This is a genomic window from Devosia soli (genome assembly GCF_000970455.1).
GTDB classification, from domain to species: Bacteria; Pseudomonadota; Alphaproteobacteria; order Rhizobiales; family Devosiaceae; genus Devosia; species Devosia soli.
This window is the reverse complement of sequence record NZ_LAJG01000021.1, coordinates 1-112,208: the sequence shown is the minus strand read 5'-3', so window position 1 is coordinate 112,208 and position 112,208 is coordinate 1. Positions and strand designations below refer to the sequence as shown.

The window sequence follows — 112,208 nt, the reverse complement described above, 5'->3', positions numbered from 1 at the left end:
CGGTCTCATCGAGACCCGCAGCACCCAGTTGAAGGGCGCAGCGCTTGAAGCACGGCTCAAGGCCGAGACAGTCGACGTGACCCTGCCGCTGCCGCCCGCTCCGACCGCCAGGGGCCGCATTCATCCGATTTCGCAGACCATCGACGAAATCACCGCTATTTTTTCGGACATGGGTTTTTCCATTGCCGAAGGACCCGATATCGAGACGGATTACTACAATTTCACGGCGCTGAATTTCCCCGAGGGTCACCCGGCGCGTGAAATGCACGACACCTTCTTCATGAAACCTGGCCCCGACGGGGTGAAGAAGGTGCTTCGGACGCATACCTCGCCCGTGCAGGTGCGTGTGATGCAAAAGACCAATGAGAAGACCGCAGCATCCTACCTGACCCCGTCGCAGGATCCGCCCATCCGCGTCGTCATGCCCGGCCGCACCTATCGTAACGATAGCGACCAGACGCATACGCCGATGTTCCACCAGGTCGAGGGTCTCGTCATCGACAAGGATTCCCACATCGGCCAGCTCCGCTGGGTGCTCGAAGAATTTTTAAAGGCCTTCTTTGAAGTGCCGAGCGTGACCCTGCGCTTCCGCCCGAGCTTCTTCCCCTTCACCGAGCCGAGTATGGAAGTCGACGTGCAGTGCGACCGCTCAGGCTCGGAGGTGAAGATCGGCGAGGGCAAGGATTGGCTCGAAATTCTCGGCTGCGGCATGGTGCACCCCAATGTGCTGCGCAATGCCGGGCTCGATCCCGATGTCTACCAGGGCTTTGCCTGGGGCATGGGCATCGATCGTCTCGCCATGCTGAAATATGGCATGCCGGATCTGCGCGCCTTCTTTGACGCCGATCAGCGCTGGATCGAACATTACGGATTTAGGCCGCTCGACTTGCCGACCCTGTTCGGCGGACTTTCGAGCTAAGGAGCCAAAGAAATGAAATTCACTCTCGACTGGCTCCTCGAACACCTCGACACCACAGCTTCCGCCGATGAGATTGCCACGGCATTGACGACGGTCGGCCTTGAGGTCGAAGGCGTTGAATCGCAGGGCAAGGCGCTTGCAAAGTTCGTGGTCGCCCAAGTGGTGAAGGCGGAACCGCATCCCAATTCCGATCACCTCAATATCTGTAAGGTGGATGCGGGCACGGGTGAACTGATCGATGTCGTCTGCGGTGCGCCCAATGTGAAAACCGGCATGAAGTCGGTCTTTGCCTTCCCCGGCACCTATATTCCCGGCAAGGACTTTGAACTCAAGGGCGGCGTCGTCATTCGCGGCGCGCCATCTAACGGCATGCTCTGCTCGGCGGCAGAACTCCAGCTGTCCAACGATCATGACGGCATTATTTCCCTGCCCGATGATGCGCCGATCGGGGAAAAATATGTCGACTATGCCGGCATCAATGGCGTGGTTTTCGATATTTCCATCACGCCGAACCGGGGCGATGCGACCGGAGTTTATGGTGTGGCACGCGATCTGGCAGCGTTCGGCCTCGGTACGCTCAAGAAGACTGACTTCTCGCCAGTGCCGTCGGTAGGAAAGGGCCCGATTGCGCCGCTGCCGCACCAGTTTTCGGGCGATGAGCCCAAGGCCATTCGGAAATTTGCCGGCCGCTATATCGCCAACGTGAAGAACGGGCCATCGCCAGACTGGCTGCAGGCGCGGCTGCGGGCTGTGGGTCTGCGGCCCATCAACGCGATCGTCGATATCACCAACCTCGTCTCGCTCGGCTGGGGCCGGCCGCTGCATGCCTATGATGCGGATAAGGTTGAGGGCACCATGGTGCTGCGCAATGCGCGCGGCGAGGCGTTCGATGCGCTCGACAACAAGGTCTATACGCTTGACGACACCATGACGGTGATTGCCGACGACAAGGGCCCGCTTTGCCTCGGCGGCATCATGGGCGGCATTCGCTCGGGCGTCACCGAGGAGACAACCAATGTCTTCATCGAATGCGCCAGCTGGGATCCGGAACTGATCGCCCGCACCGGCCGCAAGACCGGAATAGTTTCGGATGCCCGGTATCGTCTCGAGCGTTCGGTTGATCCGGCGCTGACCGAGCCGGGCATGGAACTGGCGACGCGGCTTGTGCTGGAGCTTTGCGGCGGTGAGCCGAAGGAGCCGGCGATCTCGGGCGAGGATGTTTTTGCCAATACGGTCGTCGAATTTCCGCTGGGCGAAGTGCGCCGCCTGACGGGCCTCGATGTAGCGCCGGAAAGGATCGAAGCTATTCTGACCTCTCTTGGCTTTGTGGCTGAGGGTTCTGGCGACACGCGCACCGTGAAAGTCCCGAGCTGGCGTCCGGATGTTACCCAAAAGGCCGATCTCGTCGAAGAGGTCATGCGCATGGTGGGCGTCGACAATGTGCCGGTGGAGCCGCTGGCGCGCCTCAACCATGTGGCGCCGCGGATTCTCACGACCATCCAGAACCGCCGCCGCATTGCGCGGCGGACGCTTGCAGCGCGTGGCCTTAACGAGGCTGTGACCTGGTCGTTCATTTCCCATGATGAAGCCACGCGCTTTGGCGGGGGCACCGAAGATAGGCAACTCGCCAATGCCATTGCTTCCGATATGACCGACATGCGGCCTTCATTGCTGCCGGGCCTGCTTTCGGGCGCGCGGCGCAATGCCAACCGTGGCTTTGCCGATGTCACACTGTTCGAAGTCGGCCAGGTGTTCCTCTCCGACAAGCCCGAGGGGCAGCACACTTATGCCTCAGGCGTGCGCACCGGAACGGCCAAGATCGATGGCGCCGGGCGCCATTGGTTGGGAAAGGCCGGGGCGGTTGGCGTCTGGGATGCCAAGGCCGATCTCGCTGCGGTGCTCGATGCGCTTGGCGTCGACATCGAAAAAGTGCAGGTGCTGCCGGAAGCGGCGAGCTGGAGCCACCCGGGGCGAGGCGGGCGCATTGCGCTCGGACCAAAGGTAACGCTCGGCTGGTTCGGTGAACTGCATCCGGCGGTGGCGGCGGAACTGGATATCGATGGCCCGGTTGCGGCCTTCGAGATCGACCTCGACGCCCTGCCCGAGCCGCGCAAGAAGGCAACCAAGACCAAGCCGGCGCTCGACCTGAGTCAATTCCAGCAGGTATCCCGCGACTTTGCTTTCGTGATGGATCGCAGCGTGACCGCGGCTTCCATCCTCAAGGCAGCCAAGGGCGCGGATAAGACGCTCATCGCCGATGTCGGCATCTTCGACGTGTTCGAAGGTGTGCATGTCGGCGAGGGCAAGAAGTCGGTCGCCATCGAAGTCACGCTTCAGCCGCGCGACAAGACGCTGACCGACGAAGATATCGAGAAGGTGTCGGCGGCGATTGTTGCGGCTGTTACCAAGACGACGGGCGGCGAACTGCGGAAGTAGCAGTTCTTTCTTTACCCTCCCCCTTGTGGGGAGGGAAGCGAGATAGGGCTTAGCGCAAGCTAAGTCCGTCTATCGAGCAGGGGTGGGGGATCGAGTACAGAGCGTGTGCCTACCCCCTCCCAACCTCCCCCATCAAGGGGGAGGTGCCGGGCCGGTGGCTGATCGGCATCCCGCCCAAGGGAGAATTCCATGTCCCGCACCGACGCAATTTTGAAACGCCTGTCTGGCCTCCACCCCAAGCTGATCGATCTCAGCCTCGATCGCATGTTGCCGCTGCTCGAAAAACTCGGCAATCCACACGATCATCTGCCGCCGACCATCCATGTCGCGGGCACCAATGCCAAGGGTTCGACGATCGCCTATCTCCGCGCCTTTCTCGAAGCGGCGGGCAAGAAGGTGCATGTCTATAACTCGCCCCACCTCGTGCGCTTCAACGAGCGCATTCGGCTGGCGAGCGAACTCGTTTCCACGCGAAAGCTCAATGCGGCGCTCGAAGAGGTGGAACGGATCAATGGCGGGGCGGGGATCACCTTTTTCGAGGTGACGACGGTGACGGCGTTCAAGCTCTTCTCGGAAACGCTGGCCGATTTTCTCCTGCTCGAAACCGGCATGGGCGGCACCTATGACACGACCAATGTGGTGAAGCATCCGCTTGGCACAATCATCACGCCGGTCGATTTTGACCACCAAGGGTTTCTGGGAAGCACCATCGCCGAGATCGCGTCGAACAAGGCCGGGATTTTAAAGCGTGGCTCGAAATCGGTCATGGGCATTCAGCGCGATGAGGGCCGCAAAGTGCTGGAGCGCGCGGCGCACCGGCTCGGGATCACACCGCTCTGGCAGGGCGAGGATTTTCATGGGCTCCAGCAGGATGGGCGGCTCGTTTATACAGACGAGCAGGGCATGCTCGACCTGCCGCCGCCGGCGCTGTTAGGACCACATCAGTTCGACAATGCGGCGCTCGCTATTGCCGCGGCGCGGCATTTCGAATTGCCGGTGACGGACAAGGATTTTGCCGAGGGCCTGCGGAAAGTGACCTGGCCGGCGCGGATGCAGCCAATCCGCGATGGAAAGCTGCGCGATCTGCTGCCCGCAGGGCACGAGCTCTGGCTCGATGGCGGGCATAATCCGCATGGGGCCAAGGCGCTGGCGCGGACCATCGCCGAATTCGACCGAAGCCGGCCGGCGCCGCTGGTGTTGATCATGGGAATGATGAATACGCGCGATCCCGGCGAATTCCTTGAGGCGTTCAAGGATTTTCGGCCCCAGGTGATGGCGCTGACCATTCCGGGCGAGGCGAATGCGCATCCGGCCGAGAATATTGTTTCGCGCGCAACAGATGTAGGGTTCGACGCGCGTCCTATGCGATCAGTCGTAACGGCGCTCAAGGCAGCCGCGGAATTGCCCAAAGCGCGGGTGCTGATCTGCGGATCGCTCTATATGGCGGGTGATGTGCTGGCGAAGAACGGCACGCCGCCCAACTGATTTCTCGTCGCTCGTCACCACCGGGCTTGTCCCGGTGGTCCATACGGAGGCCAAATGGATTGCCCGGACAAGCCGGGCAATGACGATTGAATCAAGGCACGTGGGGCCAAATGCTAATAGCTAATACTTCGCCTGCTCACTACCGCAGAATGGGTCGATAGGGCTATTACCCGCGAAGGGCACCCGACCCAGAAGCGCATTCAGCACCGCTTCCTGGATGGCATCGCTTGAGCCGTAGGCGTTGATGTAAGTCGATACGCGCGGTGCGTCGTAGAGATAATAGGGAAAGCCGAGAGAAACCATGAGCGTCGGCGCTTCGTGCCAATGGCGATGCATGGCGCCGAAGACCGAGCCGGTGAGACGTTTCCAATCGAGGAAGATGCGGCTGCGGGTGAGGAGCGTTTCCTCGGCGAGGAGATAAAGCACCAGATCATAGTCGCTTGGGCGCACGGCGAGGTCGGGGGTGTGGAGCGTGATCTCAAAGCCCTCCCGCGTGAGCATATCCGGCAGGGAAAGCGAGATCGGGTGCGGGGCGAAGGGCTGGACGGCGCCGGTCGAATAGATCAGCACGCGCTTGTGCTTGGCCGGCGAGAGCGGCAGGAGGTTGGCCGTGTCTTTCACAAGCGTCGGCATGCGGGCGGTGACCTCAGCCGCCTTGGCACGCTTTTCGGGCGTCGCGACAATTGCGCGGGCCGTGTCGAGATTGGGCTTGGGCCGATCGTTGTGAAGGCCAAGGGCGGCCTTGAGCGCGAGGACGCGGGTCACGGCTTCGTCGACGCGCTCTTGGGTCAGGCGGCCATCAGCGACAGCTTTAACAAGGCGCATGAGATCGCCATTGGGGTCATCCGAGAACAAAATAACATCGCAGCCGGCGATGATGACTTCGGGCAGGGTTTCGTCGCGCGGACCCCAATCGCCGAGACCGGCCATAAGCGTTGCGTCGGAGACGATGAGGCCGTTAAAGCCGAGGCGCTCGCGGAGAAGGGTTTGGTTGAGCACGCGGCTCAGCGACGCCGGGCGAAAGGCTTCAGAGGTGGCTTCGGGATCGAGTTCGCGCACGAACGCGGGGAAAGCGATGTGTGCCGACATGACGCTAAGGACGCCGGCATTGATGGCGGCGCGATAGAGCCGGCCGAATTGTGTTTCCCATTCGGAAAGAGTGAGCGGGTTGACCGTCGTAACCAGGTGCTGGTCGCGATCGTCGTAACCTTCGCCGGGCCAGTGTTTCACTGTCGCAGCGACACCATTGCTCTGAAAAGCGGCGATCTGCGCCAGAGCATGGCGTTCGATTTTGTCGATGTCGCTGCCATAGGAGCGCGTGCCGACGATGGCGCTGCGCCAGGCTGCATTGATGTCGATAACCGGGGTAAAGCTCCAGTTGAGACCGACTGCCCGGGCCTCTTCGGCCATGATGCGCGAAATCGCCGTGGTGGCTTCGACATCGTCAACGGCGGCCAGGCCGAGCGGATTGGGCACCGAGGTGCCGAAGGGCAGGCTCATGCGGCTGCCTTCGAGATCGGCGCTGACCAGCATGGGCGCGGGACCAATAGCATCGAGCTGGCGGGCAAAGCCGATTTCGGCGGCGAGATCATCGGAATAGATGCGGGTCACGCCGCCAGGGCGGAAGCTTTTGACCGTTTCGAGCGCTTCGTCGGCCGGGCCGCGGGCGAGAAGCACAAAAAGCTGGGCCAGCTTGTCGCGCGGCGCCAGGCCATCGCGTGTCGAATGGACCCAGGCGATCGCCTCTTCGTCGAGATGGAATGGGGCGGCGGACAGGTCGATGACGGACAAGTGCAATCTCCGGAAACGGCGAATTTCATAGAGCTAGCAGAGCCTCTGTCCTGCTGCCACTCGTCAGTGACCGGATAAGGCGACCAGATTGTGGTCGCCAAACAAAAGCGCCGCCGGACGAGTGTCCAGCGGCGCTTGAAATTGATTGAAAAGCCGTCTTAGGGGGCGTGGCCTTCGAGCCACTTGGTGAGGCCTGCCTTGGGCGTGCCGGCACCGATCTTCATGTCGGCGGCTTCGCCATTCTTGAAGAGGATCATGGTGGGGATGGAGCGGACGCCATACTTGACGGTCGTCGAGGGGTTCTCGTCGACATTGAGCTTGACGATCTTCACCTTGCCGGAAAGTTCGGTGGAGAGTTCATCGAGCACGGGGGCGATCGCCCGGCAGGGCCCGCACCACTCAGCCCAGAAATCGACCAGAACCGGTTCCTGAGAATTTAGAACTTCCTCGCCAAAGGTGGCGTCGGAAACCTGCTTCGTCATTTAGTGTGCCTTTTGGGTTGAAAGCGGTGGCTTGTTTGCTCCCAAAGCTGGGGAGAGTCCAGCCTTGCAACAAGAGCGTTCACCTGAGGGTGAAATCCGACCGGGCTTTTTCGAGCAAGTCCGGCGGGAGATTCATTAATGATTCCAATTCCGTCCAGAGAATCGCGGCGCGCACGGCACGGCCGGGGAAAAGCTGATGTGCAACCAATGCATATAGCCCGAGCTGCGTAACGTACCTCTCCGGCACCGCGGCTGCCGTTGTGGGCGCCGTTGCGTCGGACTTGTAGTCGACCACCAAGACCCCTGCGTCGTCAACCACGAGCCTATCGATACGCCCCGAAAGGCGAATTGGTTCCTCTTTGCGCCGTGCATCAACAAGGAACGGCACCTCGGCCCGACTTGCCGGGCCAAAAAGATGCGCGAAATCGGGATGATCCAGAATGGACCGTGCTTTTGCGGCCAGCCGCTCCTGCTCTCGGGGGGCCTCCGGCAGCAGGATTTCGAGCGCGCGCGGAATGACATTATTCCAGAGCGTTCGGTCGACCTTGCCCAGATGCTGCAGGAGAGCGTGCAGCGCCAGGCCGGACTTTCGCGCCGTTTCCGCGTCGCGCACCTGTTCTGCGGCGGTGGCCAGCAGCGGCTCGGTACCGGCCGTTTCGCGCGCACGCGAGGGCGGGATGACGGGTGGCGGCGGGACGAACGTCAAGGGCCCTGGCTCAATCCACGGCATAGACCTGGTCGGGCTGCGTTCCGCTACCTTGACCGGCGCGGGTCTGGGGCGGATGACGGGAAAAATGCGCGCAATCACCGCGCCACCATCCTCGATCACCTCGGAATCCTCGGCCAGCGCCGTTTCTATGGCGTCATACCAGGACCCTTCGAGCTTGCCGCGCTGGGTGAGCGCTCCGGTGACATAGAGTTCGTCCTCGGCGCGCGTCATGGCGACATAGAGCTTGCGCCAATATTCCTCGAAAAGGTTGGCGTCGATCCTGTCCTTGATTTCCTGTGTCGCCGGGACATGCTGGCGCTGGTTGGAGGCGTGGATGAGGAGCGGTCCGGGTGCGTCTTCGATCACGTAGATAGGGCTGCCAATCTGCTTGCTGTCCGGCTTGCTCGCCGCATCAGCCATGATGACGATCGGTGCTTCGAGCCCCTTTGCCCCATGCACCGTCATGACGCGCACGCCGCCGCCCGCCTCGGCAAGTTCGCGCTTGATCGAGACCGAGCGCCGGCGCATCTCGGCCGCAAAGCCCTGAAGCGATGGTTGCTCGCCCTGCTCATGCGCCAAGGCCAGCTCTAAAAATTCGGAGATGACTTCGTCGACCTCGGTGCCAAGGCGCGCATGAAAGCGCTTGAGACCCTGATGGGCATAGAGCACCTGCGTCAGGAATTCGAATGGCCGTTCGAAATCGAGGCTGGCGCGCCACTGATCGAGCCGCGCGGCCGCCTCGCGCGCGATCGGAGCGCTCGAGGCAAGGAGCGCGGACCAGAGCGTCTGTCGCTCGGCGCGTGTCGTGGCGAGGAAAAAGAGATCCTCTTCTGAAAGATCGAACAACGGCGAGCGAAGAAGCGCGGCAAGCTGCAGATCGTCGCTGGGATTGAGCAACACATCGACGAGTGCCAGAAGATCGAGCACCGCGATATGTCCGGTCACTGCCAGCCTGTCGGCTCCGGGCGTCGGCACCTGACAGAGCCGCAGGGCGCGGATGATCTCCTGAAAGAGGGCACTGCGCGATTGCACGAGGATCAGGATATCGTCAGCGCTGACCGCGCGACCGCGCTGGGCCAGCGGCCTTGCGCTATCGAGCCAGGATTTGATCTCGCGGGCGATGCGCATGGCAACCTGTCGCGCGGCGCTCTGCTCGGCTTCGACCGGCTCCACAGGCCAGCCGCCACCGCTCGCCTCGGCCTTCTGCGCCTGGATAGGCGGCCAGAGTGTTACCGTGCCGCCCGGCTGGCTGCGTGCGGCAATGTGGAGCACCGGATCTGCCGCAAGAAGCGCGTGCTGGATGTCCGCGCGAGCACAGGTCTTGTCGACTGCATCGAGAATGCCCTTGAGCGTGCGGAAACTGGTGTGGAGCGGTAGCCGGGCAAAAGCCATCTCAGCCGCTTCGGCGCGTCTGGCAAAGTCATAGCCGGTTGCGCCGAACAGAGCGGGCTGGGCGCCTTGGAACGAATAGATGGATTGCTTCTGGTCGCCCACCGCAAAGACCGAGCGTGGCCGGCGGGCAGCGCCTTCTCCGACGAAGAATTCAGCCGCCAAAGCCCGCACGACGCGCCATTGCTGGTCGTTGGTATCCTGCGATTCATCGACGAGGATATGCTCGATACCGGCGTCGAGCTTGTACTGCACCCATGGTCCGATCTCGATATTGCCGAGAAGGTCGCCTAGCCGCTGGACCAGATCGTCGAAGTCGAGCAGGGCGCGCCGCCGCTTATCTTCGACATAGCGCCCGGCGATGGCAACGAGAATATCGAGTACCGCAGCGCTGCGTTCGACAAGCTGGGCGGACTTTATCGCGGCATCGAGCGTCATCAGGCGCTCCTGTTCGGCGGTCAGCAGAGCTGCAAAATGCGGATGTGACGCCTGCTCGGCCTTGGTGAGGAGGCTTGCGCGGGGCTCGCCCTTGCCGGTAAAAAAAGCGGCTAGCAGCATGTCCCTGACTGGCCGGTGCGGATCGAGCCGTGCCAGGAGGTCGACGCATTTGCGATTGCCGGTGGGATCTCCGCCGAGCGTCGAAACCAGCTGCCGCAGGATTTCGGGCGTCAGCAGTGTCCCCTGCGTCATTCGGGCCGCAAGCTCGGCGGCGCTCTCATCGCCGGCGCCGACCAACCGACGAAGGCGCAGCTTGGCGCCATCCGGATCGCTAAAAAGCGATCGAAGACGCGGGCCTTGCGAGAGGGCCGCGTTTATCGCCTCGCCGATATGATGATCGCTGAGGAGGTGGAACAGCGTTTCGACCGCGATACGATTGGCACCACCCCGCAAGCCCTCGGCCAGAACGCTTTCCCGCGCAGTAAGGATAAGCTGCGCCTGCTGTTCTTCTTCGATGACTGCGAAATCGAAGGGTACGCCCGCTTCGATCGGAAACCGATGCAACACTGCTTCACAGAAGGCATGAATGGTCTGGATGCGCAGGCCGCCTGGCGTTTCGAGAGCCCGCGCAAATAGGGTTCGCGCTCTTGAAAGGGTTTCGCTTTCCGGTGACTTGCCCAGAAGCTCGGTCAAGGCTTTGAAAAGCTTCGCATCCTCAATAACCGCCCACTCGGCGAGGCGCTGGGAAACGCGTTTGCGCATTTCTGCGGCGGCGGCCTTCGTATAGGTGAGGCAGAGGATGGATTCCGGGGGCACGCCGGACAGCAGCAGGCGCAAGACCCGCTGGGTGAGGACGAATGTCTTGCCGGAGCCGGCATTGGCTTCGACCCAGATAGACTGCAAAGGGTCGGACGCGCGGCTTTGCGCCCGGCGCGTATCCGATGGAATGGTGAGTTCGCCGCGGCCAGCGTTCATGCGTCGTCCTCCCCGCCATCGACCGAGGTCCATTCCGCTACGCGGGCCAGGTGGTCGTAGGCGCCGGCAAAGCGCTGACCGGCAAGCGGCAGCAGCCGCGCGGGCATCGGCGCATCGTGGAAAAGAAAATAGTCGATATGGGACTGCAGGCGGCGGCCGATCTCGTCAGCAGCCGCCATTAATGGCATGCCCTCGCCCGCAGCGAAGCCGAACGGCTGGAAAGCCTCGGGGCCGAGGCCGATTTTGACATAGGTGAGAGCGCTTGCAGGGGCCGGCGTAACGCCCACCATGGCGCCGGCCTGAACCATCAGCGCTTCGAGCAGAAGCTGCGGCGCCTCGAAGGCCTTCATGGAGGCGGCCGTCGGGGGGGAGCCGGTCTTGAAGTCGAGGATTTCGACTGTCCCGTCGGTCATCTCATCGATTCGGTCGGCCTGCCCGGTGATCAGAAAATCTTCGGAGAGTTTGAGCGGCATCTCCCCGCGGAGTTCCGCATGGCGCTTGACGACGCGGGGGTTGCGGTCGCGCTCGAAGGCCAGGAATTGCAGCGCGGCTGTCGAAAAGCGCCGCAACCAGATGTCGCGGCGCTCGCCGATGGCGTCGAGACCGGAGAACGCATCGGCTGCGATCGCCATAAGCTTTTCATAGGCGTCCGGGGCTTCCGGATCATGGTTTTCGATGACGAACCGCGCAAAGGCGTCGTGAATGATAGTGCCGCGCTCTCTTGCATCGGGAACGTCGCCGAGCGGATCGAAGGGCCGCAGCTTGAGGACATGGCGCGCATAAAGGTCATAAGGCGAGCGCATCAGCGTCTCGACTTCGGTGACCGAGAGTTTTCGCGGGCGCAGATGCACCGGCGGATTGGGTAGCGGCCGCGCGGCAGGCTGGACGGTTTCGACAGCATCGATGGCACGTGCGGCTGAGAGCCAGGTCTGGCCCCGATCGCGGAGAGCCTTGGCCGAATCCTCCCCGGCAAATGCGTCGAGACGCTGCACGAGGCGCGAGGGGAGGGCAGGGCTCGTGCCGACGCGGTCGGCATAGGCGATGATGACGTCCCGATTACCCATCGCCTGGGCAAAATCATGCGCTGCCAGGCCCTGAAGGCGTTCGGGCGGCTCGAGCCCGGCGGCAAGGCGCATGCCACGGCCAAGCCAAGGTCCGGGGTCGGCGGTTTCGGGCCAGATATCTTCGTTGAGGGCACCAAGGACCATCAGATCGGGCGACATCAAACGCGCCTCGATCTGCCCCCAGATGGCAATATCGCTGCGGCGATCAAGACGGTTCCGGACCTGGAAGCCGTTCATCAGGGCGGCAAGGACACTGTCGAGGCCTTTCGGCGGAAAGGCGTGGCCCTCCCCTGAAAGACCCGCCATTTGTGTCGCCCAATCCTTGAGTTCGTCGCGGCCGCGATAGGGTGCGCCATCGGCAACATTATGCACCGCTTGCGCGAGGGCCGCCGCGAGATCGGCGGCGCGGATCAACGGCATGGCGAGAAGTTGGGTCAGCGGGCTGATGGCAAGCGCGATATCGTCGAGAAATGCGCCGATCGCGGCTTCATGCTTTTCCGTCAGACGCCTGAGCGCGTGCTTTGGCGGCGCCGCGACATGCGCCTTGAGCGCTTCACGAAGACCATCAAGACCCAGTGCCGGACGCTGGCCGCGCAGAAGCGCCAGCTCGATATCGTCGGCAAGCCTTGAAACCTCAGCCCGGCTCCGGCCGAAAAGGCTGGCGCGATTGCGCAGAAGCGCGACGAGATCGACCGCTCCGCAGCCATGGGCGGCGAGCGTCAAGATCTGTCGGGCAAGGCGCCCCGCAGTCGATTGGAAAAGCGGGGCGCCCGCCGCGTCGTCGACATAGACGTCGAAGCGCGCGAGTTCGGCAGCGATGCGGCGCGCCAGGTTCCGGTCAGGCGTTATGATGCCGACGCTGCGGCCGCGGGCGAGCGCGTCCCGTGCCGCAAGGGCAATGGCGCGCCCTTCTTCGTCCTCGTGCCGCGCCGCGATCACCGACACGCCGGCAAGCGCCGCATGGGTTTCGAGCGGATCGAGACGATGCTCGGCCCAGAGCGCCGTTTCCGACGTAAGGGCTAGCGCCCTATGCAACAGCGTCGTGCGCGGATGATGGTCCCTTGCCAGTTCGATCACGTCAGCAGGGCCGGCGCCTAGCGTGCGAAGCAGTTTGGCCAAATGGTATTGCGGATGGCCATGCGGGCTCTGCGAGGGATCGAGCAATCTGGCATGAGTTTCAGGGCTCATGGCAAGGTCGAGCCCGGGCAGGACCAGGGCCCCGCGCGGCAGGCGTTCGATGGCCCGGAGAAGGCGCGCCGTGGCAGGGATCGAGCCGGTCGATCCCGCAGCGATCACCGGACGCGTCCCATAGACATGGGCAGCTGCATCGGCCTGGCGGTCGAGGCGCGCACCGCGGAGAAGCGCCGGGTCGGCGCGGCCCAGCTCCTCAAGCATTGCCGGCCAGGCGGAAAGCGCAATGTCGAGAAACGTCAGCGTCTGCTGCCAATAGGCGCCAAGCTCAGGCCCGAGTTCGCCCCCGAGCGCGCGCAGTTCGGCAGCGCCTCGTTCTTCGATCGCAAGATCGTCGAAAACATGGGCCAGTGAATCGGCCATCGAAAAGATTTCGGCGGCTGTCGGCGGGCTTGAAAAGGCTTGGCCGCCGGCCGGGCTATGGGCCCAGGCCGCAACGAGCCGGGAGAGGACGAGACGGCGCTGCAGGGCTGTTGCCGGTGGCGGTGTCGGCGGTGCGTCGAACGGCGGCAGGAACGGCTCTTCATCGCCTTCGTCGCTGCCAAAAGTGCGGATATCGGGCAGAAGCCCGGTAAATTGCGGATGGCGGGAGAAAGCGTCGGCAAGCGCCTGGCGCGCGCGCTGGGTGGGCAGGATGATGGTGACGTCACTCAGCCAGAAGACATTGTCGCGCGGCCAGGTGCCGAGAAGGCGTCCATCCATTACGGCGGCGGCAAGCGCCGGCAGGAATGGCGTGTGCGGCGCTATCGAAAAAATCGTCATCGACGCGCAAAGATGCGTTCGGCCGCAACCAGGCTGTCGGGATCCCCAACGTGAAACCAGGGCGCATCAAGCACCACGCCCTTGAGCGTCTCGCGCTCGAGCGCTGCCTCGAGCAGGGGATAAAGGGAAAACGGTCCATCCGGCGTATCGGCGAAGATGGCCGGGCTCACCAGCGTTACACCCGCAAAGATGATCGGCGCCCCGTAGTCGCGCGTCACGATGCCGTTGGGCGCAAGGCAAAAGTCATGGCTGCGGCCAAACCCCGTGGCGCGATGCGGCTGTACGCAGAGCATCACGATGTCTTCGGGTCCGGCATAGCGCGCGCTCATGCGCTTGAGCGGTTCGTCACTGCCGGCTGGCCAAAAGGCATCCGTATTCATGACGAAGAACGGGTCGGAATGCAGCATCGGCAGGGCGCGCTTCACCCCTCCGCCCGTGCCCAGAAGCTCGTCCTCGCGGCTCACCTTCAGAAGGCCACCGAAATGGGCAAGGATCTGATCGGCCCGATAATGCGCATTGGCGACGAAGCGCTTGGCGCCTTCTGCACGCGCATTGCCGATGATGCGCTCGATCAGCGGCACTCCGGCGACCGGCACGAGCGGCTTTGGGATGGTGTCGGTCAAAGGACGAAGACGCGTACCGAGCCCGGCAGCAAGCAGCATCACGTCAGGGAATCGGTCGGCAGTATCCATGCCGGGATAGAACCGGCAGGCGCGGGGATTGTCCAGAGTTTCACAATTTTCCGCCACCCTCGGGCTTGACCAGAGGGCGCTTCACTCAAGGACGAAACCCTCGGGACAAGCCCGAGAGTGGAGTCGTGCGGGCTCAGAACTCCGACCAGTCGTCGATTTTGGGCGCCGCATTTCCCGCCGGGCGGCGAAGATAGTTCGATGCGGCGGCCTTGAGCTTATCTTGCATGCCGCGGATGCCGGCAGATGGCTTGGTTCCGGGCGCCGGTGACGCGGTGCGGACCGGGGAGGCGGCAACCGTGAACTGCTCGACGATCTCGTCGAGACGCACTGCCTGGCCCTCGGTTTGTTCGATCGCCGCATTGGTCTCTTCGACGAGCGCGGCATTGTGCTGGGTCATTTCGTCCATCTGGCGGACGGCTATGGTCACTTCCTCGATGGCCGAGGCCTGGGTGCGGCTGCCTTGAGCAATGGCTTCGAGGTCAGCGGTGTTTTCGCGGATGGCATCAAGCATGCCAGCGAGCTTGCCGGCGGCAGCGCCGACGAGTTGCGTGCCGCCCTTCACTTCGCTGGCCGATTGCTCGATCAGCACCTTCACGTCCGCCGAAGCGCTGGCAGCGGATTGGGCGAGACGACGGACTTCGACAGCCACGACGGCAAAACCCTTGCCGGCTTCACCTGCGCGGGCGGCTTCGACAGACGCGTTCAGCGCCAGTAGATTGGTCTGGAAGGCGATGTCGTCGATGAGGCCGATGATATTGGAGATCTTGGCTGAAGAGGCGGTGATCCTGTCCATGGCCTTGGTTGCCTGGTCCATCACCTCGCCGCCCTCTTCGGCTGACTGGGAAACGTTGCGGGCCTTCTCGCTGGCAGCTTCCGCCTTGGCGGCATTTTCGAGCACGGTCGAAGCCAGTTGCTCCATCGTCGCGGAGGTTTCCTCGATCGTCGCGGCCTGGCGCGTCGTCCGTTCGGAAAGATCGTTCGCACCCGAAAGAATTTCGCCGGTGGCGCGCTTGAGCGTGCCCGAAGTTGCCCGCAATTGGCCGACGATATCGCCGAGGCGCTCGGCTACCGCATTGGTGTCGTCCTTGAGCCGGGCAAAGGCGCCCTGATAATCGCCATCGACGCGGCGGGTCAGGTCGGTATCGGCGAGTGCCGACAGCACCGAACCGGTTTCGGAAAGGCCGCGATCGACCGTTTCGACGAGGCGATTGACCGAGTGAGCCAGTGCATTGAGCTCGGCATCGGGGAATTTCGCCTCGACCCGGCGACCGAAATCGCCCCCAACGGCCGCTTCCACGACATCGCCGAAAGCGCGCTGGAGCGTTGTCATCATATCCGCGCGTTCGGCCTGGTTGCGCAGGGCCTGAGCCGCTTCCGCCTCGGTCAGCTGGCTGACCTTGCGGCCATTCTCGCGAAAGACTTCCACGGCGCGCGCCATGGCGCCAAGTTCGTCGCTGCGGGTCGTGCCCGGCACATCGGCATCAAAATCCCCGCTCGCCACCGTTTCCATGGTGCCGGTAAGGCGGGTGATGGGCTTGGTAATCGAGCGCGAAAAGAGCAGGCTGAGCACGGCCACAACCGCAAGGAGGCCCGCGCCGATGGCAAACATCATGTTGCGCATCTGCGCGACGGGAGCGAGCACTTCGTCCTTGGCCATGACGGCAACGGCAGCCCATGGTTCGCCCTTGGTGGTGATGGGGGCAGCCGCAACCAGCATGGGAGTTGCGCGATAGTCGAGCGTTTCGCCAGTCACGTGATTTCCGGCTATGGCGCCATCGAGAAGCGGTCCGGCAAAACCGGTTGAGAGCGCATCATCGTCTGGGGTGAAAATGGAATCCGAGCGCAGCATGCCGTTGGCGCCGACGACGATGACTTCCCCGGTTTCCCCGAGCCCGGTGCGATCCCCCACGACGCCATCGAGCACCTGAGACGGCAGCTGGAAGGCGACGACACCGATCTTGCGGCCCTGGGCATTGAAGACGGGCTTGGCAAAGAAGCTAGCAGGCAGTCCGCCGGCCGGCGCATAGGCCTCATAATCGGCAAAGGCGAGGTCGGTGTCGTTCTCGATTGCGAGAGCCTGCTGGAAAACGCGACCGAGACCGTTTGGGGCCAGGGGTCCGCCCTCGGCAAGGCTCGTGCCGAATTCGTCGCCCTTTTTAAGCGAATAGACGACGAAACCCTTGAGATCCATAAGGTAGAAATCGCGGTAACCGCGTGCCACGACCTTATTGCGGAATCCCGGCTGGAAGCGGGTATGCGTGACGTCATAAGCGCCAGTTGTGCCGAGCGTATCGAGCGCGGAGAGATCGTCCTTGTTCGGATTGTCGTCGACGTAAAGCTTGCGCACTTCTGCGGTCGGATCGACCTTGAACTGCAGCCAGGCGCCGGCAAAGTCGCGCAGCGCCTGCTGGGTATCGGCGGAGCGCGACGTGGCGACGAGATCTTCCTCGACGCCCGACACATAGGATGACACCTGCCGCGCACGCTCGGAGGCCAGTGTCGCGAGCGTATTTTCGGCCGCGGCATAAAGCGCCTGCGAACCGATCATATAGCTTGCGATGCCCACACCAATGCTGACGAGGAGAGCGGAGCCCAACAGGGCCAGCGGCAGCTTGCGGGCAATGGGTAAGGACAAACGGCGCATCAGGTCCTCGTAGCGGCATGGCCCGACCGAGATCGGCCGGGTCCCGGTTTTCTACGAAGGTAGGCGAACGCCGTTAAGTGCGGGTAAAGAGACTATTCAGCATGTGCAGCGGCAGGCGCAAGGTCGTTGTCCCCTTCGGCGGCGACGGCGGCTTCGCGAAGGCTTGCCTGGGCGGCAATGGCCTTGCTGGCCGAGCCGGACAATTCGTCATTGGCAGGGGCTCGGGTCAGGATGCCGGCGAGCGAACCGATGGTCGAGCGCAGGTTGTGGCGATGCACCACCATGTCGACCATGCCGTGCTCGTAAAGATATTCTGACCGCTGGAATCCCTTGGGGAGCTTTTCGCGGATCGTCTGCTCGATGACGCGCTGGCCGGCAAAACCGATCAATGCACCCGGCTCGGCGAGATGAACATCGCCGATCATCGCGTAAGACGCAGTCACGCCACCAGTGGTCGGATTGGTCAGGACCACGAAAAAGGGAAGCCCGGCCTCACGGAGGCGCAGCACGGCAACGGTCGTGCGCGGCATCTGCATGAGCGACAGCACGCCCTCCTGCATGCGCGCGCCGCCCGAAGACACGAACAGCACAAAGGGCGTCTTGCGCTCGACGGCGGTTTCGAGCCCGGTGATGATACCTTGGCCAGCCGCCATGCCGAGCGAGCCGCCCATGAAGTCGAAATCCTGAATACCCACAGTGATATCGCGCTTATAGAGCTTTCCCGTCGCCACGATGACGCTGTCGTCAAAGCCAGTCTTGGCGCGGTTTTCCTTGAGGCGATCGATATAGCGCTTCTGGTCGCGGAACTTGAGCGGATCGACCGGTACCGAAGCAACCGGCACGAGATCATAGGCCCCGTCATCGAGGAACGTTGCCAGCCGATCGGCCGGCTTGATCTTCATGTGGTAACCCGAATTGGGCACCACCCATTGATTGGCTTCGAGGTCGCGATAGAACACCATTTCGCCGGACTCGGGGTCCTTGACCCACAGATTTTCCGGCGTGTCGCGCTTGTTGTTAAGAAACGAGCGGATTTTGGGGCGGACGAAATTGTCGATCCAGTTCATGGCGCGGCCTTTCGCGGTGATCTTGGAGCAGTCACCTAAACGTCAATTGTGGCAATTCTTATCAGGCAGGGCGGGCCGGAGCAAAGGGCGGAGCGGCGCTATGCACAACGCCATCCTCCCCGGACATCGCCCCGGCAATTCGGACTTTGTAAAAATAACCGGGGCTAGCCGGTCAAGCCTGTTGCGATTACGCCCGGGCCCGCTTGAGACCCGCGGCGAGGTCAGCCACGAGATCGCGGACGGCGCCGACCGTCCTGTCAGTCGCCTTGCCATCGACCAGCGATTTGGCGACGGCATCAACGATAACGGTGCCGACGGCGATTCCATCGGCGTGGCGACCCATTTCGGCGGCGTCATCGGCGGTCTTGATGCCAAAACCGACGACAACGGGCAATTCGGTATGCGCCTTGATGCGCTGGACCGACTCGCCCACTGCGGCGCGCGACTTGATGACCGCGCCGGTCGTGCCGTTCATCGAGACATAATAGACAAAGCCGGAAGTGTTTTCGAGGACGGTGGGCAGGCGCGCATCGTCGGTCGTCGGCGTCGTCAGGCGAATGAAATTGAGGCCAGACTTGAGCGCTGGAATGCAGAGTTCGGCATCCTCCTCGGCCGGCAGGTCGACGATGATGAGGCCATCGACACCAGCGTCCCTGGCAGTTGCGAGGAACTTGTCGACGCCAAAGATATAGATGGGATTGTAGTAGCCCATCAGCACGATGGGGGTGGTTTCATCCTTGCGGCGGAATTCTTCGACCATGCCAAGCACGCCACGCAGGGTCTGCCCCGCCTTGAGCGCGCGCTGCCCGCCCATCTGGATGGCAACGCCATCGGCCATGGGATCCGAAAATGGCAGGCCTAATTCGATGATATCGGCTCCAGCCTGGGGCAGAGCGTTCATGATTGCCTGGCCGGTCGCAAGATCAGGATCGCCACCCATGATATAGGCAGCCAGAAGCGCGCGGTTATCGGCCTTGGCAGCAGCAAATACGCGGTCGATGCGGGTCGTCATTATTTCAAAAGTCCCAGATACTTGCCGACGCTTTCAACGTCCTTGTCGCCGCGGCCCGAAAGACAGAGCACGACCGACTGGTCACTGCTCATGGTTGGCGCGAGCTTGATCACCTGCGCGAGGCCATGGGCACTTTCGAGTGCCGGGATGATGCCCTCCATCTTGGTGCAGAGCTGGAAGGCCTCGAGCGCCTCGTCGTCCGTGATCGGCACATAGGTGACGCGCTTGGTGTCGTGGAGATAGGAATGCTCCGGGCCGACGCCGGGATAATCGAGACCGGCCGAGATGGAATGGCCTTCCAAGATCTGGCCGTCGGCATCCTGCAGCAGATAGGTGCGATTGCCGTGAAGTACGCCCGGGCGGCCGCCGGTCATCGAGGCGGCGTGGCCATTTTCGATGTCGATGCCATGGCCGCCGGCTTCGGCCCCATAGATCGCCACTTCAGGATCATCGAGAAAGGCGTGGAAGGTGCCGATGGCGTTGGAGCCACCGCCGACGCAGGCGACGACCGCATCAGGCAGTTTGCCTTCGCGTTCGCGGAACTGCTCTTTCAATTCGGTGCCGATGACCGATTGGAAATCGCGGACCATTTCCGGATAGGGATGCGGGCCAGCGGCGGTGCCGATCAGGTAATAGGTCGAATCGACATTGGTGACCCAATCGCGAAGCGCTTCGTTCATCGCGTCCTTGAGCGTCCCTGCCCCCGCCGTCACCGGGCGCACCTCTGCGCCAAGCATTTTCATGCGCAAGACGTTCGGCATCTGCCGCTCGACGTCCGTCGCGCCCATGAAGATGGTGCAGGGCAGATCGAACTTGGCGCAGACTGTCGCCGTCGCCACCCCATGCTGGCCGGCGCCGGTTTCGGCGATGATGCGGGTCTTGCCCATGCGCTTGGCAAGGAGGATCTGGCCGAGGCAATTGTTGATCTTGTGCGAGCCGGTGTGGTTGAGCTCTTCGCGCTTGAACCAGACTTTTGCGCCGCCCAGATGCTGGGTTAGGCGCTCGGCGTAATAAAGCGGGCTCGGGCGACCGGTATAGTGGATCGCAAGATCCTTGAGCTCGGCCTGATAGGCCGGATCGATCCTGGCGGCCCGATATTCTTTTTCGAGGTCAAGAATGAGCGGCATCAGCGTTTCGGCGACGAAGCGGCCGCCATAATGACCGAAGCGGCCGTTTTCGTCCGGGCCGTTGCGCAGGGAGTTCGTGCCGTCCATTGCTGTCCTCTCGGTCGCCGAGAAGACCCGGCAACATATGCTTAGCTTGCTGCTCTTACGTTGCGGATGAACGTTTCGATCAGTCGCTTGTCCTTTTCGCCGGGCGCACGCTCGACGCCGGACGAGACATCGACACCCAAGGGCGCGACGTCTCTGATGGCGTCGGCGACATTATCCGGTTTCAGGCCACCGGAAAGCATGAAGGGGATGGATGGGTCAAGCGCCTTGAGCAGCGACCAATCGAAGCTTTCGCCCAAACCACCCGGCCGGTCGGCGCCCTTGGGCGGCTTGGCATCGAGCAGGATGCGATCGGCGACCTTGGCAAAAGCAGCGACCTGAGCGACGTCCTCGGCAGTGCCGATGGGCAGGGCTTTCATGATTTCAACACCGGCTTCGGCGCGAATGGCTTCCACCCGATGGGGTGTCTCGGGGCCGTGAAGCTGAATCCAGTCCGGCCCGAGCGCTGCCACTTCGGCGACACAGCTATTGTCCGGATTGACGAGCACCACGCAGCTTTGCACCTTTCCGCGGGCGGCAGAGATTAACAGGGCCAGATCTTCGATCGACACATGGCGCGGCGAGCGCATGAAATGCATGAAGCCAACCATGTCGGCGCCGGCTTCGATGGCGGCGTCCAGCATATCGATTGTCTTGATGCCGCAGATTTTGATGATCAGGGGGTCGGCCATCGCGTGGTCGGAACTCGGGTGTCAAGAAAAGGGGGTCGAACTCTTAGCCTTTGACGAACTGCGTCGACCGTTCACCGCAGCTCGAGGATTTCGTCGACTTCGGAAAGGGCGGTTGGGTTGGCCTGGACCTGGCGGCGGCGCTGCGCTTCGAGTTCCTGGTTGAGCGCTTGCGCTTCGCGACGCCATTGGCGCTCGCGCCTGCGATGCTCGCCCTGGGCAAACCATGTGGCCGTGCCGCCCAGAAGCACACCTACCAGCAGAACGATGTAAAGAACCACAAAGAGCGGAATCCCATAGCCCGCGGCAGTAGCCGGCGCGGGACCGACAAAGGGATTGATATTGACCGCGACAAGCTGGCGATTGGCCAGCGCAAAGCCCACGAGGACGAGGCACAGGGGCACCAGAACCAGCCAACCGACGATTTTGCGGACCATGCGGTATTCCGAACTAATCTTTGCGCAGTCTCGGAGGGCTTACGAGCGGTTGAGCCGCTCGCGGATTTCCTTGCCCGCCTTGAATTGCGGCACGTACTTTTCTTCTACCTCAACCTGCTCACCCGTCCGCGGGTTGCGTCCGACGCGTGCAGGACGATTTTTTACCGAAAATGCGCCAAAGCCGCGCAGTTCGACCCGATCGCCGCGCGCCATTGCGTCCCCGATCTGATCAAGGATCGCGTTGACGATATTTTCGATATCGCGTTGGAAAAGGTGTGGATTTTCAGCGGCGAGCTTTTCGACAAGTTCAGACTTGATCATGAAACGCTCCGGTCTCCAAGACGCATGTGCCCCATGCTTCAGCGCGTCGGTTCAAACTGCCAAAGCGAAACCAAACCGTCAAGCACGACAGGACCTTCGGAAGGAAGACCGAGCGCGGCGCGGGCTGAGCCGCCAAGAATAGCGCCGAGCCAGTTAAAGCCTTCTTCGGGCAGTGGCCAGGCGTCAAAGGCCTTGAGGTCGGGGTCGATACCTTTTTCGCTTTGAAGCCATTTGAGGGCTTCGAACTCGCCGCCGAGCTCGTCGATAAGATTGTTCTCAAGCGCCACGCGTCCGGTAACGATCCGCCCATCGGCAAGGGCCAAAGCTGCAGGGCGCGCCAGACCGCGGCGCTCGGCGACGATATCGACGAACCAGACAAAACTATCCTCGACAAGCTCTGAAAGCGATTGGCGCGGCGCGCCTGCGAGCGGTTCGTCAAAATCCGGCTCGGCCTTGAGCGGACCCGAGGCGACCTTATCGAGATCGATGCCGATCGTATCGAGGAGCTTGCCAGCATTGACGTGCTGATAAAGAACGCCGATGGACCCCACGATCGAGAGACGCCGCGCAAAGATGCGGTCTGTCGCAATGGCCGTCATATAGGCGGCGGAGGCGCCAAGCTCGTTGATCACCGAGACCGTGGGTTTGACCGCGGCAAGCCGCCGCAGCGATTCGTAGAGTTCTTCGCCGCCCGCGGTGGTGCCGCCGGGCGAATTGATCGCCACGATGACGGCCTTGACGCTATCGTCCTCGATCAAATCTTCGAACATCTTTTGCCGGTCGGCATTGGTAGTGATCGTACCATCGATGGTGATCCGCGCGATGGCTTCGTCCGCGGCTTGATCGGGCCAGGCAAGGCGCGCGGTCACCGCTAAGACGGCGATGACCGCAACTGCCAAAGCGATGAGCCGCCAGCGTCCGCGTGACCGGCGATAGGTGTCGGCGGCAAGCGCCTCATGAGCCTCGGATGAGGAAAGTTGTGTCACGTCAGGGTCTCGCGCAGTGTTGGCCGAAACCATACACATGTTGGCCGAAACAGCCAGTCCATGGCGTGTTTTTGCCGAAGCTCTAAAGCGGCTTGGTCATGTAGCGGGCAGCATCTTCATAGGCTGCGAGCTTGTCCGCCAGATCCGGGCGGTCTTCCACCGCAAAGCCCTGCTTCTCCCAAAAGGGCACCGAACCATTGACCGCAACGAGGCCTATCGTGGGCAGATCCAGTGCCTGGGCGTGCTTGGTCAATGCCGCAACAATCTGCCCGGCGGCGCCGATACCGCGCGCCAAAGGCAGCAGAGCAAGATCATGGATATAAAAGCTGTCGACATCCTGGGGGAGTCTGCCAAGCTTTGTGTCGAGGGCAGGCAAGTGCCCGCGCCGATAGGGGTGGCTCAGCACGTAGCCGGCGGGCTTTTCGGCGACTTCAAGAATGTAGCAGCCATGCCGGTAGAGCGCATGCTTTTCTGCCAGCACGTCCTGCGCCTCGAAAAAGCCGGGATGCACCTTGTTGGCGATGGCAAAGACGGCGTCGAGATCATAGCCGCTCATGGCGCGCCAGGCGACGTCGCGAAATCGCATGCTTGTGTGTCCCATTCAATAAAACGACCCGCGCGATGAAGCGCGGGCCGAAAGATTTGAAAGCAAGCGTGACGCTTACTTCTCGTCGCGGCCCTTGAGGGCAGCGCCGAGGATGTCGCCGAGCGAAGCGCCCGAATCCGACGAACCGTAGGCAGCAACGGCTTCCTTTTCTTCGGCGATTTCAAGCGCCTTGATCGAAAGCTGGATGCGGCCGGTCTTGCGGTCGTACTGGGTGACGCGTGCGTCGACCTTATCGCCCTTGGCAAAGCGCTCAGGGCGCTGGTCGTTGCGGTCGCGGCTGAGGTCGGCGCGACGGATGAAGGCCGTCACTTCCGAGTCGGCGATGCGCACTTCAATGCCGCCATCGTTGACGTCGACGACTTCGGTGGTGACCACGGCATTCTTCTTGATGCCGCCGGCTTCACCGCCAGCCGAGCTCGATTCCGCCAGATCGTCAGCAGCAAGCTGCTTGATGCCGAGCGAAATACGTTCCTTCTCGACATCGACGTCGAGAACCTTGGCCTTGACCATGTCGCCACGGTTGTAGTCGTCGAGAGCGACTTCACCGGACTTCTGCCAATCGAGGTCGGAGAGGTGAACCATGCCGTCCACATCGCCTTCGAGGCCGATGAACAGGCCGAATTCGGTCTTGTTCTTGACTTCGCCTTCGATGGTGGAACCGATCGGGTTCTTCTCGGCAAAAGCTTCCCACGGATTCTGCAGGGTCTGCTTGAGGCCGAGCGAAATGCGGCGCTTGTCCGGATCGACTTCGAGCACGACGACGTCGACTTCCTGGGAGGTCGAGACGATCTTGCCCGGGTGCACGTTCTTCTTGGTCCAGCTCATTTCCGAAACGTGGATCAGGCCTTCGATGCCCGGTTCCAGTTCGACGAATGCGCCATAGTCGGTGATGTTGGTCACGCGGCCAGAGAACTTGGCACCGATCGGGTACTTGGCTTCGATGCCTTCCCAGGGATCAGCCTGGAGCTGCTTCATGCCGAGCGAGATACGGTGGCTCTCGTGGTTGATGCGAACGATCTGGACCTTGATGGTCTCGCCGATCGTGAGCACTTCGGACGGGTGGTTGACCCGGCGCCATGCGATATCGGTGACGTGCAAGAGGCCGTCGATGCCGCCCAGATCAACGAACGCACCATAATCGGTGATGTTCTTGACCACGCCGTCGACAACCTGGCCTTCTTCGAGCTGCTGGACGATTTCCGAACGCTGTTCGGCGCGCGATTCTTCAAGAATTGCACGGCGCGACACGACGATATTGCCGCGGCGCTTGTCCATCTTGAGGATCTGGAACGGCTGCGGCACGTTCATGAGCGGAGCGATATCGCGGATCGGACGGATGTCGACCTGCGAACGCGGCAGGAAGGCCACGGCACCTTCGAGGTCGACGGTGAAGCCACCCTTGACCTGATTGAAGATCGTGCCTTCAACGCGCTCATTGGCGTTGTACTTTTCTTCGAGCTTGACCCAGCTCTCTTCGCGGCGCGCCTTTTCGCGGCTCAGAACCGCTTCGCCCATGGCGTTCTCGACGCGGTCCACATAGACCTCGACTTCCGAACCCACGGTGATCTGGCCGTCGCGGAACGCCTGGCCGAATTCCTTCAGCGGCACGCGGCCTTCGGTCTTGAGACCGACGTCGATGATGGCCAGGTCTTTTTCGATGGCGACCACCTTGCCCCGAACAACGGTGCCTTCGGCGGCATCGTTGTCGACAAAGGAGTCGAGCAGCATCGATTCAAAATCGTCTTTCGTCACAGTTTGCTGTGCCAAACTTTTTCTCCGTTGCGCCGGTTGTTATGGGTTGCTGATCCTGTTCCGGACCGGGTCCGCTTCAGCGAAAATGCCAAAGCCGGCGCACGGAGCACCGCCTCCAGAAACAGGATGATCTTTTAATCTCGTTCCGGGCCAGCGGTTATTTGATCGTCTTAGCCAGAAGGGCCCAAGGATGAAATTAGGAGAACTGTCGTTCCCCTGCCTTGAGCGCCATGGACTTGTCGATGATCGCGATGGCAGCGCGGAGTGCGGCCTCTATACTCAGTTGCGTCGTGTCGAGCAAGTGCGCGTCGTCCGCTTTATAGAAGCCACCATTGGGATTGTGCATGTCACGCGCATCCCGTTCTTCTATTTGGTGAAAGAGGGCGTACCGATCAACTACCTGGCCGCGAGATTCGAACTGGCGGGCCCGGCGCTCCATGCGCGCCTTGCTGTCGGCCTGGATGAAAAGTTTTACATCGGCATCGGGACAGATCTTGGTGCCAATGTCGCGGCCATCGAGCACGGCACCGCCGGGCTGGGTGGCAAAGGAGCGCTGGAAGTCGAAGAGGGCGCGGCGGACATCGGCGATAACGGCGACCTTTGAGGCTAGGTTTCCCGCTTCCGCGCTTGTGAGGGCCTCAAGGTCGGCAAGGTGAGTGGCGTCAAGCGCCCTCGCCGCCGAAATCGCCCGCGTTTCGAATTGTTCATCGTTCTCATAGGCTTGGGTAGCAACGCCGACGGCACGGTAGAGAAGGCCGGTGTCGAGATGGGGGAGGCCGTAGTGCCTTGCGAGGCCCTGCGCCAGCGTTCCCTTGCCCGATGCCGCGGGGCCATCCACTGCTATGATCATTGCTTCACCCTATCACCATAGGCTCTTCTCGGGGCTTAACACGGTCACGCCGGACTGGGCCAGCCTTTGGCGCCCGGCGCATTTTGGATTTGACAGACGGGACCATTGCGCCTTACCGCACTGGCCGATTATCTGGCGCAGGCCGCGGCGGCCGGCCCAAAGCATTTTCCCTTCGTGTGAGGCACGTGAATGGCCAACTCCGAACGCGGTACCAAGCGTACCGACCCCGATACCGGCAAGAAGTTCTACGATCTCAACATGGATCCGATCGTCTCGCCCTATACCGGCAAGTCCTATCCGCGCTCCTTCTTCGACACCCTTGCCGTGGGCAAGGCTTCGACGTCGCGCAAGATCGATGACGAGGATGAAGTCGAGGAAGAAGAAGAGGTTGAGGACGCCAATGCGCCCGAATTGGTGAGCCTTGAAGACGCCGATGCCGAAGAGGCTGGCGCCGACGAGGAAATCCCCGATGTCGACGATGTCGAGGTCGACGAAGAACTGGGTGACGACGAGGAAGACGTGTTCCTCGAAGAAGAAGATGACGACGCCGACGACGGCCTCGGTTTTGACGTCGGCGACGACGAAGACCGCTGATTTTCTTGAACTTTTCCGCCGGGGAGGCTTTTCCCCGGCGGATGAAAAAAGTGTCATTTAGGCACTTGCGTTGTCCGGGATCATCCTCTAGGTTCCGCCTCGCTTCGGACGGCCAAGGCGCCTTCCGGAACCCAAAAAATGGGGCCATAGCTCAGCTGGGAGAGCGCTTGCATGGCATGCAAGAGGTCAGCGGTTCGATCCCGCTTGGCTCCACCATTCCTTCCGAAACCGGTACCATTCCGTTAGCATCGAGACGCTGTCGAGCGTCTGTTCGCTGCGGTTCGGGCATTGCCCGGTTGTCACCCCGCGATCCCGGCCTATAGTGACGGCGACCTCATCCGGGCACGCCCCTTGCCGACCCACTCGATAAGCCAGTCCCTCCCCGATTTCAGCCGCCGTGTGCGGCGATTCGCGTTGAGGCGGCTCGATGCGCTTTCCGCCGGTGGTTGGCTCTTCGGTCTGCTCTTTGCCGCGCTCTCGCTGACCCCCTCGCTGATCCCGCGCGATGTGATCGTCCAAGGCATCCTTTCCGGCTGCACCTTTGCCGCTGGCTACGGGGTCGGGGTCTTTCTCGAGTGGCTCTGGAATTTTCTCGAACTGCGCTGGCCCAATCGGCGCGTCGCCCGTTGGGTGGGCCGCTTGTGCGCCGCGGCGTGCCTTGTCCTGACCGTGGCCTTCCTCTGGTTCTGGACCGGCTGGCAGAATTCGATCCGCGACGGCATGGGGGAGGCCCCGCTCGAAGCGACCCAGCCCTTGCTCGTCGCGCTGGTTGCGGTGCTGCCGGCAACCTTTCTTATCGGGCTCGGCACATTGATCGTCGGCGGGGTGCGCGTTCTTGCCCATTGGCTCGAGCGGCGCATTCCCCGCCGGGTGGCGCTGGTGGGGGCCATGCTGCTCGTAGGCCTTGCCACGGCAACAATCGGCGATGGCGTGATTGCCCGAGGCCTCTTTTTTGGGGCCGATCGGTTCTATGGTAATTTCGACCGGCTGGTCGGCATTTCCGATCCGCAGCCCGATGACCCATTGCGCTCGGGCAGTGCGGCCTCGCTCATCGCCTGGGACACGATCGGCATCGATGCGCGCGTCTATGTCGAAACCGGCCCGACGGCCGACGATATCGCGGCGCTGACCGGCAAGCCGGCGCAAACCCCGTTGCGCGTCTATGTCGGTCTCCGCTCCGCTGAAACCCCTGAAGACCGTGCTGCGCTGGCGCTTGCGGAAATGGATCGGATCGGTGCCTTCGACAAGAAGATACTGGCGCTGATCATGCCGGTGGGCACCGGCTGGGCCGAACCGGCCGCGATCGATACGCTCGAAATTCTCCATGGCGGCGATGTCGCCAGCGTTGCCGTGCAATATTCCTATTTGACGAGCTGGCTATCGCTGGTCTCCGAACCCGATATCGGGGTGGAAACCGCAAGGGCCTTGTTCAATGCCGTTTACGAACGCTGGCGCGCCATGCCGCCGGAGCGGCGGCCGCGGCTATACCTTCATGGCCTGAGCCTCGGCGCCTATAGTTCGGCCGCCTCGACCTCGCTCTACGATGTCCTCAGCGATCCTTTCGACGGTGCGCTCTGGGTCGGGCCGCCCTTTGCCAGCGCCGCCTGGCGCAGCATCACTGCCAATCGCGAACCCGATTCGCCCGTCTGGAAGCCTCGCATCGGCCAGCAGACGACTGTGCGCTTCGCCAATTCAGGCGCCGATCTCGAAGGGGACGCGCCTTGGGGCCCGGTGCGGATCGTTTATCTGCAATATCCATCCGACCCGATCGTCTTTTTCGACTGGAGCCTTCTTTATCGCGAACCGCTTTGGCTCAGCGGCACGCGCGCTCCCTCGGTCTCGCCGCTTCTCAACTGGTATCCGGTCGTCACCTTTCTGCAGCTGGCGCTCGATATGGCCCTGGCCCAGACCGCCCCGATCGGCTTTGGCCATGTCTATGCGCCACAGGACTATCTTGATGGCTGGGTGGCGGTAACGCTGCCCGATGGACTGACGGCGAGGGAGCTTGAGGATCTCAAGGCAAAGCTCACCCGCCACGGTCCGCGCGGCAGGATCGATGGCGGCTGGTTTCGCTCGGCACGCTAGCCTGCTGCCAAAATCGGGTTTGATCGGCGCTAGTGTCGTGGCACGCCACGCCGCGCATAGGGACCACAATCATGGCACGAAAACCCATCACCATTTCCCTTGATAAGGCGCGGGCGGTCTGGCTCAAGGCGCAAAAGCTCGACCTCGAAACGCCATTCGGCAGTGGACCGGCGGCTGCCGCGGCGGCAATAGAGCATTTGGGCTATGTGCAGATCGATACGATCAATGTCATCGAGCGCTGCCACCACCACATTCTTTTTTCCCGCATTCCCGGCTATCGCCGCAGCGACCTCACCCATCTTCAAAGCGCGGATAAATCGATATTCGAATATTGGACGCATGCGCTGAGCTATGTGCCGGTCAAGGATCTGCGCTTTTTCGTGCCGGCGATGAGGTCCCACCGTGAAAAACCCGGTGCCTGGTTCGGCTCGGTGACGGCGGCCGAAATCGCCGCGATGAAAAGGCGCCTCAAAACCGAAGGGCCGCTTTCGATCCGCGATATCGATGATGACGAGCTGGTGGAAAAAGATCATCCCTGGGCCAGCCGCAAGCCTTCGAAGCGCGTACTGCAGCTGATGTTCTATCAGGGGCTCGTGGCGATCTCGGCGCGCGATGGCATGGTCAAGACCTATGACCTGATGGAGCGGCATTTCGGCTGGACCGGCAGCCCGAGGCCCGCGACCGACCGGCAGATCACCGCCTATCTTCTCGATCGGGCGCTCAAGAGCCAGGGCCTCGTCAGCCTTGATTCGATTTGCCACCTCAATGCGCCAGCAAAGAAGGCCGTGCGTGAACTGATCGACGCGCGGGTCAGGCGCCGGGAACTGGTGCCCGTCTTGCTCGATGGCGCGGAAAAGGTGGCGCACTGGGCCGAGCCGGCGGTCCTCGACGCGCCAATGGCGTCCTCGGAGCGCGTGCACGTGCTTTCGCCTTTCGATCCGCTGATCATCCAGCGCAAGCGGCTCAAACTGTTCTTTGGCTACGACCATCTGTTCGAAGCCTATGTGCCGGCAGCCAAGCGCGTTTTTGGCTACTTTGCGCTTCCGGTGCTGATGGGAGATCGCGTGGTTGCGGCGGTGGATTTGAAGACCGACCGGGCGGCCGGAAGACTGTTGGTGCAGAAGTGGACGTGGATTGAGGACGCCGGGGTCGAGGGTCGGGCGATGGTGGATGAGGAATTAGGGCGGTTCGAGCGGTTTCAATTGGGAGCATAGCGCTTGCCGCAATCACCCCCTCCCAAAGGCCTTTGTTGCATCCTTAACGACGCCTGCGTTGATGCAAGATTCGCCGGAGGTCGAAGCAGCCTTCGCGCGAGCGAAGTTTTTGGTCAGGGCCCCCTCCGAAATCCCCCCTCCCATCCTGGCCTATCAGGAGGAAGGTGTGGAGCCGCGCGTTCTGGGGCCGTTCGAGGGGAATGGACGCGCGCTTAGCGTCAGCTAAGCCGCCTGGACTTCGACCGAGAGGTGGGAGATTTCGTGGACGGGGGCGAGGCGGTGGCGGTAGGTTTCGAGGGGTTCCGGGGCCTTGCTGGCAAGGGATAGTATGGCGCCATAGTGGCCGGGGCCGAGTTGCCAGATGTGAAGGTCGGTGATGGTGTCGCCGCCTGCTTCGATGATTTCGCGGATTTCGGCGGCAATGGCAGTTGCTTCGGTTGAATAGTCGAGGAGGACGCGGCCGCTGTCGCGGATGAGGCCCCAGGACCAGCGGGCGATGACGAGCGCGCCGACGACCCCCATGACGGGGTCGAGCCAGATCCAGCCATAAAGACTGCCGAGAAGCAGTGCCGCGATGGCGAGCACCGACGTCAGCGCATCGGCTAGGACGTGGAGATAAGCAGCGCGCAGATTGTTGTCGCGGGCGCCAGGGTGGTGCTCGTGATCGTGTTCATGGTCATGGTGATGATCGTGCGCGTGACCATGGGCATGGCCGTGACCATGATGATGGTGATCGTCGCGAAGGAGCCAGGCGCTGATCAGGTTGACGCCCAGGCCGATGACGGCGACGATGATCGCCTGGCTGAAATCGATGCTGACCGGGTGGGAGAGACGCAAAAGGCTTTCCCAGCCGATGAGGAGCGCAATCAGGGCCAGGATGATGGCGCTGGCGAAGGCGGCAAGATCGCCCAGCTTGCCGGTGCCGAAGGTAAAGCGCGGGTTCCTGGCGTTGCGCCGGGCATAGGCATAGGCAAGGGCCGCGATCAGCATGGCGGCGGCATGGGTCGACATGTGCCAGCCATCGGCCACCAGGGCCATGGAGCCGAACAGCGAGCCTGCGGCGATCTCGACGACCATCATCGTTGCGGTCAGCGCAATCACGAACCAGGTGCGGCGCTCGTTGCGCGCATGGTCCTGTCCGAGAAAGACGTGGTCGTGCGGGCTCGAAAAAGGGCTCTTGGCGCTCATTTGAGATAAGTCCGGATAACGTCGATGAGTTCGGCGGCGCCTTCGGCGCGGTGGGGGTCGGTGTCGGTATCGGGATCGGCGACGTGGTGGCGAATGTGATCCTCGATCAGTTCGACGGTCAGGCCGTTGATGGCGCCGCGCACCGAGGCGACGAGATTGAGCACATCGGCGCAATCGGCATCGGCTTCGAGCGCGCGCTCGACCGCATCCATCTGACCCTTGAGGCGGCGGATGCGGGCGAGGAGTTTTGGTTTTTGGGTAATAGTATGCGACATAGGATAGGGGGGTACCCTATATTGAGGATCGGCACAAGGTGACCCCGCTCACCGCTGTCACTCCCAAGGAAGCGGGAACCCCTGTTGCAGTCTCCTAAAACCGGAGGTCCCCCGCTTTCGCGGGGATGACACCGTGCAAGGGTGGGGGCCCGTATTGGCTGCACTGGACGCCCGTGCGTATCCCCGGCTTTCCAGCAAACCCTTGGCGCGCTACAAGACCCGGCGCGAAGTGGGGACAGAATGGCGACTTTTACCGATATTGCCCGGCGAGTTTACAACCACACCTGGAAGCTCGATCCGATCATTCGCAGTCTCCTCGACACCGATTTTTACAAGCTTCTGATGCTGCAGATGATCTGGGGGCTCTACCCCAAGGTCGACGCGACGTTTTCGCTGATCAACCGCACCAAATCGGTGCGCCTGTCGGACGAGATCGACATCGAGGAACTGCGCGCCCAGCTCGACCACTGCCGCACCTTGCGCGTTTCCAAAAAGGAAATGATCTGGCTCGCCGGTAATACCTTTTATGGCTCCAAGCAGATCTTCCAGCCCGGCTTCCTGCGCTGGCTCGAAAATTTCCAGCTGCCCGAATACCGGCTCGAAAAGCGCGACGGGCAGTTCGTCCTCGAATTTCCCGGGCTCTGGGTCGAAACCTCCATGTGGGAAATTCCGGCGCTGGCGATCATCAACGAATTGCGCTCGCGCGCCGCGATGAAGAACTATCCGCCCTTTACGCTCGACGTGCTCTATGCGCGGGCCAAGGCCAAGATGTGGGAAAAGGTCGAGCGGCTGCAAAAGCTGCCGGACCTCAAGATTTCCGATTTCGGCACAAGGCGGCGGCACTCGTTCCTTTGGCAGCGCTGGTGCGTCGAGGCGCTCAAGGAAGGGATCGGGGAGAATTTTACCGGCACCTCCAACGTCAAGCTCGCCATGGATACCGACCTCGAGGCGCTCGGCACCAATGCGCATGAATTGCCCATGGTGCTGGCAGCGCTGGCCCGTTCGGACGAGGAACTGCGCGAAGCGCCCTTCCGCGTGCTCCAGGATTGGAAGAGCTATTATGGGGGCAACCTCCTGATCGTTTTGCCCGACGCTTTCGGCACCGACGCGTTCCTGCGCGATGCGCCGGACTGGGTCGCCGACTGGACCGGGTTCCGCCCCGATTCGGCGCCCGCCATCGAGGGCGGCGAACGCATCATAAAATTCTGGCAGGACCGCGGGCGCGATCCCAAGGACAAGCTCCTGATCTTTTCCGACGGGCTCGACGTCGACATGATCGAAGAGGCCTATCTCCATTTCGACGGCCGGGTGCGCATGAGCTTTGGTTGGGGCACCAACCTCACCAACGACTTCGAAGGCTGCGCGCCGGCGCCCAATCCCGGGCTCGATCCGATTTCGATCGTCGCCAAGGTCTCGACCGCCAATGGCCGTCCGGCCGTCAAGCTTTCGGATAATCCAGCCAAGGCGACGGGGGAAAAAGCCGAGATCGAGCGCTATATCCGCGTCTTTGGCAATGCCGGGCGGGTCGAGCACGCGGTGCGCGTCTGACGCATTTGCGCAACAGGGATTTTCCATCCGCGTCTGTGGAGAAACCATGGAGCGCGAGCGGCATTAACCCATCGTGAACCACCCGGGGGCAGTCTGGCGCCCGGGGGCTCCCCGGAGCCAGAATATGAGTCTTGAACTGATCGATATCGCCCTGGCCGAACGCCAGGATCACCCGCACCTTGAAAATCGTGTGACCGGCAAGGTCAAGGCGGTGCTGACCGAAACCATCGATGGGCGCGAGCAGCGGCACGAATTGCTGATCCCCGCCTGGATCGAACGGGAAGCGGGCATGGACGATGCCGATATCGACCTGGCGCTGATGCTGAAAGCAGCAAAGATCGTCGGGCGGGTGCGCGCCCAGCTCGATCCCACCGTGCCCTAGGAGGCGTCGGTCTTGGTCTTGGCGTTTTGCGCCAGGGCCTCGAGAAACATGCGATCCGATGGGGACAGCCCCATCGGCACATAGGCCTGGGGCGCCGGAGCGTTGGCGCCGGGGCTGCGATGGCGATAGGCGGGGGCGGTGGCAAAATGCCGGGCGCGGTGGTTGAGATCACTGGCGCGGGCGCGGCGATCGGACCAGATGAACCAGATCACCGTCATGGCGGCGATCACGGAGATTGCGACGATTTCCCAGCTCATGACGGCCTCCTTTGCTTGGGAGGCAACATAGCTAATGAAGGGTTAAGCTCGAAGCGAGAACCCCGATTAGGCTTAATGGTTAAAGTTTTACAAATGTCTTCGGCAGCGGCAGGCCGCGATTGAGCGCGACGAGCATCTGGCGCACTTCGTTTTCGGCCGCCTTGGTGATGGCCTTGCGATCGGCGCCATGGGCGAGGACCTGGGGTGTGCCGAAGGCGACGGTGACGTCCTTGATGGGACCAGAGAGAATCCCCCGGATGTTCTGCTTGACCGACTTGGACTTGATCCAGGCGATCAGCGAGCGTTCGTTGCGGCTGACGGGCAGGCCCTGGAGTTTGGTATAGGCGATGGTGAGGGGCTGGATGTTCACTTCGGTCGCGCCGGCCGCTTCCATCGCATGCTGTGCCGCCCCCACCAGCGCCGAGCGGAACGGCAGGACATGGGTGCCGATATCGGACTGACCCTCGGCAAAGAGCACCACGGCATTGCCGCTCGCCATGTGCCTGCCCATGGCCTCGGCGGTGCGGCCGGTGCCGGAGCGGCGGGTGCGATCGACATAGATGGTTTTTTGCAGATCCGCCATCATGCCCACGAACGGCCACTTGCCGACTTCCTGCTTGGCAACGAAGGTCACCGGCGCCACCGAACCAATGGCGACGATGTCGGTCCAGGAAATGTGGTTGGACACGAGCAGCGTCGGACGGCCCGTGGCAGGCTCGCCGATCTTGGTGACGCGGAGCCCGAGAAAGAGGCAGCCCATCTTGTGAAAGAGCTGCGGCAGTACCGGCCAGATCGGCAGCCTGAGCGCGTTGATCACCGCCTGGGCGGGGATGACGACGACGAGGAATGGCACGAAAAGGAAGATGAAAAAGAGGCTGCGGCGGATCATTTGCCGGACGGTTCCTTGCTGGCCGCCTTGTCGAGGAGAGGCACGGCATAGAGTTCGAGACGATGATCGACCAGCCGGTAGCCGAGGCGTTTGGCGATCACCTCCTGGATGGCCTCGATTTCCTCGTTGCGGAATTCGATCACCTTGCCCGAGCGGATATCGATGAGGTGATCGTGATGCTCATCCGGGATGAGTTCGAAGCGCGCGCGCCCATCCTTGAAATCGTGCTTGGTGATGAGCCCCGCTTCTTCGAAAAGGTTTACGGTGCGGTAGACGGTCGAAAGCGAAATGCGCGGATCGATCGTGGCGGCGCGGCGATAAAGCTCTTCGACATCGGGGTGATCGGAGCTTTCCTCGATCACGCGCGCGATGACGCGGCGTTGGTCGGTCATGCGCATGCCGCGCAGGACGCAGGATTCTTCCAGGGTCGGTTCGGACTGTGCCTTGGTCAAGTCTCGTCTCCTTGCCTGGGCCTTGAGGGATCGCTTCGGTTAACCAAGATCGCGCGCCATGACAAGCGCGGTGGCGGCGCTGCCATCGGGTCGGGGATAATAGCCTTTTCGCGCAGAAATGGTGGCAAAGCCGAGCTTTTTATAAAGGCGCACGGCGGGGCTGTTTTGCTCGTCGACCTCGAGAAACATCTTTTTGGCCGGCGACAGCATGAGATCGGCAAAGACGGCATCGAGCAGGGCCCGACCAACTCCCTTGCCGCGCCACTTGGGGTCGACGGCAATGGTGAGGAGCTCGCTTTCATCGGCCACGAGGCGAATGACGGCAAAGCCGGCAATGCGCCGCTTGGCATCACAAGCGACATAGATCGGGGTCATGCGATCTTCGAGGAAAGCAACGAAATCGGCTGCCGGCCAACCGCGGAAAAAGCCCTGGTCATGGATTTGGGCAAGCCGCGGCGCATCACCGTTTTCGGCTGGTTCGATATGCAGGCCCTGCGGGGCCATCCAGAGCTTGTCCATCAGATGCGCCTCGGCACGCGGGACGCATCCTGCGGCTTGGCATCGGCGTCGCGGATATAGGCGGCATGCGGGGGATAAAGCGCGGGGTCAGCGCCGGCCGCGAAGCGGACCATGGCGGCGGGGTCGACGAAGGGGGATTCGATCAGCGCGGTACCGGGGGTGACGTGGGCGCGCGCTTGCTCGATGGGCAAGAGCCTGGGTTCGGTTTCGGAAATGCCGGGAGCCGAAAAAGCCTGAAAGTAAGCTTCGCCGCGGCGGGCATCGAGGAGCACGATAACGGGGCCGGAGGGCATGCTGAGGGAAAGGGCGAGGAGGCTCGGAATGCCGAGCACCGGCAGCTTGCGCGCAAGACCAAGTCCGCGCGCCGCCGAAAGGCCGATGCGCAGCCCGGTAAATGAACCAGGGCCGGTGGTAACGGCAATGCGTGCGACATCGGCATGGGTCAGGGCGTTGCGGTCAAGAAGCGCGGCCATGCGGTCAAAGAGAATTTCGGCGTGACCGGTAGCGATGTCGTCGACGCTCACATCCACGTGGCCATCGGCGCGGAGGAGGGCCAGCTGCAGGCGGGGGGCGGCGGTGTCTATGGCGAGGGTGACGGGCATTTGGGGCCTCTTGTTATGCCAGTCGGGCAAGCCCTCATGGCCTTCCTGAAAACGCTCCACCGCGGCGATCTTGCCTGCGGCCGGCTCAATACCTCTCGTCCGCCCTTTGGGCACCTTCTCGCACGAGGGAGTAGGGGGCGCGGTGATCGTGCCGGCATTTGGCGCTCTCCTAGCCCTCCGCACCCACCGAGTCCACTGCCTTGACGCTCCACCGCCTGGGGGCGACCTTGCCGGCCATGTGCCGTGATTCGTTTGTACCCCAAAAATGATCCAGCCCGTCACCTGGCTGGCCCAGACCACCATGCTCAGCCAAGGCTGGCGACGCTTTTGCCTGCTGGCCGGGGCGGGGGCCGTGGCCGGGTTGTCCGTGCCGCCGTTTTTCATCCTGCCCGCGTTGTTTTTCGCCATGCCGGTCTGGGTCTGGGCGCTTGATGGCGCCGAGCGGCGCCGCGCCTGGTGGCGCCGAATTTTCGGGCCCGCCTTCACCATCGGCTTTGCCTTTGGCTGGGGCTATTTCCTTGTGGCCTTCCATTGGCTCGGGGCTGCGTTTTTCGTCGATGGCGGCTGGGTGCTCGGCGCCATGCCCCTTGCGATCGCGGCGCTTGCGGCGCTGATCGCGATCTTCTGGGGTTTTGCGAGCGCCTTCGCCCATCTCTTCTGGAGCCATGGCGCGGCGCGGATCGTCACGCTGTCCTCCTTCCTGGCCCTGGCCGAATTTCTGCGTGGCCATGTGCTCTCCGGCTTTCCGTTCGATCTTCTGGGCTATTCGCTGACCGGCACCGAAGAAATGATGCAGCTTGCCTCGGTCATCGGAGTCTATGGGCTGACTTTCCTCGCGCCGCTGCTCGCCATGACGCCCGCCCTTATCTGGCCGGCGGACGATCGGCCGATGAGCCGGCGGCTCTTTCCCTTTTTTGTCGCCATGGCCGTCATCGCCGGGCAATTGGCCTATGGCTGGAACCGGCTGGCCGGGACGGCGGCGACCGAGCGGCAGGACGTGGCATTCCGTCTGGTGCAGCCCATGGTCTACGAGCATGCCGATTTCGGCAATGTCGATCCGGTCGCCTTGATCGACCGGCTGTTGATGCTGTCGGATATGCGCATGGACCCCGCCGACCAGGGGCTTGGGGATATTACCCATCTCGTCTGGCCCGAATCGAGCGTGCCGTTCTTTCTTGAAACCTATCCCGATGCCCTGGCGCGGATCGCGCGCATGCTGCCTGAAAACACGACCCTGCTGGCCGGCGTGCCGCGGCAGATGTTCGGGCTCGATGGGGAAGTGCCGCAGGGTGCGCCCTATAATTCGCTGGTGGCGATCAACACCAATGGCGAGATCATCGCCAGCTATGACAAATCGCATCTCGTGCCGTTCGGCGAGTTCCTCCCCTTCCAAGACTTCTTTTCTCGTCTTGGGATAAAGCAGTTCGTACCGGGCTCGGCGGGGTGGTCGCATGGCGACGAACGCCGGCGGCTGATGGCGCTGCCGGGCACCCCGGCCATGCTGGCCGTGATCTGCTATGAAGCGATTTTTTCCGGCGATCTCGGCGACGTGCAGAACGCCCAGTTCATCCTCAATATCACCAACGATGCCTGGTTCGACGGCTCGATCGGCCCGGCCCAGCATGCGCATCATGTCCGGCTGCGCGCGGTGGAAGAGGGGATGAGCGTGTTGCGCGCAGCCAATACCGGGCTGACTTTTGCCACCGACCCCCTCGGCCGCATCACGGCCCAGCTGGCGCCGGGGCAAATGGCGGCGCTCGATGTACGCCCCGACCAGCGGCTTCCGCCGACCATCTTTGCACAACTGCGGCACTATCCGCTGGCGATCGCCATTATCGCTGGCATCCTGATCGGATTCGTGGCCTCGCGGCGCGGACGGCGCCGCATGCCCGAATAGGCGTTCCAAGGACGCCTTGGCAATGTTGCGCCTTCACCGCTCATCAGCCCCCATTCCAAAAGCCCAAAACACAAAAAAACCCCGGCAAGCCGGGGTCTTTCGTGCAAACGTCAGGAACGAAGTAATCAGTTCCAGGTCTGACGGTCGTACCAGGTGTCAACGTCCTTGCGGACATCGTCCTTGGCCTTGCCGTAGCGCTCCTGGATCTTGCCTTCGAGCTGTTCGCGCTTGCCATTGATCTGGGTCAGATCATCGTCAGTGAGCTTGCCCCACTGTTCCTTGACCTTGCCCGAGACCTGCTTCCAGTTACCTTCAACGCGGTTCCAGTCCATTTCGGATCTCCTTGTCTTGGTGTGACAGGGTAACCCGCAACATCAAGGGATAGTTCCGGAGAGGACGGTTTGACGCAGCAAGATGTGAACGTGCGCATATGGAAAGAACGGCCGGAAATCAAAAAAGCCCCGGACCGAAGTCACGGGGCTTTTTTGCAAAATTGGTGCCCAGAAAAGGACTCGAACCTTCACGCCTTGCGGCACACGGACCTGAACCGTGCGCGTCTACCAATTCCGCCATCTGGGCGACGGGCGAGTAACTAGGGCCCAGACCTATTAAAGTCAACGGGCTTATGCGGGATTTTAGAAGTTTGCCCCATCCCAATGCTTGATGGCGTCGCGGTCGATCCTGGGTGGTGTATCGAGGCAATTGACGTTGATCATATACATGGTGTTGCCCTTGCCATCGCTGCCGCGGGCAAAGCTCTCGATGCCGCAGGTCTTGCAAAAGAGATGATCGATCATCTCGGTATTGAACCGATAGGTCGTCAGCTGGTCGGCGCCGGCTTCGAGCACGAAATCGGCCTCGGGAATGGACTGCATGACCCAGCCCAGACGCCGGCAGCGCGAACAGTTGCAATCCCCCAGATTGGCGAGATCGGTATTTGCGGTGAAGCGGACGGCGCCGCAATGACACTGCCCATGATGAGCACGCTTTTCAGCCATGATGGTTCTCCTTGTCGAACGAAACAAGAACAAATCGAGGGGTGAGTCAAGGTGTCCGCTGCGCATCATGCCCTCGACAGCGGCGGCTCGGCTGGGATAGAAGCATTCCAAACTCTTGACCTCTCGCCTTGCCGGAGCCCTCGACATGGATCGCTTTTCGCCAAAACTCGTCACTGTCTTTGGCGGCTCGGGCTTTCTGGGCAAGCATGTCACCCAGGCCCTGGCGCGGGCCGGCTACCGCGTGCGCATCGCGGTGCGCCGTCCCGACCTTGCCGGTGAAGCGCGCATGCTCGGCGGGGTCGGCCAAATCGTGCCGATCCAGGCCAATCTGCGCAATGAGGCCTCGGTCCATCGCGCCGTTTCCGGCGCCGACATCGTCATCAATCTGGCGGCCATCGGCACCGAAGGCGGCAAGCAGACTTTTTCGACCATCAATCACGAAGGCGCAGCCCTTGTCGCGCGCGCGGCTAAGGCCGCCGGCGTCGGTGCGCTTGTTCATGTGTCAGCGCTTGGTGTCGATAAGGCAGCCGATGTCAGCGACTATGCGCGCACCAAGCTTGCCGGCGAACAGGACGTGCTCGAGGCCTTCCCGACTGCCGTCATCCTGCGCCCCTCGCTGATGTTCGGCCATGGCGACGGGTTCTTCAACAAGATGGGTGGGCTCGCCCGCATGTTGCCGGTGATGCCGCTGATTTCGGGCGATACGCGCTTCCAGCCTGTCCATGTCGGCGATGTGGCCGAGGCGATCGTTGCGGCAGCTGAGGGCAAGGTCAAGACCGGCAAGGTCTATGAGCTTGGCGGCCCGGATATCGAGACCAATAAGCAATTGATGGAGCGCATCCTGCGCGAAACCGGCCGCAAGCGCCCGCTGCTGCCCTTGCCTCCCGGCATTGCCAAGCTTTTCGCGCTGCCCTCGAGCCTCTTGCCGATCCCGCCCGTGATCACCGCGGACCAGGTCGAGCTGCTCGGCGTGGACAACATCGTTTCGCCCGAAGCGATCAAGGACAAGCGTACCTTCGCCGCCTTCGGCATCGAGCCGACCTCGATGGACACGGTGCTGCCCGAATATATGTGGCGCTTCCGCAAGCACGGTCAGTTCGACCGCGACGACCACACGGGTTCGGTCGCTGCCTGAGACAGCGCGCATGGGCGGCAATGAGCCAATCGCCGCTGGCAGCGGCGGTGCGTCATGAGCGAAAGCCTTACCATCACCGGTCTCGGCCAAAAGGGCGAAGGGATCGCCCAAAGCGGGGATCGCAAGATTTTCGTGCCCTTTGCCCTGCCGGGCGAGACGGTCGCGGTCGAGGAAACGGCCGAGCGGGCCCGGCTCGTGGCGGTCGAGACCGCTTCTCCCGACCGCATCGAGCCGTTCTGTCCCTATTTCGGCGCCTGTGGCGGCTGCCAGCTCCAGCATATGGGGCCCGACATCTATCGCGCCTTCAAGATCGGGCTCGTCGAAACCCCGCTCCGGCATCTCGGCATCGAGGCAAAGGTCGAGCGCATGGTCGAGGCGCATGGCGAAGGCCGGCGCCGGGCAACGCTCCATGCGCGGCGGGATGCCGCCGGCTATATGCGGCTGCGAAGCCACGATCTTCTCGATATTGCGGCGTGTCCCATACTGGCGCCGGGCTTGAAGCGGGCGCCGGCCATTGCCCATGCGATCGGGGTCGTGGTGGGGCCGTGCGATATCGGCTTTACCGCCACCGAGACTGGGATCGACGTTGTGTTGCGGCCCGAAAGCAAGGATGTGCGCGCCGACCGGCTGGTGCCGCTTGCCAATAGTCTTGGACTGGCGCGGCTCGCGCTGCACAAGGAAATGGTTTTTCTCGCGCAGGCGCCGCGCGTGAGCATGGGGCGCGCTAGCGTCGAACTGCCGGTCGGCAGCTTTCTCCAGGCAACGGCTGCGGCGGAGGCTGCTCTGGCCGATTACGTCATCGAGGCGGTGGGCAAGGCCAAATCGGTGGCCGATCTTTTCTGCGGCGTCGGACCCTTCGCCCTGCGGCTTGCCGAAAAGGCGAGCGTTTTTGCCGCGGACAGCGACAAGCCGGCGACCGTGGCGCTCGAAAAGGCGGCGCGGCATGCCAAGGGTCTCAAGGCCGTATCGGTGCGGGCCCGCGACCTGTTTCGCGATCCGCTGACGCGGTTTGAGCTCGATTACGACTGCGTCGTGCTCGATCCGCCGCGGGCGGGATGCGAGGCCCAGGTCAAGGAAATCGTCGCCTCCAAACTAAAGCGCGTCGTCATGGTCGCCTGCGATCCAAAAACCTTTGCGCGGGACGCTGCGAGCCTCATCAAAGGTGGCTTTTCCGTGTCAAACCTGATGGCGTTCGATCAGTTCGCCTGGTCCAACCACATCGAAATCGCGGCGACGTTTTCGCGCACGGCTTAACATTTTCGCTGGTATTCGCCGCGATTTTTTAAGCTCTCCCGGGGCATTAGCTTCGTTCACTTGTTTGAGAGCCGGCGCTAAGCCGTTCACAAATTTGGGCAAGCTGCAACCGACCCGAAGCTTGCCACGTTTGCTTGGCATAACAACTTTCCAAAGCCACCCGGCATGGCGCGGCCATGCCTGTAATTTTTCTGCGGAGAACTACCATGTTCAAGGCATTTGTAGCCACTTCTATTGCCCTCGCTGCCCTGGCCGCTCCGGCCTTTGCCCAAGACGCTGCTTCGCCTGATGGCGTCTGGAAAGACAAGTGGGGTACGACCTTCACATTTTCGACCTGCGGTGACGGCACCCAGCTTTGCGGTGTTCTCAATGACGTGCAGGGCAATTCCCGCACCGAAGAGAACCTCGCCTTTGTGAACCAGCAGGTCGTTTCGGCCGATCAGACCGCTCCCAACAAGTGGGAAGGCCAGATTGCTCTTAATGGCGGCAACGCCAAGGCAATCGTCGAGGTCAAGGACGAAAACACCCTGACCATCACCGGTTGCCAGGGCGGCATCCTCTGCCAGACCCTGACCTACAACAAGGTCTCGTGAGAGCCTTTCTGAGGTTACAATAGAAAGCCCCGGGAAACCGGGGCTTTTTGTTTTAGCAGACCGTTGCGACGCGGTCCTTGATGACGGCCAAGACTTCGTCGCCGGGGCGCTTCCACCAATTGTCCTGAGAAAAGATCTCGACTTCCTGCGGGCCGAAGAAACCGGCATCTTCGATCATCCTGCGGATGGCGGGCAGGTCAATGACGCCATCGCCCATCATGCCGCGATCAAGCAGCATATCTTTTGTGGGGACGAGCCAATCGCAGATGTGGTGGGCAAAGATGCGCTTCATGCGGCCCGCGCGAGCGATGGCCTGGGCCAGGTTCGGGTCCCACCAGACATGGTAGACGTCGATGGCGACGCCCACGGTTTCCCCGAGGTCTTCACAGATATCGAGGGCCTGATCGATCGTGTTCACGCAGGCGCGGTCCGCCGCATACATCGGGTGCAGCGGCTCGATGGCGATCTTGACGCCAGATGCGCGGGCATGGGGCAGCATGGCGGCGATGCCGTCGCTGACCATCTTGCGGGCGCCGGGAAGGTCTTTTGAGGACCCAGGCAGGCCACCGACGACGAGGACGAGGCAATCGGCATTGAGCGCGGCGGCTTCGTCTATGGCGCGAAGATTGTCGTCGATCTGCTTTTGGCGGCCATCGGCCGTTTCGGCGGGGAACATGCCACCGCGACAGACGCCGGTCACCTGTAGCTTGTTGTCGCGCACGATGCGCGCGGCTTCATCAAGGCCGATTGCGGCGATCTGGTCGCGCCAGGGCGAGATGGCAGTGATGCCGGCGCGTAGGCACCCATCGACGGCTTCGGCAAAATCCCATTGCTGGCGGGTCGTGGCGAGATTGAGCGAGGTTTTCCGTTCGGTCATGCCGGCACTCCATTCACCTGCAGGACCGCCTTCATGCGTGCCGTTGCCAATTCCGGATCAGCCAGAACCCGGGCCTTGTCGGCAAGGCGGAAAAGCTCTGAAAGATGCTGGACCGAGCGGGTCGACTGCTGGCCGCCGATCATCTGGAAATGATCCTGCAGGCCATTGAGATAGGCGAGGAAGACGACGCCAGTTTTATAAAAGCGCGTCGGGGCCGCGAAGATGTGGCGGCTGAGCGGAACCGTGGGTTCGAGAATGTCGAAGAACTTTTGGGTATTGCCTTCGCCGAGGGCGGCGAGACCGGCAGAGGCGGCCGGGGCAATGGCGTCGAAAATGCCGAGGAGGGCGTGAGAATAGCCCTGATCGTCACCGGCGATGAGTTCGGCGTAGTTGAAGTCGTCGCCGGTATACATCTTCACGTTGGCCGGCAGGCGGCGGCGCATGGCGATTTCCTTCTCGGCGGAGAGGAGGGAAATCTTGATGCCGTCGACCTTATCGGCATTGGCCGCGATGACGTCGAGGCAGGTGTCCATGGCCTTGTCGTGGTCGATATCGCCCCAATAGCCCTGGAGCGCCGGATCGAACATTTCGCCCAGCCAATGCATGATGACGGGCTGTTTGACTTGAGAAAGAACATGGCCATAGACGCGGGCGTAATCGTCGGGCGATTTGGCTGATGCTGCGAGGGCGCGGCTGGCCATGAGGATGACGCGGCCGCCCTGGGCCTCGACGAAACCGACCTGTTCGTCATAGGCGCGCAAAATGTCGTCGATGGTGACATCAGGGCCGGGGGCGAGGTGATCGGTGCCGGCGCCATAGGCGATGAGGGCATCGTCGCGGGTACGCGCTTCAGCCTGCGAGCGGCGGATCAGTTCCTGCGCTTCGGTCCAGGTTAGGCCCATGCCGCGCTGGGCGGTATCCATGGCTTCGGCAACGCCGAGGCCGAGATCCCACATGCGGTGGCGGAATTTCAGCGTCGTATCCCAATCGATAGCCGGGCTCAGCCAGGGATCATGGATCGCAAGCGGGTCGGCGACAACGTGGGCGGCCGAATAGGCAATGCGCGGAAAGTCGGTCGCCTTGAATTTGACGAAGGGGATTGGGTCGCCGCTCAGGGTGTAGGGCGTGATCGAGCGGTCGGGATTGGGCAGGTTGATGGTCGGCATGGGTTTTCCCCTCACAGCCTTCGCGCACTCGGATGTCACCCCGTCAAAGGCCGGGATCCATCCTGAGATGGTTTCATATACCGATCCATCATGGCCCCTCAATCTGCGGGAGATGGGCCCCGGCTTTCGCCGGGGTGACATCGGTGGGTGGGATGGAAAGGGTTTTAGACCCTTAAAATTCCAGCTTCGGGACGTCGAGCCAGCGGCGCTCGGCCCAGCTCTTCAAACCAAGCTCGGCGAGCTGGACGCCCTTGGCGCCGGCTTCGAGGCCATAGGGCCATGGCGCGTCTTCGGCCACATGCTTGAGGAACATTTCCCACTGGACCTTAAAACCGTTGTCGGCGGGCCAATTGTCCGGGACTTCTTCCCAATCGTTGAAGAAGTTCATGGTCTGCGGCTGATCCGGATTCCAGACCGGTTTCGGCGTATTGACGCGGTGCTGGGTCCAGCATTTGTGGAGGCCCGCAACGGCCGAGCCATGGGTGCCATCGACATGGAAGGTGACGAGATCGTCGCGGCGGACGCGGGTGGTCCAGCTCGAATTGATCTGGGCGATCACGCCGCCTTCGAGTTCGAAGGTTGCGTAAGCGGCGTCATCGGTATCTGCCTTGAAGCGGTTGCCGTTTTCATCGACGCGGCTCGGAATGTGGGTGGCCCCTAAGCAGGAGACGGCTTTGACCTCGCCGAAGAGGTTATCGAGCACATAGCGCCAGTGGCAGAGCATATCGAGAATGATGCCGCCGCCATCGGCCTTGCGATAGTTCCACGAGGGGCGCTGCGCCTTCTGCCAGTCGCCTTCGAAGACCCAATAACCAAATTCGCCGCGAACTGACAAAATATCGCCAAAGAAGCCGGAATCTTTCAGCATCTTGATTTTCATGAGGCCCGGCAGGAAGAGCTTGTCCTGCACGACGCCATGCTTGAGGCCCGAGGCGCGGGCGGTCTTGGCGAGATTGACGGCGACGTCGAGATCGTCCGAAGTCGGCTTTTCGCAATAGACGTGCTTGCCGGCAGCAAGGGCCCGTTCGAGGAGGCCAGCGCGCATCAGCGTCGTGCCGGCATCGAAGAAGATGGTGTCATCGGGATCGGCCAGGGCGGCATCGAGATCGGTGCCCCAGCGCGCAATATTGTGCTTCTTGGCGAGGCGCTCGATCTTGTCGCGGTCGCGGCCAACGATGATCGGATCGACAACGAGACGATCGCCGTTCTTGAGCGCAATGCCACCAGAATCGCGAATGGCGAGAATGGAGCGCACCAGATGCTGGTTGTAGCCCATGCGCCCCGTGACGCCATGCATGATGATGCCGATGCGTTGATCCGCCATTTTCTCCTCCGGCCGCTTGTGCGGTGTAACTGACTGGTTACTTAGATACAGACGCTTTGGCCGTTGCGTCAAGCACGCAAGTGTTTGGCCGTGGCATGCGAAAGGCACCGGAAGGTTACTTATGCTTGACAGGCTCTGCCGCCCGGCGGAGACTCCCCCAAAAGGCGTCGACTTGAGGAGGAGGGCGCCACAAGGCTACGCCTGCGCTTTACCGGCGGGGGCGCAAGCTGCTATCGGCCTGCCGATAATCCCTTCTCGGGTGCAATGAGGCTGCCGCGTGTCAGAGATCAAGATTGCCGAACCGGACGCCGAGCCCGAGATCGTACGCAAGCGGACGCGCAACTCGGCCAAGACCAAGGCGTCGATCCTTGCGGCAGCGCGCGTCGAGTTTGCCGATCGGGGTTTTGAAGGGGCGCGGGTCGATGCGATCGCGGAACGCGCCGGCGCCAACAAGCGGCTGCTTTACCACTATTTTGGCAACAAGGAAGATCTCTACCGGGCCGTGTTGCTCGACGCCTACCAGGAAATTCGCCGGGGCGAGCGGGCGCTGAGCCTTGATCAATATGATCCGATCCAGGCCATGGACCGGCTGGTGCGCTTCACCTTCCGGCATTTTCTGGCCAATCCCTGGTTTCCGCGCCTGCTGGGCACGGAAAACATCGAGAATGCGCGTTTTTTGAAGACGCTGCCCGATATCAAGGCGCTGCATTCTCCGCTCGTGGGACAGATTGCGGCGATCATCGAGCGGGGAAACCAGGAAGGGCTGTTCCGACGCGATGTCGATCCGGTGCAGCTCTATATTTCCGTTGCGGCGCTGGGATTTTTCTACGTGTCGAACACGGCGACGCTGTCGGTGATCTTCGAGCGGGACCTCTCGAGCGTCGGGATGGTGCAGGAGCGCGAAGCGCATGCGGTGCAGATGGTGCTCGATTATCTGCGGGCGAAGCCGGGAGCGTAGTACCGACCTATGGCTACCCGAGCACTTTGGTCGCGATAGTCGGATAGAATTTTAACGCCATCACCACCCGGTTTGTCCGGGTGGTCCATGCGGAGGCGAGATGGATTGCCCGGACGAGCCGGGCAATGACGGTGCACGCAAGGTCGGAGGACTACTGACGGTTCGGCGTCAGAGCCTAGAGATCCACGTCGTCCTCACCCAGGCCTTCGACCTCGGCTGCGGCGCGGCGCAAGATTTCGGCGGCGCGGCGCTGCTGGTCTTCGGAGCCGTGGCGGGCTTTCTTGATGGCGCCCTTGAGGGCCTTGCGGGCCTCGTCGAGTTCGGGAACCGCATCGCGGAGCGGACGATCCTCATGGTGATGACGTGCATGCGGTGGCTCGTGGCCTTCGCCGGGGCGCCCGCCAAAGGGCCAATCGGCACGAACGAACTCGCGAAATCGGTTGAACTGCTCGCCAGTGCGCGCAAGGAAATCGAGGGTCGAGGCGACGGCTTCGCGGTTTTCACCGAGATGCGTGCGGCCTTCGTCGGTGATCGTATAGAGCTTCTTATTGCCCTCGGCGGAGGACGTCACATAGCCGGCTTCCTCGAGATAGGTCAGGGCCGGATAGACGATGCCGGGGCTCGGGGAATAAACGCCGTTCGAGCGCTCTTCGATGGCCTTGATCAGGTCATAGCCGTGCCGCGGTTGCTGCTCGATCAGATAGAGCGCGACAAGACGAACGTCGCCCGAGGCGAGCATGCGGCCGACGCGGAAATTGCCGCCCCATTGGCCGAGGTCTTCATCGCCGAGATTTTGCTGGAATTTGCCCCAGCCGCGGCGGGCCATCTGCTCGAAGCGCCGCCAGTTGGGTTCACCATTACGCCAGTTGGACATGATGTGTCTCCGATATGTTTTCAAAGCCTGTGAAAGTGAGATTGGCGCGAGGCGGCGGGGTTTCAAGATATATCTTATGAAAGTTTTATAAGCGGGGTGTTCGGGATTTGGTGCGTAACGGAACACACCCCCTCCTAGCCTCCCCCATCTAGGGGGAGGTATCTGCCGGTGATTGGGTGAAATTTGTGCCACAAACGCGATGCGGCACCCCCCCTTGATGGGGGAGGTTGGGAGGGGGTGATCGGCAGACCGTTTCGCCTTAGGGCCGGCTAGCCCATTCCAAAAGGCTTGCGAGGCTCACGAACGGCACGCCGGCATGTTCGGTGAGGCCGGAGGCGCAGGTGGAGACGGTAGAGATGCCGAGGCTGCAGTTGGCCGGGATGTCATTGTGGATGCGGCGGGTCGCGTGGGCATTGAGTTCGGGGATGAAGAGGCCCTTGTCGCCCGAGTAGCCGCAGCAATTGATCGAGGAGAGGACGGCGATCTCGTCGGCGCAGGCACCGGCTAGGGTTTCAGTGGCGGGCTGCTCGGCGAGGCGCTGGGCGGAGCAGTTGTGGTGGACCGCGACGCTGTCGAGTTTTTGAGTGATGGTGAGGCGCGGCAGGATTTCGGCGAGGAGGAATTGCGGGGAGTCGGACACGGCAGCATCGCCGGGGAACTCGCGCAGGTGTTTTGCGCAGGTCGAGGCGTCGGTCACGATTTTGAGGCGACCGGCGTCGGAGAGGGAGGACAGTTCGGATTTGAGGGCCTTGCCGACTTCGGCGGCTTGCTCGGGAAAACCCTTGGACTGGAACGGCTGTCCGCAGCATTGGCCGGTCAGGTGCTCGGGCACGATGACGTCGAAGCCGGCGCGCTCGAGTAGGGCGACCATGGCGGCGGGCGTGTCGAGGAGATCGTGCTCGGTTTTGGGCGCGCCGAACATGCGGCTGGGGCAGGCAGGGAAATACACGACCGAAGGCCGGCCGGTCTGGGTAATCGGCACGGGAAAGCCGGTTTTCTTTGGATGCTGGCGGGTTTCCGTCGGCTTTGGGGCGCCGGGGCCGTGGTGGAGGGCGCGGGAAACGCGAGGCACATGTTTGTTGGTCAGGCGGCGTGCGGTTTCGGTGACCGCTTCGATTGCAGGCGCGGGAATGATGGTGCGGGCGGCATCGGCAATTGCCACGCCTCCGCGCATGAACCTTTCAACCGTGCCGCGATGATCTGCGGCAAAGCGGGCGACGGATTGGGCCGTTGCGCCACGGCGGCGGGCGCGCTCGCCGAGAATCATCGTGCCGGTTTCGATGCCGACGGGGCAGCGGAGCGAGCAGAGATTACAGGCGGCGCAGGTGTCCATGCCGGCATATTGGAAATCGGCGTCGAGTTTTTCGAGGCGCGCCGCGTCTTCGCCAGAGGCGCGGAGGCGGGCGCGTTCGCGGGTGACGGCGATGCGCTGGCGCGGGGTCAGCGTCATATGGTGGCTGGGGCAGGCAGGTTCGCAAAACCCGCATTCGATGCAGAGATCGACGACCTCGTCCGCCAGCGGCATGAGTTTGAGGTTCTTGACGTGGATCTTTGGGTCGTCGTTGAGAAGCACGCCGGGATTGAGGAGGCGCTCGGGATCGAACAGGGCCTTGATGCGATGCATGATCGCATAGGCTGCAGACCCCCACTCGGCCTCGACGAAGGGCGCGATGGCGCGGCCGGTGCCGTGCTCGGCCTTGAGCGAGCCGCCATAGCGCCCGGAGACGAGGGTGCTGAGGGCCTGGTTGAAGATGTCGAATTTTTCGGCAGCGCCAGGCTTGGAAAAATCGTCGCCCATCTGGAAGTGAAGATTGCCGGCGAGCGCGTGACCGAAAATGACGGCGTCGGTATAGCCGTGATCGTCAAGCATGGTGCGCAGATCGACGACGAATTCAGCAAGGCGCTCGATGGGGGCGGCGACGTCTTCGGTCAGCATGATCGAGCCCTTGGGGCGGGCGGCACCGGCCGAAGTGAAAAAGCCCTTTCGAATATCCCAGAGGGCGTGGCTGCGATGTTCGTCGGTCGAGAGATCGATATGGGTGGCGCCGTGGCGGGCCAGCAGCTCTTGCGTCTTTGCGACCTCGATGGCGAGCGTTTCCGCGTCAGGGGCGGTGACGTCGATGAGGACGGCGGGAGAATCCGTGCCGAGCCAAGGGAGAAGCGGCTGCATCGGGGGCAGGTGCTCGACCGTCGTCAGAGCGCGGCGCTCGATATATTCGGCGGCGGTGACCCCGGTCGTGACCTGGACGCCGCCATTGGCCATTTCGATGATGGCGCGGCCAGCCGATTGCGGATCGGGGAAGGGGATAAGGCCAGTGGCCTTGAAGGGATGTTCGGGGACGGTGTTGTAGGTGACTTCCGAGACGAAGCCCAGCGTGCCTTCGGACCCGACCATGAGGTGGATGAGGATATCGAGCGGGTCGTGATAATCGACGAGGGCATTGAGCGAATAGCCGACGGTGTTCTTGATCCGGTATTTATGACGGATCAGCGCGACCAGTTCGCTATCGGCCATGATCTCGTGGTGAAGGTCATCGAGGGCGCGCAGCATGCTAGCGTGCGAAACGCGAAAGGCGTCGCGGCTGGCGGCATCGCCTGAATCGAGCATGGTGCCGTCGGTGAGGACGATCCGGAGGCGGGCCATGGTGTGATAGGTGTTTTGCGCCACACCGCAGCACATGCCCGAGGAGTTGTTATTGACGACGCCACCGATCTTGCAGGTGGCCTGCGAGGCCGGATCGGGACCGATCTTCTTGTCGTAGGGTTTAAGGGCCCTGTTGGCTTCGGCGACGATGATGGCGGGGCCGAGGGTGATCTTTTCGGCGCCGGGATGGATGTCAAGCTTGCGCCAGCCATCGCCCAAGACAGCGAGGACGCCATCGGTGACGGCCTGGCCCGAGAGCGAGGTGCCGGCAGCGCGGAAGGTGACGGGCAGACCCTCCGCGCGCGCGGCCCTGAAAACGGCGCGGACATCATCCTCGGAATTGACGAAGACCACGACGGCCGGGATCAGCCGATAGGAACTGGCATCGCCGCTCCAGGCGTAGGTCATCAGTGGATCGGTATGGATGGCGCCTTTGACCACGCCCTTGAGGCGGGCGGCGACACGTTCACCAGCCGCGAGGCGATCGGGGGTCTGGGCCTTGGGCTGGGTCGAATACTGAACGGCTTGCTGCATGGGGTAACGCTAACATGTCAGTTGACGCCTTGCGAGAGATTAGAGCGGCGGCAGCACGGCAATAGCGGCGGCGCTAATGCGCGCGAGGAGATCCTCGATCCGCTCCTCGCCCCGTCGCTCCCTGAGCACGTAGATACCGGCGAGAAAGCCACGTGGCGTGTCGGCCTGGTCGACCTCCACCAGGCCCCGCTGCATAAAATCGTCGCGCATCACGTGGGTGTGGGTGAGAACGGCGTCGGTTGCGAGCGCATAATCGACGCAGGCGGCGAGGGAATTGGAGCGAAAGGCGAAATGGGTGCGGTCGAAGACGGTTTCGACGCGAATGCGGCGCCGCGAAATATCGAAAAACCGCTCGTGGCGGCTTTCGGCGAGCGAGCTGATGATCTGCGGAAAATCCTCGATTTCCGCACGGCTGCGCGGCTTCCCGAGGAGCGGATGGCCCGCCCGAACGAAATGCGCATTATAGACGCGGCTAAGCGGAATGAAGTCGGTGCCGATGCCGGGGCTCAGCCCATCGATTTCGTGCGCAAGAAAAATTGATATATCGCCCGACAGCATCTGGTCGAGGAGGCGGAGCTGATTGCCGAGGCTAACCTGGACCGGCGCCTTGGGAAATTCACGCTGATAGGCGGTGACGAGATCCTTGAGGAACATCGTCCACCACGAATAGCCCGAGCCGACAGTGAGACCCCGCTCGGTGCCGCGCTGCTGGTCGGCGATGGCGGTAAGGGTGTTGTCGTAGAGCCGGTTCATCAGGCGCGCGTTTTCATAAAGCGTTTCGCCGTAGCGGGTGAGCCGGACGCCGCGGGAAGACCGTTCGAAGAGCGGAGCGCCGATGCTTTCTTCAAGCTTGCGCATATTAAAGGTCAGCGTCGGCTGCGTGATGAGGAGCTTGGTCGCCGCAGCGCTCAGCGAGCCCGCATCGGCAACGGCGAGGAACTGGGTCAGCATCTTGTCCATGGACGCTCCAATCGGGCTATAGATTTCTTCTATAATATGCCGGGCAATTTCGTAGTTTTCCAAGAGAGCTTTTTACGCCACTCTCGGGCTCAACAATGAAAACCGATCCAGCGCGTTGATGCGCCGGAAACGGGGAGGACAGCGAGCAGACAAGACATTGCGTCAGACCCAAGCCGATCGCCGCTCGAAAATCTTCCATACAAGCCTAGTTGCCGCTCTGAACGTGGTTATGCTAGGGGTAACTGTCTGGTTATTTACGCGGATATGTACCGAGCGGAGCCTTTGTCTCAAGCAGTTGACAAAGCCTCTAATCTGCTCACTGTAGTAACCGGTTGGTGATTTAGCGACGGGGAGGTCGCTGTTCCAATTCACTCCGGCATGCCGGAGATGCAACTGTTCAAAGGGAGGAAAGACATGACATTTCGTTTAGGACGCCGTCAGTTCCTGATGGGAACCTCGGCCCTCATGGCTGCTGGTGCAGCCGGGCTCACCCCAGCCTTCGCTCAAGGCGCCACCATGCGCCTGATCTTCTGGGGCGGCCAGAGCCGCGCCGATCGCACCTATGGCGTGACCGATCTCTTCGACGCTGCGACGGGCAACAAGATCGAGGGCGAATTCCTCGCCTGGAACGACTACTGGCCCAAGCTCGCGACGCAGACCGCCGGCGGCAATGCGCCCGATATCATCCAGATGGACTATCGCTATATCGTCGAATACGCCAAGCGTAACGCCATCGCTCCGCTCGACGAATTCGTCGGTGGCGCCCTCAAGCTCGACGGTTTCGACGAAGACCAGCTCGAAGGCGGCAAGGTCGACGGCAAGCTTTATGGCATTTCGCTCGGCGCCAATTCGGTGGCGACCCTGGTCAATACCGTCGCTTTCGAGGAAGCCGGCGTCGAGGCGCCGACCAACGACTGGACCTATGACGATCTGATGACCAAGGGTGAGGCCTTCGCCAAGGCCAATATCCGCAACGGCATGAAGATGATGGCCGATGGGTCCTATTCCGAACCCATGCTCGATAACTGGCTGCGCCAGAAAGGTCTCGCTCTTTACACCGCCGACGGCAAGCTCGGTTTCGGTGCCGACGAGATGGTCGAGTGGTTCAATATGTGGAAGACGTTCCGCGACGCCGGCGTCATCGTTTCCCCGGACAGCCAGGCGCTCGACACCGGCCCGCTCGAAACCACCATGCTGGTTTCAGGCAAGGCGGCGCTGATGCCGTCGAACTCGAACCAGCTCGTCGGCTTCCAGGCCCTCGTGCCCGACAAGCTCGACATGGTCGGCTATCCGCGTCTTGCAGCCGGTGTTGGTGGCGGCCACTACCGCAAGCCCTCGATGTTCTTCTCCGTTGCCGAAACCTCGGCCAACAAGGAAGCGGCGGCGCAGTTCCTCACCTTCTTCATCTCCGATCCGGAAGCGGCAAAGATTCTCGGTGTCGAGCGTGGCATTCCGTGCCTGCCTCAGACCCGCGATGTCGTCGCCCCGACGCTCGACGAAGCCAACCAGATCGCCCTCAATTTCGTGGCGAACCTGGGCGACCTTCTCGGGCCGCTGCCACCGCCCCCGCCGGCCGCTGCCGGTGAAATCGACCTCTCCCTGCTCCGTGTCATCGGCCAGGAAGTCTCCTTCGGTGCCCGCACGCCGGAAGATGCCGGTCCCTACTTCGTCTCCGAAGCGACGGCCATTCTCGAGCGGGCCTCCTAAAGCCTCGTGCCACGCGCCCAATCTCGGGCGCGTGGCTTATTTTATTGGTGAATAGATGTCGTTTACTCTCTCCCGCCGCCAGTTCCTGTTGTCCGGTACCGCGGCGCTCGCCGCCGGCGCCCTCGGCACGCTGCCAAGCTGGGCGCAGTCTGCCAATCTGCGATTGATTTTCTGGGGCGGCCAAGCCCGCGCCGACCGCACCTATGGCGTTGTCGACCTTTTCACCAAGGATCATTCCGACGTTTCCATCGACGGCGAATTTCTCGGCTGGGCCGACTATTGGCCCAAGGTTGCAACGCAGACCGCCGGCGGCAACCAGCCCGACATCATTCAGATGGACTATCGCTATATCGGCGAATATGCCCGCCGCGGCTCGCTGGCCTCACTCGACTCGTTTGTTGGCAATGGCCTCGACGTCTCTTCCTTTGACGAAGACCAGCTGCGCAACGGCACCATCGATGGCAAGCTGATCGGCGTCAGCCTCGGCGTTGCTGCCGGCGCGACCGTCATCAACACCAAGGTGCTGGATGACGCCGGGATCGACATCGATCCGATGCGCTGGACCTATGACGATCTGCTGACCCAGGGCCCGAAAGTCTCACAAAAGACCAATGGCGCGACCGCCATGGCGCCCGATGGCAGCGGCATCGAGCTCCTGTTCGAGAACTGGCTGCGCCAGAAGGGCAAAGCGCTCTATGCCGACGGCCAGCCGGCCTTTGCGCCGGAAGACGTGACCGAATGGTTCGAGCTTTGGGCCGAGCTGCGCGACGCCAAGGCAATCATCTCGCCCGACGAACAGGCCATCGATACCGGACAGCTTGAAACCGCGCCGCTGGTGCGTGGCAAGTCGGCGATGAATTTCACCACGTCCAACCAGCTGGTCGCCTATCAGACGCTGGTGCCCGATCCGCTTGGCATCGGCATCTTCCCGGCAACCGCACCTGACTCCAAGGGCGGTCACTACCGCAATTCCTCGCAGTATTTCGCCCTCTCATCGACGAGTGCTGCGCCGGAAAAGGCCGTCGAATTCATCAACTTCTTCGTCAATTCGCCGGAAGCCGCGGCTATCCTTGGCGTCGAACGCGGCGTGCCGGCGTCCTCGGCGATGCGCGATGCCGTTGCGCCCACGCTCGACGAGCGCAGCCAGATGGTCGTCAAGTATATCGCCGATCTCGGCGAAATCGCCGGTGACGTGCCCCCGACCCCGCCGGCTTCTGCCGGCGAAGTCGAAGTCGCCCTCAAGACCAAGAGCCAGGAAGTCGCTTTCGGCGCGCAATCGCCCGCCGATGCCGGCCCTGCCTTCTACGACCAGGTGATCGAGAGCCTGGGGAGAGCAAGCTAAAGCATGACCGTTCAACACGTTGCTTCCACCAGCGCCACCTCCGAGGTTCCAAAAACCTCGGTATGGGCGCGCATCTGGCAGCAGGATGCTCCTGGCTACCTGTTCCTGCTGCCCTGGTTCATCGGCTTCTTCGGCCTGACGCTCGGGCCGATGATTTCCTCGCTCTATCTCAGCTTCACCAAATTCGACCTCCTGACCTCGCCCGACTGGGTGGGGGCCGGCAACTATGTCCGGATGTTCACGAACGATCCGAAATTCGCCGCCTCGATGCGCGTGACGTTCTTCTTCGTGATCTTCTCGGTGCCGCTCAAGCTCGCCTTCGCGCTTGGCGTAGCGCTGCTGCTCAATCGCGGCATGAAGGGCCTGCCGCTTTATCGCGCGCTGTTTTATCTACCGAGCCTGCTCGGCGCGTCAGTCGCCATCGCCATCCTGTGGCGGCAGATCTTTGCCGGCGACGGCCTCGTCAACAAATTCCTTTCGGTCTTCGGCATTGTCGGGCCGAGCTGGATTTCCAACCCCAATTATTCGCTCTGGACGCTGATCATTCTGGCCATCTGGCAGTTCGGCTCGCCCATGATCATCTTCCTTGCTGGTCTCAGGCAGATTCCACAGGACATGTATGAGGCAGCCTCGCTCGATGGCGCCAGCAAGTGGCGCCAGTTCTGGAAGATCACGCTGCCGCTCCTGACGCCGGTCGTGTTCTTCAACGCCATCATTCAGACCATCGAAGCCTTCAAGAGTTTTACCCCCGCCTTCATTATTTCGGGCGGCACGGGCAATCCGATCAACTCAACGCTCTTTTATACGCTTTATCTCTACCAGGAGGCCTTCGGCTTCTTCCGCATGGGCTATGCCTCGGCGCTGGCCTGGGTGCTCCTGGCGATCGTTGCCGCCTTTACCGCCTTCTCCTTCCTCACCTCGAAATATTGGGTGCACTACGATGACTGATGCCCCCATGAAACTGACTGTCGTCGGCGCAGAAGCGCCGGCCTGGCGCAAGCGGGCGCTGACGATCCTGAGCCATGCGCTCCTGATCGGGGCCTCGATCCTGATGCTTTATCCGCTCCTCTGGATGCTTGCGGCCTCCTTCAGGCCGGAGAACGAGATTTTCACCTCGGCCAGCATCATTCCCTCGTCCTGGAGCATCGACAGCTATTTTCGTGGCTGGAACGGGCTGCGGACGAGCTTCTCGGTGTTCTTCACCAATAGCTTCATCGTCTCGATTTCGTCGGTGATCGGCAATGTGTTCGCCTGTTCGCTCGCCGCTTTTGCCTTTGCGCGCCTCGAATTCCGCGGCCGCAAGATCTGGTTCGCGCTGATGCTGATGACGCTGATGCTGCCCTACCAGGTGACGCTGATCCCCCAATATGTGCTGTTCCGCCAGCTCGGCTGGGTCGACACCTTCCTGCCCCTGATCGTGCCGAAATTCCTCGCGGCCGACGCCTTTTTCATCTTCCTCATGGTTCAGTTCTTCCGCGGCATTCCGCGCGAACTCGATGAGGCGGCGATGATGGACGGCGCCGGACCCTGGCGCATCTATTGGAAGATCATGCTGCCGCTTTCGACCCCGGTTCTGGCGACGGCTGCCATCTTCACCTTCATCTGGACCTGGGACGATTTCTTCGGGCCCCTGATCTACCTCAACCAGATGCGCGACTATACGGTGATGCTGGGGCTTCGCACCTTCACGGACTCGACCGGCATGTCGGATTATGGCGGGCTCTTTGCCATGAGCGTGCTGTCCCTCGTGCCGATCTTCCTCTTTTTCCTCATCTTCCAGCGCCTGCTCATCGAGGGCATCGCGACCACGGGTATGAAGCGTTAAAATTATGTCTGACTTGAAATTTGCCGCCATCGGCATCAACCACGCGCATATCTATGGGCAGGTCGACTGCCTCAAGCGCGCCGGCGCTGACTTCGTCGCCTTCCACGCCGTTGAAGACGACCTGGCCGCCGCGTTTGGTGCGAAATATCCGGAAGCCAAGCGGGTCTCCGATCCCAAGGCGATTCTCGAAGACGCCTCGATACAGATCGTCGTCACCGCCGCCATTCCCGGCGATCGCGCCGACATTTGCCTGGCCGCCATGCGCCACGGCAAGGACGTGCTTACCGATAAGCCGGGCATGACGACGCTTTCCCAGCTCGACGAGATCAAGCGCGTGCAGAAGGAAACGGGCCGCATCTTCTCCGTGCTCTATTCCGAGCATTTTGAAGTGCCCGCCACCGTCGAAGCCGGCAACCTCATCGCCAAGGGCGCGATCGGGGAGGTGATCAACACCGTTGGCCTGGGGCCGCATTCGCTGCGCCTCAACAATCGTCCGGATTGGTTCTTCACCCGCAACCGCTATGGCGGCATTCTGTGCGATATCGCCAGCCACCAGTTCGAGCAGTTTTTATTTTTCTCGAACGCTATGGATGGCGAGGTCATTTCCTCAAGCGTCTATAACCGCAACAATCCGCACCGGCCGGGCCTGCAGGATGTGGGCGATGCCCATGTCCGCACCGAGCGCACGACCGGCTATATCCGCGTCGACTGGTTTACGCCCGAAGGCCTGCCTACCTGGGGCGATGGCCGCCTGACGATTTTGGGCACCGAGGGCTATATCGAGCTGCGCAAGTATGTCGATATCGCCGGCAAGCCGGGAACGGACCACCTGTTCCTCGTCGACAAGAAGGGCGTCCAACACATCGATTGTAGCCAAGTCGAGCTGCCTTTCGGCCGCCTCTTCCTCGATGACGTGCGCAACCGCACCGAGACGGCCATGCCGCAAGAGCGGTGCTATAATGCCATGAAGATGGCCCTGACGGCGCAGGCCATGGCCGAAACCGGCACGGAGTGGGTGAAATGAGCTCGATTCTCAACGTCGCCGTCGTCGGTTGCGGCATCGGCCGCTCCCATATCGTCGAAGGCTATGTGCCCAATGCCGACAAGTTCAAGGTTCTGGCGCTCTGCGATCTCGACCCCGAGCGCATGGCCAAGATCGGGGATGAATTCGGCATCGAACGCCGCATCACCAATTTCGACGATCTCCTCACCATGGACGACATCGACATCATCGATGTCTGCACCCCGCCGGGCGTACACTATTCCATGGTCATGAAGGCGCTCGAGGCCGGCAAGCACGTCGTCTGCGAAAAGCCGCTGGTCGGCTCGCTCCAACAGGTCGACGCGGTGATGGAAGCGGAAAAGACCGCCAAGGGCAAATTGATGCCGGTGTTCCAGTATCGTTTCGGCGATGGCATCGAGCAGGCCAAGGCGGTCATCGATTCCGGCATTGCCGGAAAGCCCTTTGCCGGCACGGTCGAAACCATGTGGCGCCGCGAGGCCCCCTATTATGCCGTGCCCTGGCGCGGCAAGTGGAAGACCGAGCTTGGCGGCGTGCTGATGGGCCACGCCATCCACCCCCATGACATCTTCACCTATCTCATGGGTGACATTGCCCGCGTCTTTGGACGAGTGGCTACCCGCGTCAATCCGATCGAGGTGGAGGATACGATCTCTGCTTCGCTCGAAATGAAGAGCGGCGCTTTGGCGAGTTTTACCGCAACGCTGGGTTCGGTCGATGAAATCACCCGTATCCGCCTGCAGTTCGAGCACGTGACCATCGAAAGCGATCACGCGCCCTATAATCCGGGCCATGCGCTGTGGAAAATCCTGCCGCGCAATGACGAGGTCAAGGCCAGGATCGAGGCGCTGCTGGCCAATTGGCAGCACGTACCAAGCCGCTTCCAGACCCAGATGGCACGTTTTCACGAAGCCATCGAAGGCAAGCGCGAGCTGCCGGTAACCTCGGCGGATTCGCGCCGGTCGCTCGAACTGGTGACGGCGTTTTATCACTCTTCCTCGACTCACCAGGAGGTCGTTCTGCCCCTGGGCCCCGATCACCCGCTCTACCAGAGCTGGGTCCCGGCCGAGTTCCGGTAATTTCAGGAGACAGACCCATGGCGACCAGCATCCAACTGCGTCAACTGAAGAAAGCCTATGGCGACGTCCAGGTGATCCACGGCGTCGACCTGACCATCGAGCCGGGCGATTTCACCGTGTTTGTCGGCCCCTCGGGCTGCGGCAAATCCACCCTGCTGCGCATGATTGCCGGGCTAGAGCCGATCACCGGGGGTGACCTCTTGATCGACGGGCAGCGCATGAACGAAGTACCGGCGGCCAAGCGCGGCATTGCCATGGTGTTCCAGTCCTATGCGCTTTACCCGCATATGTCGGTTTACCAAAACCTCGCCTTCGGCCTTGAAACGGCAAAAATGCCCAAGGCCGAGATCGAAAAGCGTGTGCAGCGCGCCGCCGAAATCCTGAAAATCGAGCCGCTGCTGAAGCGCAAACCCAAGCAGCTCTCGGGCGGCCAGCGCCAGCGCGTCGCCATCGGCCGCGCCATCGTGCGCGAACCAAAGATTTTCTTGTTCGATGAGCCGCTGTCCAACCTCGACGCCGAATTGCGCGTCGCCATGCGCGTGGAAATTGCAAAGCTGCACAACGATCTTGGGAACACCATGATCTACGTGACCCACGACCAGGTGGAGGCCATGACCATGGCCGACAAGATCGTGGTGCTGCGCGCCGGCGTCATCGAGCAGGCCGGCGCGCCGCTCGACCTTTACAACAATCCGCGCAATCTCTTTGTCGCCGGTTTCATCGGCTCGCCCAAGATGAATTTTCTGACCGCCACCGGCGAAGGCGACACCGTGAGGACCGCCAATGCCGCGCTGCCGTTGGGGCGCTCGGCTACGGGCGCCGCAACGCTCGGGATCCGCCCAGAGCATATTACGCTCGTCGAAGGCACGGGCGCCAAGTTTGCCGATCTGCGGGTGGACTTGGTTGAAAATCTCGGTGGCCAGACCGTGGTCTATGCCACGACAACCGACGGCCAGCCCTTGACTGTCGTGCTGGAGGGCCAGCGCCAGGTCGACATCGGTTCAACCGTTGCGGCCTATGTCGACCCCGCCAAGGCGCAGGTGTTCAACGCCGAAGGCCTTGCGATCCGCTGATTTGGACAATGCGATTGTGATCCTCCGCTTGCCGTGCTTTGTGCGCGGAAAGCGGAGGATTTTTTCATGGCCCAGGTGATTTCGAGCGACGGCACGGCGATCGGCTATGAGATCGTCGGGTCCGGCCCGCTTGTCATTCTGATATCCGGGGCGACGCAATATCGGGCGGTCGATACGGTCACGCCGCGCCTCGTTGCGCATCTTTCCGCGCATTATTCCGTCATCACCTATGATCGCCGCGGGCGCGGCGCATCAGGCGATACCTGGCCCTATAGCGTGGCGCGGGAAGTGGAAGATATTGCAGCGCTCATGGATGCCCATGGTAGCCAGGCCTATCTCTTCGGCATGTCTTCGGGCGCCATCCTGGCGCTTGAGGCGGCCTCCGTCATGCCGCGCAGCATCCAGGCCGTTGCGCTTTACGAGCCGCCTATCGACCCGGCCCAGTCGAGCGAAAGTTTTCGTATCCAACACGGGCAGATGGCCATGCTCGCAGCCGAAGGACGGGCCGACGATATGCTGGCCGATTTCCTGTCCGGCGTCGGGCTTTCGACCATGGCGCTCACAGCCTTCAAGGCAAGCCCTGCTTGGGCCGCCTATGCCGCGATCGGGCTCACCATCGAGCACGATTATCGCCTCTTGGCCGATGCCCGCGCTGGGGCAACACCGCCCGAGCGCTGGCAGAACGCCATAATGCCGGTGCTGGTGCTCGATGGGGATGCCAGCCTACCCTTCATGTCTGCCGGAGCCGATTGGGTTGCCAAGGGCCTTCACAACGCCGAGCGGCTGACACTCGCCGACCAGAGCCACAACTATGATCCGGACGTTCTCGGCCCGCTGCTGACGGTTTTCTTCAAGCTCGGTACCGTGCAGGTTCATTGATCGCGCCGACCATGTCGGCTGTTCTGGAAAGAGGTCGGCGGAAACCGCGGCAGGGGCAGATGGGACGAGAAATTGAACGACAACATGCTCCAGCGGGCCATGGGACTTCCATCTTCTATCGGCTTTATCCTGCCCGTTCGCCTGAGCGCGGCGCGGTAATTCTTGTTCATGGCCTTGCATCCTCGGGCATCCAGTTCGACGCAGAAGCCAAGCGCTTTGCCGCACAGGGTTACCGCGTACTGGTGCCCGACTTGCGCGGGCATGGAGAGACGGGCGCACCGCGCCAGCCGATCCGGATCGAGGACTATTCCATTCCGACCCTTGCCGCGGACATGCTGGCGCTGCTCGACCATGCCGGTGTCGAATCGGTCCACTGGGTCGGCAATTCCCTTGGCGGTATCCTGGCCCTCTCGCTTCTGGGTACCCCGGCCAAGGCGCGAATCAAGACCCTAGCAATCTTCGGCACCTGCTTTGCGCTCGACCTGCCATCGCCCGTCGTTTCGCTCGTGAAGATGGTCTTTTTGCCCGGCGCGGCACGAACGGCTCCGTTGGTGGCGCGGACCACCACAATCAATCCACGGGGCCAGCGTGCCATTGTCGAAGCGATAAAGCAGTTCGATGCCGGCGCTGGAGCCGCTATTGCCGCCCATGTGCGGCGCTACGACTTCACTGCCATTGCGCTCGCCTTTCGGGCGCCGCTCCTCGTCCTGCAAGGCGGCAAGGATCATGCGGTCAATCTGGCGTTGAACAAGCAGCTGGTGCAATTCATGCCGCGCGCAAATTTCACCCATGTCGTCCTCCCGCGCGGCGGGCACTGCGCCAATTTCGACATGCATGATGAATTCTGCGCCGCCCTCGAAACCCATTGGGCCCGCGCTGCGGCATTCTAGATCCGGAAAACAAAAAGGGCCTCGAAGGACCCTTTGTTTCTCAAATCCGCAGACCTGAGAATTGGAGCGGGCGATGGGATTCGAACCCACGACCCTAACCTTGGCAAGGTTATGCTCTACCCCTGAGCTACACCCGCGCTCCGTGTCGCCGGCGCCTTGCAGCGCGTCGACGGCGGCCTATATGCCTAATGATCAGACCGATTGCAACCCTTCTTCTTCGCTTTCATGTCAACTTGTTGAAAGCCTGTGGGAAGTAGGACTTGCAAGCGGGGTGGCGCGGGCGCAAAAAGGCCCGCGACTGCTCACCAATGCCCATTCGCGAGAGCTTCTCATGTCGATTTCTTCTCCTGGCGCCAACGGCGCTGCTGCTTCCGCCCCGGCTGCCGATCTCATCCGCGAGTCGTCCGATGCAGGTTTCCGCGCCGATGTGCTCGAAGCCTCGCGCGATACCCCGGTGCTCGTCGATTTCTGGGCCCCCTGGTGCGGTCCCTGCCGTCAACTCACCCCGGCGCTTGAAAAAGTGATCCGCGAAAAGAACGGCGCCATCAAGCTCGTCAAAATCAATATCGATGACCATCCCGGTGTCGCCGGCCAACTCGGCGTCCAGTCGATTCCGGCTGTGTTCGCCTTTGCCGGCGGCCGTCCTGTCGATGGTTTCATGGGCGCCATGCCGGAAGGCGAAGTGCGCCGCTTTGCCGAACGCGTGATCGCGGCAGCGCCGCCAGCTGCCCCGGCTGCCGATTCGCTGGAAGCCCAGATCGCCGAAGCCCTCAAGGTTGCCGAGGAGGCTGTGGCTGCCGGCGATCTCAGCCAGGCGGCACAGATTTTTGGCATGGTCCTCCAGCATGCGCCGGACAATGAGGTTGCCCTCGTCGGCCTTGCCAAGGTCTATTTCGACGCCGGCGAATCCGAACAGGCGCGCGTCACCCTCGCCATGGTGCCCGAGGAAAAGCGCAAGGACGATGCTTATCTTGCGCTTTTCAATGCCATCCGTCTTCACGACGAAGCCGCCCATCTTTCCGAATCGGCAACGCTCGAAGCTGCCGTTGCAGCCGACCCGAACAACCATCAGGCCCGATTCGATCTTGCCGTGGTGCTCAACGCGGAAGGCAAGCGTGTTGAAGCGGCAGAAGCGCTGGTTGCCATTTTCAAGCGCGACCGGACCTGGAACGAGGACGGGGCGCGCAAGAAGCTGCTCGAATTTTTCGAGGCCTGGGGGCCAAAAGACCCGGCGACGCTTAAGGGGCGGCGCCTGCTTTCCGCTGCTCTCTTTTCCTGAGGGATCGCACCATGCCGCAGCGCCCCACCAGCCCGACAGATGTGCCGGACGTGGTTCCGATCTTTCCCCTGACCGGGGCGCTGTTGCTGCCGTTCTCGCACCGGCCGCTCAATATCTTTGAGCCACGATATCTCGAAATGGTCGATCGTGCCCTTGCGACGGACCGCCTGATCGGGCTGATCCAGCCTGAAGATACGAGCGAAGAAAGTCCGCAAGGCCAGGTGCCGCTTCACGAGATCGGCTGCCTTGGCCGGCTGACGCATTTCGAGGAAAGCGGTGACGGACGCTATTTCATCATCCTCGAGGGCGTGACGCGCTTTCGCATTCTCGAGGAGATCAAGGACGGCGCGCCATTTCGCAAGGCGCGGATTTCCGCCGAGGGCTTTGGCGCGGACTTCACGCACAACGAGGGCGAGGAGGCGGTGGATCGCATGCGCTTTCTCAAGATGATGCGCGACTATGCCGAATTCGCCAGCATCGAGCTCAATTGGGAAGAGATCGAGCGCACGGGCACGGCGGACCTCGTCAATTTCTGCGCCATGGTCTCGCCCTATGGCCCGGCCGAAAAGCAGGTTCTGCTTGAAGCGCAGACGCTGTTCGACCGCGCCGAAACCCTGATCGCCATGACCGAATACGAGATGGCGCGCGGCGGCAAGGGCGCGGTGCCGCTCAACTGATGGCGGACCCGGAAAAGCCCGACCCGCGCCATATTGTTGATCGGCAGGTGCTGGAAATGCTGGTCTGCCCGCTGACCAAGACCCGGCTGACGCTTTCGGCGGACCGCAAGGAATTGATCTCGGTCGCGGCGCGGCTGGCCTTTCCCATAGTCAAGGGCGTGCCGCTGCTTGGGCTCGAAGAAGCGCGCAATATCGAACCCGAGGAAGTCCAAGCGCTGACGCGCCGCCCGCCAGGCTAGATCGGCAGGCCACTAAGGAGTTTTGGTCCGCTCTGCGCCAGGCCGGACGCGGCGCGAATCATGGCGGTCTTGACCGGTTCGGCGCGATCGACGAGGCCGAGGCCGAAATCGCGCAAGGCGCGGACCGGGGCTATGTCGTTGGAGAAAAGCCGGTTCATGCCATCGGTCACCATGACCATGCTGGCCGTATCGAGCCGCCGCCAGGACTGGTAGCGGGCAAGAACCTCCTCGCTGCCGTGGTCGAGCCCGAGCCGAAGCGCGTCGACGATGACCTCGGCCAGCGCTGCAACGTCCTTGAGGCCGAGATTGAGGCCTTGCCCGGCAATCGGATGGACCACATGGGCGGCATCGCCGACGAGCGCCAGCCGCGGACCCGCAAAGGCGCGCGCCACCTGCATACGGAGCGGAAATCCCATCAGTTTGTCCTCGAGCGTAACCGCGCCAAGGGTCGAGCCCATCGCTTCTTCGATGGCGATGGCGAGCGCGTCGCTGTCCATGGCGAGATAGGTCTTGGCGCTCTCGCTGGTTTCGGTCCAAACGAGCGAGGAGCGATTGCCCTTGAGCGGAAGGCTCGCAAACGGCCCGGCGGGACGGAAATGCTCATAGGCGACGCCATCATGCGCGAGCTCGTGCGCAATGGTCGCAACGAGCCCGGTCTGGCGATAATCATGGCCGATGGTGCCGATGCCGGCGCGCTGGCGGAGCGCGGACTGCGCGCCATCGGCCGCAACGATCAGCGGCGCGCCGATGGTGCGGCCATCGGCGAGCACCAATAGTCCCTCGGACCAATCGGCAATCTCGGCCGGCGCGATGACCGTGACGAGATCGGCCATGGCGCTCATCAGCGCTGCGCTGCTCGCCTGATTGGGCACCATATGGGCAAAGGGCTCGCCGGGGGCGACGTCCCCATCGAAGGTGAGAAAGAGCGGCCGCGCGATGTCGCCGGTGCCCGAATCGGTGATGCGCATGGCCGTGATCGGCTGGGATTGCGGCTCCATATCGGCCCAGACACCCAAGGCATCGAAGATGCGGCGTACGCCGGCAGCAATCGCGGAGGCGCGATTATCCTTGGGAACCGAGAGCGGACGGCGATCGATCAGGGCGATGCGCATGCCGCGCATGGATTGCGCGAGCGCCAGCGCCAGGGTCATGCCGACGGGCCCGCCTCCCACGATTGCCACGTCGAACCGCTCGGCTGCCGTCTTGTCCATACCCGTCTCCATTCTCCCGTCCCTTGTCGCGCTGCCCGGGCCTTGAAGCAAGTGCGCCCTATGACGCGGCTAAATTTTAGGCAATCGATGGGCTGGGCGCCCAAAAAGAATGCGCTGATCTGCCCATTTCCGAGTCTCCGAATTCGGTCCCCGGTTAAACCATTGTAAATACGCAAGGATTCCTGCCGCTTCGGTTGGCACGGCTCTTGTTACTGTCCTGTCGTTCCAAAACGCGCCCAGCGGCGCCAAGGGGGTCATATGAAACTGGTGGTTGCCATCATCAAGCCGTCGCGGCTCGAAGAGGTCCGTCAGGCGCTCAACTCGCTCGATGTTCACGGCATGACCGTTACCGAGGTGAAGGGTTACGGGCGTCAGAAGGGTCACTCCGAAATCTATCGCGGCACCGAATATGCCGTGCATTTCCTGCCCAAGCTCAAGCTTGAGATCGCCGTCGACGACAGTCTCGCCGACCAGGTGAGCAATGCCATTCGCGACTCGGCCCAGACCGGCCGTATCGGCGATGGCAAGATCTTCGTGCTGGACCTATTGGCCGTCACCCGTATCCGCACCGGCGAAACCGGCGCGTCCGCCCTCTAAGTGTCTTGGGGAGAAACAAGATGAAGATAAGCAAGCTACTTGGAGGCGCCACGCTGGCCTCTCTGCTGCTGGCCCTGCCGGCTTTCGCCCAGGACGCTGCCGCTCCTGCTGCCGAAGCTGCCGCTGAAGTCACGGCTGTTGTCGATAAGGGCGACGTTGCCTGGATGCTCGTTTCCACCATGGTCGTCATCGTCATGACCATTCCGGGCCTGGCGCTCTTTTACGGCGGTCTCGTCCGCGCCAAGAACATTCTTTCGGTTCTGACCCAGGTGTTCCTCGGCTTCTCGATGATCGCCATTCTCTGGGTCGCTTACGGCTACTCGCTGGCCTTTGCCGGCCCGACCGAAGGCGGTCTCTCGGCTTTCGTTGGCGACCTCTCCAAATTCTTCCTCTCGGGCGTGACGCTCGAATCGCGTGCGGCGACCTTCTCGGCCGGCTTCGAGCTGCCCGAAATGGTCTTTGTGGTGTTCCAGCTGACCTTTGCCTGCATCACCTCGACCCTCATCATCGGCGGTATCGCCGAACGCATGAAGTTCGGCGCCCTGATGGCCTTCCTCGCCATCTGGTTCACCTTCTCCTATATACCGATGGCCCACATGGTCTGGTCGGGTCCGGGCCTCCTCTTCGGCATGGGCGCCTATGACTTTGCCGGCGGCACCGTGGTCCACATCAATTCCGGTGTGGCCGCGCTCGTCGCCGCCATCGTTCTCGGGCCGCGTCTCGGCTTCATGAAGGAACCGATCCCGCCCCATAACCTCGTCCTCACCTATATCGGTGCGGGTCTTCTGTGGTTTGGCTGGTTCGGCTTCAATGCTGGCTCGAACCTCGAAGCCAATGCGCTGACCGCCGTTGCCCTGATCAACACGGTTCTGGCCCCTGCTGCCGGTGCGTTGGCCTGGGCCCTTGGTGAACGCATCACCCGTGGCCATGCCTCGGCCCTCGGTGCCGTCTCGGGTGCCGTTGCCGGGCTCGTCGCCATCACGCCCGCTGCCGGCTTTGCCGGTGTCGGTGGCGCCATCGTTCTCGGCGCCATCGCTGGCGTCGTCTGTCTCTGGGCCGTCGTTACCCTCAAGCCGCTCCTCAAATATGACGACTCGCTCGACGTGTTCGGCATCCACGGCGTCGGCGGCATCATCGGTGCGCTCGGCACGGCCATCGTTGCCGCGCCCGGCCTCGGCGGTTACCCGCTCGGCGATGCCGCGGCCTATTCGATCGGCGGCCAGTTCATGGTGCAGCTGACCGGCGTCGTGATCGCCGTCGTCTGGTCCGGTGTCGTGGCCCTCGTTGCCATGCTCATCGTCAAGGCGATCTTCGGCGGCGCGCGCATCAGCGAAGCGGGCGAAAGCGATGGTCTCGACCTCGCAAGCCACGGCGAGCGCGCCTACAACTGACGCTCTCCGGCGGGCGGCGCTGCGGCGCCGCCTGCTCCTTTCTCCTGGTGTGCGGCCTGCTTCCTCTTGGCCCGCCACAGAGGCTTCCCACGCACATCGGCGGGCCGCACTCCAGGAGAAAGTCCTTTACACCCGGGCGCAAGGACGTCCCGGTGCTTCTCATCTCCCAGCTCTCCACAACGTTCCGGACGCAGCGGGAAACGCTCCACAAGCGGTCAGGCGTCCGGGTTAGCACCCGATTAACCCTACCGCTTTAGCATGCAGGCGATGCGGGGCCCGCGAATGGGTCGTGGCCCCAAAAAGTAATGCGTGCCATGCCCAGCCATCCCGTTCCGACGCTCGACGATGTCCGCCCCGTGCCTCCGCGCCGGTCCGCTGCCCGCCCGAAGGCCGCAGCTGCCGCGATGCCCAAGCCGGCACCGGTGCTTTCGATTCGCATTCCGCTGCGCGTCGTCGGCTTCATTCTGCTTGCGCTGTCGGCGATCGTTCTCGTTTCGCTCAGCAGCTGGTCGGTAGATGATCCCTCGCCATCGTTCGCGACCGATAAGCTTCCCGACAATCGCTTGGGCTATGTCGGCGCTGCGATTGCCGATCTCGTCTTCCAGTTTCTGGGCCTGAGCGGCGTCGTCATGGTGATCCCGCTCGCCATATGGGGCTGGTCCATGGTGCGCAAGCGCCGGCCGACGAGCTTTGCCCTGCGCGCCCTCTGCTGGATTGGCGCGACCTTCCTTTCAACCGGGGTCTTCGCCTTCGTTCCGGTCCCTGACACCTGGCCGCTGCCAACCGGGCTCGGTGGGCTCGCCGGCATGCTCTTTACCAATCTTTCGACCATGATCGCCGGCGCGACGCCGCAGCCGATCACCGGCGCGCTCTTTGCCATCATCATCGCCATCCCAAGCTTTGCGCTGCTCTGGGTCGCCATGGGCCTCGGCACTGCAGTGCCGGTAAAGCCTGAAAAGCCGAGCGCACGCAAGGCCGCGGCCATTGCCGAGGACGACGAGGAAGAAGAAACCAACCCGCTCATGGACGTTGCGCTCGGCGCCGTGGTCCATATGGGCTATTCGCTACGCACCGCCTGGCGCCGGGCCCGGGCCGCGCAGGCGGCGCGCCATGGTGAAGACGAAGATTGGCGCGAGCACGAGCAGGAGCCGGGGATCGAAATTACGCCCGTGGCGCCGGTCCGTGGCGCCGTCGAACCCGTCCTCGCTTCGCCCCGCCGCATTCATGCGCCGGTCGAGCCGGCGTTTGAGGCCGAGCCTGTGGTTGCAGCGCCGCGCGTCAATGCCCGACCCGCCTATGACGAAACCGAAATCGACTACCCGGACGAAGTCGAGGACGATGCCATTCCCTTCGTGCCGGACATGCCGATTTCTCAGCATCCGGCCGTCGCCAGCCATACCCAGCGTGGCGATTCCCGCTTCCAGCCGGTCGATCACGCCGCCCCGCGCGTCGTGGCTCCGGCCCCGCGCCCGGTGCCCGGCCAGCGTGTTTTCCGCGAGGCCCAGCCCAGTCTTCTCGACGAGCCGCATGGCTTTGAACTGCCGGCTCTGAGCCTTCTTGCCGAACCAAGGCATAGCGGGCCTTCGCCCGAGCACGCCCCAGAACGGCTCGAAGCCATGGCGCGCCGGCTCGAGGAAGTCTTGAGCGACTTCGGCGTCAAGGGCGACATCATCAATGTTCGCCCCGGTCCTGTCGTTACGCTCTTCGAACTCGAACCGGCCCCTGGCATCAAGTCGAGCCGCGTCATCTCGCTCGCCGACGATATTGCCCGCTCGATGTCGGCCATTTCCGCACGTGTTGCGGTGGTGCCGGGCCGCAATGCCATCGGTATCGAACTGCCCAACCAGACGCGCGAAACCGTCTATTTCCGCGAAATGCTGGCCTCGTCCGATTTCGAGAAGATGAAGGGCAAGTTGCCGATCTGCCTCGGCAAGACCATTGGGGGCGAGCCGATTATCGCCGACCTGGCGCGCATGCCGCACTTGCTGATCGCCGGTACCACCGGCTCGGGTAAGTCCGTGGGTATCAATACCTTCATTCTCTCGCTGCTCTATCAGATGACGCCCGAGCAGTGCCGCATGATCATGATCGATCCGAAAATGCTCGAACTCTCGATCTATGACGGCATCCCGCATCTGCTCACCCCCGTCGTGACCGACCCGCAAAAAGCGGTCGTGGCTCTCAAATGGGCGGTGCGCGAGATGGAAGATCGCTATCGCAAGATGAGCAAGATCGGCGTCCGCAATATCGACGGCTTCAACCAGCGCGTTTCCGAAGCCGCCAAGGAGGGCCGGGTCATCACCCGCACGGTCCAGACAGGCTTTGACCGCGATACTGGCGAGGCGATCTACGAAAGCGAAGAATTCGACCTGCAGCCGCTGCCCTATATCGTCGTCATCGTCGACGAAATGGCCGATCTGATGATGGTCGCCGGCAAGGACATCGAAGGCGCCATCCAACGCCTCGCCCAGATGGCCCGCGCCGCCGGCATCCATATCGTCACCGCGACACAGCGCCCGTCGGTCGACGTCATCACCGGCACGATCAAGGCCAACTTCCCGACCCGAATCTCGTTCATGGTGACGAGCAAGATCGACTCGCGCACCATTTTGGGCGAGCAGGGCGCCGAGCAGCTCCTTGGCAATGGCGACATGCTCTACATGGCCTCGGGCGGCCGCACCAAGCGCCTCCACGGCGCCTTCGTTTCGGATGCCGAAGTCGAGGCGGTGGTCAACCACCTCAAGAGCCAGGGCGCGCCGGACTATCTCGACTCGGTCACGGCGGACGACGAGGAAGGCGGCATGGATACGGGCGGCGGCGGTGGCGGCGACGACTATGCCGGCTCGGGCGACGAGCTCTATGACAAGGCCGTGCATGTGGTGCTGACCGACAAGAAGGCTTCCACATCCTACGTCCAGCGGCGCCTCGCCATCGGCTACAACAAGGCTGCAACCCTGATCGAACGGATGGAACGCGAAGGCGTCATCAGCCCGGCCAATCATGCCGGCAAACGCGAAATTCTCGTCGGAAACAATGCCGACGGGTACTAAGAGTTTTGCGTTTGAGGTGAAAGGCCCCGGTGTTCAGCCGGGGCTTTTTGGTTTTGGACGTCGGCCCCCACCCAGCCTTGCTCTGGTAGGGGAAGCGCGGTGGGGGGGTACTTCAACACACCACCGCATCAGCCCTAGCCTCAAACTCCCTCGGCCCCACCCAGCCCGGCTCTTTCTTCTTCGGCGCATCCACAATGCGAACGATCACCGAGCAACCGCCCGATTTCACCATGAAAGCATCCGGTCCAGTCATTTCAACTGCATCGATCAACCGGCCGATCCCCATCGCCACTGTCGCAGCTTCGAGAACGGCCGCAAATTCGGCCTGCCGCTGATAGTGCGGCGGCAAGGCGGCGATGGCTGGCGTCGTTGCGGCCGTCAGAAGCGTTAAGCATGCCATGATCTTCAGCATCGGTCTTCTCCCCTCCTGCGTGGAACTTTCCACCTCTTGCCGCAATTGCTGCCTAGGTTAGTTTGAACCACAAAAAACCTGCGAGGATAACCTGTCCATGATTCGCCGCCACGCTCTTCTGCTCGGTGTCGCTTTCGCCCTGGCGCCCATCTTGCCGGTTTTAGCGCAGGGCCGCGCCCTGACCCCGGAAGAGCAGCAGCTGATCGCCGATATCAACGCGCATAATTCGGCGATCCGCACCATGGTGGGCCGGTTCCTGCAGATCGACACCAGCGGCGGGCGTACCGAAGGCACCTTCTTCCTCGAGCGTCCGGATAAGGTGCGGTTCCGCTACAATCCTCCGAGCCGGGAAGAGATCGTTTCGGTCGGCCGCGGCTTCTATGTCCTCAACCGCCAGGACGAAACCTATTACGCCTATCCGCAGGACACGATTCCGCTCCGGCAGTTCCTGGGAGAAAAGATCGATCTCTTGAGCGCCAATGTGCTCGATGTGACGACGTCGGACGGCTATATTTCGATTACCGTGGTCGATGAGACCGTCGCCGGTACCGTGCAGGTCTCGCTGGTATTCGACACTGAAACCAAGGATCTGGCGCAGTGGAGCCTGGTTGAGCCGAACGGCTCGGAACTGACCTTTTCGCTTTATGACGTCGAAAAGGGCGTCGAGATTCCACGCTCGTACTTTTCCATTCCCGCGACCTACAAGGGTGTCGATCCCTCGACACGGTGAGGGGCAAGCGCTCGAACCATACGAAAAGGCCTCCCAGCGGGAGGCCTTTTGCTTTTACGCTTCAGGAACCGCTTAGCGGCCGAAGAAATAAATCCCGACCAGTCCGAACACACCCACCGCGATGCGCCACCAGGCGAAGGGCGCAAAGCCATAGCGCGAGACGAAGTTGAGAAGATAGCGCACGACGATCGCGCCGACGATGAAGGCGGCGGCAAAGCCGATCGCGACATTGAGGGCGATGGACGTGTCGATGAGGTCGCGGCTTTTGTAAAGATCGTAGCCGAAGGCGCCGACCATGATGGGAAGCGCGATGAAGAAGGTGAACTCGGCGGCGGCGCGCTTGCTGGCGCCAAAAAGCATGCCGCCGACGACCGTCGAGCCGGAGCGGGACACGCCCGGCACCAGCGACAGCATCTGGAAAAGGCCCACGATCAGCGCCAGATGCCAGGGAAAAGTGTAGATGTCGTCATACTTTGGCTTGAGATCGAGCCGGTCGACGATGAGGAGGATGAAACCCCCTATCAGCAGCGTCCAGCAGATCAGCGCCGCCGATTCCCAGAGGTCGCCCTGAATGAAATCGCGAAGGAGCACGCCGGCGATGACGGCCGGGAAACAGGCGAGAATGACGGAAAGCGCGAAGTTCCAGGCATAGCGCTTGCCGGTCAGCGCATCACGGATCAGGACGCCGAGCTTGGCGAAGTAGACGGTGACGACGGCCAGGATGGCCCCGAGCTGGATAAGGACGACGAAGGTCGCCGGCTGGGTCAAACCGAAGAAATGGCCGGCGAGCAGGAGATGGCCTGTTGAGCTGACTGGTAGGAATTCGGTAAGCCCTTCGAGAATTCCCAGAATAAGCGGCACAAAAAGACCTTGATCGGCGTTCATTTGATCTCCTAACTCGTCTTCTGGGCCGCTTGCCCTGTCTTAGCGATGTTCGACTGCACCGCCAAGCGTGGACATGTGAAAAGCAGCCGCGCGTCAACCAGAGCCCGTTCATGCCCACTCTCGTGCATTATCCCCTCGACCCCGCCTCGCGCCTCATCCGGTTGATGTGTGCCGAATATGGCGTGCCGCTCGATGTTGAGGAGATCAAGCCATGGCTGCGCGAGCCGCATCTGCTCGATCTCAACCCGGCGGCAACGCTGCCTATTCTCGTCACCGATGACGAGGTGCCGATCATCGGGATCTTGGCCGCGATCCATGCGGTGGAAGATATCTACACGCTCGAAACCATCGGCGGCCTCGTGCCCAACCATCCGCTCGAGCGCGCCGAGATGTGGCGGCTCGTCGAATGGATGCTGGTCAAGTTCAACGACGAGGTAACCCGTTATCTTTTCGAGGAAAAAATCTCCAAGCGCGACATTCCCGGCGCCACGCCCGAGCCGTCGGTCCTCCGCGCAGCCAAGGCCAACCTGAGCGAGCACATGCTCTATTTCAACTGGCTCCTTGCGAGCCGCAAATGGCTTGCCGGCGAAGAGATGACGCTGGCCGACTTTGCGCTCGCCGCGCACCTTTCGACGCTCGACTATATGGGCGATATCGATTGGGCCAAGGCAGCCGAGACGCGCGACTGGTATTCGCGGCTCAAGTCCCGCCCCGCATTCCGCACCCTGCTCAACGACCGCGTCGTTGCCATGCAGCCGAGCAAGGGGTATGCCGACCTCGATTTCTGAAAATTTCGGGCCGGGGATATCTATGCGCGCATTTTTCTTCGGCCTCGGATTTTCCGCGCAGGCCAGTGCCCAAAGGCTGCGCCAAAACACCCAATTCGGTACCATTACGGGAACGGTTCGAACCCCCGAGAAGGCGGATCGGTTAACCAATGGCGGTCTCGATGCCGTCGTCTTCGACGGCACTGCGCCCGGCCCCGACGTGGCGGGGACGCTGAGGGATTGCACGCATGTCGTCGTCTCGATCGCACCCGACGAGGAGGGCGATGTGGTGCTGCGCCACCATCGCGCCGAACTCGATGCGATGCCGGACCTGCAATGGCTCTGCTATTATTCCACGGTCGGGGTCTATGGGGATTTCGACGGCGCCTGGATCGACGAGTCGGCGCCGCTCGTGCCGCGCAACCTGCGATCCGATTTTCGCGTCAAGGCCGAGGAAGAATGGATTGCTTACGCCAAGGCGCGTGGCGTGCCACTCTGCATCTTGCGGCTTGCCGGCATCTATGGGCCAGGGCGATCGAGTTTCGATCGGCTGGCGGACGGCACGGCGCGGCGGGTGATCAAGCCCGGGCAGGTGTTCAACCGCATTCATGTGGCCGACATCGCGCGCGTGACCGAGCTTGCCGCGATGCGCCGGCTGGCCGGAATTTTCAATCTTGCCGATGACGAACCGGCGCCGCCGCAGGATCTGATTACCTACGCAGCACGAAAAATGGGCGTCGAACCGCCGCCGGAAGTGCCTTTCGAGCGTGCGGACATGTCGCCCATGGCCCGCAGCTTTTATCGGGACAACAAGCGCGTTTCGAATGCCGCAATCAAGAAGGCGCTGGGAATCGAACTTCTGTATCCCGATTATCGGGCCGGGCTCGACGCACTCTGGGAGGCGCGCCGATGACGCTTCAATCCGCAAAATCGACGCCGCGGGACATCGTTCTCGAAGGGCGCTATGTGCGGCTCGAGCCGATCGCGCAAAAGCATGCGGCCGATCTTTATGCCGTCTCGACCGTGCCGGGCGGGCCCGAGCGCTATCGCTGGCTGTTTAGCGAAGCGCCGACATCGCTGGCCGATATGGAAGCGCGGATCGCCCTCGCCAATGCTGGGCAGGACCGTTATGTCGCGATCATCGACAAGGCGAGCGGCCGGGCGCTGGGCCAGCAGGGCTGGATGCGTATACGGCCCGAACACGGCTCGATCGAGATCGGCGGCGTTTATTGGGGCCTGCCCATGGCGCGCACGCGCCTTGCCACCGAAGCGCTCTATCTTTTCGCCCGCCATGCCTTCGACGACCTCGGCTATCGGCGCTTCGAATGGAAATGCAACGATCGCAACGAACCCTCCAAGGCGGCGGCGCGGCGTTTTGGCTTCACCCATGAGGGCGTCTTCCGCCAGGACATGATCCTCAAGGGCGAAAGCCGGGACACGGCCTGGTTCTCGTTGCTCGACGGCGAATGGCCGCGCATCAGGGCCGAATTCATGCGTTGGCTGGACCCGGAGAATTTTGGCGCCACAGGGCAGCAGAAGACGCGGTTGGAGATGGGGCGGTAAACAGAGGTCTCCGCTTTCGCGGGGATGACAGCTTGGATGATCAGGGCGAGAAGGTCGCCACTGTTCGGATGTTGAGATGAAATCCTAGCTTTGCACCATGCCCAGCACTGCTGCGCGCAAGCGCTCGAGATCCTCGTTCCGGCTCAGGCGGTGATCGCCGTCCGGGATCAGCGTGTAGGTGACCGGATCGTGGAGGATGTGGGTCAGCAGTTTTTGCGCGTGGGCGGGCGGGACGTCCGGGTCGCGTCCGCCCTGGAGGATATGGACGGGGCAGCCGGTTTCGATGACGCGGCCGAAGAGGAGATGGTTGGCGCCGTCATCGAGCAGCTTTTTGGTGTAGCGATAGGGGCCATCTCCATAGGCGCTATCGCGATCCACATGGCCGGTGGCGACAAGTCTCGCCTGTTGCTCGGAGGTCAGGCGGGCAGGGATGAGATCGTGGGTGGCGTCGACCGCGGGGGCGATCAGGACGATGCCAGAGAGCCTCTTTTCCCCGGTTTGAAGGAGATGGCGCGCGAGCAGCAGGGCAAGCCAGCCGCCCATGGAAGAGCCAATGAGGATCTGCGGGCCAGTCGTCTCGCCGAAGACGGCAATGGTTTCCTCAAGCCAGCGGCTGATGGTGCCGTCCTCGAAAGTGCCACCGGAGGCGCCGAGGCCGGAATAATCGAATCGGGTGACCGACAATCCTTTTTCGGCGCCGAGGGCGTCGATGGCGCTCGCCTTGAGGCCCATCATGACAGATCGGAAACCATTGAGCCAGAAAAGCCCGGGCACCTTTCCGGGGCGGCGCAGAATACCTATATCACGTCGTGAGGCTTCTTCGCCCACCGTAAGACTTTGGGACACAAGGCTAGTCACGGGGAACTCATCGGTGCTAAGGAACTTCTACCGGCAGATGGTGTGGCGCTTTTGAAGCGCAATAGGCGGAAAATCAGCATTTCCGCCAGTTGACTTCTCACCCCGCTAACACGATTTTATGGCCGATTTCACCCCTGGCAGTAACAGCTTGAAGGAACGCTTGCCATTCGTCGTCCAATGAGACCAACAGCGCCCCAGAAGGATGGGCCGCTTGCCAACGAGGACATCACCAGCCCCGACATCCAGCTTATCGATGCCGAAGGCGAAAACCGCGGTGTTGTTCGAACGCGTGATGCGCTGACCGAAGCGCAGGAGGCCGGGCTCGACCTGGTCATCATCGCGGCGAACTCGAATCCGCCGGTTGCCAAGATGCTCGATCTTGGCCGCTTCAAATATGCTGCCCAGAAGAAGGCAGCCGAGGCACGCAAGAAGCAGAAGGTTATCGAAGTCAAGGAAGTTCAGCTCCGGCCGAACATCGACACCCATGACTACGAGACCAAGATGAAGGCTGTGCAGCGGTTTCTGGGCGAAGGCGATCGGGTCAAGGTGACGATGCGTTTTCGCGGCCGCGAAATGGCGCACCAGGACATCGGCATGCAGCTTCTGGTCAAGATCAAGGAAGAGATGGAAACCATCGCCAAGGTCGAAAGCCAGCCGCGGTCTGAAGGCCGCCAGATGGTCATGGTTCTCGCGCCCAAGTAAGGCGAGCAGATTTTTGGTTTTTTGAAGAGGCGGGCCTTCGGGCTCGCCTTTTTGTTTAGGCTGCTGGACGCCGATCTGGCGAACGGAAGCAGCTAGTATTCGATCTCGGAAAACTGGGCATCCCGCGCGTCATAGACGAGGACGCGACCGATGAGCGGCTTGCCGATGCCGGTCATCAGCTTGATCGCCTCCATGGCCATGAGCGTGCCAATCACTCCGGTGACGGGGCCGATGATGCCGTTGAGTTCGCAGGAGGGGAGACTGTCGTCATCCGCCTCGGGGGCGAAGAGGGCATCGTGGCGCGGGCCGCCGAGATGGGGCGCAAAAACCGTGACCTGACCCGAAAACATCGACACCGCGCCCGAAACGAGCGGCTTTTGCTGGGCTTCGGCGGTGGCGGCAACGAGGCGGCGTGTCGAAAGATTGTCCGACCCGTCAAGGACGAGGTCATAGGGCAAAAGCATAGTTTCGGCATTGGCCGGGGAGAAGGCGGCGGGAATGGCATCCAGGATGACGTGGGGATTAAGTGCTCCGGCAAAAGTCCTCGCGCTCTCGACCTTCAAACTGTCGATGGCTTGGGTCGTATGGACGATCTGGCGCTGGAGGTTCGAGAGCGAAACAGTGTCCGGGTCGGCGATGCCGATGCGGCCGATGCCGGCGGCCGCAAGATAAGCCAGCGCCGGGCTGCCGAGGCCGCCGGCACCGACGATCAGGACTTTCGCTGCCTTGAGCTTTTGCTGCGCGACGCCGCCAAAACCCTTGAGGACCAGATGTCGGGCATAGCGCCGGGTTTCATTGCGGGAGAAAGGGGCGTCAGAAGGCAAAGGGAACCGCCAGAAAACGCCGGTCGGGGCCCTCAAAACCACCCGGATAGACCGAAACAATGGCAACGCCCGTGCCCTCTGGTGCGTCGAGCGCGGGAAGGACAACGGCATAGAGACGATAATCGAGCGGACAGCCGCGCGACCGGGGCAGGGCGCCCTCGTCGCGGTGAACGGTGACGGGCTCGGCGCCGCCCGATAGTTCGAGCGCGAAACCAAGTGGTTCGCTGCCAAAGTACCCCGAACAATCCTCAAGCGATGTCGCGGGAAAGCTGGTGAGTGTCAGCTGACGCTGTTCAATAACGGCGCCGGCTTCGTAACCCGGCCGCCCGAAGGCAAGGGTTTTGGCGTCGGTATCGGGCACGCCATCGCCGATCAGCGCCGCGATATCGACAGGCGCGGAGATCTCATATTGGTCGATAGTGGCAAAGGCTTCGCTCATTGCCTCGGCACGAATGGCGAGAAGCGGGGTGTATTCGTCCTCGGCCCGGGCACGGAATGGCGTGCCCTTGACCCAGGCGTCATTGGCGAGGTCGATGACATAGATCGTGGAATAGGGAAAGCCGGACCCATCCTGGATGCCGTATTCCTCGAAGGCGAAATATTTGGCATCGGGCGAAAAGCCGATAAAATCGATCAGAGCCCGGTCTCCCGCCAAGGCGGGCGACATCGACAGGCTCAATATCCCAACTAGACTAGCGGCCAGTCGAGCCGAAGCCGCCAGCGCCACGTTCCGTTTCATCGAGCGTCTCCACCACGGTAAAACTTGGTTGGACGACCGGAGCGACCACCATTTGCGCCACGCGTTCGCCGCGGGTGATGGTGAAGGGCTCCTGTCCGAGATTGACGAGGATGACTTTGACCTCGCCGCGATAATCGGCGTCGATGGTACCGGGAGAATTGAGCACCGTCACCCCATGTCGGGCAGCAAGCCCGGAGCGCGGCCGGACCTGGGCTTCGTAGCCTGCGGGCAGCGCCATGGCAAAGCCACAGGGCACGAGCGCGCGAGCCTGGGGGGCGAGAACGATCGGCCCATCTTCGGGCAGCGCAGCGCAAAGGTCGGCACCGGCAGAGAGCGCCGTCTGGACTTTTGGAAGCGGCAGGCCGAGGCCATGGGACAGCCATTGGAGCGAAATTGAAAGGGTCATGGAGCGCGCACCACGGCAAAAAGTTGGTCTGGAAGCTCGGCCGTGCCGTTGAAAAGATCGAGCATGGAAATGACAGTTTTGGCGCTCTTGCCGTCCTTGGCGAGCTCCATATTCGTGTCGGTGATCTCGGCTCCGGAAACGCTGATGGTGATGGTGCGGCCGGAAAAATAGGCTTCGATCATCTCCGTGCTCGCCGGGTCGAGCGGCAGGGCGCCATTGACCTCGCGGGCGATGCCGGCTGTCGGCAGCGTCACGCGGACGAGGCCCGGTCCGGCAGGAGTGAAGGCGATGTCATCGGGGCCATTGCCCAAGCTTGTGAGCGAGGCAAATTCGCCTTCCTCGATGATGGTGCAGGTCGCGCTGCCGTCAGCACTCTTGCGCAACGTGCCCTCGGCGCAAAAACGCGGGAGGGGTTCGTCCTCGGGCTTTGCGGCCTCCGCATTGGTGCGCATCATGGCGTAAAAATCGGCGCTCATCACCTCGGTCAGGGTAGCCCTGGCGGTGGTGTCACCGGTGATCGCCACGTCGACCGTGGCATCGACGCAGCCGGCAAGCGCGGCGCCGAATGCAGCCAGGATGGCGAACTTGCCGATGGCCTTGAGCACCGGCTTCGTCTCCGAAAGCCATGGAGCAGCACTGCGAAATGTCGGGACGCGCACGGCTCAAAAGCCTGTCGTGAGGAGGCGCCATGCGGCAAGGACAAGCACGACGAAGGCAGCCAAGAGCACGGCGAACAGCGCGGTTTCGACCGGGCGCGCAGCTGGCCGCGCCTGTCGGGCGCGATGTTCGGCCAGCGCCAATTCGGCCTCGGCGATCAGCACCGGGGCGCGGCCCAGCGCTTCGCTCATGCGCGTCAGATGCCCGCCAAAATCTTCGAGGCGGCCAACCGGCCCTTCCTCGCGGCGGAGCCATTCCCCGACGACGGGTTCGGCGACGGTCCAGATATCGAGATCGGGGTCGAGGCTGCGCGCCACGCCCTCGACCAGCACCATGGACTTTTGCAGCAGCACGAGTTCGGGCCGGGTCTGCATGTCAAATAGTTCGGTGATGGCGAAAAGCTGGCCCAAAACCTTGGCCATGGAGATATCGGCCGCCGTGCGGCCGTGCAGCGGCTCGCCGATCGAGCGGATGGCGAGGGTGAAGTCGTCGACCGACTGATGCTGAGGCACATAGCCGATGTCAAAATGGCGCTGCGCAACGAGGCGATAATCGCGGGTGATAAAACCATAAAGGATATCGGCGAGGAAGCGGCGCTCGCGTTTGGAGAGCCGCCCCATGATGCCGAAATCGACGGCGATGACGTCCCCGGTGACGCGATCGGCAAACAGGTTGCCCGGATGCATGTCGGCATGGAAGAAGCCGTCGCGGATGGCGTGGCGCAAGAAGGCCTGGAGAAGCTTCGAGGCCAGTGCCTTGCGATCGACCCCCGCCGCATCGAGCGCGGCATGGTCGCGGATGGGAATGCCATTGACCCAGGTGGTGGTGAGGACATTCTGCGCTACCTGATCCCATTGCACCTGCGGGATGATGAAGCCGGTATCGTTCTTGATGTTTTCGGCAAGCTCGGAAATGGCCGCGGCCTCGAGGCGTAGATCGAGTTCAATCCGCATGGAATGATCGAGCGTCTTGACGACTTCGGTTGGCTTCAGGCGGCGGCTGGCTGGTGCGAAAATCTCGGCGAGGCGGGCGCCGGCATAGAGTGCGTTGGTATCGGCGTGAAACCGCTCGGCAACGCCCGGCCGCAGCATTTTTATCGCGACGGTTTTCGGGGCGGCGCCGGGCACGCGCAGCTTGGCCTGATGCACCTGGGCGATCGAGGCCGCCGCGATCGGGGGGCTGATCTCGGTGAGCTGGGCTGCCTTGGGACCGAGCGCCGACACCAGAATGCCTGGAACAAGGTTTGGATCGAATGGCGGCATGCGATCCTGAAGGCCGGCAAGATCGGCTGCTGCCTGCGGCCCAACGATATCGGGACGCGTCGCGAGCGTCTGGCCGAACTTGACGTAGGATGGTCCGAGCTTGTGGAGCGCGGCATTGAGCCTGTCGACATGGCCGGTGCGGCGGACGCTCGGGCGCTCGACGACGCGGGCGAGGCCCACGCCGAGCTTCATCATCGGCGGCAGTGATTCAACCGGCAGGACGGAAAATGCGCCTTCCCGAGCCAGCACCCAGCCGGCCCGGAAGAAGCGGAAGGTAGAGCCTAGACCCATGCTTTAAATCTTCCAGCCCGAAAACAGCGTCGCGATATTGCCCGAATAGGGCACCGCCTTGACGCGCTTGAAGCCGGCAGTGGCAAGCATGGCGGAAAAGCGGGCGGGATCGGGAAACTTGCGGATCGACTCCACGAGATATTGATAGGGCTGCGCATCGCCCGTCACGGCGCGGCCCATGGGCGGAATGAGGTTATCCGAAAAGGTCTTGTAGATCGCGTCAAAGCCGGGCACGTCGACCTGGGAGAATTCGAGGACAAGAATACGCCCGCCGCGCTTGAGCACCCGATGGGCCTCGTTGAGCGCCTGCTGAATCCGCGGGACATTGCGAATGCCGAAGGCGATCGTATAGGCGTCGAAGGATCTGTCGGGAAAGGGCAGCTCTTCGGCATTGGCCTCGATAAAGCTCGCCTGCGCCGGAAAGCGCCAGGATTTGGCGCGCTCGGCGCCGACGCGCAGCATATCGGCATTGATGTCGGAAACGACGACTTCCGCATAACCGTGCGAGGCATTGACGATGCGCTCGGCGACGTCGCCGGTGCCGCCGGCCATGTCGAGCACCCGATAACCCCGGGCGCCGGTGCGCGGCGGGGCGAGATCGGCGACCATCGCATCTTTCCAGAGCCGGTGGATACCAAAGCTCATCAGATCGTTCATCAGATCGTAGCGGTCAGCCACATCGTGGAAGACCTTGTTGACGAGGCCCTGTTTGTCTTCGAGAGCGACGATTTCTTCGCCGAAATGGGTAGTTTCGCGCGCCTCGGTCATGGCTCTCGCCTCTTTGCTGGTCTATGTGAGCATCCACATGGGATCGGGCGGCACCATATATAAGGGTGATGAAAAAGCCCATGGCGCAAAGTCGCGCAGGGTGAAGGAGTTTTCGATTGCCTGAATTGCCCGAGGTAGAGACGGTCCGCCGCGGGCTCGAGCCCTGGCTCTTGCATGCGCGCATCGACCATGTCGAACTCAGGCGCTCCGACCTGCGCTTTCCCTTCCCCGAGGGACTGGCGCAAAAGATTACCGGGGCCAGAGTGACCACGGTCGGGCGGCGGGCAAAGTATCTGCTGATCGGGCTCGACAATGGGCTGACTATCCTCAGCCATCTGGGCATGACCGGCTCATGGCGCTTTGCCGAGCACGGCATCGACAAGCCGCCGCGCTACTATGAGCCGGGGACCGAACCCAAGCACGATCACCTCGTCTTTTCCATTGCGCATCCCGAGCATGGCAAGAGCCACCTCATCTATGCCGATCCGCGGCGCTTTGGGTTTATCGATCTTTTCGAGCATCCCGAGGATAGCTCGTACCTGAAAGATCTTGGGCCGGAGCCGCTCGGCAACGATTTCAATGCGGCAGAAATGGCGGCCGCACTCCGGGGCAAGAAGGCCCCGATCAAGGCAGCGCTGCTTGACCAGCGCGTCGTGGCGGGGCTGGGCAATATCTATGTTGCCGAAGCCCTACATCGCGCCCACATCCTGCCCACGGTCGAGGCGCGGAGCCTCCTCACCAAGGCCGAAAAGCCCAAGAAGGCGCTTGAGGACCTCGCCTATGCCGTGCGCGAAGTATTGATCGAGGCCATCGAGGTCGGAGGCTCGACGCTGCGGGATTTCAGGAATGCCGAGGGTGGCTCGGGCTACTTCCAGCACCGGTTCGCCGTTTACGACCGGGAAGGGGACCCGTGCCCCACGCCCCTGTGCAAGGGGACAGTCCAGCGCATCGTGCAATCGGGACGGTCGACCTTCTTCTGTCCGGTATGCCAGAAGAAGGTCTGAAGGCACGTTACGCTCAAAGCCGACGACTGCTGTCACCACCGGGCTTGTCCCGGTGCTATCTTGAGGCGCTGGAGCCGAGGGCATGGTGCGTGGCAAGACGGCGGGGGCTGCTGGACGACAAAACGGCATCCCGGTCTCCGGACCGCCAACAAAATGGCAGCCTGACCTCCGGACCTGTTGACGCCCCGGCGCCTTTCCCCTATAGCACCACCGACTTGGCGGCAGCGTGCCGCCGCTTTCATTTATCCCGGCTGGCAGGGGCGCCTCGAGCGGCTTTTGACCTTGCCGGCCGGACGAGATTAAAGAGGACCGAAATGGCCAATACGCCGTCAGCCAAGAAGGCGACCCGCAAGATCGCTGCCCGCACCGCGGTAAACAAGTCGCGCCGCAGCCGCGTCCGCACCTTCATCCGCAAGGTCGAAGAAGCGATCGCTTCGGGCGACCACGCCAACGCCTTTGCCGCCCTCAAGGCAGCCGAGCCGGAAATCAACCGCGCTGCCACCAAGGGCATCGTCCATGCCAACCTCGCAGCCCGCAAGGTCAGCCGCCTCAACAGCCGCGTGAAGGCTCTCCAGGCCTGAGACAAGATTGGCTGCGGCGCCGGCAAGGGCAGACGCGGCATCGGGAAAATGGGCTCCGCGAGGGGCCCTTTTTCTTTGTCTCCGATGAGAAGGTTTTTCGTCTCCCCATTGTCACATGTCGTTTGCATGACCAAGGCCACTGCCTAGGGAAAATCCGGAGCTAATTGCGAAAGCGCTTGATTCATAACGGCTTATGGGGCGGAACTATCAAGGGTTAAGTCGCGGTCGCGCCGACATAAATTCGCCGCGACAAATTGATGAGAATAATTTTTTCACCCTCTCTTAACCTGTCCGGAAAGCGATTCTGCATTGAGTCACAGGCTCTTGTGGAAAGGCAATTTTGGACCTCGCGGGACGCCAAAAACTCTGCCTCCGAGTCAATACCCTATTTCAGCGATTCACCTGTTGCGGGCCAAAAACCTACCCCCTAAAGTAATCTGGTCAGCACGGAAAAGCGGGGCCCCAAAGACCCCGGTACGGTGCGGGCATGATCACTTCGGGGCAAAGTTTGGAGCTGTCTCGGCAACAGGAGCCGCAGCAGCATGGGGCTGATTATGACCTTTTTCTTGACGCGGCGTGCTGCCGGTTCTTTCCGGGGTAGCACATAGCTGTAGCATTCAGCCGGGACGGCTGAACCCACGACTTGGTTGATAGGCCCAGAGGCAGCCAGTGACTGCCCGGGGCTCGCTGTTTCCTCTCGCATGGAGGAAGCATGGCGGCGGTTTGCCTTTCGGCACACCGATAAACGTAAACGAAACAACAGCGCCGGTGGCAATGCGGGCCAGCCGGACCAGACGGAACAGGGCTTTTGACAATGATGCGTCAGGCAATCGCAGGCAGGGATGATTGGTCGGTGGCCGCCTCTTCCTCCTCTTCTACAGCTTCGAGCGGTGAACCTGCCATGACTGAAACATCCTCGGCCTCCCAGCGCGACCTCTGGACCCGGGTGCGCGCCCGGCTCAAGGCCGCCGTGGGCGAAGATGTCTTCACCTCCTGGTTCGCCCGCCTCGAGCTCGAAGAACTTGTCGATGACATGGTGCATCTGTCTGCGCCGACGCGCTTCCTCTGCTCCTGGGTACAATCGAACTATTCCGACCGCATCGTCGAAGCCTTCCGTCATGACGTGCCAGAAGCAGCTCGCCTGCAGGTGACCCTGCGCGTCAACGGCCAGGCCCGGCCGCGTCTGGCGCCAGCTCCTGCCGTGGCTGCCGCCGCTGCCGAAACCGTCGAGGAAGCGCCCGCCAAGGCTGCTTCCCAGCATGCCGCCCTCGAGCCTGCACCGGTCGCCCGTCTCGTCCGCGAAGCGCAAAAGGGCGATGCCCTCGCCGGCAGCGCCATCGATTCCCGCATGACCTTCGACACCTTCGTGTCGGGCGAAGCCAATGAAATGGCGTTCGGCGTCGCCAAGCAGATCGCCAATGCCGCGATCAACAACACCGTGACCTTCAACCCGGTCTATATTCACTCAACCGTTGGCCTCGGTAAATCGCACCTGCTCAACGCCATCGCCCATGCCGTCAGCCAGGCCGATGCAACCAAGAACATCGTCTACCTGACTGCCGACCATTTCATGTACCACTTCATCACCGCCGTGCAGCGCCAGTCCGCGCTCGGCTTCAAGGAGTGGCTGCGCAAGGTCGACCTGCTGCTCATCGACGACATGCAGTTCCTCCAGGGCAAGTCAGCCACCGAATTCGGCCATACGCTCGGCGCGCTTCTCACCGGGGCCAAGCAGGTCGTCGTGGCTGGCGATGCGCCGCCGCGCGATCTCGAAATGCTCGACGAACGCGTCCGTTCGCGTCTCTCGGGCGGGCTCGTCGTGCCGATCTCGACCTTCGACATGGACTTGCGCCGCGCCATCGTGCAGCGCCGCGCCGACCAGGCGACCCAGCGCTTTGGCATGCACTTCCCGCCCGCCGTGCTCGACTATGTCGCCCGGGCCGTAACGAGCCATGGCCGCGATCTAGACGGCGCCGTCAATCGCCTTGTCGCCGCCAACCAGTTGACCGGTGAACTGATCACCGTGCCGCTGGCGGAAAAGACCCTGGCCGACCTGATCCGCGCCCGCGACGCCAAGCGCGTCCGCATCGAAGACATCCTCAAGATCGTCTCGCGTCACTATAAGGTGCCGCGCAACGAATTGCTCTCGGCCCGCCGCTCGCGCGACGTCGTCCGTCCGCGCCAGATCGCCATGTATCTTGCCAAGGCCCTGACCTCGCGCTCGCTGCCCGAGATCGGCCGCCGCTTCGGTGGCCGCGATCATACGACGGTGCTGCACTCGGTGCGCAAGGTCGAGCAGATGATCAAGGACGATCTGGAACTGGGCCAGGAAATCGAACTCTTGAAGCGCATGCTTGAAGAATAGACCCCTCCTTTCCTCCCCCGCTCGCGGGGGAGGAAAACCGCCAAAACATCTGCGCACAAAGCCGACCTGCCTTGATCTCGCCCGAACCACTCCGCACGAGCGGCGCATGATCCGAACCTTTTTTATTTTCGCCGCCATTTCCCTTGCCGCGCCCGCGCTGGCGCAGCCGGCGACGCCCGAAGAATACGCCAAGCAGACCCAGGCCATTGCCATTCGGGTGCAGCAGCAGTTGATGGCCTGTTGGACGGTGCCCGAGGGCGAGGAAAACGAGCGCCTTGCCGTCGATATCGGCTTTTTCGGCGCCGGCGCGCTCGACGGGGTGCCTGTGGTTGCGCTGGGCATGGAGAAGTTTGCGAGTAAGCGCCCGCTGCTTACCGAGAGCGTCATGGAGGCCATTGCCGGCTGCGTGCCGTTTGAGGGGCTCGAGGCATTGGGGGCTGGCGCCGAAGAACGCTTTGCCGTGACCATTACTTTCCAAAGCTGATCCACAGCCCGACGCGACCAAACGCCCCGGTGGCCTTGCCAATCGGTTACGACAATGTAAACGTCCCTGCCCGGCCCCGGCCGGGTTTGCTGCGCTTTTTTGGGATAGATGCCGAATATGAAAGTCACGCTCGAACGCAACCATCTGCTCAAGTCGCTGAGCCATGTGCATCGGGTGGTGGAACGCCGCAATACCTATCCGATCCTGGCCAACGTCCTGTTCAAGGCCAGCGACGACCATGTCGAATTGCGCGCCACTGACCTCGACATCGAAGTGACCGAATCCGTCCCGGCCATGGTCTCGACGCCAGGCACGACAACGGTGCCGGCGCATACGCTTTATGAAATCGTGCGCAAGCTGGCCGATGGCGCTGAAGTCCGGCTCGAGACCGATGGCGGAGAGAACATGGTTCTCACCTCCGGCCGCTCGCGGTTCAATCTCGCCTGCCTCTCGCCCGATTCCTTTCCGGATCTGAAGTCCGGCGCCTTTGCGCATGAATTCGACGTGCCGGCGGCTTCGCTGCGCGAACTGATCGAGCGCACACAGTTTGCGATCTCGAACGAAGAAACCCGCTACTATCTCAACGGCATCTATTTCCATGCCGTCGACAATTCCCAATCCGGCTCGCTCTTCCGCGCGGTCGCGACCGATGGTCACCGCATGGCCCGCGCCGAAATCGCCGCGCCCGAAGGCGCCAAGGGCATGAGCGGCATCATCGTGCCGAAAAAGACCGTGGGCGAGGTGCAAAAGCTGCTCGATGGCATCGACGGCGATGTTCATGTCGAAGTTTCGGACACCAAGATCCGCTTCACAGTAGGCCCGGTCGTGCTGCTCTCGAAGCTGATCGAAGGCACCTTCCCCGATTATGACCGCGTGACGCCGAAGAACAACGAAAAGCAGATGCTGGTCGATCGCGGCGCCTTTGCCGTGGCTGTCGATCGTGTCTCGACCATCGCCTCGGATCGGGGCGGCAAGGCGGTCAAGCTCTCGGCCCATGATGGCCTGCTCGAACTGTCCGTCACCAATCCCGATCACGGCACGGCAAGCGAAGAACTGGCCGTCGATTTCGACATCGACGCTTTCGAGATCGGCTTCAACGCCCGCTATCTGCTCGACATCATCGGCCAGATCCGCTCGGAAAGCGCGGTGTTCCTCTTCAACGACGCCAATTCGCCGACGCTGGTCAAGGAAGAGGGCGAGGCCAACGCGCTTTATGTGCTCATGCCGATGCGGGTTTAGGGCTCGCATCTTTCCCGCTCGACGCTGGCCGTCATCCTCGGGTTTGGCCCGAGGATGACGTGCGGTGGGGGTGAAAGCATTTCGTCATGATTCGCCACATCTCCCGCCTGCGCCTGACTGCCTTTCGCAATTATGCTTCGGCCGCGCTCGATCTCGATGAGCGCCATGTGGTGCTGACCGGGCCGAATGGCTCGGGCAAGACCAATCTTCTTGAAGCGATTTCGGTCCTTTCGCCCGGGCGAGGGCTGCGGGGCGCCAGTTTCGACACGCTTCAGAGCCAGGGCTCGGACATCGGCTGGGCGGTGGCGGCGACCATAGAGACCGATGATGGGCCCGCCGATATCGGCACCGGCGCCACGCCCGATGGAGGGCGGCGGGTGCGGGTCAATGGCGCCAATGCGCGCTCGATCGAGGCGATGAGCGACTACCTTCGCGTCCTTTGGCTGACCCCGGCCATGGATGGGCTTTTCTCCGGCCCGGCAGGTGAGCGCCGGCGGTTTCTCGACCGGCTGGTGACAACGCTCATCCCCTCGCACTCTTCGGCCGTTTCCGACTATGAAAAAGCCATGCGCCAGCGCAACAAGCTTCTGGAAGATGGAACCGACCCGCGTTGGCTTTCCGCTGTCGAGGCGCAGATGGCCGAGCTTGGGGCCTCGATCCACCTTAACCGCACCGATAGTCTTGCTCATTTGCAGTCGCTGATCGTCGAAAGCCTCGACGATGTAAGTTTTCCGGCAGCCATCCTGTCGCTGACGCCCCTGTTTGAAGATGGCGCCGAAGCCTCAACCTCCGCCGAACTCGAGGCTCTGCTCGCGCAGCGCTGGCATGCGGCGCGCGGCCTTGATCGGGCGGCCGGACGCACCACATCTGGTCCACACCGGGTCGATCTCGACGTGATCCACGCGCAAAAGCATATGCCGGCTGCCTTGGGCTCGACGGGCGAACAAAAAGCGCTGCTGATCGGGCTGATCCTGGCGCATGCGCGGCTCGTGCGGCTGCGGACCGGCATCGTGCCCTTTCTTTTGCTCGACGAGATCGCCGCGCATCTTGATCCGGACCGGCGGCGGGCGCTTTTTGCAGCGCTCGATGGGCTCGAGACACAGTGCTTTTTGACCGGCACCGACCCCTTGCTCTTCGAGGCGCTGGAAGATCGGGCGCAGCGATTTGTGGTGCGCGAAGGGCGTGTGGCGCTCGACTAGGCAAGGCGCTTGCCAAAACCTCGCCTTATGCCCACCAAAAGCCACGAAAACCGGCAATTTCCTTGGGGTTGACGCCCCATTCCGCTACAACAAAAAGACCAAAAAAGAGTGATTCGGACCCAATGAGCGATAGCGAAAATCCGACCCCGAACGAATACGGCGCCGACAGCATCAAGGTGCTCAAAGGCCTCGACGCGGTGCGCAAGCGCCCGGGCATGTATATCGGGGACACGGACGACGGCTCAGGCCTCCATCACATGGTCTATGAAGTCGTCGACAACGCCATCGACGAGGCCCTCGCCGGCCACGCCGATCTCGTCACCGTAACTCTCAATGCCGATGGCTCCTGCTCGGTCAACGACAATGGCCGCGGTATTCCGACCGGCATCCATGCTTCCGAAGGCGTTTCGGCGGCCGAAGTCATCATGACCCAGCTCCATGCCGGCGGTAAGTTCGACCAGAATTCCTATAAGGTCTCCGGCGGGCTCCATGGCGTGGGCGTGTCTGTCGTCAATGCGCTCTCGGTCTATCTCAAGCTCAATATCCGCCGCGACGGCAAGATCCACGAGATGAGCTTTACCCATGGCGTGGCCGATGCGCCGCTCAAGGTCGTGGGCGAATATAAGGAGGACAAGAAGCCGGGCACCTATGAGGGACGTTCGGGCTCGGAAATCACTTTCCTGCCCTCGACCGAAACCTTCACCATGGTGGATTTCGACTTCAAGACGCTCGAGCATCGCCTGCGCGAACTGGCCTTCCTCAATTCGGGCGTCCGTATCCTGCTGCGCGACCATCGCCATCCCGAGCCTGTCGAGGTCGAGCTCTTCTATGAAGGTGGCCTCGAGGCTTTCGTAAATTATCTCGATAAGTCCAAGGCGCCGGTGATCGAAAAGCCGATCACCATGATCTCGGAAAAGGACGGTATTACCGTCGAAGTGGCGCTGCAGTGGAACGACAGCTACCACGAGAACGTGCTCTGCTTCACCAACAACATCCCGCAGCGCGATGGCGGCACGCACCTCGCCGGCCTTCGCGGCGCGCTGACGCGCCAGGTGACCGGCTATGCCGCGTCCTCGGGCATTGCCAAGAAGGAAAAGGTCGAGCTTTCGGGCGACGATACACGCGAGGGCCTGACCTGCGTTCTCTCGGTCAAGGTGCCGGATCCGAAATTCTCGTCCCAGACCAAGGACAAGCTGGTTTCCTCCGAAGTCCGTCCCGTGGTCGAAAACATCGTCAACGAGAAGCTCGGCCAGTGGTTTGAAGAGCACCCCAACGAAGCCAAGGTCATTGTCGGCAAGGTGGTGGAAGCTGCCGCTGCCCGCGAAGCCGCCCGCAAGGCGCGCGAACTGACCCGCCGGAAGGGCGCGCTCGAAATCTCCTCGCTGCCGGGCAAACTGGCGGACTGCCAGGAACGCGATCCGGCAAAGTCGGAAATCTTCATCGTGGAAGGCGACTCGGCAGGTGGCTCTGCCAAGCAGGGTCGCGACCGTTCAAACCAGGCGGTATTGCCGCTGCGCGGCAAAATCCTTAATGTGGAACGCGCGCGCTTTGACCGCATGATCTCGTCCGACCAGGTCGGTACGCTGATCACCGCACTCGGCACTGGCATTGGCCGCGAAGAGTTCAACGCCGACAAGCTCCGCTACCACAAGATCATCATCATGACGGACGCCGACGTCGACGGCGCCCACATCCGCACGCTGCTGCTGACCTTCTTTTTCCGGCAGACGCCGGAATTGCTCGAGCGCGGCCACATCTACATCGCCCAGCCCCCGCTCTATAAGGCGACGCGCGGCCGTTCCGAGCAGTATCTCAAGGACGAGCGGGCGCTCGAAGATTACCTCATCGATGCCGGGCTCGACGAAGCGGTGTTCAAGACCCGCGATGGTGTCGAACATGCCGGTCCCGATCTTCTCGCCATCGTGCAGCAGGCGCGCGACATCGACTATGCGATCAAGAATCTCAACCTGCGCTACAATCGCAGTCTTGTCGAACAGGCCGCGATCGTCGGCGGCCTCGATCCCGAGGGCATGGCCGACCCCGAAAAGAGCGGCGAAACGCTGAAGCGCATCGCCAGCCGGCTCGATCGCATTTCCGATGAGCTCGAGCGCGGCTGGACCGGCGCCATTACCGACGAAGAGGCTCTGGCCTTCTCGCGCACCGTACGCGGCGTCACCGAAACCCACCAGATCGACCGGGCCTTGCTCCAATCGGCCGATGCGCGAAAGCTGCGCCAGTTGGCCGGGCGCCTCGACGAACTCTTCGGTGGCGTGCCGACCCTGACCCGCAAGGGCGAGACCATCAATGTCTATGGCCCGTCCTCGCTCTTCAAGGTCGTGACCGATGCCGGGCGCAAGGGCGTGAGCCTGCAGCGCTACAAGGGCCTTGGCGAAATGAACGCCGAGCAGCTCTGGGAAACGACGCTCGATCCCAATGCCCGCACACTGCTGCGTGTCGAAATCGACCAGACCGACGAGGCCGACCAGATCTTTACCGCGCTGATGGGCGATCTTGTCGAACCGCGCCGCGATTTCATCCAGGACAATGCCCTCAACGTCAGCAATCTCGACGTTTGATCGGGCACGGCGATCACCTTTTGGTGAGAACCCAAGCATGTGATCGGCACTGTCCGGAACGGGCAAAGGCAGCCTTCGTTGCTCTGACGACAACAAAGGAGAATAATCCGTGGCCTCAGAACCGATTAACATCTTCACCGAGGATAGCGGCGGCACTGGCCGCCCGGTGATCCTGATTCATGGCTGGCCGCTTTCGGGCGAAGCCTGGAAGCCGCAGGTGCCAGCGCTGACCGCGGCCGGTTATCGCGTCATCACCTATGACCGACGCGGCTTCGGACGGTCGGATAAGCCGCAAAGCGGCTATGACTACGATACCTTTGCCAGCGACCTTGCCGGCTTGATCGACGATCGCGGCTTGAGCGATGTGACGCTGGTCGGCTTCTCGATGGGTGGCGGCGAAGTGGCCCGCTACGTTGCCAACTATGGCGAGAGCAAGCTGCGCTCGGTGGTTTTTGCTGCCGCCGTGCCGCCCTACCTCCTTAAATCGCCTGACAATCCGGAAGGGCCGCTGACCAAGGAAAAGGCCGCCGAGATGGAGAGCGGTTTGCGCGTCGATCGGGCGACCTTCTTTGATGGTTTCACCAAGGATTTCTTCTCGGCCAATGGCGAACTCAAAGTGAGCGAAAGCCAGCGCCAGGAAGCCATCGCGCTCTGCCAGCAGTCTGACCAAACCGCTGCCCTTGGCGCCATGAAAGCGTTCGGGACGACTGACTTCCGGAATGACCTTAAAAAAATCACCAAGCCGACGCTGGTGATCCATGGTGACTCCGACGGTATCGTGCCTCTCGAAGGTTCGGGCGCGCGGACCCACGCCGCCATTCCGGGCAGCAAGCTCGTCGTGGTTCCCGGCGCACCCCACGGGTTCAACGTCAGCCACGCCGATCGCTTCAACGCCGAACTGGTCGACTTTTTGAAGCAGTAAACCCTTCGCCGGCCCCCTTCGCGGGGCCGGTCCCTTTTGGGGCCGTTGTTCACCGCAATGAACCAGTCCGTCATCACAGCCGATCTTGTCCCGTGCTTCACCGGCTATTAGCTAGTGGAGGCAGCCTTTTGCGCGCTGCTTTTGGCGAGGTGTGAAGATGAAAAAGATCGGCTTTTTGTCCTTTGGGCATTGGAATCCCTCGCCGCAGTCGGGCACCCGTTCGGCCGGTGACGCGCTGCTGCAGTCGATCGACTTGGCTGTCGCGGCCGAGGAACTGGGCGCCGACGGCGCCTATTTCCGCGTGCATCACTTTGCCCGCCAGCTCGCTTCCCCGTTTCCGCTCCTTGCCGCGGCCGGCGCAAAAACCAAGAAAATCGAACTCGGCACCGCCGTGATCGACATGCGCTATGAAAATCCGCTCTATATGGCCGAGGACGCTGGCGCCGCAGACCTGATCGCTGGCGGCCGCCTGCAACTCGGCATTTCGCGTGGCTCGCCCGAGCAGGTGATCGATGGCTGGCGCTACTTCGGTTTCCAGCCCGAAGAAGGCAAGACCGACCAGGACATGGCCCGGCAGCACGCCGAAGTCTTTATGGAAGTCTTGAAGGGTAAGGGTTTTGCCCAGCCCAACCCACAGCCGATGTTCCCCAACCCGCCCGGCATGCTGCGCCTCGAGCCACATTCGGAAGGTCTGCGGGAGCGGATCTGGTGGGGCGCGGCGAGCGATGCCACGGCCATCTGGGCCGCGCAGATGGGTATGAACTTGCAGTCTTCTACGCTCAAATTCGACGAAAGCGGCAAGCCGTTCCACATCCAGCAGGCCGAGCAGATCCGCGCCTATCGCGCCGCTTGGAAGGAAGCCGGCCACACCCGCGAGCCCCGGGTTTCGGTCAGCCGCTCGATCTTTGCGCTCGTTAACGATCAGGACCGCATGTATTTCGGCGCCGGCCGGCCCGAGCAGGATCAGTTCGGCTATATCGAGCCGGAAAAGCGCGCGGTCTTCGGCCGGGGCTATACCGCCGAGCCCGACAAGCTGATCGAGGAACTCAAGCGCGACGAAGCCATCGCCGAAGCCGATACGCTGCTGCTTACCGTGCCGAACCAGCTCGGTGTCGATTACAACGCCCATGTGATCGAGAGCATTCTCAAGCATGTGGCGCCGGGCATGGGCTGGCGCGGCACCCCGCTCAAGGCCGCCTGAAGCCTGAGCCGTCGCAGCCATTGGTCTGCCAATAAACGTCGACCGGTGTAACTGCGCCGGTCGACAATCTCTCGATCTCGGCTGCAAACGCCATGGCCCGGCATTCATTGGGACCGGCGACGACATGCACCATCTCATGAAGGATGGTCAGCGTGCGCAGACTATCCGCGCCCTCGGTTGAAAACTGCGGGCAAAGGATTAGCGACATCGTGCCGTTCTCGGGCGGCAGGCGGACAAAGGCAGCAAAGCGGGCGCATGATCCGTCGCTGCTGCCCTCCCGGACCTTGAGTTCGACCCTGCCGCCCCAGTGGCGCGAGGCGAAGTTGCGCAGCGTCAGCGCGTCGCGATAGGCGGCCGTGTCGACCCCGAAAAGTTCGGCTTGGAGCTTCGGCAGGGCCGCTTCGAACTGGGCGATGGCGCGATCGAAGGCGCTCTCGACGACGCCGGCTCGTGCAGGCATGAGGCCGGAGAGGACAAGGAAGACAATCAGAGCAAGACGCATGCTGCTTTCTTGGCGTCAGACCATGGCAGCCGCGTGGCAATCAGCTTCCATCACCGGCGACAAAAGGCATGATGTCGACGCTATAGCCGGGAAAGATCGTGATGTGCGGATGGGTTTTGAAGATTTTGGCCGCAGCTTCCGCACTCTCCGCCTCGATGACGAGATAGCCACAGATGTCGTTGGTGGCTTCCTCTATGCCGGTCTTGGTGACGCGCAGGGTCTTGCCGACCATGCCGCCGCGATTGCGGATAAAGCCTTCGTTGGCCTTTTCCCATTCGGCCCAGGCGGGCACGCCCGCAGCGTCGACGGCGTCCTGCTCGGACTTGCTTATCTTGCGAAAGCCGGCGAGGTCTTCGGGTCGCATTGTGTAGACGGCAAGATAGCGGGGCATGCTTCCATCTCCCAAGCCGGGTTCGCGCAAGGCTAGCGCCAGCAGCTGCGCGAGTCGCGACGATTTCATCGCCGCGCGGCGCCGATTTGTGGCGCGGGCGACACACTGGGCGCAACTTACGAAAAACCCACATAAACCGGCCACATTTGGCACGGAAAAGCGGATTTGTCCGAGCGCGAGATGGGGACTGGTGAACCGCCCCACGCAAAGCGACGGACCTTAACCTCCCGCTTACCTTTTGTTTCCTCCTTGGAGAGAACAGGATAGAAGCGGCATGAGACCACCCAAAACAGGTTTGCTCGATGGACTTCCGCATTTCGGCCGATGATCGCGTAGGCGCCCAGCCCAACAGGACGGCGAAGCCGCACGCGCGCGCGCCCAAAGGTCAGCGCGTCGAGCCGAGCCTTGGTCAATCTGTCGGCAGCTTCGTCGATGACGAACGCTCGGGCGGCCCTATCGGCGGTGGTGGCGGTGGCGGCAAGCCGCCGCGGGGCAAGAAGCCCTCGCGCGCCGAAAAGGAGCCGCGCCGCGGCAAGGCCGAGACCGCAAAGCCCAAGAAGCGCCGCTCGCGTTCGGGCGGCTTTCTCATGGGCCTCTTGTGGTGGGGTTTTGTCGCCTGCCTGTGGGGCGGGCTCGCCGTCATTGCCGTCGTCGTTTACTACGGCGCGCAGCTGCCCTCATCGACCAGCTGGGCCATTCCCGATCGCCCGCCCAATATCCGCATTCTCGCGGCCGACGGCAGCCTGATCTCCAATCGCGGCCAGACCGGCGGCGAGGCCGTGACGTTCCGCGAACTGCCCCAATACGTGCCGGCCGCCTTCATCGCCTCGGAAGACCGCCGCTTCATGACCCACTTCGGCGTTGATCCCGTCGGTCTTGCCGCCGTCGCCGTCGAGTCGCTGCAAGCGCGCGGAGTGACGCGTGGCGCTTCGACCATCACCCAGCAGGTCGCCAAGAACCTCTTCCTCACCCCTGATCAGACCTTGGGCCGCAAGGTGCAGGAAGCCATTCTCGCTGTTTGGCTCGAACAGAATTTCACCAAGGAAGAAATTCTCGAACTCTATATGAACCGCGTCTATTTCGGCTCTGGCGCCACCGGCATCGAAGCGGCGGCGCAGACCTATTTCGGCGTTTCGGCGCGCAATCTCTCGCTTGGCCAGGCCGCCATGCTGGTCGGCATCCTGCCTGCGCCATCGGCCTATAACCCCAAGGCCAATCCGCAGCGCGCCATCGAGCGCCAGCGCCTCGTGCTCAATTCCATGGCCGAAGAAGGCTATATCACCCGCGAGGAAGCCGACGCCGCCCAGATCGACTCCAGCCAGGAGACGGTGCGGACGGTCGTTGCGGGTTCGGAATCCTATGTCGCCGACTGGGTCGAAAGCCTGATGACCTCCTATATCGGGGAGATCAAGGACGACGTCGTGGTGCAGACCACCATCGACTGGAAGATGCAGAAGGATGCCGAGTTCATCGTCAAGGAAGCGGTGGCCAACGAGGGCAAGAACCGCGGCTTCAGCCAAGGCGCGCTTGTCGCCATGGACGTCAACGGCACCGTGCGCGCCATGGTCGGCGGCGTCGATTATCAGGCGAGCCAATATAACCGCGCCGTAACCGCAAAGCGTCAGCCCGGCTCGACCTTCAAACCCTTCGTTTATATGGCGGCGATGGAAAAGGGCTATACGCCCGACACTTTGGCCGAGGACGCCCAGTTCGAGTATAACGGCTGGAGCCCCCGCAATGCCTCCGGCAAATATGCCGGCACGGTAACGCTGCGCCAGGGGCTCGCCTATTCGCTTAACACCATTGCCGGGCGTCTTGCTATCGACGTGACGCCGGAAAAGGTCATCGAGGTGGCAACGCGCATGGGCATTTCCTCGCCCATGACTCCGGTGCCGTCGATCGCGCTCGGTACGCAGGAAGTGAACCTGCTGGAGCTGACGTCGGCCTATGCTCCCTTCGCCAATGGCGGCATGGGCGTCATCCCCAACGTGATCACCAAGATCACCGGCAAGGATGGCAAGGTGCTTTATGAAGCCTCCGACGCCGGCCCGGGCCGCGTCGTCGATCCCAACGTCCTCGCCGAAATGAACGACATGCTCGAAACCGCGGTGGAAGTGGGTACGGGCAAGGGCGCCAACCTCGGCGGATGGGAATTCGGCGGCAAGACCGGCACGAGCCAGAACGCCCGCGATGCGCTTTTTGTCGGCTATACCTCGGCCATGGTGACCGGCGTATGGCTCGGCAACGACAATGACACCAAGACTACCCTTTCCGGCGGCAATGTGCCGGCGCAGATCTGGTCCGAATTCATGACCAAGGCGCATGCGGGGCGCTCGCCCGTTGCCATCCCCGGCGGCTCCTACCAGGGCCAGGTCGTCGCCCAGCAGCTTGTCGACCCCAATACTGGCCAGCCGGTGATCGACCCCACAACGGGCCAGCCACAGGTGCAATATGTCGATGCGGGCACGGGCCAGCCGGTGCAGACCACGACCGATCCGGCAACGGGCCAGGTCGTCGCCATTGATCCCGCCACTGGCCAGCCGATGCAGGGCGCAGCGCCGATTGCAACCGGTGCTGCCAATCCGACGATCTCCACCGGGCAGATGACGGATCCCAATACCGGCCTGCCGGTGGGGCAGGCGGTCGATGGTGGGCAGATCCAGTATGACGCGAACGGTCAGGCGATTGATCCCACGACCGGCTTGCCGCTGCAGACAGATCCCAATGCCGGGTTCGACAATTCGGCGCCGATCGATCCGCAGACCGGCCTGCCGATGATGCTCGTCGTCGATCCCGCCACCGGTCAGCAGGTCTGGGTGCCGAGCGCGCCGGCGACCGGCCAGCCTCAGCAGATCCAGGGCCAGCCGATCCAGCAGACCGATCAGTTCGCTCCGCCTGCGGCGGTCGTCGAACAGCCGCCCGATTACCAGAACCAGAATTCCCAGCGCACCTTGATGGATCTCTTGTTCGGCAACTAAAACAAGCCCCCGCGTCAGCGGGGGTTTTCGTTTGGCCGTTATGACGGGTCAGGCTTGCGGGAAAGGCTTGTCGGGTGCACATCAGAACTTCCATTTCAGCCCACCGGATACTTTCATGACCACGCTGTCCGACTTTTCCCTGCCGCTGCTCGGCGGCGCGCCGCAAAGCCTAGCCGACTATGCCGGTTCGGTGGTTCTGGTGGTCAACGTGGCGAGCCAATGTGGCTTGACCCCGCAATATGCCGGGCTCGAAGAGCTCTACCGCGCCTATAAGGATCGCGGCTTCGTTGTACTTGGCTTCCCCTGCAATCAGTTCGCCGGCCAGGAGCCGGGGACGGACGCCGAGATCGCAAGCTTCTGCGAGGTCAATTATGGGGTGACCTTCCCGGTCTTTACCCGGATCGATGTCAATGGCGACGACGCCCATCCGCTTTATAGGTGGCTCAAGGAATCCGCCCCGGGGATTTTCGGCAGCGAAGCCATCAAGTGGAATTTCACCAAATTCCTCGTCGGACGGGATGGGCGGGTGGTCGAGCGCTATGCCCCGACGATCGAGCCCAAGGACATCGCGGGCGATATCGAAAAGCTGCTTTAAGGCCCTTTGCAGTTTGCTGTCAGCCAGATTGCTTTGCGTCCTAAACCCTCTAGTTTAGGGCGGCGGAGCAGGAGGGCGGGCCGTGGCCGATATTCTCGATTATTGCAAGGATCTGAAGACGTCGCGCTTCAAGCCTGGGCAAGTGATCCTGCCCAAAGGCGAGCGGCGCGGAAAACTCTATGTGCTGGTCGAGGGGCAGGTCGAGGTGATCCGCGAGCGCGCCCAGGTCACCCATGTCGACGAACCTGGCTCATTGTTCGGCGAGATGGCGGTGCTGCTCGACATGCCGCATTCGGCAACGGTCAAGGCGCTTTCGGACGTGACCGCCTATGAGATCCCCGATGCGCTGACGTTCCTCGACGGGCATCCAGAATTTTCGCTCCATATCGCCACCATGCTGGCAAGGCGGCTTTATTATACGACATCCTATCTCGTCGATTTGCAGCAGCAGGCCGCAGGCAAGCGGCAGGATCTCGATCTCGTCGATCAGATCCTGGCAAGCCTCATCGATCCGGACAAGGCCGGCAATTAAGGAACATGACGGACATTTTGGCCAAGCCTGCGGTGACCATCACCTATTGCACTCAATGCAACTGGATGCTGCGCTCGGCCTGGATGGCCCAGGAACTGCTGTCCACTTTTTCGATCGAAATCAAAAGCGTCACCTTGGTCCCTGGTACGGGGGGCGTCTTCGAAATCGCCATCGATGGCGAACTTTTATGGGAGCGCAAGCGCGACGGCGGTTTTCCCGATAGCCGCGTGCTCAAGCAGATGATCCGCGACCGCATCGATCCCGAGCGCAGTCTCGGCCATGTCGATCGCGTCGGCAGCGATTGATAAGGCACCATCTTGCAGTCGGGGCAGGGGCGGGCCATGTCTTGGCCATTGTTCCGGAGGTGCCCTATGAAGATTTTTGCCCGCTTTGCGGTCGTGACCGCAGCCGTCCTCGCCCTTGCTGCTTGCGGCGACAGCCGTGAGGTTGGCAGCGTCGGTGTCGACTGGACCGGCAACGACATTTCCATCGAAGCGGTGGCAGACGCGGATGTTCAGGGCGTCGTCTGCCATCTGGCATTCTTCAATCGCTCATTCATCGATCGCATCAGCCAGGGGAACTGGTTCGAGGATCCCTCTTATTCGGCCCTCGATTGTTCGGCCGTCGGACCGATCACCATCGGCGATATCCCGACAAGCGGCAGCGAAGAGATCTTCAAGGAAGCGCGGTCGCTGATCTGGAAGTCGCTGCGGGTAACCCGGATCTATGACGCGACCAACAATTCGCTGATCTACCTCGCCCATGCGCGTCAGATCCAGCAGGGTTCGGGGAAGATGAGCCTGTCGGTCATTCCGCTCAACGGGCTCGATGTCACCTGGAAAAATGGCGCACCTGCAAGCCAGGGCGCGGTTTCCGGCTCGGTTGTCGTACAATAGAAAAAGGCCCGCCGAAGCGGGCCTTTGATCATTAGTTGGAGTCGCTTTCCTCGGACTCGACGATATTGGTGCACCCGCCCGGGTTCTGGTCGTCGATGGCACGGGTGCCTTCGGAAGAAGAACCAGAGTCACCCGATGTCGTTTCGGACGAGAGCGATTCATTGGGTGGGGTGGCGCCGGCGCCCTGTTCGATGAGGCATTCCTCTGGATTTGTCGCGTCAGAATTGGTGGCGTCCTGCGCAAAGGACATCGAGACGCCGCCAAGCGAAAGGGCGAAAGCGGTGGCAAAGGCAATGGCTGTGGTCTTCATCAAAACTCTCCAAAATCGCATAGGGAATAAGTAGTACTTCACCAAGCCAACGCATGACTTGGCCAAGGGTTTCCGATCGACTGGTCGTACAAGTTTACCGACCGCAGGGTATGCCGCTCATTTTGTCGCCTGCTCGTCCGGCGAACGCGGCTAGGATCGCATTGCGCCATGCGCGCAAAAGCCGCGAAAGATTTTCGCGCTCCACCCCTTCATTGCCCTGCGAACAGTACGATATTCTCAAGCGAACCGATGCGGTCCGAGGACCGAAAAAGGAAGAACGACATGGCAATCCTGATTGGCGATACCGCGCCCGACTTCACCCTCGAATCCACCGAGGGCACCATCCACTTCCACGACTATATCGATGGGTCTTGGGCGGTGCTGTTCAGCCATCCCAAGAATTTCACCCCGGTCTGCACGACCGAACTGGGCTATACCGCCAAGCTCAAGCCCGAATTTGATAAGCGCGGCGTCAAGGTGCTCGGCCTGTCGGTCGACAAGCTCGAAGACCACGGTGGCTGGGCGCGCGATATTGAAGAGACCCAGGGCGCCTCGCTCAACTTCCCCCTTCTCGCCGATACCGAAGGCAAAGTGGCGCGTCTTTACGACATGATCCACCCCAATGCCGACAATACCCTGACGGTACGCTCGGTCTTCGTGATCGGACCGGACAAAAAGGTTAAGCTCAAGATCGAATATCCTGCCTCGACCGGCCGGAATTTCGATGAGGTGCTGCGTGTCATCGACAGCCTGCAATTGACCGCCAAGCATCAGGTCGCAACCCCGGTCAACTGGAAGAATGGGGACGATGTGATTATCGTCCCGGCTGTTTCCAACGAGGTCGCCAAGACCAAATATCCGGAAGGTTGGAAGGAACTGAAGCCCTATCTTCGCATTGTTCCTCAGCCACGCGGATGACGCTTCGGCACCTGTCTTCTCCCTGACTGACCTGGGCGATGGTTTCCATCGCCCTTTTTCTTTGTCCAAATCACTGATTTTCCTGCCACATTTGACGCAGATTTTGCGCCGCAAGGGGCCTTTGCCCGTTATTCACAGGGCAGTTCGCCTCGAAAATGGGAGTTTCTGACAGTTTGTTGAAACCGTTGCCGGGTCGCCACAGTGAACAAACTGGTTTCTAGAATCCTAATAATGCAGGTCTCTAAAGTCCGATTGAAGCAACTTTTGAGATTCAGTTTCTACTGAACCGCCAAATCTCGCTCTATGGTTAACAACTGCATATTCATTGATTGCGGCTTCAGTGCAACAGATTGGGCATTGTGACCCAAGTGCCCACATTCAGGCCGCTCCGCCTCAATATCAACGGCTCATCGATAACTTCAGTGAGCATTGACCATTGACCAGAAGAGCCGTTCTCGTCGCCGCAGCGGCGGCTGCCCTCGTTCTTTCTTCCTCGGCAGCCTACGCCCAATGTGGTGGCGCTTCCTGGTACGGCCCCGGCTTTAACGGCAAGCGGGCGGCATCGGGCGAAATCTTCAACGAAAACGCCATGACGGCGGCGCATCGTTCCCTTCCCTTCGGTACCAAAGTTCAGGTCGTCGACCAGAACACCGGAAAAGCCATAGAAGTAACGATCAATGATCGCGGACCGTTCCACGGCAAGCGCATCATCGATTTGTCCAAGGCCGCAGCCACCGCGCTCGGTTTCCGCAATCGCGGCACGACCTCGGTCTGTCTCGAAGCGATGTGAGCATAAAGCTCCACCCGATGCAAAAAGGCCGCCCCGGAGGCGGCCTTTTTCTTTTCTGGCAATCAAAATGGTCAGGCGTCCTGCGGGCCGTGCCGGAGGATTTTCTCGATCTCTACCATCACCTCGGCCGGAAGCGGGCCTTTTTCGAGGGCTCCAAGATTGTCCCGGACTTGTGCTTCAGTCTTGAAGCCTGGGATCGGTATGGTCCTTTCCGAGCGGGCAAGGTTCCAGCCAAGCGCCCCTTGCGCAACGCTGCGGCCGCCGGTGCATAAAAGATCGCGCAGGGCATCGACGGCCCCAAGCGTTTCGGGCTTTGGTCTCCCGTCGGTAAAGAACCGGACCCAGGAATGGCCTGCCGCCCGGACGTCATCCTTCCCGAGTTGGGAGTTGCTAGTGAACTTGCCGCTCAACATGCCCATCGCCAGCGGCGAGCGGTTGAGGCTTGCAAGATCGGCCTCGTTGCAGAGCGCCAGCATTTCGGGACCATCGGCGAGAACACTAAGCTCCTGCTGCACGGCGGCAAAATGCGGAAACTTCAGCATGCGCCGCACAGCAGCGGCATTGTCGGTACTCCAGCCCCAGGCGCGAATCCGGCCGCTTGAGGCCAAGGCCTCAAGCGTCTCGCCGGCCCGGTCCGCCGCGTCATCCGTCAACTCCCCGACATGGATCTGGTAGAGGTCGATATAGTCCGTGCCAAGGCGCTTGAGCGATTTTGCAAGCGCCCATTCGATATAGCTAGGCGAGACATCGACAGCGACCAGCACCTTGTTCCGCTCGTCATAGGTAAAGCCGAATTTCGTGGCGATGATTGCCTGGTTGCGCCGGCCGTTGAGCGCACGGCCGATGATGCTTTCGCTATGGCCGGTGCCATAGGCGTCGGCCGTGTCGAAAAGATTGGCGCCAAGATCCAGCGCCAGTTCGATGCAGCGCACCGATTGGGCATCATCGACCTGGCCCCAGCCATCCTGCCGGCCATCGAGAGTGAAGGCGCCTCCGATAGCCCAGCAGCCCATCCCGATCGGGCTCACGGAAGGACCCTTCCGACCGAGTTGTCGCTTCGCAATCATTTACGCAAGCCGTCGATGGGTTGGGCGGCAACGAAGTCGCCGATGTCAGCGCGGCTGGTGCCGATATCGTCAAGGATGTGGTCATCCAGCAGGGCAAGTTTGCGGCGAGTAGCACTGCGAATGCGCCACACGATGAGACGATGAGCAATGGGCTTGAACATGATTTGGCTCCTCTGGTTTTCGGCAAAGCGACACCGGGTGCAGCGCCTGGGATGCTGCGTTTCAGATCTGTCGCCATATGCCGGGTTTCCGGACCGCTAATGTGCGATCTGATGCCCAAGAATTGCCGATCTCCTTAGTTTCGTGCTACAGTTGAGATCGCAATGCACTTTTCATAAATGCTAAATGGACTTTTCCTGGGACGATCTGCGGCTCTTTCTTGATGTGGCGCGCCTCGGTGGGCTCAGCGCTGCAACACACACGACGCGCCTGTCGGCCGCTACGCTCGGCCGGCGCATTACGGCGCTCGAGCGACAGATGGGTGAGCCGCTATTCGTGCGTAGCCAGACGGGCTACCAGCTGACCCAGGCCGGCGAGGATCTGCTCAGCCGCGCCGAAGACGTCGAAACCGCGATGCTGACGCTCAAGCGCTGGAAGGATGGCGCCATCGGCGAACGCGTCGTGCGCGTTTCGGCGGGGCCCTGGACGTCGGCTTTTCTCGCCCGGCATGTCGATCGCATCTGGACCGCTGCGGACCGGTTCGCGCTTGAGCTCGTTACGGCCAATCAAAAGGTCGATATCGGCCGGCGCAATGCCGATATCGGCATCCGCAACCAGCGGCCCACCGAGCAATGGCTCGCCGGCCGTCTCATCGGCAAGGTGGCTTATGGACTTTATGCGCGGCCCGAAATGGTCAGCGGGGTTGCTGCCGGCTATTTCGTCGGCGTCGCGGGCGAGGGCAGCCAGACCAATTCGGCGCGCTGGCTGCAGGCGCGTCACGCCGACCGCATCGCCATACGCGGCAATGACGCCATGAGTGTTTTAGAACTCGTCGCCGCCGGGGCCGGAATTTCGGTCTTTCCCTGCTTCGTCGGCGACGCCGATCCGCGCGTATCGCGCATGGCTGCGACCATACCCGAGCTCGAAACCGAGCAATGGCTGGTCTGTCACCATGAAGAGCGGCACACCCCGGCCGTGCGCATCGTCAATGATCGCATCGCCGCCCTCATGCACGATCATGCTCCCCTCTTTCGGGGAGAAAAACCGCATAGGGGCAAATCCCAAGGCAAAACGTTAGGTTTGCGTTAGGGGCTGGGGCCTAGCATTCGCCACGGGAATGCAGCAGGGACAGCGGTGCTATGAAAGCATACGCCTATGTTGTCGGGCCACAGGACATGGCCTGGCAAACGCTATTCGACATGTCCAAGGATCTCGATCTTGCCGGCGTGTCGGACTATCGGGGCTTATCCCAGGTCGAGCAGCAGGCAGGGCAAACCCCGGTCTGTTATTTTCTGTTTTCGGCCGTGAAAGATCTTTCGCAGTTGCGGCCCGTGGCCCATGCCATCCGTTTCTCGTCCTCGCCGCTCATACGCTTTTCGCCCATGGTCTATTGCGCTGAGGAGCCGTCGATCGAAACGGCTGTCGCCTGCATCAATATGGGCTTTGACGACGTGGTTGCCCTGCCGCAGACCAAGGCCAAGCTTGCCGACCGCCTGGCTCGTCAGGTCGATCGCAATCTCGTCTTTTATGAAAGCCAGGGTTATTTCGGGCCCGACCGGCGCAATCGCGTCGCCGAACGGACGCAGCGCACGGCCAAAGCGCCCGGTGGACCATTCCGGCGGCTGGAGATCGTCCGCAGTCTTCTCGATGGCGTTTCGGTATTGCGCGACGACGTTGTCGCTATACCGGCTGTGGCCGCAATGCAAACGTTGCAATAAACTCTTTTGGCCCCATTTCACTTGCTGCTGAAATCGCCTAACGTCCCTCTGGTCTGATCTCTAGAGCATTTCCCAGTCATGCGATTCGGCATTGATTTGCCGCCCCAGATCAAGGTTTTTGGGGCGTTTTTTGTTTATTCGTTTTGCATGGGCAGCATTTTCCCGCGCCTGCCCGATATCCAGACCGCCATGGGTGTGGGCGAAGGCGCGCTTGGGCTTGCTCTGATCGGTTCGGCCTGTGGCACATTGATTTCACTGACCTTTGCCGGCCATTTCGTTGAACGGATCGGCTATCGCCGTGTCCTTCTTTCGGCCATTCCGCTCTTGTCGGTGCTGTATGCTTTGGCCAGCTGGGCGCAGACCCCGCTCGCCTTCTTCCTCCTTCTCGTGCCAGTGGGCCTCACCATCGGGACCATCGAGATCATCATCAATGTCGAAGCCGATCGCGTCGAACATGCCATCGGCCGGCGGATCATGAGCCGGGCTCACGCCTTCTGGTCGCTCGGCTTTTTTGCAGCTGGCCTTGTCGGCTCCTTCATTGCCCAATCCGGCCTTGAAGTGCATATCCATCTGATGCTGATGATCCCGGTCGTGATCCTTGCGACCCTTCTGGTGCTCGGGCGGTTCGAGCCTGCGCCGCACCGGAGCGGCGGCAGCGTCGACGAGCCGCCGCGTTTTGCCCGCCCGACCCTGCCTATCATGGCGCTGGTCGGCGTCTGCCTCTCTGCCATGCTGATGGAAGGCGCCGGCATCGACTGGTCGGCGATCTATATGCGCAATCTCTTCGATGCCGAGCCCTTCTTTGCCGGGCTTGCCGTGGCGACCGTCGCCGGCTCGCAGGGCGTGGCGCGATTTTTCGCCGATAGTTTCGTCGAGCGGTTCAGCCCCGTCCTTGTCGCGCGCGCCTTGCTGACGCTCCTCGGCATTGGCGTCCTTCTTGCCTTCTTCGCTCCGGTTGCCTGGGTGGCCTATCTCGGCTTTGCCCTGATCGGGGTTGGTTCGAGTGCGCTGTTCCCGCTCGCCATGTCGGCGGCCGCGCAACAAACCGATCGTCCCGCTTCGGTCAATGTCGCGGCGCTCGCGCAGTTTTCCTTCACCGCCTTCCTGCTCGGGCCACCGCTTCTTGGCTATATCGCCGAGCATTTCGGCATTCAGTGGGTCTTCGGCGTCGGCTTCCCGCTCGTGCTCCTCGGCTTTGTGACAGCGCACGTCCTCGGGCCAAAGCCCATCGCGCGCGAGGTGACCCCGTGATCCAGCCGCAGCACCGCATCTATGCGAGCTTTTTCCTTTTTGCCGTGACAACCGGCGCGCTCATGGCGCGCCTCCCCGATATCCAGTCGCACCTGCAGATTTCCGAGGGCCAGCTTGGCCTGACCATGATCGGCATGTCGATCGGCTCGCTGATCTCCCTGACCTTCGGCCCGCCCTATATCGAACGGCTCGGCTTCCGCACGACCGCGCTGTTCACCGTCCTCGGCCCGGCCGTGCTCTTTGCTACCATTCCCTGGCTGCCGGTCGCCCCGGCCATGTTCGCCGTGCTCTTTGTCGCCGGCCTTCTTGCCGGTGCGCTCGAGATCAATCTCAATGTCGAGATCGACCGGCTCGAAATGCAGACCGGCAAGCGCTTCATGAACCGTGCGCATGGCTTTTGGAGCGTCGGGTTTTTCGTCACCGCTCTCTTCGGTGCCATGATCCGCCAATCCGGCATCAGTGCCGCCTGGCACCAGGGCATCGTCGCTTTGATCGTCGTCGCTGTCGGCGGTTATCTCCTGTTTGGTGCAACCGCCGCGCCGAGACCAGCGCGCGCCGAAGGGCAGGCCGGTCACGGGTTCGCTTTCCCCAATTGGGGTCTGTTGCCGCTTTGCCTTATCGGCTTTGCCGCCTTCCTCGTTGAAGGCGCAGGGATCGATTGGTCGGCCATCTATATGCGCAACGTCTTTGCGGTCGAACCCTTCGTTGGCGGTATGGGCCTGACGCTCTTTGCCTTCTTCATGGCCGCGATGCGCCTTTCGGCCGATCCCATCGTTGCCCGTTTTGGTCCGCGCAATGTCGCTATGGTCATGCTGACGGCGGCCAGCGGTGGCGCACTGCTTGTGGGCACAGCGCCCTCCCCTGAGCTGGCTCTGGTTGGCTTTGCGCTCATGGGGGCCGGCTGTTCGGCGGTTTATCCGCTTGCCGTTTCGGCCGCTGCGCAAAGGACCGATCGGCCCGCCGCGGTCAACGTCGCGGCCATCGGTCAGGTCAGTTTCGTCGTCTTCTTCCTTGCTCCCCCACTCTTGGGCTTCGTTGCCGAATATCTCGGAATACGCATGTCCTACCTCATCTGCCTGCCCTTGCTGATCGCCGGCCTTTGGGCGTCGAGCTTCGCGCTCGGCACGAGGAAGGTCGAGGCCCCGCATGGCATGCCGCCCGAACCGCTCGGGCCCAATGGCTGACGAGGGGCAGCACAACGACCTGCCCCCGATTGTCGACCTCCGGCAATCGGCCACGGCCTTGCGCGTCCAGCGCGGCGTCATGCGCATGCTGCGCGAGCGACATGACATGGCCTGCTATGCCGAAGTGCCGCTCAGCAATGGCCGGCGCGCCGACGTTCTGGCCGTCGGGCCCAAGGGAGAGATCTGGATCATCGAGATCAAATCGAGCCTCATTGATTTCCAGGTCGATCGGAAGTGGCCCGAATATCGAGAATTTTCCGATAAGTTCTTTTTTGCCAAGCCGCCCGAGCTCGATGGCGAAATCTTTCCCCAAAGCGAGGGGCTCATCGTCGCCGATGGGCACGATGGCGCAATTCTGCGGGACAGTCCCGATACTCCCCTAGCCCCCGCGCGCCGCAAGGCCCTGATTCTCAAGCTTGCCCGCCTCGGAGCCGATCGCATCCATGCACTGATGGATCCGGGCCCCCGCTGATTTTATGACACTTAACTCGACCCGCTGGCGTATCGTCGCCCTGTTCTTCACCCATGCCTTGGCGGCAGGCGCCATCCATACGCGTATTCCGGACCTACAGGAGGCTATGGGACTTTCCGAGGGCCAGCTGGGTCTTGTGCTCATGGGCCAGCCGCTCGGTGGGCTTGCAATGTTCCTCTTTTCAAGCGCCATCATCGAGCGCTTCGGGCCGCGGCGCACCATTCTGGCTGTGCTGCCCATCGTCATCATCACAGCGGCCTTGACGACCGTCTTCTTGACGCCCTTTGCGCTGTTCGCGCTGCTCGCCATCAACGGCACCGGCTTTTCGCTGAGCAATATTGCGATGAATGTCGAAGCCGACCGGGTCGAGGCCGGCTCCGGGCAACGCGTGATGAACACCTGTCACGGGACCTGGAGCGTTGGGTTCTTGTTGACTTCGCTTCTGGGGGCCGCCCTGCGCGGTCTTGGCGTGTCACCACAGGTCCATCTTTGGGCAATGGTTCCCTTGCTGCTAGCCCTGCTGCTCTTCGTCGTCGTGCCCATGGTGCCGATGCCCCCGCGCGCCTATACCGGCGAAAAGGCCAAAAAGCTGGCTCTGCCAACCTTGGCGACGCTCGGTCTCGTCGCCTTCGGCCTTGGCGCCGGGTTGACCGAAGGGGCTTCGCGCGCATGGTCGATCATCTATCTGCGCGACAGTTTCGATGTTCCGGCTTTCGTCGAATCCCTGGCCTTGCCGGCATTGCTGGTTGCCATGGCTATCGGCCGGCTGGCCGCCGATCGGTTCATCGACCGGTTCGGCCCGGTGGCCGTCGCCCGCACCCTGGCATCGGTCGCCGTCGCGGGCATGGGCCTGACGGTAGTGGCGCCCAATGCCTATGTCGCCCTTTTCGGTTTTCTTGCCGTCGGCATTGGCATTTGCGTGCTTTATCCGCTGATGCTGTCCGCTGCCGCCCGTCTTGGTGATCGGCCGGCTTCGCAAAACGTTGCGGCGACGACGCTGATATTCCAGCTCGTCAATCTCGGCGCGCCGGCCTTGATCGGTGCGGTGGCGCAGGGTCTTGGTGTGCGCATGGCCTTTGCCTTGCTCATTCCCCTTCTTGTCCTGACTTTCGCCATGGCCGGACGGTTGAAGCCAAAATCGGCTTGAACTCGACCTCTGTCGAATTCCGGCTTCCTCGTTCGTCGGCATGAAGACAGGCGCATTGTCAGCGCCTGGCACTCAGTCGGATATGGACCCAAGAGGAGAGACCGAATGACCTATGTCGATGGATTTGTGGCCGCCGTACCCAAGGCCAACAAGGACAAGTATGTCGCTCATGCCAAGGCGGCTGCCGCGCTCTTCAAGCAGTGGGGCGCGACACGCGTCACCGAAAATTGGGGCGATGCGGTGCCCAAGGGCGAACTCAACGACTTTTACACCGCCGTCCATGCCAAGGAGGACGAAGTCGTGGTGTTCTCCTGGATCGAATATCCCGACAAGGCCACCCGCGACGCCGTGCAGCACAAGATGATGAACGACCCCGAGATGCTCAATGTCCCCGACATGCCCTTTGACGGCAAGCGCATGATCTTCGCCGGCTTTGCCAACCTGCTCGACGTATAGAGGCAATCAGCGCGGCGCGCGCTTGGCGAGAATTCGCTGCAGCGTGCGCCGATGCATATTGAGACGCCGGGCTGTTTCGGAGACGTTCCGGTCGCAAAGTTCGTAGACGCGCTGGATATGCTCCCAGCGTACCCGGTCGGCCGACATTGGATTTTCTGGCGGCTCCGGCTTGTCTTCGCCGGTTGCCAGCAGCGCATTGATCACATCGTCGGCATCGGCGGGCTTGGAGAGATAATCCATCGCCCCCAGCTTCACGGCGGTGACGGCCGTGGCGATGTTGCCATACCCTGTCAGCACCACGGCGCGCGCGTCAGGCCGCTTCTGATGCAGGGCCGAAACCACGTCGAGCCCATTGCCGTCCTCAAGCCTGAGGTCGACCACGGCAAACGCGGGCGGCTGTTCGTTCACTGCCGCGATCCCATCGGCAACCGAACTGGCAATGCGTACCGTAAAGCCGCGCCGGTCCATGGCGCGTTCAAGGCGGGAAAGGAAGGCCGTGTCGTCATCGACGAGCAACAGGCTGGGATCGGCGGCCAACATGTCTTCGAGCGTGTTCATGACCATTTCCATAAGGCTTTGCCACGGTAACGTCAAAACCCAAGGCTTGGATCGTATCAGGCGGCTTGTCGCGGCCAGGTGATGTGGACACGCGCATGCCCGGTCGGCTTTTCATTGGCAAAGCTGAGCCGTGCGCCGGTGCGTTCGAGAAGGGTCTTGGCAATGAAGATGCCAAGGCCAAGTCCACCCGGCTGATGCGCGTCGGACCCGTGCGGATCGCGCGGGCGGCTCGTCAGATAAGGCTCGCCGAGTCGGGCGATGAGCTCGGGGGCAAAGCCTGGTCCATCGTCGCTGATCGTGACGCTGATCGTTGCCTGGTCCCAGGCCGTGTCGATGCGCACGGTTTCCTTGGCAAAGTCGGTCGCATTTTCAATGAGATTGCCGAGCCCATAAAGCAGGCCCACCGAGCGCGGAAAAACGGGCGGCGCGCCGATTGCGCGCTCTGAGTAGAACAGGATCGCCTTGCCATGGCCCTCATGCGGCCGGGAAACCTCGGCGAGGATGTCGGTCAGCGGCGCTTCGGCAAAGGGATCTGCCGGATCGCTGCCCAGATTGCGCAGCTTTGACAGGATGGCCCGGCACCGCGCCGCCTGCGAGATGATGAGCTCGACGTCTTCAGCCAGCGCACTGCCTTCCTCCGCTTCGGCCCGCATTTCCTTGGCTGCCAGCGCAATGGTCGAAAGCGGCGTTCCCAGTTCATGGGCTGCCGCGGCAGCAAGGCCATCGAGCGCCGTCAGCTGCTCGCGATGCGAGAGCGCCAGTTCCGTCGCCGCCAGGGCATCGGCGATCAGGCGCGATTCATGCGCGACGCGGATCGTATAGGCGGCAATGAAGGCAATGCCGCAAATGATTGAGACCCAGATGCCGATCACATAGATGCGGTTGAATTCCAGAGCCTCGCCCGGCAGCCAGGGCAGCGGCATGTGCATCACCGCGATCAGCGAGGCGACAACGGCGGCGAGCACCGAAATCAGCAGCGTCTCGCGCGGCGGCAGCGTCGTCGCCGAAACCGAAACCGGTGCCAGGAGCAAAAGCGAAAAGGGATTGAGAAGGCCCCCGGTCAGCGCCAGGAGGCCGCCGAGCTGACAAAGATCGAAGGCGAGCTGGATGGCTGCAAATTCCGGCGAGAGCTGGCCCTTGGCGCCATAGCGCAGATAGAGCCCGACATTGAGCGCCGCCGAGAGCGCGATGAGCAGAAGGCACTGCCAGAGCGGCAAGGGAAAGCCGAGCCCCATCTGCACGAACAAAACGCCGATCGTCTGCCCCACAACGGCAAGCCAGCGCAACAGTACCAGCGTTTGCAGCCTCAGGGGGCGCCAGTGCGAAATGTCTTCGCTTTGGGAAACGGCCAGTGTGCTCATGCGGAACCGGAACGGCGATGCGCCGCATAGGAAGAAAAAATCGTCATTTCAAGCCTAGAAATCCCATAGGCACATTCTTGATCCTGACCCAGGGAGGGCCACGTTATGCGCATCGTGACTGGGAGAACGAAACGACATGAACACAGCAATCATCAAACCGCAATGGTCGCCGCTGACCATCGCCCTCATGGTTATGGGCTTCATCATCTTCTGGCCTCTGGGCCTCATGGTGCTGGGCTATATCCTCTGGGGTGAAAAGTTCGGCGGCTCCGCCGAAAAGGCACAGGCATACTGGAACAAGGGATGCGGCTTTATGCGCTCGAACAAGAAGCATTTTTCCGGCTTTAACCGCGATTATTCGACCTCGGGCAATGCAGCCTTCGACGACTATCGCGCCGAACAGCTGCGCCGTCTCGATGAAGAGCGCGCGCGCCTCGATGCCGAAGTCGACGCGTTCCAGGAGTATATGGCCAACCTGCGCAAGGCCAAGGACCGCGAAGAGTTCGACCGCTTCATGAGCGAGCATCGCGGCAATCGCCAGGGCTATGGCGAAAATACCCCGCCGGCCAACAACTGGAACAATAACGGCTAAGATCACGCCGTCCCTCCCCGAAACTCCAAGTGAACTGGCGCCCGCAAGGGCGCCATTTTTGTTCGGGTGGCGGGGGTGGGGATAAGTTTTATCGGCTTTGCCGCCGAACCGCACTAAACTCACCACAATTGATTCTGCGGCGCCATGTTCTCATTCCTCCGTCAGCCCCCGAAACCACCCAAGAGCGTGACCGTCGAACTCGATGGCCGCCCGGTCGAAGTTGCGGTAAAACTCAGTAAGCGCGCCGCGAGTTTTCGCCTGTCGCTTCCGGCGGCGGGGCCGCTTCTGACAATTCCCGAACGCGCCCGCTGGGCCGATGCCGAGGCGTTTCTCCTAAAGCACCGCAACTGGCTTGCCGCGCGGCTTCCCCGCGCCGCCAAGCGGCAGACATTGGAGGCCGGCGCCGAAGTGCCTTTGCGCGGTGTGCCGCATCTTGTTGTCGGCACGGGGAAGCCACGCGGCCGGGTGGAAATCGTGCCGCAGTTCGATCTGCCCGAACTGCATGTTCCCGGAACGCCGGAACATCAGCCGCGTCGGCTCTTTGATTGGCTGAAAGGCGAGGCCCTCGCCGATCTCACCGCGCGCAGCGGTGTTCATGCCGCGCGCCTTGGGGTGACGGTCAACGACATCAAGCTGCGCAGTCAGTCGAGCCGCTGGGGGTCGTGCTCGTCGACCGGCTCGATCAATTACAACTGGCGGCTGATCCTCGCGCCGCCGTTCGTCCTCGATTATGTCGCCGCGCACGAGGTCGCGCATCTCGTCGAGATGAACCATTCCGACGCCTTCTGGGCGACCGTGAAGCGGACGCTGCCGGAGATGGAGCGGGGGCGGGCGTGGCTAAAAGCACACGGTCGCGAGCTGATGGCATGGGAGCCGCCCGGTTCCGGCGCCTGAGGCTGCGATTTGCCCCCGTGCTGCCGCAATTGGCCGCCAGCAACTTGGGGACATGCAGCGCCTCGCCCTTCTCATCGCGATTCTTTTGGCCTTTGCCGCCACGGCGGGAATGACGACCGGCCATGCGCATCGCTATGTGGCAACGCCGATCGTAGTGCTCAACCACGTCGACGCCGAAAACCAGCCGATCCGCGTCACCGTGAACGTGCAGCGCGGGGAGATCGACCTTGGCGCCGGCATCGTCATGCCCTGCGGCTATCACCTGGCCGTTGCGGTTGCTCCGCCCTGCCTGCCGCCGGCGCCGGAGGCGGAAGAAACCGCCGAAGTTCCCGCCAAAACTTTTCGCGCCTGGAGCGGCAGCATGCGGCTGCGGCCCCCGATAAAAATCCTCGCCTGAACACGACGCTCGTTCTGCTCTGTTTTAGCGCCTCCGCGTGAGGCCGAGGATAATTATGACCGATATTCTTGTGAGCGCGACGCCGTCGCGCCGTACCGTGCTGGCCGGGTTTGCCAGCCTTGCCGCGCTGGCGCTTGCCGGCTGCACGACCACCGGCGCGTCGCGCCCCACGGTGGCGACTGCCGAGCCGCCGACGCGGGTCGTGCCGCCCGAGGTGCTCGCCATGTATGGGCCGCTGCCGAACGAGGATTTTCTCATTCCCGCCGCGCCCATTCACCTGCTCGACCCCATCTATTGGCGGCAGGAGGTCGACAACACGACCGGCGAGGCGCCGGGAACGGTGGTGGTCGATACGGCCAACCGCTTCCTTTACTGGACCATGCCCAATGGCCGGGCCATGCGCTATGGCGTCGGCATCGGCCGGGCGGGGTTCGAGTGGAATGGCCGCGCCCATATTGCCTACAAGCGCAAATGGCCGACCTGGACGCCGCCGTCCGAAATGGTCGACCGCCAGCCCGAACTGGAAAAATATCGCCATGGCCAGCCGCCGGGGCTCGACAATGCGCTGGGGCCGCGCGCGCTCTATATCCACCAGGGCAATCGCGACACGCTTTATCGCCTCCATGGCAATATGGATGTCCATTCGATCGGCAAGGCCGTGTCATCGGGCTGCGTGCGGCTGCTCTATCACGACGTGATCGACCTTTATGAGCGCGTGCCCCATGGGGCGCCCATCGTCGTCATCGCCGATCCCGCCGCCGCTGCCGCGCTGCCGCCAGCGGCCGCGTGACGTGCCGAAGCGCCCGCGGGGTTTAAACCCCGCGGGTGTTTTCTGGAATTCAGGCAGTCCCGCGGTGGCATTTGCCTCCTTGGGGTAGTTAAAACGGGGCAAAAGCCACCGCGGGAAACCGGCGTTTTAGGACAGCATCCACAGCGCCCCTTTGATCGCTCGTCGCGAGGCGGCCGATGCCCGAACCCGCAATCCATGCGAAAGGACCGCGACCGGCTCACCCCGCCCAGTTCGCATGCAGTCTGCCCGCGCGAGGTGATGGCTGAACTATAGTCCGGTCCCCGGAAGCGGGGATAAGTTGTCAGCGCGTAGCCGAGGCCGTTACGGCTTGAAGTTCCATGGCATGAGGTCTGCGATCTGGCTGTTTGGCCAACCGGCGGCGATGCTCTTGAGGGTTTGTGCCAGCCAGGCATTGGGGTCGACGCCG

Annotated in this window: 109 protein-coding genes and 3 tRNA genes (1 of these 112 running past the window's edge); 61 read left to right on the top strand and 51 right to left on the bottom strand. The window is 62.1% G+C overall.

What is annotated here, in order from left to right:
- The 3 genes from pheS to VW35_RS09515 all read left to right on the top strand — a co-directional run.
- Window positions 1–919 carry the 3' portion of a phenylalanine--tRNA ligase subunit alpha gene (gene pheS, locus VW35_RS09525; protein ID WP_046142818.1) on the top strand. It extends 212 nt beyond the left edge of the window, so only the last 919 of its 1,131 coding nucleotides appear in the window; the start codon falls outside the window, past its left edge; the stop codon is at window positions 917–919.
- A 12-nt stretch (window positions 920–931) separates the two neighbouring features.
- Window positions 932–3,355 (top strand): phenylalanine--tRNA ligase subunit beta, encoded by a 2,424-nt coding sequence (gene pheT / locus VW35_RS09520; protein ID WP_046142817.1) that lies wholly within the window; start codon window positions 932–934, stop codon window positions 3,353–3,355.
- 189 nt (window positions 3,356–3,544) lie between these two features.
- Window positions 3,545–4,840, top strand: a complete 1,296-nt coding sequence (locus VW35_RS09515; protein ID WP_046142816.1) for a bifunctional folylpolyglutamate synthase/dihydrofolate synthase — start codon at window positions 3,545–3,547, stop codon at window positions 4,838–4,840.
- 120 nt (window positions 4,841–4,960) lie between these two features.
- Here VW35_RS09515 and VW35_RS09510 read toward each other — a convergent pair whose 3' ends face one another.
- The 16 genes from VW35_RS09510 to cmk form a co-directional block, all read right to left on the bottom strand.
- Window positions 4,961–6,631, bottom strand: a complete 1,671-nt coding sequence (locus VW35_RS09510) for a glycoside hydrolase family 3 protein (RefSeq protein WP_046142815.1) — start codon at window positions 6,629–6,631, stop codon at window positions 4,961–4,963.
- 158 nt (window positions 6,632–6,789) lie between these two features.
- A complete protein-coding gene (gene trxA, locus VW35_RS09505) occupies window positions 6,790–7,113 on the bottom strand; it encodes a thioredoxin (RefSeq protein WP_046142814.1) in 324 nt (107 codons plus the stop codon).
- 79 nt (window positions 7,114–7,192) lie between these two features.
- Window positions 7,193–10,624, bottom strand: coding sequence for a double-strand break repair helicase AddA (addA, locus tag VW35_RS09500; RefSeq protein ID WP_046142813.1), 3,432 nt, complete (start codon window positions 10,622–10,624; stop codon window positions 7,193–7,195).
- Window positions 10,621–13,641, bottom strand: coding sequence for a double-strand break repair protein AddB (gene addB, locus VW35_RS09495; protein WP_046142812.1), 3,021 nt, complete (start codon window positions 13,639–13,641; stop codon window positions 10,621–10,623). Before addB ends, addA begins: the two co-directional genes overlap by 4 nt.
- Complete coding sequence (locus VW35_RS09490) at window positions 13,638–14,333, bottom strand: nucleotidyltransferase family protein (RefSeq protein ID WP_046142811.1); 696 nt, start codon at window positions 14,331–14,333, stop codon at window positions 13,638–13,640. The genes addB and VW35_RS09490 overlap by 4 nt, the downstream gene beginning before the upstream one ends.
- Window positions 14,334–14,466: 133 nt before the next feature.
- Complete coding sequence (locus VW35_RS21995; RefSeq protein WP_052951622.1) at window positions 14,467–16,977, bottom strand: methyl-accepting chemotaxis protein; 2,511 nt, start codon at window positions 16,975–16,977, stop codon at window positions 14,467–14,469.
- Between the two features lie 92 nt (window positions 16,978–17,069).
- Complete coding sequence (gene accD, locus VW35_RS09480) at window positions 17,070–18,044, bottom strand: acetyl-CoA carboxylase, carboxyltransferase subunit beta (protein ID WP_046142810.1); 975 nt, start codon at window positions 18,042–18,044, stop codon at window positions 17,070–17,072.
- A 187-nt stretch (window positions 18,045–18,231) separates the two neighbouring features.
- Window positions 18,232–19,056 (bottom strand): tryptophan synthase subunit alpha, encoded by an 825-nt coding sequence (trpA, locus tag VW35_RS09475; protein ID WP_046142809.1) that lies wholly within the window; start codon window positions 19,054–19,056, stop codon window positions 18,232–18,234.
- Window positions 19,056–20,270: a tryptophan synthase subunit beta gene (trpB, locus tag VW35_RS09470; protein WP_046142808.1), complete on the bottom strand. Its 1,215-nt coding sequence runs from the start codon at window positions 20,268–20,270 to the stop codon at window positions 19,056–19,058. Before trpB ends, trpA begins: the two co-directional genes overlap by 1 nt.
- Window positions 20,271–20,311: 41 nt before the next feature.
- Complete coding sequence (locus tag VW35_RS09465) at window positions 20,312–20,959, bottom strand: phosphoribosylanthranilate isomerase (protein ID WP_046142807.1); 648 nt, start codon at window positions 20,957–20,959, stop codon at window positions 20,312–20,314.
- A 71-nt stretch (window positions 20,960–21,030) separates the two neighbouring features.
- On the bottom strand, window positions 21,031–21,393 hold the full coding sequence (locus VW35_RS09460; protein ID WP_046142806.1) for a lipopolysaccharide assembly protein LapA domain-containing protein: 363 nt from the start codon (window positions 21,391–21,393) through the stop codon (window positions 21,031–21,033).
- A gap of 39 nt (window positions 21,394–21,432) precedes the next feature.
- Window positions 21,433–21,714 (bottom strand): integration host factor subunit beta, encoded by a 282-nt coding sequence (locus VW35_RS09455; RefSeq protein ID WP_046142805.1) that lies wholly within the window; start codon window positions 21,712–21,714, stop codon window positions 21,433–21,435.
- Window positions 21,715–21,752: 38 nt separating this feature from the next.
- Window positions 21,753–22,700: a signal peptide peptidase SppA gene (gene sppA, locus VW35_RS09450; RefSeq protein ID WP_161796889.1), complete on the bottom strand. Its 948-nt coding sequence runs from the start codon at window positions 22,698–22,700 to the stop codon at window positions 21,753–21,755.
- A gap of 82 nt (window positions 22,701–22,782) precedes the next feature.
- Entirely contained in the window at window positions 22,783–23,286 is a 504-nt protein-coding gene (locus VW35_RS09445) for a GNAT family N-acetyltransferase (protein WP_046142804.1), read from the bottom strand.
- A 75-nt stretch (window positions 23,287–23,361) separates the two neighbouring features.
- The gene (rpsA, locus tag VW35_RS09440) at window positions 23,362–25,074 is read right to left on the bottom strand and encodes a 30S ribosomal protein S1 (RefSeq protein WP_083982610.1); all 1,713 of its coding nucleotides are present in this window, start codon (window positions 25,072–25,074) and stop codon (window positions 23,362–23,364) included.
- Between the two features lie 181 nt (window positions 25,075–25,255).
- Window positions 25,256–25,909: a (d)CMP kinase gene (gene cmk / locus VW35_RS09435; RefSeq protein WP_046142803.1), complete on the bottom strand. Its 654-nt coding sequence runs from the start codon at window positions 25,907–25,909 to the stop codon at window positions 25,256–25,258.
- Between the two features lie 189 nt (window positions 25,910–26,098).
- On the opposite strand from cmk, the gene VW35_RS09430 reads away from it, so the two are divergent.
- From VW35_RS09430 to VW35_RS09415, 4 genes are all read left to right on the top strand, one after another.
- Window positions 26,099–26,503 carry a TIGR02300 family protein gene (locus VW35_RS09430; RefSeq protein ID WP_046142802.1) on the top strand — a complete coding sequence of 135 codons (405 nt, stop codon included), beginning with the start codon at window positions 26,099–26,101 and terminating at the stop codon, window positions 26,501–26,503.
- Between the two features lie 140 nt (window positions 26,504–26,643).
- Window positions 26,644–26,719 (top strand) — tRNA-Ala (locus VW35_RS09425).
- A 198-nt stretch (window positions 26,720–26,917) separates the two neighbouring features.
- Window positions 26,918–28,588, top strand: a complete 1,671-nt coding sequence (locus VW35_RS09420) for an alpha/beta hydrolase (RefSeq protein WP_244465869.1) — start codon at window positions 26,918–26,920, stop codon at window positions 28,586–28,588.
- 71 nt (window positions 28,589–28,659) lie between these two features.
- Window positions 28,660–29,802, top strand: a complete 1,143-nt coding sequence (locus VW35_RS09415) for a winged helix-turn-helix domain-containing protein (protein ID WP_046142800.1) — start codon at window positions 28,660–28,662, stop codon at window positions 29,800–29,802.
- Window positions 29,803–30,024: 222 nt separating this feature from the next.
- Here VW35_RS09415 and dmeF read toward each other — a convergent pair whose 3' ends face one another.
- Together dmeF and VW35_RS09405 are read right to left on the bottom strand one after the other, a co-directional pair.
- Complete coding sequence (dmeF, locus tag VW35_RS09410; RefSeq protein WP_046142799.1) at window positions 30,025–30,990, bottom strand: CDF family Co(II)/Ni(II) efflux transporter DmeF; 966 nt, start codon at window positions 30,988–30,990, stop codon at window positions 30,025–30,027.
- Complete coding sequence (locus VW35_RS09405; RefSeq protein WP_046142798.1) at window positions 30,987–31,265, bottom strand: metal/formaldehyde-sensitive transcriptional repressor; 279 nt, start codon at window positions 31,263–31,265, stop codon at window positions 30,987–30,989. The genes dmeF and VW35_RS09405 overlap by 4 nt, the downstream gene beginning before the upstream one ends.
- A gap of 240 nt (window positions 31,266–31,505) precedes the next feature.
- Here VW35_RS09405 and pncB point away from each other — a divergent pair, with 240 nt between their 5' ends.
- Both pncB and VW35_RS09395 read left to right on the top strand, forming a co-directional pair.
- Window positions 31,506–32,813: a nicotinate phosphoribosyltransferase gene (pncB, locus tag VW35_RS09400; RefSeq protein WP_046142797.1), complete on the top strand. Its 1,308-nt coding sequence runs from the start codon at window positions 31,506–31,508 to the stop codon at window positions 32,811–32,813.
- Between the two features lie 124 nt (window positions 32,814–32,937).
- A complete protein-coding gene (locus VW35_RS09395) occupies window positions 32,938–33,195 on the top strand; it encodes a hypothetical protein (protein ID WP_046142796.1) in 258 nt (85 codons plus the stop codon).
- Here VW35_RS09395 and VW35_RS09390 read toward each other — a convergent pair.
- The 5 genes from VW35_RS09390 to tsaB all read right to left on the bottom strand — a co-directional run bounded on the left by VW35_RS09390 (window position 33,192) and on the right by tsaB (window position 35,914).
- Window positions 33,192–33,452, bottom strand: coding sequence for a hypothetical protein (locus tag VW35_RS09390; RefSeq protein WP_046142795.1), 261 nt, complete (start codon window positions 33,450–33,452; stop codon window positions 33,192–33,194). The genes VW35_RS09395 and VW35_RS09390 overlap by 4 nt on opposite strands.
- A gap of 79 nt (window positions 33,453–33,531) precedes the next feature.
- Complete coding sequence (locus tag VW35_RS09385; RefSeq protein WP_052951619.1) at window positions 33,532–34,341, bottom strand: lysophospholipid acyltransferase family protein; 810 nt, start codon at window positions 34,339–34,341, stop codon at window positions 33,532–33,534.
- A complete protein-coding gene (locus tag VW35_RS09380; RefSeq protein WP_083982664.1) occupies window positions 34,338–34,739 on the bottom strand; it encodes a Fur family transcriptional regulator in 402 nt (133 codons plus the stop codon). Before VW35_RS09380 ends, VW35_RS09385 begins: the two co-directional genes overlap by 4 nt.
- A gap of 93 nt (window positions 34,740–34,832) precedes the next feature.
- Window positions 34,833–35,312: a ribosomal protein S18-alanine N-acetyltransferase gene (rimI, locus tag VW35_RS09375; RefSeq protein WP_046142793.1), complete on the bottom strand. Its 480-nt coding sequence runs from the start codon at window positions 35,310–35,312 to the stop codon at window positions 34,833–34,835.
- Complete coding sequence (gene tsaB / locus VW35_RS21550) at window positions 35,312–35,914, bottom strand: tRNA (adenosine(37)-N6)-threonylcarbamoyltransferase complex dimerization subunit type 1 TsaB (protein ID WP_052951618.1); 603 nt, start codon at window positions 35,912–35,914, stop codon at window positions 35,312–35,314. Before tsaB ends, rimI begins: the two co-directional genes overlap by 1 nt.
- 265 nt (window positions 35,915–36,179) lie before the next feature.
- On the opposite strand from tsaB, the gene lnt reads away from it, so the two are divergent.
- On the top strand, window positions 36,180–37,811 hold the full coding sequence (gene lnt / locus VW35_RS09365) for an apolipoprotein N-acyltransferase (RefSeq protein WP_046142792.1): 1,632 nt from the start codon (window positions 36,180–36,182) through the stop codon (window positions 37,809–37,811).
- Window positions 37,812–37,936: 125 nt separating this feature from the next.
- Here the strand turns inward: lnt and VW35_RS09360 are convergent, their stop codons facing one another.
- From VW35_RS09360 to VW35_RS09350, 3 genes are all read right to left on the bottom strand, one after another.
- Complete coding sequence (locus VW35_RS09360; RefSeq protein WP_046142791.1) at window positions 37,937–38,143, bottom strand: CsbD family protein; 207 nt, start codon at window positions 38,141–38,143, stop codon at window positions 37,937–37,939.
- A 162-nt stretch (window positions 38,144–38,305) separates the two neighbouring features.
- Window positions 38,306–38,390: transfer RNA gene (locus tag VW35_RS09355), tRNA-Leu, on the bottom strand.
- Window positions 38,391–38,446: 56 nt separating this feature from the next.
- A complete protein-coding gene (locus tag VW35_RS09350; RefSeq protein ID WP_046142790.1) occupies window positions 38,447–38,809 on the bottom strand; it encodes a GFA family protein in 363 nt (120 codons plus the stop codon).
- A 145-nt stretch (window positions 38,810–38,954) separates the two neighbouring features.
- Here VW35_RS09350 and VW35_RS09345 point away from each other — a divergent pair, with 145 nt between their 5' ends.
- The 3 genes from VW35_RS09345 (at window position 38,955) to VW35_RS09335 (ending at window position 41,791) form a co-directional block, all read left to right on the top strand.
- Complete coding sequence (locus tag VW35_RS09345) at window positions 38,955–39,944, top strand: complex I NDUFA9 subunit family protein (RefSeq protein WP_046142789.1); 990 nt, start codon at window positions 38,955–38,957, stop codon at window positions 39,942–39,944.
- Between the two features lie 54 nt (window positions 39,945–39,998).
- The gene (locus VW35_RS09340) at window positions 39,999–41,198 is read left to right on the top strand and encodes a class I SAM-dependent RNA methyltransferase (protein ID WP_046142788.1); all 1,200 of its coding nucleotides are present in this window, start codon (window positions 39,999–40,001) and stop codon (window positions 41,196–41,198) included.
- Between the two features lie 206 nt (window positions 41,199–41,404).
- Window positions 41,405–41,791: a hypothetical protein gene (locus VW35_RS09335; protein ID WP_046142787.1), complete on the top strand. Its 387-nt coding sequence runs from the start codon at window positions 41,405–41,407 to the stop codon at window positions 41,789–41,791.
- 52 nt (window positions 41,792–41,843) lie between these two features.
- Here VW35_RS09335 and VW35_RS09330 read toward each other — a convergent pair whose 3' ends face one another.
- The 3 genes from VW35_RS09330 to VW35_RS09320 form a co-directional block, all read right to left on the bottom strand.
- Complete coding sequence (locus VW35_RS09330; RefSeq protein WP_046142786.1) at window positions 41,844–42,668, bottom strand: sugar phosphate isomerase/epimerase family protein; 825 nt, start codon at window positions 42,666–42,668, stop codon at window positions 41,844–41,846.
- A complete protein-coding gene (locus VW35_RS09325; protein ID WP_046142785.1) occupies window positions 42,665–43,834 on the bottom strand; it encodes a dihydrodipicolinate synthase family protein in 1,170 nt (389 codons plus the stop codon). The genes VW35_RS09330 and VW35_RS09325 overlap by 4 nt, the downstream gene beginning before the upstream one ends.
- A gap of 172 nt (window positions 43,835–44,006) precedes the next feature.
- On the bottom strand, window positions 44,007–45,158 hold the full coding sequence (locus tag VW35_RS09320) for a Gfo/Idh/MocA family protein (RefSeq protein WP_046142784.1): 1,152 nt from the start codon (window positions 45,156–45,158) through the stop codon (window positions 44,007–44,009).
- 277 nt (window positions 45,159–45,435) lie between these two features.
- On the opposite strand from VW35_RS09320, the gene VW35_RS09315 reads away from it, so the two are divergent.
- Window positions 45,436–46,116, top strand: a complete 681-nt coding sequence (locus VW35_RS09315; protein WP_052951617.1) for a TetR/AcrR family transcriptional regulator — start codon at window positions 45,436–45,438, stop codon at window positions 46,114–46,116.
- Window positions 46,117–46,291: 175 nt separating this feature from the next.
- Here the strand turns inward: VW35_RS09315 and VW35_RS09310 are convergent, their stop codons facing one another.
- The 3 genes from VW35_RS09310 to VW35_RS09300 all read right to left on the bottom strand — a co-directional run bounded on the left by VW35_RS09310 (window position 46,292) and on the right by VW35_RS09300 (window position 51,128).
- Window positions 46,292–46,990, bottom strand: coding sequence for a PadR family transcriptional regulator (locus VW35_RS09310; RefSeq protein ID WP_052951616.1), 699 nt, complete (start codon window positions 46,988–46,990; stop codon window positions 46,292–46,294).
- Between the two features lie 259 nt (window positions 46,991–47,249).
- Window positions 47,250–50,168: an FAD-binding and (Fe-S)-binding domain-containing protein gene (locus tag VW35_RS09305; protein WP_052951615.1), complete on the bottom strand. Its 2,919-nt coding sequence runs from the start codon at window positions 50,166–50,168 to the stop codon at window positions 47,250–47,252.
- Between the two features lie 39 nt (window positions 50,169–50,207).
- Window positions 50,208–51,128: a LysR family transcriptional regulator gene (locus VW35_RS09300; RefSeq protein ID WP_046142783.1), complete on the bottom strand. Its 921-nt coding sequence runs from the start codon at window positions 51,126–51,128 to the stop codon at window positions 50,208–50,210.
- A 414-nt stretch (window positions 51,129–51,542) separates the two neighbouring features.
- Here VW35_RS09300 and VW35_RS09295 point away from each other — a divergent pair, with 414 nt between their 5' ends.
- The 9 genes from VW35_RS09295 to VW35_RS20560 all read left to right on the top strand — a co-directional run bounded on the left by VW35_RS09295 (window position 51,543) and on the right by VW35_RS20560 (window position 60,944).
- Entirely contained in the window at window positions 51,543–52,835 is a 1,293-nt protein-coding gene (locus VW35_RS09295; protein ID WP_046142782.1) for an ABC transporter substrate-binding protein, read from the top strand.
- A 55-nt stretch (window positions 52,836–52,890) separates the two neighbouring features.
- Window positions 52,891–54,177 (top strand): ABC transporter substrate-binding protein, encoded by a 1,287-nt coding sequence (locus VW35_RS09290; RefSeq protein ID WP_046142781.1) that lies wholly within the window; start codon window positions 52,891–52,893, stop codon window positions 54,175–54,177.
- Between the two features lie 3 nt (window positions 54,178–54,180).
- Window positions 54,181–55,125 carry a carbohydrate ABC transporter permease gene (locus VW35_RS09285; RefSeq protein ID WP_046142780.1) on the top strand — a complete coding sequence of 315 codons (945 nt, stop codon included), beginning with the start codon at window positions 54,181–54,183 and terminating at the stop codon, window positions 55,123–55,125.
- Window positions 55,118–56,002: a carbohydrate ABC transporter permease gene (locus VW35_RS09280; RefSeq protein WP_083982608.1), complete on the top strand. Its 885-nt coding sequence runs from the start codon at window positions 55,118–55,120 to the stop codon at window positions 56,000–56,002. Before VW35_RS09285 ends, VW35_RS09280 begins: the two co-directional genes overlap by 8 nt.
- A gap of 4 nt (window positions 56,003–56,006) precedes the next feature.
- Complete coding sequence (locus VW35_RS09275; protein WP_046142779.1) at window positions 56,007–57,026, top strand: Gfo/Idh/MocA family protein; 1,020 nt, start codon at window positions 56,007–56,009, stop codon at window positions 57,024–57,026.
- A complete protein-coding gene (locus VW35_RS09270; RefSeq protein WP_046142778.1) occupies window positions 57,023–58,102 on the top strand; it encodes a Gfo/Idh/MocA family protein in 1,080 nt (359 codons plus the stop codon). The genes VW35_RS09275 and VW35_RS09270 overlap by 4 nt, the downstream gene beginning before the upstream one ends.
- 17 nt (window positions 58,103–58,119) lie before the next feature.
- Window positions 58,120–59,175 (top strand): ABC transporter ATP-binding protein, encoded by a 1,056-nt coding sequence (locus VW35_RS09265; protein ID WP_046142777.1) that lies wholly within the window; start codon window positions 58,120–58,122, stop codon window positions 59,173–59,175.
- Window positions 59,176–59,241: 66 nt separating this feature from the next.
- Window positions 59,242–60,054, top strand: a complete 813-nt coding sequence (locus tag VW35_RS09260) for an alpha/beta fold hydrolase (protein WP_046142776.1) — start codon at window positions 59,242–59,244, stop codon at window positions 60,052–60,054.
- Window positions 60,055–60,113: 59 nt separating this feature from the next.
- Window positions 60,114–60,944, top strand: coding sequence for an alpha/beta fold hydrolase (locus VW35_RS20560; RefSeq protein WP_161796888.1), 831 nt, complete (start codon window positions 60,114–60,116; stop codon window positions 60,942–60,944).
- 62 nt (window positions 60,945–61,006) lie between these two features.
- Here the strand turns inward: VW35_RS20560 and VW35_RS09250 are convergent.
- Window positions 61,007–61,081 (bottom strand) — tRNA-Gly (locus VW35_RS09250).
- 194 nt (window positions 61,082–61,275) lie between these two features.
- On the opposite strand from VW35_RS09250, the gene VW35_RS09245 reads away from it, so the two are divergent.
- The 3 genes from VW35_RS09245 to VW35_RS09235 are packed head-to-tail and all read left to right on the top strand — an operon-like array spanning window position 61,276 to window position 63,139.
- Window positions 61,276–62,223 carry a thioredoxin family protein gene (locus VW35_RS09245; protein WP_046143030.1) on the top strand — a complete coding sequence of 316 codons (948 nt, stop codon included), beginning with the start codon at window positions 61,276–61,278 and terminating at the stop codon, window positions 62,221–62,223.
- Between the two features lie 11 nt (window positions 62,224–62,234).
- Window positions 62,235–62,900 carry an LON peptidase substrate-binding domain-containing protein gene (locus tag VW35_RS09240; protein ID WP_046142775.1) on the top strand — a complete coding sequence of 222 codons (666 nt, stop codon included), beginning with the start codon at window positions 62,235–62,237 and terminating at the stop codon, window positions 62,898–62,900.
- Window positions 62,900–63,139: a Trm112 family protein gene (locus VW35_RS09235; RefSeq protein ID WP_046142774.1), complete on the top strand. Its 240-nt coding sequence runs from the start codon at window positions 62,900–62,902 to the stop codon at window positions 63,137–63,139. Before VW35_RS09240 ends, VW35_RS09235 begins: the two co-directional genes overlap by 1 nt.
- Here VW35_RS09235 and VW35_RS09230 read toward each other — a convergent pair.
- Entirely contained in the window at window positions 63,136–64,350 is a 1,215-nt protein-coding gene (locus VW35_RS09230; RefSeq protein WP_046143029.1) for an FAD-dependent monooxygenase, read from the bottom strand. The genes VW35_RS09235 and VW35_RS09230 overlap by 4 nt on opposite strands.
- A gap of 258 nt (window positions 64,351–64,608) precedes the next feature.
- Between VW35_RS09230 and VW35_RS09225 the strand changes: the two genes are divergently transcribed.
- The 3 genes from VW35_RS09225 (at window position 64,609) to VW35_RS09215 (ending at window position 69,388) form a co-directional block, all read left to right on the top strand.
- Window positions 64,609–64,947, top strand: coding sequence for a P-II family nitrogen regulator (locus tag VW35_RS09225; protein WP_046142773.1), 339 nt, complete (start codon window positions 64,609–64,611; stop codon window positions 64,945–64,947).
- Window positions 64,948–64,967: 20 nt separating this feature from the next.
- On the top strand, window positions 64,968–66,338 hold the full coding sequence (locus tag VW35_RS09220; RefSeq protein WP_046142772.1) for an ammonium transporter: 1,371 nt from the start codon (window positions 64,968–64,970) through the stop codon (window positions 66,336–66,338).
- Between the two features lie 314 nt (window positions 66,339–66,652).
- Entirely contained in the window at window positions 66,653–69,388 is a 2,736-nt protein-coding gene (locus VW35_RS09215; RefSeq protein WP_425283763.1) for a DNA translocase FtsK, read from the top strand.
- A 112-nt stretch (window positions 69,389–69,500) separates the two neighbouring features.
- Here VW35_RS09215 and VW35_RS09210 read toward each other — a convergent pair whose 3' ends face one another.
- A complete protein-coding gene (locus VW35_RS09210) occupies window positions 69,501–69,800 on the bottom strand; it encodes a hypothetical protein (RefSeq protein ID WP_052951613.1) in 300 nt (99 codons plus the stop codon).
- Window positions 69,801–69,897: 97 nt separating this feature from the next.
- Between VW35_RS09210 and VW35_RS09205 the strand changes: the two genes are divergently transcribed.
- The gene (locus tag VW35_RS09205; RefSeq protein ID WP_052951612.1) at window positions 69,898–70,530 is read left to right on the top strand and encodes a LolA family protein; all 633 of its coding nucleotides are present in this window, start codon (window positions 69,898–69,900) and stop codon (window positions 70,528–70,530) included.
- Window positions 70,531–70,602: 72 nt separating this feature from the next.
- On the opposite strand, the gene VW35_RS09200 is transcribed toward VW35_RS09205, so the two are convergent.
- Window positions 70,603–71,415 carry an undecaprenyl-diphosphate phosphatase gene (locus VW35_RS09200; RefSeq protein ID WP_046142771.1) on the bottom strand — a complete coding sequence of 271 codons (813 nt, stop codon included), beginning with the start codon at window positions 71,413–71,415 and terminating at the stop codon, window positions 70,603–70,605.
- Window positions 71,416–71,525: 110 nt separating this feature from the next.
- Here VW35_RS09200 and VW35_RS09195 point away from each other — a divergent pair, with 110 nt between their 5' ends.
- The 3 genes from VW35_RS09195 to VW35_RS09185 are packed head-to-tail and all read left to right on the top strand — an operon-like array spanning window position 71,526 to window position 73,745.
- Window positions 71,526–72,203, top strand: coding sequence for a glutathione S-transferase family protein (locus VW35_RS09195; RefSeq protein WP_046142770.1), 678 nt, complete (start codon window positions 71,526–71,528; stop codon window positions 72,201–72,203).
- A gap of 22 nt (window positions 72,204–72,225) precedes the next feature.
- The gene (locus VW35_RS09190) at window positions 72,226–73,095 is read left to right on the top strand and encodes an SDR family oxidoreductase (RefSeq protein WP_046142769.1); all 870 of its coding nucleotides are present in this window, start codon (window positions 72,226–72,228) and stop codon (window positions 73,093–73,095) included.
- Window positions 73,092–73,745 (top strand): GNAT family N-acetyltransferase, encoded by a 654-nt coding sequence (locus VW35_RS09185; protein ID WP_046142768.1) that lies wholly within the window; start codon window positions 73,092–73,094, stop codon window positions 73,743–73,745. Before VW35_RS09190 ends, VW35_RS09185 begins: the two co-directional genes overlap by 4 nt.
- An 84-nt stretch (window positions 73,746–73,829) precedes the next feature.
- Here the strand turns inward: VW35_RS09185 and VW35_RS09180 are convergent, their stop codons facing one another.
- Window positions 73,830–74,603, bottom strand: coding sequence for an alpha/beta hydrolase (locus tag VW35_RS09180; protein WP_046142767.1), 774 nt, complete (start codon window positions 74,601–74,603; stop codon window positions 73,830–73,832).
- 165 nt (window positions 74,604–74,768) lie between these two features.
- Here VW35_RS09180 and infC point away from each other — a divergent pair, with 165 nt between their 5' ends.
- The gene (gene infC, locus VW35_RS09175) at window positions 74,769–75,305 is read left to right on the top strand and encodes a translation initiation factor IF-3 (protein WP_083982606.1); all 537 of its coding nucleotides are present in this window, start codon (window positions 74,769–74,771) and stop codon (window positions 75,303–75,305) included.
- A gap of 92 nt (window positions 75,306–75,397) precedes the next feature.
- Here the strand turns inward: infC and VW35_RS09170 are convergent, their stop codons facing one another.
- From VW35_RS09170 to ubiE, 6 genes are read right to left on the bottom strand one after another with little or no spacing between them, the layout of a single operon-like run.
- Window positions 75,398–76,129 (bottom strand): HesA/MoeB/ThiF family protein, encoded by a 732-nt coding sequence (locus tag VW35_RS09170; RefSeq protein WP_046142765.1) that lies wholly within the window; start codon window positions 76,127–76,129, stop codon window positions 75,398–75,400.
- Window positions 76,119–76,868 (bottom strand): DUF2259 domain-containing protein, encoded by a 750-nt coding sequence (locus tag VW35_RS21990; protein ID WP_083982604.1) that lies wholly within the window; start codon window positions 76,866–76,868, stop codon window positions 76,119–76,121. Before VW35_RS21990 ends, VW35_RS09170 begins: the two co-directional genes overlap by 11 nt.
- The gene (gene dut, locus VW35_RS09160) at window positions 76,822–77,274 is read right to left on the bottom strand and encodes a dUTP diphosphatase (RefSeq protein WP_046142763.1); all 453 of its coding nucleotides are present in this window, start codon (window positions 77,272–77,274) and stop codon (window positions 76,822–76,824) included. The genes VW35_RS21990 and dut overlap by 47 nt, the downstream gene beginning before the upstream one ends.
- Entirely contained in the window at window positions 77,271–77,879 is a 609-nt protein-coding gene (locus tag VW35_RS09155; RefSeq protein ID WP_152662542.1) for a hypothetical protein, read from the bottom strand. Before VW35_RS09155 ends, dut begins: the two co-directional genes overlap by 4 nt.
- A 57-nt stretch (window positions 77,880–77,936) precedes the next feature.
- Window positions 77,937–79,484, bottom strand: coding sequence for a 2-polyprenylphenol 6-hydroxylase (gene ubiB / locus VW35_RS09150; protein WP_052951611.1), 1,548 nt, complete (start codon window positions 79,482–79,484; stop codon window positions 77,937–77,939).
- A gap of 3 nt (window positions 79,485–79,487) precedes the next feature.
- Window positions 79,488–80,252, bottom strand: a complete 765-nt coding sequence (gene ubiE / locus VW35_RS09145) for a bifunctional demethylmenaquinone methyltransferase/2-methoxy-6-polyprenyl-1,4-benzoquinol methylase UbiE (RefSeq protein WP_046142761.1) — start codon at window positions 80,250–80,252, stop codon at window positions 79,488–79,490.
- 116 nt (window positions 80,253–80,368) lie between these two features.
- Between ubiE and mutM the strand changes: the two genes are divergently transcribed.
- The 9 genes from mutM to VW35_RS09100 all read left to right on the top strand — a co-directional run bounded on the left by mutM (window position 80,369) and on the right by VW35_RS09100 (window position 91,823).
- Complete coding sequence (gene mutM, locus VW35_RS09140) at window positions 80,369–81,256, top strand: bifunctional DNA-formamidopyrimidine glycosylase/DNA-(apurinic or apyrimidinic site) lyase (RefSeq protein ID WP_046142760.1); 888 nt, start codon at window positions 80,369–80,371, stop codon at window positions 81,254–81,256.
- A gap of 314 nt (window positions 81,257–81,570) precedes the next feature.
- Window positions 81,571–81,837 carry a 30S ribosomal protein S20 gene (rpsT, locus tag VW35_RS09135; protein ID WP_046142759.1) on the top strand — a complete coding sequence of 89 codons (267 nt, stop codon included), beginning with the start codon at window positions 81,571–81,573 and terminating at the stop codon, window positions 81,835–81,837.
- 901 nt (window positions 81,838–82,738) lie between these two features.
- Window positions 82,739–84,202: a chromosomal replication initiator protein DnaA gene (gene dnaA, locus VW35_RS09130; RefSeq protein ID WP_046142758.1), complete on the top strand. Its 1,464-nt coding sequence runs from the start codon at window positions 82,739–82,741 to the stop codon at window positions 84,200–84,202.
- Between the two features lie 106 nt (window positions 84,203–84,308).
- Window positions 84,309–84,686, top strand: a complete 378-nt coding sequence (locus VW35_RS09125) for a hypothetical protein (RefSeq protein ID WP_046142757.1) — start codon at window positions 84,309–84,311, stop codon at window positions 84,684–84,686.
- Window positions 84,687–84,803: 117 nt separating this feature from the next.
- Complete coding sequence (gene dnaN, locus VW35_RS09120) at window positions 84,804–85,925, top strand: DNA polymerase III subunit beta (RefSeq protein ID WP_046142756.1); 1,122 nt, start codon at window positions 84,804–84,806, stop codon at window positions 85,923–85,925.
- 86 nt (window positions 85,926–86,011) lie between these two features.
- Window positions 86,012–87,124 carry a DNA replication/repair protein RecF gene (recF, locus tag VW35_RS09115; protein ID WP_046142755.1) on the top strand — a complete coding sequence of 371 codons (1,113 nt, stop codon included), beginning with the start codon at window positions 86,012–86,014 and terminating at the stop codon, window positions 87,122–87,124.
- A 122-nt stretch (window positions 87,125–87,246) separates the two neighbouring features.
- Entirely contained in the window at window positions 87,247–89,700 is a 2,454-nt protein-coding gene (gene gyrB / locus VW35_RS09110; RefSeq protein ID WP_046142754.1) for a DNA topoisomerase (ATP-hydrolyzing) subunit B, read from the top strand.
- Window positions 89,701–89,809: 109 nt separating this feature from the next.
- The gene (locus tag VW35_RS09105) at window positions 89,810–90,622 is read left to right on the top strand and encodes an alpha/beta fold hydrolase (protein WP_046142753.1); all 813 of its coding nucleotides are present in this window, start codon (window positions 89,810–89,812) and stop codon (window positions 90,620–90,622) included.
- Window positions 90,623–90,779: 157 nt separating this feature from the next.
- A complete protein-coding gene (locus VW35_RS09100) occupies window positions 90,780–91,823 on the top strand; it encodes an LLM class flavin-dependent oxidoreductase (RefSeq protein ID WP_046142752.1) in 1,044 nt (347 codons plus the stop codon).
- On the opposite strand, the gene VW35_RS09095 is transcribed toward VW35_RS09100, so the two are convergent.
- Entirely contained in the window at window positions 91,810–92,325 is a 516-nt protein-coding gene (locus tag VW35_RS09095) for a hypothetical protein (protein WP_046142751.1), read from the bottom strand. The two genes, VW35_RS09100 and VW35_RS09095, sit on opposite strands and share 14 nt — an antisense overlap.
- Before the next feature lie 40 nt (window positions 92,326–92,365).
- The gene (locus tag VW35_RS09090; RefSeq protein WP_046143024.1) at window positions 92,366–92,716 is read right to left on the bottom strand and encodes a hypothetical protein; all 351 of its coding nucleotides are present in this window, start codon (window positions 92,714–92,716) and stop codon (window positions 92,366–92,368) included.
- A gap of 302 nt (window positions 92,717–93,018) precedes the next feature.
- Between VW35_RS09090 and VW35_RS09085 the strand changes: the two genes are divergently transcribed.
- From VW35_RS09085 to VW35_RS09065, 5 genes are all read left to right on the top strand, one after another.
- The gene (locus VW35_RS09085; RefSeq protein WP_052951610.1) at window positions 93,019–95,694 is read left to right on the top strand and encodes a transglycosylase domain-containing protein; all 2,676 of its coding nucleotides are present in this window, start codon (window positions 93,019–93,021) and stop codon (window positions 95,692–95,694) included.
- Window positions 95,695–95,809: 115 nt separating this feature from the next.
- On the top strand, window positions 95,810–96,289 hold the full coding sequence (locus VW35_RS09080; protein ID WP_046142750.1) for a glutathione peroxidase: 480 nt from the start codon (window positions 95,810–95,812) through the stop codon (window positions 96,287–96,289).
- 82 nt (window positions 96,290–96,371) lie between these two features.
- Complete coding sequence (locus VW35_RS09075; RefSeq protein WP_052951609.1) at window positions 96,372–96,821, top strand: Crp/Fnr family transcriptional regulator; 450 nt, start codon at window positions 96,372–96,374, stop codon at window positions 96,819–96,821.
- A gap of 5 nt (window positions 96,822–96,826) precedes the next feature.
- Entirely contained in the window at window positions 96,827–97,126 is a 300-nt protein-coding gene (locus VW35_RS09070; protein ID WP_046142749.1) for an Rdx family protein, read from the top strand.
- A 66-nt stretch (window positions 97,127–97,192) separates the two neighbouring features.
- Complete coding sequence (locus tag VW35_RS09065) at window positions 97,193–97,717, top strand: CreA family protein (RefSeq protein ID WP_046142748.1); 525 nt, start codon at window positions 97,193–97,195, stop codon at window positions 97,715–97,717.
- 31 nt (window positions 97,718–97,748) lie between these two features.
- Here the strand turns inward: VW35_RS09065 and VW35_RS09060 are convergent, their stop codons facing one another.
- Entirely contained in the window at window positions 97,749–98,027 is a 279-nt protein-coding gene (locus VW35_RS09060) for a hypothetical protein (RefSeq protein ID WP_046142747.1), read from the bottom strand.
- Window positions 98,028–98,309: 282 nt separating this feature from the next.
- Here VW35_RS09060 and VW35_RS09055 point away from each other — a divergent pair, with 282 nt between their 5' ends.
- Together VW35_RS09055 and VW35_RS09050 are read left to right on the top strand one after the other, a co-directional pair.
- Window positions 98,310–98,945 (top strand): peroxiredoxin, encoded by a 636-nt coding sequence (locus VW35_RS09055; RefSeq protein ID WP_046143021.1) that lies wholly within the window; start codon window positions 98,310–98,312, stop codon window positions 98,943–98,945.
- A 436-nt stretch (window positions 98,946–99,381) separates the two neighbouring features.
- Entirely contained in the window at window positions 99,382–99,735 is a 354-nt protein-coding gene (locus tag VW35_RS09050; RefSeq protein WP_046142746.1) for a septal ring lytic transglycosylase RlpA family protein, read from the top strand.
- A gap of 71 nt (window positions 99,736–99,806) precedes the next feature.
- Here VW35_RS09050 and VW35_RS09045 read toward each other — a convergent pair whose 3' ends face one another.
- Window positions 99,807–100,802, bottom strand: coding sequence for an aldo/keto reductase (locus tag VW35_RS09045; RefSeq protein WP_046142745.1), 996 nt, complete (start codon window positions 100,800–100,802; stop codon window positions 99,807–99,809).
- A complete protein-coding gene (locus VW35_RS20990) occupies window positions 100,799–100,963 on the bottom strand; it encodes a DUF1127 domain-containing protein (protein WP_083982602.1) in 165 nt (54 codons plus the stop codon). The genes VW35_RS09045 and VW35_RS20990 overlap by 4 nt, the downstream gene beginning before the upstream one ends.
- Before the next feature lie 184 nt (window positions 100,964–101,147).
- On the opposite strand from VW35_RS20990, the gene VW35_RS09040 reads away from it, so the two are divergent.
- The 7 genes from VW35_RS09040 to VW35_RS09010 all read left to right on the top strand — a co-directional run bounded on the left by VW35_RS09040 (window position 101,148) and on the right by VW35_RS09010 (window position 107,189).
- Window positions 101,148–102,050, top strand: a complete 903-nt coding sequence (locus VW35_RS09040; RefSeq protein ID WP_046142744.1) for a LysR family transcriptional regulator — start codon at window positions 101,148–101,150, stop codon at window positions 102,048–102,050.
- Between the two features lie 50 nt (window positions 102,051–102,100).
- Window positions 102,101–102,679 (top strand): P-loop NTPase family protein, encoded by a 579-nt coding sequence (locus VW35_RS09035; protein ID WP_046142743.1) that lies wholly within the window; start codon window positions 102,101–102,103, stop codon window positions 102,677–102,679.
- Window positions 102,680–102,757: 78 nt separating this feature from the next.
- A complete protein-coding gene (locus VW35_RS09030) occupies window positions 102,758–103,930 on the top strand; it encodes an MFS transporter (RefSeq protein WP_046142742.1) in 1,173 nt (390 codons plus the stop codon).
- The gene (locus VW35_RS09025) at window positions 103,930–105,114 is read left to right on the top strand and encodes an MFS transporter (protein ID WP_244465877.1); all 1,185 of its coding nucleotides are present in this window, start codon (window positions 103,930–103,932) and stop codon (window positions 105,112–105,114) included. The genes VW35_RS09030 and VW35_RS09025 overlap by 1 nt, the downstream gene beginning before the upstream one ends.
- The gene (locus VW35_RS09020) at window positions 105,107–105,586 is read left to right on the top strand and encodes an MmcB family DNA repair protein (protein ID WP_046142740.1); all 480 of its coding nucleotides are present in this window, start codon (window positions 105,107–105,109) and stop codon (window positions 105,584–105,586) included. Before VW35_RS09025 ends, VW35_RS09020 begins: the two co-directional genes overlap by 8 nt.
- Before the next feature lie 4 nt (window positions 105,587–105,590).
- A complete protein-coding gene (locus VW35_RS09015) occupies window positions 105,591–106,733 on the top strand; it encodes an MFS transporter (protein WP_046142739.1) in 1,143 nt (380 codons plus the stop codon).
- A 105-nt stretch (window positions 106,734–106,838) separates the two neighbouring features.
- Window positions 106,839–107,189 (top strand): DUF1428 domain-containing protein, encoded by a 351-nt coding sequence (locus tag VW35_RS09010; RefSeq protein WP_046142738.1) that lies wholly within the window; start codon window positions 106,839–106,841, stop codon window positions 107,187–107,189.
- A gap of 6 nt (window positions 107,190–107,195) precedes the next feature.
- Here the strand turns inward: VW35_RS09010 and VW35_RS09005 are convergent, their stop codons facing one another.
- A complete protein-coding gene (locus VW35_RS09005) occupies window positions 107,196–107,747 on the bottom strand; it encodes an ActR/PrrA/RegA family redox response regulator transcription factor (protein ID WP_083982656.1) in 552 nt (183 codons plus the stop codon).
- 56 nt (window positions 107,748–107,803) lie between these two features.
- Window positions 107,804–109,108: an ActS/PrrB/RegB family redox-sensitive histidine kinase gene (locus tag VW35_RS09000; RefSeq protein WP_046142737.1), complete on the bottom strand. Its 1,305-nt coding sequence runs from the start codon at window positions 109,106–109,108 to the stop codon at window positions 107,804–107,806.
- A gap of 136 nt (window positions 109,109–109,244) precedes the next feature.
- Between VW35_RS09000 and VW35_RS08995 the strand changes: the two genes are divergently transcribed.
- The 4 genes from VW35_RS08995 to VW35_RS08980 all read left to right on the top strand — a co-directional run bounded on the left by VW35_RS08995 (window position 109,245) and on the right by VW35_RS08980 (window position 111,781).
- A complete protein-coding gene (locus VW35_RS08995) occupies window positions 109,245–109,700 on the top strand; it encodes a DUF2852 domain-containing protein (protein WP_046142736.1) in 456 nt (151 codons plus the stop codon).
- Window positions 109,701–109,844: 144 nt separating this feature from the next.
- Complete coding sequence (locus VW35_RS08990; RefSeq protein WP_046142735.1) at window positions 109,845–110,594, top strand: M48 family metallopeptidase; 750 nt, start codon at window positions 109,845–109,847, stop codon at window positions 110,592–110,594.
- Window positions 110,595–110,646: 52 nt separating this feature from the next.
- On the top strand, window positions 110,647–110,991 hold the full coding sequence (locus VW35_RS08985; RefSeq protein WP_046142734.1) for a hypothetical protein: 345 nt from the start codon (window positions 110,647–110,649) through the stop codon (window positions 110,989–110,991).
- A 55-nt stretch (window positions 110,992–111,046) separates the two neighbouring features.
- Window positions 111,047–111,781, top strand: a complete 735-nt coding sequence (locus VW35_RS08980; protein ID WP_046142733.1) for a L,D-transpeptidase — start codon at window positions 111,047–111,049, stop codon at window positions 111,779–111,781.
- Between the two features lie 321 nt (window positions 111,782–112,102).
- On the opposite strand, the gene VW35_RS20985 is transcribed toward VW35_RS08980, so the two are convergent.
- Window positions 112,103–112,208 (bottom strand): transposase domain-containing protein (locus VW35_RS20985; protein WP_152662541.1); only part of this gene is annotated, 106 nt, incomplete at its 5' end.

Excerpts from the sequence above, each read along its gene's own strand:
- pheT (WP_046142817.1), top strand. The coding sequence starts at position 932 with ATGAAATTCACTCTCGACTGGCTCCTCGAACACCTCGACACCACAGCT.
- VW35_RS09515 (WP_046142816.1), top strand. The coding sequence starts at position 3,545 with ATGTCCCGCACCGACGCAATTTTGAAACGCCTGTCTGGCCTCCACCCC.
- trxA (WP_046142814.1), bottom strand. The coding sequence starts at position 7,113 with ATGACGAAGCAGGTTTCCGACGCCACCTTTGGCGAGGAAGTTCTAAAT.
- addA (WP_046142813.1), bottom strand. The coding sequence starts at position 10,624 with ATGAACGCTGGCCGCGGCGAACTCACCATTCCATCGGATACGCGCCGG.
- addB (WP_046142812.1), bottom strand. The coding sequence starts at position 13,641 with ATGACGATTTTTTCGATAGCGCCGCACACGCCATTCCTGCCGGCGCTT.
- VW35_RS09490 (WP_046142811.1), bottom strand. The coding sequence starts at position 14,333 with ATGGATACTGCCGACCGATTCCCTGACGTGATGCTGCTTGCTGCCGGG.
- VW35_RS21995 (WP_052951622.1), bottom strand. The coding sequence starts at position 16,977 with ATGCGCCGTTTGTCCTTACCCATTGCCCGCAAGCTGCCGCTGGCCCTG.
- accD (WP_046142810.1), bottom strand. The coding sequence starts at position 18,044 with ATGAACTGGATCGACAATTTCGTCCGCCCCAAAATCCGCTCGTTTCTT.
- trpA (WP_046142809.1), bottom strand. The coding sequence starts at position 19,056 with ATGACGACCCGCATCGACCGCGTATTTGCTGCTGCCAAGGCCGATAAC.
- trpB (WP_046142808.1), bottom strand. The coding sequence starts at position 20,270 with ATGGACGGCACGAACTCCCTGCGCAACGGCCCGGACGAAAACGGCCGC.
- VW35_RS09465 (WP_046142807.1), bottom strand. The coding sequence starts at position 20,959 with ATGGCCGACCCCCTGATCATCAAAATCTGCGGCATCAAGACAATCGAT.
- VW35_RS09460 (WP_046142806.1), bottom strand. The coding sequence starts at position 21,393 with ATGGTCCGCAAAATCGTCGGTTGGCTGGTTCTGGTGCCCCTGTGCCTC.
- VW35_RS09455 (WP_046142805.1), bottom strand. The coding sequence starts at position 21,714 with ATGATCAAGTCTGAACTTGTCGAAAAGCTCGCCGCTGAAAATCCACAC.
- VW35_RS09445 (WP_046142804.1), bottom strand. The coding sequence starts at position 23,286 with ATGCGATTTCGCGACGTCGCCTGGCGCGCCATGAGCGGCTATGATCTC.
- cmk (WP_046142803.1), bottom strand. The coding sequence starts at position 25,909 with ATGATCATAGCAGTGGATGGCCCCGCGGCATCGGGCAAGGGAACGCTG.
- VW35_RS09430 (WP_046142802.1), top strand. The coding sequence starts at position 26,099 with ATGGCCAACTCCGAACGCGGTACCAAGCGTACCGACCCCGATACCGGC.
- VW35_RS09415 (WP_046142800.1), top strand. The coding sequence starts at position 28,660 with ATGGCACGAAAACCCATCACCATTTCCCTTGATAAGGCGCGGGCGGTC.
- dmeF (WP_046142799.1), bottom strand. The coding sequence starts at position 30,990 with ATGAGCGCCAAGAGCCCTTTTTCGAGCCCGCACGACCACGTCTTTCTC.
- VW35_RS09405 (WP_046142798.1), bottom strand. The coding sequence starts at position 31,265 with ATGTCGCATACTATTACCCAAAAACCAAAACTCCTCGCCCGCATCCGC.
- pncB (WP_046142797.1), top strand. The coding sequence starts at position 31,506 with ATGGCGACTTTTACCGATATTGCCCGGCGAGTTTACAACCACACCTGG.
- VW35_RS09395 (WP_046142796.1), top strand. The coding sequence starts at position 32,938 with ATGAGTCTTGAACTGATCGATATCGCCCTGGCCGAACGCCAGGATCAC.
- VW35_RS09390 (WP_046142795.1), bottom strand. The coding sequence starts at position 33,452 with ATGAGCTGGGAAATCGTCGCAATCTCCGTGATCGCCGCCATGACGGTG.
- VW35_RS09385 (WP_052951619.1), bottom strand. The coding sequence starts at position 34,341 with ATGATCCGCCGCAGCCTCTTTTTCATCTTCCTTTTCGTGCCATTCCTC.
- VW35_RS09380 (WP_083982664.1), bottom strand. The coding sequence starts at position 34,739 with ATGCGCATGACCGACCAACGCCGCGTCATCGCGCGCGTGATCGAGGAA.
- rimI (WP_046142793.1), bottom strand. The coding sequence starts at position 35,312 with ATGGACAAGCTCTGGATGGCCCCGCAGGGCCTGCATATCGAACCAGCC.
- tsaB (WP_052951618.1), bottom strand. The coding sequence starts at position 35,914 with ATGCCCGTCACCCTCGCCATAGACACCGCCGCCCCCCGCCTGCAGCTG.
- lnt (WP_046142792.1), top strand. The coding sequence starts at position 36,180 with ATGATCCAGCCCGTCACCTGGCTGGCCCAGACCACCATGCTCAGCCAA.
- VW35_RS09360 (WP_046142791.1), bottom strand. The coding sequence starts at position 38,143 with ATGGACTGGAACCGCGTTGAAGGTAACTGGAAGCAGGTCTCGGGCAAG.
- VW35_RS09350 (WP_046142790.1), bottom strand. The coding sequence starts at position 38,809 with ATGGCTGAAAAGCGTGCTCATCATGGGCAGTGTCATTGCGGCGCCGTC.
- VW35_RS09345 (WP_046142789.1), top strand. The coding sequence starts at position 38,955 with ATGGATCGCTTTTCGCCAAAACTCGTCACTGTCTTTGGCGGCTCGGGC.
- VW35_RS09340 (WP_046142788.1), top strand. The coding sequence starts at position 39,999 with ATGAGCGAAAGCCTTACCATCACCGGTCTCGGCCAAAAGGGCGAAGGG.
- VW35_RS09335 (WP_046142787.1), top strand. The coding sequence starts at position 41,405 with ATGTTCAAGGCATTTGTAGCCACTTCTATTGCCCTCGCTGCCCTGGCC.
- VW35_RS09330 (WP_046142786.1), bottom strand. The coding sequence starts at position 42,668 with ATGACCGAACGGAAAACCTCGCTCAATCTCGCCACGACCCGCCAGCAA.
- VW35_RS09325 (WP_046142785.1), bottom strand. The coding sequence starts at position 43,834 with ATGCCGACCATCAACCTGCCCAATCCCGACCGCTCGATCACGCCCTAC.
- VW35_RS09320 (WP_046142784.1), bottom strand. The coding sequence starts at position 45,158 with ATGGCGGATCAACGCATCGGCATCATCATGCATGGCGTCACGGGGCGC.
- VW35_RS09310 (WP_052951616.1), bottom strand. The coding sequence starts at position 46,990 with ATGTCCAACTGGCGTAATGGTGAACCCAACTGGCGGCGCTTCGAGCAG.
- VW35_RS09305 (WP_052951615.1), bottom strand. The coding sequence starts at position 50,168 with ATGCAGCAAGCCGTTCAGTATTCGACCCAGCCCAAGGCCCAGACCCCC.
- VW35_RS09300 (WP_046142783.1), bottom strand. The coding sequence starts at position 51,128 with ATGGACAAGATGCTGACCCAGTTCCTCGCCGTTGCCGATGCGGGCTCG.
- VW35_RS09295 (WP_046142782.1), top strand. The coding sequence starts at position 51,543 with ATGACATTTCGTTTAGGACGCCGTCAGTTCCTGATGGGAACCTCGGCC.
- VW35_RS09290 (WP_046142781.1), top strand. The coding sequence starts at position 52,891 with ATGTCGTTTACTCTCTCCCGCCGCCAGTTCCTGTTGTCCGGTACCGCG.
- VW35_RS09285 (WP_046142780.1), top strand. The coding sequence starts at position 54,181 with ATGACCGTTCAACACGTTGCTTCCACCAGCGCCACCTCCGAGGTTCCA.
- VW35_RS09280 (WP_083982608.1), top strand. The coding sequence starts at position 55,118 with ATGACTGATGCCCCCATGAAACTGACTGTCGTCGGCGCAGAAGCGCCG.
- VW35_RS09275 (WP_046142779.1), top strand. The coding sequence starts at position 56,007 with ATGTCTGACTTGAAATTTGCCGCCATCGGCATCAACCACGCGCATATC.
- VW35_RS09270 (WP_046142778.1), top strand. The coding sequence starts at position 57,023 with ATGAGCTCGATTCTCAACGTCGCCGTCGTCGGTTGCGGCATCGGCCGC.
- VW35_RS09265 (WP_046142777.1), top strand. The coding sequence starts at position 58,120 with ATGGCGACCAGCATCCAACTGCGTCAACTGAAGAAAGCCTATGGCGAC.
- VW35_RS09260 (WP_046142776.1), top strand. The coding sequence starts at position 59,242 with ATGGCCCAGGTGATTTCGAGCGACGGCACGGCGATCGGCTATGAGATC.
- VW35_RS20560 (WP_161796888.1), top strand. The coding sequence starts at position 60,114 with ATGGGACGAGAAATTGAACGACAACATGCTCCAGCGGGCCATGGGACT.
- VW35_RS09245 (WP_046143030.1), top strand. The coding sequence starts at position 61,276 with ATGTCGATTTCTTCTCCTGGCGCCAACGGCGCTGCTGCTTCCGCCCCG.
- VW35_RS09240 (WP_046142775.1), top strand. The coding sequence starts at position 62,235 with ATGCCGCAGCGCCCCACCAGCCCGACAGATGTGCCGGACGTGGTTCCG.
- VW35_RS09235 (WP_046142774.1), top strand. The coding sequence starts at position 62,900 with ATGGCGGACCCGGAAAAGCCCGACCCGCGCCATATTGTTGATCGGCAG.
- VW35_RS09230 (WP_046143029.1), bottom strand. The coding sequence starts at position 64,350 with ATGGACAAGACGGCAGCCGAGCGGTTCGACGTGGCAATCGTGGGAGGC.
- VW35_RS09225 (WP_046142773.1), top strand. The coding sequence starts at position 64,609 with ATGAAACTGGTGGTTGCCATCATCAAGCCGTCGCGGCTCGAAGAGGTC.
- VW35_RS09220 (WP_046142772.1), top strand. The coding sequence starts at position 64,968 with ATGAAGATAAGCAAGCTACTTGGAGGCGCCACGCTGGCCTCTCTGCTG.
- VW35_RS09215 (WP_425283763.1), top strand. The coding sequence starts at position 66,653 with ATGCCCAGCCATCCCGTTCCGACGCTCGACGATGTCCGCCCCGTGCCT.
- VW35_RS09210 (WP_052951613.1), bottom strand. The coding sequence starts at position 69,800 with ATGCTGAAGATCATGGCATGCTTAACGCTTCTGACGGCCGCAACGACG.
- VW35_RS09205 (WP_052951612.1), top strand. The coding sequence starts at position 69,898 with ATGATTCGCCGCCACGCTCTTCTGCTCGGTGTCGCTTTCGCCCTGGCG.
- VW35_RS09200 (WP_046142771.1), bottom strand. The coding sequence starts at position 71,415 with ATGAACGCCGATCAAGGTCTTTTTGTGCCGCTTATTCTGGGAATTCTC.
- VW35_RS09195 (WP_046142770.1), top strand. The coding sequence starts at position 71,526 with ATGCCCACTCTCGTGCATTATCCCCTCGACCCCGCCTCGCGCCTCATC.
- VW35_RS09190 (WP_046142769.1), top strand. The coding sequence starts at position 72,226 with ATGCGCGCATTTTTCTTCGGCCTCGGATTTTCCGCGCAGGCCAGTGCC.
- VW35_RS09185 (WP_046142768.1), top strand. The coding sequence starts at position 73,092 with ATGACGCTTCAATCCGCAAAATCGACGCCGCGGGACATCGTTCTCGAA.
- VW35_RS21990 (WP_083982604.1), bottom strand. The coding sequence starts at position 76,868 with ATGAAACGGAACGTGGCGCTGGCGGCTTCGGCTCGACTGGCCGCTAGT.
- dut (WP_046142763.1), bottom strand. The coding sequence starts at position 77,274 with ATGACCCTTTCAATTTCGCTCCAATGGCTGTCCCATGGCCTCGGCCTG.
- ubiB (WP_052951611.1), bottom strand. The coding sequence starts at position 79,484 with ATGGGTCTAGGCTCTACCTTCCGCTTCTTCCGGGCCGGCTGGGTGCTG.
- ubiE (WP_046142761.1), bottom strand. The coding sequence starts at position 80,252 with ATGACCGAGGCGCGCGAAACTACCCATTTCGGCGAAGAAATCGTCGCT.
- rpsT (WP_046142759.1), top strand. The coding sequence starts at position 81,571 with ATGGCCAATACGCCGTCAGCCAAGAAGGCGACCCGCAAGATCGCTGCC.
- dnaA (WP_046142758.1), top strand. The coding sequence starts at position 82,739 with ATGACTGAAACATCCTCGGCCTCCCAGCGCGACCTCTGGACCCGGGTG.
- VW35_RS09125 (WP_046142757.1), top strand. The coding sequence starts at position 84,309 with ATGATCCGAACCTTTTTTATTTTCGCCGCCATTTCCCTTGCCGCGCCC.
- dnaN (WP_046142756.1), top strand. The coding sequence starts at position 84,804 with ATGAAAGTCACGCTCGAACGCAACCATCTGCTCAAGTCGCTGAGCCAT.
- recF (WP_046142755.1), top strand. The coding sequence starts at position 86,012 with ATGATTCGCCACATCTCCCGCCTGCGCCTGACTGCCTTTCGCAATTAT.
- gyrB (WP_046142754.1), top strand. The coding sequence starts at position 87,247 with ATGAGCGATAGCGAAAATCCGACCCCGAACGAATACGGCGCCGACAGC.
- VW35_RS09100 (WP_046142752.1), top strand. The coding sequence starts at position 90,780 with ATGAAAAAGATCGGCTTTTTGTCCTTTGGGCATTGGAATCCCTCGCCG.
- VW35_RS09095 (WP_046142751.1), bottom strand. The coding sequence starts at position 92,325 with ATGCGTCTTGCTCTGATTGTCTTCCTTGTCCTCTCCGGCCTCATGCCT.
- VW35_RS09090 (WP_046143024.1), bottom strand. The coding sequence starts at position 92,716 with ATGCCCCGCTATCTTGCCGTCTACACAATGCGACCCGAAGACCTCGCC.
- VW35_RS09085 (WP_052951610.1), top strand. The coding sequence starts at position 93,019 with ATGGACTTCCGCATTTCGGCCGATGATCGCGTAGGCGCCCAGCCCAAC.
- VW35_RS09080 (WP_046142750.1), top strand. The coding sequence starts at position 95,810 with ATGACCACGCTGTCCGACTTTTCCCTGCCGCTGCTCGGCGGCGCGCCG.
- VW35_RS09070 (WP_046142749.1), top strand. The coding sequence starts at position 96,827 with ATGACGGACATTTTGGCCAAGCCTGCGGTGACCATCACCTATTGCACT.
- VW35_RS09065 (WP_046142748.1), top strand. The coding sequence starts at position 97,193 with ATGAAGATTTTTGCCCGCTTTGCGGTCGTGACCGCAGCCGTCCTCGCC.
- VW35_RS09060 (WP_046142747.1), bottom strand. The coding sequence starts at position 98,027 with ATGAAGACCACAGCCATTGCCTTTGCCACCGCTTTCGCCCTTTCGCTT.
- VW35_RS09055 (WP_046143021.1), top strand. The coding sequence starts at position 98,310 with ATGGCAATCCTGATTGGCGATACCGCGCCCGACTTCACCCTCGAATCC.
- VW35_RS09045 (WP_046142745.1), bottom strand. The coding sequence starts at position 100,802 with ATGATTGCGAAGCGACAACTCGGTCGGAAGGGTCCTTCCGTGAGCCCG.
- VW35_RS20990 (WP_083982602.1), bottom strand. The coding sequence starts at position 100,963 with ATGTTCAAGCCCATTGCTCATCGTCTCATCGTGTGGCGCATTCGCAGT.
- VW35_RS09040 (WP_046142744.1), top strand. The coding sequence starts at position 101,148 with ATGGACTTTTCCTGGGACGATCTGCGGCTCTTTCTTGATGTGGCGCGC.
- VW35_RS09035 (WP_046142743.1), top strand. The coding sequence starts at position 102,101 with ATGAAAGCATACGCCTATGTTGTCGGGCCACAGGACATGGCCTGGCAA.
- VW35_RS09030 (WP_046142742.1), top strand. The coding sequence starts at position 102,758 with ATGCGATTCGGCATTGATTTGCCGCCCCAGATCAAGGTTTTTGGGGCG.
- VW35_RS09020 (WP_046142740.1), top strand. The coding sequence starts at position 105,107 with ATGGCTGACGAGGGGCAGCACAACGACCTGCCCCCGATTGTCGACCTC.
- VW35_RS09015 (WP_046142739.1), top strand. The coding sequence starts at position 105,591 with ATGACACTTAACTCGACCCGCTGGCGTATCGTCGCCCTGTTCTTCACC.
- VW35_RS09010 (WP_046142738.1), top strand. The coding sequence starts at position 106,839 with ATGACCTATGTCGATGGATTTGTGGCCGCCGTACCCAAGGCCAACAAG.
- VW35_RS09005 (WP_083982656.1), bottom strand. The coding sequence starts at position 107,747 with ATGAACACGCTCGAAGACATGTTGGCCGCCGATCCCAGCCTGTTGCTC.
- VW35_RS09000 (WP_046142737.1), bottom strand. The coding sequence starts at position 109,108 with ATGAGCACACTGGCCGTTTCCCAAAGCGAAGACATTTCGCACTGGCGC.
- VW35_RS08995 (WP_046142736.1), top strand. The coding sequence starts at position 109,245 with ATGAACACAGCAATCATCAAACCGCAATGGTCGCCGCTGACCATCGCC.
- VW35_RS08990 (WP_046142735.1), top strand. The coding sequence starts at position 109,845 with ATGTTCTCATTCCTCCGTCAGCCCCCGAAACCACCCAAGAGCGTGACC.
- VW35_RS08985 (WP_046142734.1), top strand. The coding sequence starts at position 110,647 with ATGCAGCGCCTCGCCCTTCTCATCGCGATTCTTTTGGCCTTTGCCGCC.
- VW35_RS08980 (WP_046142733.1), top strand. The coding sequence starts at position 111,047 with ATGACCGATATTCTTGTGAGCGCGACGCCGTCGCGCCGTACCGTGCTG.